Source organism: Pseudomonas sp. ASL7 (genome assembly GCF_056680375.1).
Map to the genome: position 1 here is coordinate 3,508,269 of NZ_CM155279.1, position 115,343 is coordinate 3,623,611.

At 59.5% G+C, this 115,343-nt stretch carries 101 protein-coding genes and 3 pseudogenes (1 of these 104 only partly in view); 53 read left to right on the top strand and 51 right to left on the bottom strand.

The window, feature by feature from the left end; translation table 11 throughout:
- Positions 1-15 carry the 5' end (the start) of a bifunctional glutamate N-acetyltransferase/amino-acid acetyltransferase ArgJ gene (gene argJ / locus AC1MDT_RS16205; RefSeq protein WP_480418082.1) on the bottom strand. The gene continues 1,203 nt to the left of window position 1, outside the view, so the window shows 15 of its 1,218 coding nt (coding positions 1-15); its start codon is at positions 13-15; its stop codon lies off the left edge, out of view.
- A gap of 120 nt (positions 16-135) precedes the next feature.
- Complete coding sequence (secA, locus tag AC1MDT_RS16210) at positions 136-2,871, bottom strand: preprotein translocase subunit SecA (RefSeq protein WP_480418083.1); 2,736 nt, start codon at positions 2,869-2,871, stop codon at positions 136-138.
- A gap of 307 nt (positions 2,872-3,178) precedes the next feature.
- On the opposite strand from secA, the gene AC1MDT_RS16215 reads away from it, so the two are divergent.
- Positions 3,179-3,634, top strand: a complete 456-nt coding sequence (locus AC1MDT_RS16215; protein WP_480418084.1) for a DUF721 domain-containing protein — start codon at positions 3,179-3,181, stop codon at positions 3,632-3,634.
- A gap of 126 nt (positions 3,635-3,760) precedes the next feature.
- Here AC1MDT_RS16215 and AC1MDT_RS16220 read toward each other — a convergent pair whose 3' ends face one another.
- Complete coding sequence (locus AC1MDT_RS16220) at positions 3,761-5,248, bottom strand: helicase HerA-like domain-containing protein (protein WP_480418085.1); 1,488 nt, start codon at positions 5,246-5,248, stop codon at positions 3,761-3,763.
- Between the two features lie 186 nt (positions 5,249-5,434).
- Between AC1MDT_RS16220 and AC1MDT_RS16225 the strand changes: the two are divergent.
- From AC1MDT_RS16225 to gpgF, 5 genes and pseudogenes are all read left to right on the top strand, one after another.
- Positions 5,435-6,466: pseudogene (locus tag AC1MDT_RS16225) on the top strand (HAMP domain-containing protein); the annotation flags it as partial.
- Positions 6,467-6,559: 93 nt separating this feature from the next.
- On the top strand, positions 6,560-7,324 hold the full coding sequence (locus AC1MDT_RS16230) for a methyl-accepting chemotaxis protein (protein ID WP_428608872.1): 765 nt from the start codon (positions 6,560-6,562) through the stop codon (positions 7,322-7,324).
- Between the two features lie 174 nt (positions 7,325-7,498).
- A complete protein-coding gene (gene gpgS, locus AC1MDT_RS16235) occupies positions 7,499-8,623 on the top strand; it encodes an N-acetylglucosaminyl phosphatidylglycerol synthase (protein WP_480418086.1) in 1,125 nt (374 codons plus the stop codon).
- The gene (gene gpgD, locus AC1MDT_RS16240) at positions 8,616-9,392 is read left to right on the top strand and encodes an N-acetylglucosaminyl phosphatidylglycerol deacetylase (RefSeq protein ID WP_480418088.1); all 777 of its coding nucleotides are present in this window, start codon (positions 8,616-8,618) and stop codon (positions 9,390-9,392) included. Before gpgS ends, gpgD begins: the two co-directional genes overlap by 8 nt.
- Positions 9,389-10,384 carry a glucosaminyl phosphatidylglycerol flippase gene (gpgF, locus tag AC1MDT_RS16245; protein WP_480418089.1) on the top strand — a complete coding sequence of 332 codons (996 nt, stop codon included), beginning with the start codon at positions 9,389-9,391 and terminating at the stop codon, positions 10,382-10,384. The genes gpgD and gpgF overlap by 4 nt, the downstream gene beginning before the upstream one ends.
- 877 nt (positions 10,385-11,261) lie before the next feature.
- Here gpgF and AC1MDT_RS16250 read toward each other — a convergent pair.
- Together AC1MDT_RS16250 and purU are read right to left on the bottom strand one after the other, a co-directional pair.
- On the bottom strand, positions 11,262-11,459 hold the full coding sequence (locus AC1MDT_RS16250) for a hypothetical protein (RefSeq protein ID WP_480418090.1): 198 nt from the start codon (positions 11,457-11,459) through the stop codon (positions 11,262-11,264).
- An 85-nt stretch (positions 11,460-11,544) separates the two neighbouring features.
- Positions 11,545-12,393 carry a formyltetrahydrofolate deformylase gene (gene purU / locus AC1MDT_RS16255; protein ID WP_480418091.1) on the bottom strand — a complete coding sequence of 283 codons (849 nt, stop codon included), beginning with the start codon at positions 12,391-12,393 and terminating at the stop codon, positions 11,545-11,547.
- Positions 12,394-12,732: 339 nt separating this feature from the next.
- Here purU and mvaT point away from each other — a divergent pair, with 339 nt between their 5' ends.
- On the top strand, positions 12,733-13,110 hold the full coding sequence (gene mvaT / locus AC1MDT_RS16260) for a histone-like nucleoid-structuring protein MvaT (protein WP_414910161.1): 378 nt from the start codon (positions 12,733-12,735) through the stop codon (positions 13,108-13,110).
- A 99-nt stretch (positions 13,111-13,209) separates the two neighbouring features.
- Here mvaT and sbcB read toward each other — a convergent pair whose 3' ends face one another.
- The 3 genes from sbcB to AC1MDT_RS16275 form a co-directional block, all read right to left on the bottom strand.
- Complete coding sequence (sbcB, locus tag AC1MDT_RS16265; protein WP_480418092.1) at positions 13,210-14,640, bottom strand: exodeoxyribonuclease I; 1,431 nt, start codon at positions 14,638-14,640, stop codon at positions 13,210-13,212.
- Positions 14,641-14,895: 255 nt separating this feature from the next.
- Positions 14,896-15,255, bottom strand: a complete 360-nt coding sequence (locus AC1MDT_RS16270) for a PilZ domain-containing protein (RefSeq protein ID WP_414910159.1) — start codon at positions 15,253-15,255, stop codon at positions 14,896-14,898.
- A gap of 229 nt (positions 15,256-15,484) precedes the next feature.
- Positions 15,485-15,859 (bottom strand): tetratricopeptide repeat protein, encoded by a 375-nt coding sequence (locus AC1MDT_RS16275; RefSeq protein ID WP_480418093.1) that lies wholly within the window; start codon positions 15,857-15,859, stop codon positions 15,485-15,487.
- A 157-nt stretch (positions 15,860-16,016) separates the two neighbouring features.
- Here AC1MDT_RS16275 and pyk point away from each other — a divergent pair, with 157 nt between their 5' ends.
- Positions 16,017-17,468 carry a pyruvate kinase gene (gene pyk / locus AC1MDT_RS16280; protein WP_480418094.1) on the top strand — a complete coding sequence of 484 codons (1,452 nt, stop codon included), beginning with the start codon at positions 16,017-16,019 and terminating at the stop codon, positions 17,466-17,468.
- Between the two features lie 213 nt (positions 17,469-17,681).
- On the opposite strand, the gene AC1MDT_RS16285 is transcribed toward pyk, so the two are convergent.
- A complete protein-coding gene (locus AC1MDT_RS16285; protein WP_480418095.1) occupies positions 17,682-18,617 on the bottom strand; it encodes an iron-sulfur-binding ferredoxin reductase in 936 nt (311 codons plus the stop codon).
- Positions 18,610-19,716, bottom strand: coding sequence for a GGDEF domain-containing protein (locus AC1MDT_RS16290; RefSeq protein WP_480418096.1), 1,107 nt, complete (start codon positions 19,714-19,716; stop codon positions 18,610-18,612). The genes AC1MDT_RS16285 and AC1MDT_RS16290 overlap by 8 nt, the downstream gene beginning before the upstream one ends.
- Before the next feature lie 460 nt (positions 19,717-20,176).
- Between AC1MDT_RS16290 and AC1MDT_RS16295 the strand changes: the two genes are divergently transcribed.
- The 6 genes from AC1MDT_RS16295 to AC1MDT_RS16320 all read left to right on the top strand — a co-directional run bounded on the left by AC1MDT_RS16295 (position 20,177) and on the right by AC1MDT_RS16320 (position 27,937).
- Positions 20,177-21,700, top strand: coding sequence for a fumarate hydratase (locus AC1MDT_RS16295; protein WP_057960547.1), 1,524 nt, complete (start codon positions 20,177-20,179; stop codon positions 21,698-21,700).
- Between the two features lie 252 nt (positions 21,701-21,952).
- Positions 21,953-23,719 (top strand): sensor histidine kinase, encoded by a 1,767-nt coding sequence (locus AC1MDT_RS16300; RefSeq protein ID WP_480418097.1) that lies wholly within the window; start codon positions 21,953-21,955, stop codon positions 23,717-23,719.
- The gene (locus AC1MDT_RS16305; protein ID WP_480418098.1) at positions 23,713-25,047 is read left to right on the top strand and encodes a sigma-54-dependent transcriptional regulator; all 1,335 of its coding nucleotides are present in this window, start codon (positions 23,713-23,715) and stop codon (positions 25,045-25,047) included. The genes AC1MDT_RS16300 and AC1MDT_RS16305 overlap by 7 nt, the downstream gene beginning before the upstream one ends.
- 203 nt (positions 25,048-25,250) lie before the next feature.
- A complete protein-coding gene (locus tag AC1MDT_RS16310; protein WP_480418099.1) occupies positions 25,251-26,570 on the top strand; it encodes an MFS transporter in 1,320 nt (439 codons plus the stop codon).
- Between the two features lie 294 nt (positions 26,571-26,864).
- Positions 26,865-27,056: a hypothetical protein gene (locus tag AC1MDT_RS16315; RefSeq protein WP_480418100.1), complete on the top strand. Its 192-nt coding sequence runs from the start codon at positions 26,865-26,867 to the stop codon at positions 27,054-27,056.
- Between the two features lie 251 nt (positions 27,057-27,307).
- Positions 27,308-27,937, top strand: coding sequence for a flavin reductase family protein (locus tag AC1MDT_RS16320; protein ID WP_480418101.1), 630 nt, complete (start codon positions 27,308-27,310; stop codon positions 27,935-27,937).
- Between the two features lies 1 nt (position 27,938).
- On the opposite strand, the gene AC1MDT_RS16325 is transcribed toward AC1MDT_RS16320, so the two are convergent.
- Positions 27,939-28,169 (bottom strand): hypothetical protein, encoded by a 231-nt coding sequence (locus AC1MDT_RS16325; protein ID WP_480418102.1) that lies wholly within the window; start codon positions 28,167-28,169, stop codon positions 27,939-27,941.
- A 41-nt stretch (positions 28,170-28,210) separates the two neighbouring features.
- Complete coding sequence (locus AC1MDT_RS16330) at positions 28,211-28,564, bottom strand: putative quinol monooxygenase (protein WP_480418103.1); 354 nt, start codon at positions 28,562-28,564, stop codon at positions 28,211-28,213.
- Between the two features lie 333 nt (positions 28,565-28,897).
- On the opposite strand from AC1MDT_RS16330, the gene AC1MDT_RS16335 reads away from it, so the two are divergent.
- Positions 28,898-29,827: an AraC family transcriptional regulator gene (locus tag AC1MDT_RS16335; protein ID WP_480418104.1), complete on the top strand. Its 930-nt coding sequence runs from the start codon at positions 28,898-28,900 to the stop codon at positions 29,825-29,827.
- 122 nt (positions 29,828-29,949) lie between these two features.
- Here AC1MDT_RS16335 and AC1MDT_RS16340 read toward each other — a convergent pair whose 3' ends face one another.
- The 6 genes from AC1MDT_RS16340 to AC1MDT_RS16365 all read right to left on the bottom strand — a co-directional run bounded on the left by AC1MDT_RS16340 (position 29,950) and on the right by AC1MDT_RS16365 (position 37,324).
- Positions 29,950-31,005 carry an ABC transporter ATP-binding protein gene (locus AC1MDT_RS16340; protein ID WP_480418105.1) on the bottom strand — a complete coding sequence of 352 codons (1,056 nt, stop codon included), beginning with the start codon at positions 31,003-31,005 and terminating at the stop codon, positions 29,950-29,952.
- Between the two features lie 15 nt (positions 31,006-31,020).
- Entirely contained in the window at positions 31,021-31,869 is an 849-nt protein-coding gene (locus AC1MDT_RS16345; RefSeq protein WP_480418106.1) for an ABC transporter permease, read from the bottom strand.
- Positions 31,866-32,774: an ABC transporter permease gene (locus tag AC1MDT_RS16350; RefSeq protein ID WP_480418107.1), complete on the bottom strand. Its 909-nt coding sequence runs from the start codon at positions 32,772-32,774 to the stop codon at positions 31,866-31,868. Before AC1MDT_RS16350 ends, AC1MDT_RS16345 begins: the two co-directional genes overlap by 4 nt.
- Positions 32,775-32,917: 143 nt before the next feature.
- A complete protein-coding gene (locus AC1MDT_RS16355; RefSeq protein ID WP_480418108.1) occupies positions 32,918-34,021 on the bottom strand; it encodes an ABC transporter substrate-binding protein in 1,104 nt (367 codons plus the stop codon).
- Between the two features lie 220 nt (positions 34,022-34,241).
- Positions 34,242-35,690 carry an aldehyde dehydrogenase family protein gene (locus AC1MDT_RS16360; protein WP_480418109.1) on the bottom strand — a complete coding sequence of 483 codons (1,449 nt, stop codon included), beginning with the start codon at positions 35,688-35,690 and terminating at the stop codon, positions 34,242-34,244.
- A complete protein-coding gene (locus AC1MDT_RS16365; protein WP_480418110.1) occupies positions 35,687-37,324 on the bottom strand; it encodes a 5-guanidino-2-oxopentanoate decarboxylase in 1,638 nt (545 codons plus the stop codon). Before AC1MDT_RS16365 ends, AC1MDT_RS16360 begins: the two co-directional genes overlap by 4 nt.
- Before the next feature lie 159 nt (positions 37,325-37,483).
- Here AC1MDT_RS16365 and AC1MDT_RS16370 point away from each other — a divergent pair, with 159 nt between their 5' ends.
- The gene (locus tag AC1MDT_RS16370) at positions 37,484-38,365 is read left to right on the top strand and encodes a LysR substrate-binding domain-containing protein (protein WP_480418111.1); all 882 of its coding nucleotides are present in this window, start codon (positions 37,484-37,486) and stop codon (positions 38,363-38,365) included.
- A gap of 118 nt (positions 38,366-38,483) precedes the next feature.
- Here AC1MDT_RS16370 and AC1MDT_RS16375 read toward each other — a convergent pair whose 3' ends face one another.
- Both AC1MDT_RS16375 and AC1MDT_RS16380 read right to left on the bottom strand, forming a co-directional pair.
- Positions 38,484-39,098 carry an NAD(P)-dependent oxidoreductase gene (locus AC1MDT_RS16375; RefSeq protein ID WP_480418112.1) on the bottom strand — a complete coding sequence of 205 codons (615 nt, stop codon included), beginning with the start codon at positions 39,096-39,098 and terminating at the stop codon, positions 38,484-38,486.
- Positions 39,099-39,153: 55 nt separating this feature from the next.
- Positions 39,154-40,035 carry an MBL fold metallo-hydrolase gene (locus tag AC1MDT_RS16380; RefSeq protein WP_480418113.1) on the bottom strand — a complete coding sequence of 294 codons (882 nt, stop codon included), beginning with the start codon at positions 40,033-40,035 and terminating at the stop codon, positions 39,154-39,156.
- Between the two features lie 210 nt (positions 40,036-40,245).
- Here AC1MDT_RS16380 and AC1MDT_RS16385 point away from each other — a divergent pair, with 210 nt between their 5' ends.
- A complete protein-coding gene (locus AC1MDT_RS16385) occupies positions 40,246-41,151 on the top strand; it encodes a LysR family transcriptional regulator (RefSeq protein ID WP_480418114.1) in 906 nt (301 codons plus the stop codon).
- Between the two features lie 220 nt (positions 41,152-41,371).
- Positions 41,372-41,548: a hypothetical protein gene (locus tag AC1MDT_RS16390; RefSeq protein WP_201120358.1), complete on the top strand. Its 177-nt coding sequence runs from the start codon at positions 41,372-41,374 to the stop codon at positions 41,546-41,548.
- 9 nt (positions 41,549-41,557) lie between these two features.
- Here the strand turns inward: AC1MDT_RS16390 and AC1MDT_RS16395 are convergent, their stop codons facing one another.
- Positions 41,558-42,454 carry a helix-turn-helix domain-containing protein gene (locus AC1MDT_RS16395; protein ID WP_480418115.1) on the bottom strand — a complete coding sequence of 299 codons (897 nt, stop codon included), beginning with the start codon at positions 42,452-42,454 and terminating at the stop codon, positions 41,558-41,560.
- 180 nt (positions 42,455-42,634) lie between these two features.
- Between AC1MDT_RS16395 and pobA the strand changes: the two genes are divergently transcribed.
- Positions 42,635-43,828, top strand: a complete 1,194-nt coding sequence (gene pobA, locus AC1MDT_RS16400) for a 4-hydroxybenzoate 3-monooxygenase (RefSeq protein ID WP_480418116.1) — start codon at positions 42,635-42,637, stop codon at positions 43,826-43,828.
- A 79-nt stretch (positions 43,829-43,907) separates the two neighbouring features.
- Positions 43,908-45,425: an MDR family MFS transporter gene (locus AC1MDT_RS16405; protein ID WP_480418117.1), complete on the top strand. Its 1,518-nt coding sequence runs from the start codon at positions 43,908-43,910 to the stop codon at positions 45,423-45,425.
- 133 nt (positions 45,426-45,558) lie between these two features.
- Here the strand turns inward: AC1MDT_RS16405 and AC1MDT_RS16410 are convergent.
- From AC1MDT_RS16410 to AC1MDT_RS16425, 4 genes and pseudogenes are all read right to left on the bottom strand, one after another.
- Positions 45,559-46,198: pseudogene (locus tag AC1MDT_RS16410) on the bottom strand (cache domain-containing protein).
- Between the two features lie 122 nt (positions 46,199-46,320).
- Entirely contained in the window at positions 46,321-47,190 is an 870-nt protein-coding gene (locus AC1MDT_RS16415) for an ATPase (protein ID WP_480418118.1), read from the bottom strand.
- Positions 47,191-47,311: 121 nt separating this feature from the next.
- Positions 47,312-48,304, bottom strand: a complete 993-nt coding sequence (locus AC1MDT_RS16420; RefSeq protein ID WP_414910133.1) for an NAD-dependent epimerase/dehydratase family protein — start codon at positions 48,302-48,304, stop codon at positions 47,312-47,314.
- Positions 48,305-48,358: 54 nt separating this feature from the next.
- Positions 48,359-49,252 (bottom strand): LysR family transcriptional regulator ArgP, encoded by an 894-nt coding sequence (locus AC1MDT_RS16425; RefSeq protein WP_480418119.1) that lies wholly within the window; start codon positions 49,250-49,252, stop codon positions 48,359-48,361.
- A gap of 96 nt (positions 49,253-49,348) precedes the next feature.
- Here AC1MDT_RS16425 and AC1MDT_RS16430 point away from each other — a divergent pair, with 96 nt between their 5' ends.
- The 3 genes from AC1MDT_RS16430 (at position 49,349) to AC1MDT_RS16440 (ending at position 51,133) form a co-directional block, all read left to right on the top strand.
- Complete coding sequence (locus AC1MDT_RS16430) at positions 49,349-49,750, top strand: ACT domain-containing protein (RefSeq protein ID WP_480418120.1); 402 nt, start codon at positions 49,349-49,351, stop codon at positions 49,748-49,750.
- A 7-nt stretch (positions 49,751-49,757) separates the two neighbouring features.
- A complete protein-coding gene (locus AC1MDT_RS16435; RefSeq protein ID WP_201120376.1) occupies positions 49,758-50,360 on the top strand; it encodes a LysE/ArgO family amino acid transporter in 603 nt (200 codons plus the stop codon).
- Positions 50,361-50,536: 176 nt separating this feature from the next.
- Positions 50,537-51,133, top strand: a complete 597-nt coding sequence (locus tag AC1MDT_RS16440) for a superoxide dismutase (protein WP_480418121.1) — start codon at positions 50,537-50,539, stop codon at positions 51,131-51,133.
- A gap of 260 nt (positions 51,134-51,393) precedes the next feature.
- Here the strand turns inward: AC1MDT_RS16440 and AC1MDT_RS16445 are convergent, their stop codons facing one another.
- The gene (locus tag AC1MDT_RS16445; RefSeq protein ID WP_480418122.1) at positions 51,394-51,705 is read right to left on the bottom strand and encodes an NGG1p interacting factor NIF3; all 312 of its coding nucleotides are present in this window, start codon (positions 51,703-51,705) and stop codon (positions 51,394-51,396) included.
- A gap of 5 nt (positions 51,706-51,710) precedes the next feature.
- Positions 51,711-55,607, bottom strand: coding sequence for a phosphoribosylformylglycinamidine synthase (purL, locus tag AC1MDT_RS16450; RefSeq protein ID WP_480418123.1), 3,897 nt, complete (start codon positions 55,605-55,607; stop codon positions 51,711-51,713).
- Positions 55,608-55,881: 274 nt separating this feature from the next.
- Between purL and mltF the strand changes: the two genes are divergently transcribed.
- Positions 55,882-57,342, top strand: a complete 1,461-nt coding sequence (gene mltF, locus AC1MDT_RS16455) for a membrane-bound lytic murein transglycosylase MltF (protein ID WP_480418124.1) — start codon at positions 55,882-55,884, stop codon at positions 57,340-57,342.
- A 127-nt stretch (positions 57,343-57,469) separates the two neighbouring features.
- Here mltF and pdxJ read toward each other — a convergent pair whose 3' ends face one another.
- The 8 genes from pdxJ to lptF form a co-directional block, all read right to left on the bottom strand.
- Entirely contained in the window at positions 57,470-58,213 is a 744-nt protein-coding gene (gene pdxJ, locus AC1MDT_RS16460) for a pyridoxine 5'-phosphate synthase (RefSeq protein ID WP_480418125.1), read from the bottom strand.
- Positions 58,214-58,279: 66 nt separating this feature from the next.
- A complete protein-coding gene (gene recO / locus AC1MDT_RS16465; RefSeq protein WP_480418126.1) occupies positions 58,280-58,969 on the bottom strand; it encodes a DNA repair protein RecO in 690 nt (229 codons plus the stop codon).
- A gap of 133 nt (positions 58,970-59,102) precedes the next feature.
- Positions 59,103-60,005, bottom strand: a complete 903-nt coding sequence (gene era / locus AC1MDT_RS16470) for a GTPase Era (protein ID WP_008151577.1) — start codon at positions 60,003-60,005, stop codon at positions 59,103-59,105.
- On the bottom strand, positions 59,998-60,687 hold the full coding sequence (gene rnc / locus AC1MDT_RS16475) for a ribonuclease III (RefSeq protein WP_033053426.1): 690 nt from the start codon (positions 60,685-60,687) through the stop codon (positions 59,998-60,000). The genes era and rnc overlap by 8 nt, the downstream gene beginning before the upstream one ends.
- Before the next feature lie 184 nt (positions 60,688-60,871).
- Positions 60,872-61,726 (bottom strand): signal peptidase I, encoded by an 855-nt coding sequence (gene lepB / locus AC1MDT_RS16480; protein ID WP_480418127.1) that lies wholly within the window; start codon positions 61,724-61,726, stop codon positions 60,872-60,874.
- A gap of 5 nt (positions 61,727-61,731) precedes the next feature.
- Positions 61,732-63,531 (bottom strand): translation elongation factor 4, encoded by a 1,800-nt coding sequence (gene lepA / locus AC1MDT_RS16485; protein ID WP_480418128.1) that lies wholly within the window; start codon positions 63,529-63,531, stop codon positions 61,732-61,734.
- 171 nt (positions 63,532-63,702) lie between these two features.
- The gene (lptG, locus tag AC1MDT_RS16490) at positions 63,703-64,764 is read right to left on the bottom strand and encodes an LPS export ABC transporter permease LptG (protein ID WP_480418129.1); all 1,062 of its coding nucleotides are present in this window, start codon (positions 64,762-64,764) and stop codon (positions 63,703-63,705) included.
- Entirely contained in the window at positions 64,757-65,875 is a 1,119-nt protein-coding gene (gene lptF, locus AC1MDT_RS16495; RefSeq protein ID WP_480418130.1) for an LPS export ABC transporter permease LptF, read from the bottom strand. Before lptF ends, lptG begins: the two co-directional genes overlap by 8 nt.
- A gap of 978 nt (positions 65,876-66,853) precedes the next feature.
- Between lptF and AC1MDT_RS16500 the strand changes: the two genes are divergently transcribed.
- From AC1MDT_RS16500 to rlmF, 5 genes are all read left to right on the top strand, one after another.
- Positions 66,854-68,344, top strand: coding sequence for a leucyl aminopeptidase (locus AC1MDT_RS16500; protein ID WP_480418131.1), 1,491 nt, complete (start codon positions 66,854-66,856; stop codon positions 68,342-68,344).
- A gap of 147 nt (positions 68,345-68,491) precedes the next feature.
- On the top strand, positions 68,492-68,920 hold the full coding sequence (locus AC1MDT_RS16505; protein WP_414910118.1) for a DNA polymerase III subunit chi: 429 nt from the start codon (positions 68,492-68,494) through the stop codon (positions 68,918-68,920).
- Positions 68,921-68,928: 8 nt separating this feature from the next.
- Positions 68,929-69,309: a DNA polymerase III subunit chi gene (locus tag AC1MDT_RS16510; protein WP_480418132.1), complete on the top strand. Its 381-nt coding sequence runs from the start codon at positions 68,929-68,931 to the stop codon at positions 69,307-69,309.
- Positions 69,310-69,527: 218 nt separating this feature from the next.
- Positions 69,528-72,374 carry a valine--tRNA ligase gene (locus AC1MDT_RS16515; protein ID WP_480418133.1) on the top strand — a complete coding sequence of 949 codons (2,847 nt, stop codon included), beginning with the start codon at positions 69,528-69,530 and terminating at the stop codon, positions 72,372-72,374.
- 244 nt (positions 72,375-72,618) lie between these two features.
- Entirely contained in the window at positions 72,619-73,641 is a 1,023-nt protein-coding gene (rlmF, locus tag AC1MDT_RS16520; protein WP_007905515.1) for a 23S rRNA (adenine(1618)-N(6))-methyltransferase RlmF, read from the top strand.
- Between the two features lie 198 nt (positions 73,642-73,839).
- Here rlmF and AC1MDT_RS16525 read toward each other — a convergent pair whose 3' ends face one another.
- Positions 73,840-74,121 (bottom strand): HU family DNA-binding protein, encoded by a 282-nt coding sequence (locus AC1MDT_RS16525; RefSeq protein WP_007905514.1) that lies wholly within the window; start codon positions 74,119-74,121, stop codon positions 73,840-73,842.
- Between the two features lie 394 nt (positions 74,122-74,515).
- On the opposite strand from AC1MDT_RS16525, the gene yejK reads away from it, so the two are divergent.
- Together yejK and AC1MDT_RS16535 are read left to right on the top strand one after the other, a co-directional pair.
- A complete protein-coding gene (gene yejK / locus AC1MDT_RS16530) occupies positions 74,516-75,520 on the top strand; it encodes a nucleoid-associated protein YejK (protein WP_480418134.1) in 1,005 nt (334 codons plus the stop codon).
- Positions 75,520-75,870: a glutaredoxin family protein gene (locus AC1MDT_RS16535; protein WP_480418135.1), complete on the top strand. Its 351-nt coding sequence runs from the start codon at positions 75,520-75,522 to the stop codon at positions 75,868-75,870. The genes yejK and AC1MDT_RS16535 overlap by 1 nt, the downstream gene beginning before the upstream one ends.
- Positions 75,871-75,972: 102 nt before the next feature.
- On the opposite strand, the gene AC1MDT_RS16540 is transcribed toward AC1MDT_RS16535, so the two are convergent.
- The 8 genes from AC1MDT_RS16540 to AC1MDT_RS16575 all read right to left on the bottom strand — a co-directional run bounded on the left by AC1MDT_RS16540 (position 75,973) and on the right by AC1MDT_RS16575 (position 83,247).
- On the bottom strand, positions 75,973-76,908 hold the full coding sequence (locus AC1MDT_RS16540) for a glutathione S-transferase family protein (RefSeq protein ID WP_480418136.1): 936 nt from the start codon (positions 76,906-76,908) through the stop codon (positions 75,973-75,975).
- 196 nt (positions 76,909-77,104) lie between these two features.
- Positions 77,105-77,395 carry a GIY-YIG nuclease family protein gene (locus AC1MDT_RS16545; RefSeq protein ID WP_480422805.1) on the bottom strand — a complete coding sequence of 97 codons (291 nt, stop codon included), beginning with the start codon at positions 77,393-77,395 and terminating at the stop codon, positions 77,105-77,107.
- Between the two features lie 58 nt (positions 77,396-77,453).
- A complete protein-coding gene (locus AC1MDT_RS16550; RefSeq protein WP_201120408.1) occupies positions 77,454-77,924 on the bottom strand; it encodes a nuclear transport factor 2 family protein in 471 nt (156 codons plus the stop codon).
- A 113-nt stretch (positions 77,925-78,037) separates the two neighbouring features.
- A complete protein-coding gene (locus tag AC1MDT_RS16555; protein ID WP_480418137.1) occupies positions 78,038-79,351 on the bottom strand; it encodes a CynX/NimT family MFS transporter in 1,314 nt (437 codons plus the stop codon).
- A complete protein-coding gene (locus AC1MDT_RS16560; RefSeq protein WP_480418138.1) occupies positions 79,341-80,000 on the bottom strand; it encodes a FadR/GntR family transcriptional regulator in 660 nt (219 codons plus the stop codon). The genes AC1MDT_RS16555 and AC1MDT_RS16560 overlap by 11 nt, the downstream gene beginning before the upstream one ends.
- Positions 80,001-80,279: 279 nt before the next feature.
- Positions 80,280-80,621, bottom strand: coding sequence for a Grx4 family monothiol glutaredoxin (gene grxD / locus AC1MDT_RS16565; protein WP_201120411.1), 342 nt, complete (start codon positions 80,619-80,621; stop codon positions 80,280-80,282).
- 97 nt (positions 80,622-80,718) lie between these two features.
- Entirely contained in the window at positions 80,719-82,824 is a 2,106-nt protein-coding gene (locus tag AC1MDT_RS16570) for a molybdopterin oxidoreductase family protein (RefSeq protein ID WP_480418139.1), read from the bottom strand.
- 126 nt (positions 82,825-82,950) lie between these two features.
- Positions 82,951-83,247 (bottom strand): hypothetical protein, encoded by a 297-nt coding sequence (locus AC1MDT_RS16575; protein ID WP_480418140.1) that lies wholly within the window; start codon positions 83,245-83,247, stop codon positions 82,951-82,953.
- Positions 83,248-83,653: 406 nt separating this feature from the next.
- Between AC1MDT_RS16575 and argF the strand changes: the two genes are divergently transcribed.
- Both argF and AC1MDT_RS16585 read left to right on the top strand, forming a co-directional pair.
- Positions 83,654-84,574 carry an ornithine carbamoyltransferase gene (gene argF / locus AC1MDT_RS16580; RefSeq protein ID WP_480418141.1) on the top strand — a complete coding sequence of 307 codons (921 nt, stop codon included), beginning with the start codon at positions 83,654-83,656 and terminating at the stop codon, positions 84,572-84,574.
- Entirely contained in the window at positions 84,571-85,680 is a 1,110-nt protein-coding gene (locus AC1MDT_RS16585) for an ABC transporter ATP-binding protein (protein WP_480418142.1), read from the top strand. The genes argF and AC1MDT_RS16585 overlap by 4 nt, the downstream gene beginning before the upstream one ends.
- A gap of 109 nt (positions 85,681-85,789) precedes the next feature.
- Here AC1MDT_RS16585 and AC1MDT_RS16590 read toward each other — a convergent pair whose 3' ends face one another.
- Together AC1MDT_RS16590 and ybaK are read right to left on the bottom strand one after the other, a co-directional pair.
- Positions 85,790-86,572, bottom strand: a complete 783-nt coding sequence (locus AC1MDT_RS16590; RefSeq protein WP_480418143.1) for a PhzF family phenazine biosynthesis protein — start codon at positions 86,570-86,572, stop codon at positions 85,790-85,792.
- Between the two features lie 106 nt (positions 86,573-86,678).
- The gene (gene ybaK, locus AC1MDT_RS16595) at positions 86,679-87,149 is read right to left on the bottom strand and encodes a Cys-tRNA(Pro) deacylase (protein ID WP_414910104.1); all 471 of its coding nucleotides are present in this window, start codon (positions 87,147-87,149) and stop codon (positions 86,679-86,681) included.
- A gap of 370 nt (positions 87,150-87,519) precedes the next feature.
- Between ybaK and AC1MDT_RS16600 the strand changes: the two genes are divergently transcribed.
- The 13 genes from AC1MDT_RS16600 (at position 87,520) to AC1MDT_RS16660 (ending at position 101,115) form a co-directional block, all read left to right on the top strand.
- On the top strand, positions 87,520-88,368 hold the full coding sequence (locus AC1MDT_RS16600) for an MIP/aquaporin family protein (RefSeq protein ID WP_480418144.1): 849 nt from the start codon (positions 87,520-87,522) through the stop codon (positions 88,366-88,368).
- 74 nt (positions 88,369-88,442) lie between these two features.
- On the top strand, positions 88,443-89,948 hold the full coding sequence (gene glpK / locus AC1MDT_RS16605) for a glycerol kinase GlpK (protein WP_480418145.1): 1,506 nt from the start codon (positions 88,443-88,445) through the stop codon (positions 89,946-89,948).
- 95 nt (positions 89,949-90,043) lie between these two features.
- On the top strand, positions 90,044-90,799 hold the full coding sequence (locus tag AC1MDT_RS16610; protein ID WP_480418146.1) for a DeoR/GlpR family transcriptional regulator: 756 nt from the start codon (positions 90,044-90,046) through the stop codon (positions 90,797-90,799).
- Positions 90,800-91,078: 279 nt separating this feature from the next.
- Positions 91,079-92,617, top strand: coding sequence for a glycerol-3-phosphate dehydrogenase (gene glpD, locus AC1MDT_RS16615; protein ID WP_480418147.1), 1,539 nt, complete (start codon positions 91,079-91,081; stop codon positions 92,615-92,617).
- Positions 92,618-93,061: 444 nt separating this feature from the next.
- Entirely contained in the window at positions 93,062-93,976 is a 915-nt protein-coding gene (locus AC1MDT_RS16620; protein WP_480418148.1) for a glutamate/aspartate ABC transporter substrate-binding protein, read from the top strand.
- A 191-nt stretch (positions 93,977-94,167) separates the two neighbouring features.
- Positions 94,168-94,914: an amino acid ABC transporter permease gene (locus AC1MDT_RS16625; RefSeq protein WP_480418149.1), complete on the top strand. Its 747-nt coding sequence runs from the start codon at positions 94,168-94,170 to the stop codon at positions 94,912-94,914.
- Positions 94,914-95,585: an amino acid ABC transporter permease gene (locus AC1MDT_RS16630; protein ID WP_480422807.1), complete on the top strand. Its 672-nt coding sequence runs from the start codon at positions 94,914-94,916 to the stop codon at positions 95,583-95,585. The genes AC1MDT_RS16625 and AC1MDT_RS16630 overlap by 1 nt, the downstream gene beginning before the upstream one ends.
- Positions 95,582-96,316, top strand: a complete 735-nt coding sequence (locus AC1MDT_RS16635) for an amino acid ABC transporter ATP-binding protein (protein ID WP_480418150.1) — start codon at positions 95,582-95,584, stop codon at positions 96,314-96,316. The genes AC1MDT_RS16630 and AC1MDT_RS16635 overlap by 4 nt, the downstream gene beginning before the upstream one ends.
- Positions 96,317-96,474: 158 nt before the next feature.
- On the top strand, positions 96,475-98,376 hold the full coding sequence (gene aauS / locus AC1MDT_RS16640; RefSeq protein WP_480418151.1) for a two-component sensor histidine kinase AauS: 1,902 nt from the start codon (positions 96,475-96,477) through the stop codon (positions 98,374-98,376).
- Positions 98,373-99,701 (top strand): two-component response regulator AauR, encoded by a 1,329-nt coding sequence (gene aauR / locus AC1MDT_RS16645; RefSeq protein WP_480418152.1) that lies wholly within the window; start codon positions 98,373-98,375, stop codon positions 99,699-99,701. The genes aauS and aauR overlap by 4 nt, the downstream gene beginning before the upstream one ends.
- An 8-nt stretch (positions 99,702-99,709) precedes the next feature.
- Positions 99,710-100,039 carry a GlpM family protein gene (locus tag AC1MDT_RS16650; RefSeq protein ID WP_480422808.1) on the top strand — a complete coding sequence of 110 codons (330 nt, stop codon included), beginning with the start codon at positions 99,710-99,712 and terminating at the stop codon, positions 100,037-100,039.
- 292 nt (positions 100,040-100,331) lie between these two features.
- On the top strand, positions 100,332-100,706 hold the full coding sequence (locus AC1MDT_RS16655) for a DMT family transporter (RefSeq protein ID WP_480418153.1): 375 nt from the start codon (positions 100,332-100,334) through the stop codon (positions 100,704-100,706).
- Positions 100,707-100,716: 10 nt separating this feature from the next.
- The gene (locus AC1MDT_RS16660) at positions 100,717-101,115 is read left to right on the top strand and encodes a DMT family transporter (RefSeq protein WP_480418154.1); all 399 of its coding nucleotides are present in this window, start codon (positions 100,717-100,719) and stop codon (positions 101,113-101,115) included.
- Between the two features lie 113 nt (positions 101,116-101,228).
- Here the strand turns inward: AC1MDT_RS16660 and AC1MDT_RS16665 are convergent, their stop codons facing one another.
- Positions 101,229-101,990, bottom strand: coding sequence for a MipA/OmpV family protein (locus AC1MDT_RS16665; protein ID WP_480418155.1), 762 nt, complete (start codon positions 101,988-101,990; stop codon positions 101,229-101,231).
- A 219-nt stretch (positions 101,991-102,209) separates the two neighbouring features.
- On the opposite strand from AC1MDT_RS16665, the gene AC1MDT_RS16670 reads away from it, so the two are divergent.
- From AC1MDT_RS16670 to AC1MDT_RS16695, 6 genes are read left to right on the top strand one after another with little or no spacing between them, the layout of a single operon-like run.
- A complete protein-coding gene (locus AC1MDT_RS16670; protein WP_480418156.1) occupies positions 102,210-102,908 on the top strand; it encodes an HAD-IB family phosphatase in 699 nt (232 codons plus the stop codon).
- Positions 102,901-104,295 (top strand): aspartate aminotransferase family protein, encoded by a 1,395-nt coding sequence (locus AC1MDT_RS16675; RefSeq protein WP_480418157.1) that lies wholly within the window; start codon positions 102,901-102,903, stop codon positions 104,293-104,295. Before AC1MDT_RS16670 ends, AC1MDT_RS16675 begins: the two co-directional genes overlap by 8 nt.
- The gene (locus tag AC1MDT_RS16680; protein ID WP_480418158.1) at positions 104,292-105,170 is read left to right on the top strand and encodes an alpha/beta hydrolase; all 879 of its coding nucleotides are present in this window, start codon (positions 104,292-104,294) and stop codon (positions 105,168-105,170) included. Before AC1MDT_RS16675 ends, AC1MDT_RS16680 begins: the two co-directional genes overlap by 4 nt.
- 14 nt (positions 105,171-105,184) lie before the next feature.
- Complete coding sequence (locus AC1MDT_RS16685; RefSeq protein WP_480418159.1) at positions 105,185-106,309, top strand: GNAT family N-acetyltransferase; 1,125 nt, start codon at positions 105,185-105,187, stop codon at positions 106,307-106,309.
- A complete protein-coding gene (locus AC1MDT_RS16690; protein WP_480422809.1) occupies positions 106,309-108,081 on the top strand; it encodes a sensor histidine kinase in 1,773 nt (590 codons plus the stop codon). The genes AC1MDT_RS16685 and AC1MDT_RS16690 overlap by 1 nt, the downstream gene beginning before the upstream one ends.
- Complete coding sequence (locus AC1MDT_RS16695; RefSeq protein ID WP_480418160.1) at positions 108,071-109,459, top strand: sigma-54-dependent transcriptional regulator; 1,389 nt, start codon at positions 108,071-108,073, stop codon at positions 109,457-109,459. The genes AC1MDT_RS16690 and AC1MDT_RS16695 overlap by 11 nt, the downstream gene beginning before the upstream one ends.
- A 133-nt stretch (positions 109,460-109,592) precedes the next feature.
- Here AC1MDT_RS16695 and AC1MDT_RS16700 read toward each other — a convergent pair whose 3' ends face one another.
- From AC1MDT_RS16700 to metE, 3 genes are all read right to left on the bottom strand, one after another.
- Positions 109,593-110,258, bottom strand: coding sequence for a DsbA family oxidoreductase (locus tag AC1MDT_RS16700; RefSeq protein ID WP_480418161.1), 666 nt, complete (start codon positions 110,256-110,258; stop codon positions 109,593-109,595).
- 125 nt (positions 110,259-110,383) lie between these two features.
- Positions 110,384-111,418, bottom strand: a complete 1,035-nt coding sequence (locus AC1MDT_RS16705; RefSeq protein ID WP_480418162.1) for an alpha/beta fold hydrolase — start codon at positions 111,416-111,418, stop codon at positions 110,384-110,386.
- 245 nt (positions 111,419-111,663) lie between these two features.
- The gene (metE, locus tag AC1MDT_RS16710; RefSeq protein WP_480418163.1) at positions 111,664-113,976 is read right to left on the bottom strand and encodes a 5-methyltetrahydropteroyltriglutamate--homocysteine S-methyltransferase; all 2,313 of its coding nucleotides are present in this window, start codon (positions 113,974-113,976) and stop codon (positions 111,664-111,666) included.
- Between the two features lie 119 nt (positions 113,977-114,095).
- Between metE and metR the strand changes: the two genes are divergently transcribed.
- Positions 114,096-115,013: a transcriptional regulator MetR gene (gene metR / locus AC1MDT_RS16715; protein ID WP_414910080.1), complete on the top strand. Its 918-nt coding sequence runs from the start codon at positions 114,096-114,098 to the stop codon at positions 115,011-115,013.
- Between the two features lie 136 nt (positions 115,014-115,149).
- Here the strand turns inward: metR and AC1MDT_RS16720 are convergent.
- Positions 115,150-115,245: pseudogene (locus tag AC1MDT_RS16720) on the bottom strand (GNAT family N-acetyltransferase); the annotation flags it as partial.
- Between the last annotated feature and the right edge of the window lie 98 nt (positions 115,246-115,343).

Genomic DNA, 115,343 nt, shown 5'->3' on the forward strand with positions numbered 1-115,343 from the left:
AAGACCAACAGCCATGAATGCGCTCCTTAAAAAGATGTCAGCACCGTCGTCAGGAAGAACGGTGGTTTAAATGGCAAAACGCCGCGACGGCTTATGCCGGTCGCGGCGCGGGTATTTCAGCGTATTAAACGGGTTTTACTGGATCTGCCCGTGGCAATGCTTGAACTTCTTGCCCGAACCGCAGTAGCACAGTTCGTTGCGGCCCAGCTTCTGTTCGTTGCGTACCGGCGCGGTGGCGAGGGCAACATCAACCTCTTCACCCAGCAGCTCCGGCTGCTCAAGACCCGGTACTTCGTCGTGCTGGAACTGCATGCGTGCCGCCAGTGCTTCGGCTTCCTGGCGCAGGCGTTGCTCTTCTTCGATTGGATCTTCGCGGCGAACCTGAACATGCGACAGCACACGGATCGAGTCGCGCTTGATCGAATCCAGCAGCTCGGAGAACAGCGTGTAGGACTCGCGCTTGTACTCTTGCTTCGGGTTCTTCTGCGCATAACCACGCAAATGGATGCCGTGACGCAGGTGATCCATGGTCGACAGGTGGTCTTTCCACAGGTCGTCGAGCACGCGCAGTACGATTTGCTTCTCGAAGGTGCGCAGCGCTTCGGCGCTCGCCTGCTCTTCTTTCTCGTTGTAAGCCGCCAGCAATTCGTTCAGCAGTTTCTCGCGCAGGGTTTCTTCGTACAGGTGATCGTCTTCGTCGAGCCATTGCTGGATCGGCAGCGCCACACCGAAATCGCTCTGCAACGCAGCTTCCAGGCCCGCTACGTCCCACTGCTCAGGCAGCGATTGCGGAGGAATGTGCGCGCTGACGGTGGCGTTGAGTACGTCCTGACGGAAGTCGGCAATGGTTTCGCCAATGTTGTCAGCGGCCAACAAACTGTTACGCATGTGATAGATCACTTTACGTTGTTCGTTGTTGACGTCGTCGAACTCAAGCAGCTGCTTACGAATGTCGAAGTTGCGCCCTTCAACCTTGCGCTGAGCCTTCTCGATGGCGTTGGTCACCATACGGTGTTCAATCGCTTCGCCAGGCTGCATGCCCAGGGCCTTCATGAAATTCTTCACCCGGTCAGAGGCGAAGATACGCATCAGGCTGTCTTCCAGCGACAGGTAGAAACGGCTGGAACCGGCGTCCCCCTGACGACCGGCACGACCACGCAGCTGGTTGTCGATACGGCGCGATTCGTGACGCTCGGAAGCGATGACCTGCAAGCCGCCCGACTCGAGCACTTGCTGGTGACGTTTCTGCCAGTCGGCCTTGATCTGGGCGATTTGCTCAGGGGTCGGGTCTTCCAGCGAAGCAACTTCCACTTCCCAGTTGCCGCCCAACAGGATGTCGGTACCACGACCGGCCATGTTGGTGGCGATGGTCAGTGCGCCTGGGCGACCGGCCTGGGCAATGATCTCGGCTTCTTTTTCGTGGAACTTGGCGTTCAGAACCTTGTGTTCGATGCCTTCCTTTTCGAGCAGGCTGGACATGTGCTCGGAAGTTTCGATGGTTGCAGTACCCACCAGCACCGGACGGCCGTGGGTCATGCATTCCTTGATGTCGTTGATGATCGCCGCGTATTTCTCTTCGGCGGTCAGGAACACCAGGTCGTTGTAATCTTTACGCGCCAGTGGCTTGTTCGGCGGGATGACCATCACCGACAGACCGTAGATCTGGTGGAATTCGAACGCTTCAGTGTCAGCGGTACCGGTCATGCCGGACAGCTTGTTGTACAGACGGAAGTAGTTCTGGAACGTGGTCGACGCCAGCGTCTGGCTTTCGGCCTGGATGTTCAGGTGTTCCTTGGCTTCGATGGCCTGGTGCAGGCCTTCGGACAAACGACGGCCCGGCATGGTACGACCGGTGTGTTCGTCGACCAGGACAACCTGACCGTCCTGCACGATGTACTCGATGTTGCGATGGAACAGTTTGTGCGCACGCAGACCGGCATAAACGTGAGTCAGCAGGCCCAGGTTGTGCGCCGAATACAGGCTCTCGCCTTCAGCCAGCAGGCCGATGCGGGTGAGCGTTTCTTCAACAAACTGGTGCCCGGCTTCGTTGAGTTCGACCTGGCGGGTCTTCTCGTCGACGGTGTAGTGACCGGCCTTGGTCACTTCGCCTTCCACTTCTTCGATATGCAACTCGAGCTGCGGGATCAGTTTGTTGATCTCGATGTACAGCTTGGAGCTGTCCTCGGCCTGACCGGAAATGATCAGCGGGGTACGGGCTTCGTCGATGAGGATGGAGTCGACTTCGTCGATTACGGCAAAATTGAGTTCGCGCTGGAATTTTTCTTCCATGCTGAACGCCATGTTGTCGCGCAGGTAGTCGAAACCGAATTCGTTGTTGGTGCCGTAGGTAATGTCGGCGGCGTAGGCCAGGCGTTTCTCTTCCGGCGGCTGGAATGGCGTGACTACGCCGACCGTCAGGCCGAGGAATTCGTAGAGCGGACGCATCCAGTTGGCGTCACGACGGGCCAGGTAGTCGTTCACGGTGACAACGTGCACGCCTTTGCCGGACAACGCGTTCAGGTAAACACCCAGTGTCGCCACCAGGGTCTTGCCTTCACCGGTACGCATTTCCGCGATCATGCCTTCATGCAAGGTCATGCCGCCGATCAACTGGACATCGAAGTGGCGCATACCCATGACGCGCTTACCGGCTTCGCGGGCGACCGCAAAGGCTTCTGGCAGCAGCTTGTCGAGGTCTTCCCCTTTGGCGATGCGGGCCTTGAACTCATCTGTCTTGGCACGCAATTGATCGTCCGAAAGGGCCACCATTTGCTCTTCGAAGGCATTGACGAGTTGCACCGTCTTGAGCATGCGTTTGACTTCACGCTCGTTCTTGCTTCCAAAAAGTTTCTTTAACAAAGGCGCAAACATATCGGCAGGATCTTCCACACTAAAGGGATGGAGGGCGGCCCCGTGAGTCGCCCGAGCAGCCCTCATGGCCGCATGCGAACGAGCATTCTACCCGGAAACGATGGTGAGGAAAGTGGCGTTATTCCACGATGCTGGCACAGCGCTTTGACGGGGCTCACTTAAAATAAGGGCTTTTGGCTGAACTTCAAGCCATTCACGGCATAAGTTACTTGTTGATTTAATGGGTAAAGCGCTCGCAAAGCAATGGGTCGGGTGAATCGGGTGCTTTCTGCTACCATGGCGGCTCTGTTACTTCAGGTGTCTGATCATGGCATTTCGCCCTCTTACGGCCAGAGCACCCGCCGTTCTGCTTCGCGAAGCCAAACCGCTGAAAGCCATCTTTGGCCATGCTCAACGCCTGGGTCATTTACAGCGTCTGCTGGAAAGCCAATTGCAGCCCGCCGCGCGCGAACATTGCCATGTGGCCTCATGGCGCGAAGGCAGTTTATTGCTGATTGTCACCGACGGTCATTGGGCTACCCGCCTGCGGTACCAGCAAAAACGCCTGCAACGGCAATTGCAGATGTTCGACGAGTTCGCCAGTTTGACGCGGATTCTGTTCAAGGTGCAGCCACCCACGGTTCAGCAAGGGGCGGCGGGCCATACCATCAGTTTGTCGACGGATGCGGGCGCGACCATTCAGGCCACGGCTGAGGGGATCAGCGATCCAAATCTGCGGGCGGCGCTGGAACGCCTGGCGGCCCACGCAAAACCCAAGGCCTGACATAAATCCAATTGTGGGAGCGAGCCTGCTCGCGATAGCGGTGTATCAGTCAACCCTTGCGTTGATTGCCAGACCGCATTCGCGAGCAGGCTCGCTCCCACAGTTTTTTTTTACCGTGCCCACTTGCTATCGGCGTTTGCTGCCACCGAGCAATGAGCCCATCAAGCCGCGTACCAATTGTCGGCCCAACTGATTAGCCGCCTGTCGCATCGCCGATTTCAGCGCCTGCCCTGCCGCCGTACCGAGGAACTCCCCAGCCTTGTCGGTGAAGCTTGGTTCTTCAACGGCGGGTTTGCCCGGCGCTGCTTCAGGCGCTGGCGCCAGACCTTTGCGTCCCATCAGCACTTCATAAGCCGACTCTCGATCAATCGGCTTGTCATACCGCCCCTGCAACGGTGAACTGGCGATCAACGCCGTACGCTCGGCTTCGCTTAACGGCCCGATCCGCGATTGCGGCGGCGCGACCAGGACGCGCTGGACCCTCTCTGGTGTGCCCTTGTCTTGCAAGGTGCCGACCAGCGCCTCGCCGATCCCCAGCTCGGTCAGTACCGACAAAGCATCGAACGCCGGGTTGGGACGGAAGCCCTCGGCCACCGCTCGCAGGGACTTCTGCTCTTTTGCGGTAAACGCGCGCAAGCCATGCTGGATACGCAGGCCCAGTTGCGCCAGCACGTCATCCGGCAAATCGCCGGGCGATTGGGTGACGAAATACACACCCACGCCTTTTGAACGAATCAGCCGCACGACCTGTTCCAGGCGATCCTGCAACGCCTTGGGCGTACCCGCGAACAACAAGTGTGCCTCATCGAAAAACAGCGCCAGCAACGGTTTGTCGGCATCGCCGCGTTCCGGCAACTGCTCGAAGAGTTCGGCCAGCAACCACAGCAAGAAGGTCGCGTAGACCTTCGGCGCTTCGTGGACCAGACGGCTGGCGTCAAGCAAGTGAATGCGCCCACGGCCATCGGCGGTCGGTTGCAGAATGTCTTCGAGTTGCAAGGCCGGTTCGCCGAAGAGTGCTTCGGCACCTTGCTGTTCCAGGGTCGCCAAACGCCTCAACAGCGCCTGGCTGGAGCCGGTGGTCATCAGCGCGGCGTCGTCACCGAGCAATTCGGGGTGGTCACGCAGATGATTGAGCAGCGCCTTCAAATCCTTCAGGTCCAGCAGTAGCAACCCTTCGCGGTCCGCCACCTTGAAGGCGGCGTACAGCGCCGATTGCTGACTGTCGGTCAATTCCAGCAGGCTACCCAGCAACAAGGGGCCCATTTCGCTCAAGGTTGTGCGCAATGGATGGCCGGACTGACCGTGAACATCCCACAGAGTTACCGGATACGCCTGAGGCTTGTAGTTCAGCCACGGCATCCCGGCGATGCGCTCGGCAATCTTGCCTTGAGGATTGCCGGCGGCGCCCAGACCGCACAGGTCGCCTTTGATATCGGCGGCAAACACTGCCACGCCAGCATCGCTGAACGCTTCGGCCATTCGTTGCAAGGTCACGGTTTTGCCGGTACCGGTGGCGCCCGCAACCAGACCGTGACGGTTCGCCAGGCGCATGGCCTGAGCGATCGGCTGCCCCGCGAGATCGGCACCGATAACGAGCTGCAATGAATCAGGCATTTGGTCACCCATGATTAATCTTTGATTCTGCACGGCCGATAGAAACAACTGAGAGACTCAACGCAGCGCAAGGCCCGACATTCCGCAGGGAGCCAGGAATTCTCGACTCGCGCCTATATGCTCCATTTTGCGCGCGTTAACAGCTACACGCCCCAAACAATATGACCTTAGCGGACACTCCAAGCTATGAACAAAAATCTGCATTTCAGCCATAAAATCCTGCTTGCCGCCGCGCTCATCGTCATCGTCGCCTTCGCTTCGTTCACGCTGTACAACGACTATTTACAGCGAAACGCCATTCGAAGGGACCTGGAACACTATCTGCAGGAGACGGGACGAGTCACTGCCAATAGCATCCAGACCTGGCTGTCCGGTCGCAGCTTGCTGATCGAAAACCTGTCGCAAACCGTTGCAATGAACCCCGATACCGACAACGTTTCCAAACTGCTTGTACAGAAGGCCGTCACGTCGACCTTCATGGGCGCCTACCTGGGCAACAAGGATGGTTCTTTTATCATCCGTCCAGACAGCAAGATGCCCGATGGCTATGACCCTCGCGCTCGTCCCTGGTACAAGACTGCGCAGAGCGCCAGCGGTTCTGCATTGACTGAACCGTACATTGACCTGGCCTCCGGTCAACTGGTGATTTCCATCGTTGACAACGTGGTCAAGGATGGACAGAACATCGGAGTGGTCGGCGGCGACTTGAGTTTGCAAGTGATTGCAGACAGCCTGAAGGCCCTGGACTTCGGCGGCATGGGGTATGCCTTTCTGGTCAGCTCGGACGGCAAGATCCTGGTACACCCCGACAAAGCGCTGGCGATGAAATCGCTCAAGGAGGTTTACCCACAGGACACGCCTGCAATCAGCAGCGACCTGAGCGAAATCCAGGTGGATGGCAAAACCCGGATCATGACCTTCACCCCCATCAAAGGACTGTCGTCGGTGAATTGGTACATTGGCCTGTCCGTGGACAAGGACAAGGCCTATTCCACGCTTAGCGAATTCCGTACCTCAGCGATCATCGCGACCCTCATAGCCGTGGCGATCATCATTGCTCTGCTGGGCATGCTGATCCGTATCCTGATCCAGCCGCTCCACGTCATGACCCGCGCCATGGCCGACATCGCTGACGGTGAAGGCGATCTGACCAAACGCCTGACCATTCAGAACAACGACGAATTCGGCCTCCTCGGCACCGCGTTCAACCGTTTCGTGGAGCGTATTCACAGTTCGATCCGCGAAGTGTCCTCGGCGACCGGGCAAGTCAACGAAGTGGCCTTGCGAGTCGTGGCCGCCTCGAATTCGTCGATGTTCAACTCCGACCAGCAAGCTTCACGCACCAGCAGCGTTGCCGCAGCGATCAATCAGCTCGGTGCTGCCGCCCAGGAAATCGCCCGCAACGCCGCGCAAGCGTCGAGTCAGGCCAGCGACGCCCGCAGCCTCGCCGAAGACGGCCAGCAAGTGGTGGATCGCAGCATTGTCGCGATGAATCAGCTGTCGAGCATGCTCAGCGCCTCGAGTACCAACATCGAATCGCTGAACAGCAAAACGGTGAACATCGGGCAGATTCTCGAAGTGATCACCAGCATTTCCCAGCAAACCAACCTGCTGGCGCTCAACGCGGCCATTGAAGCTGCGCGTGCCGGTGAAGCCGGGCGCGGTTTTGCCGTGGTGGCCGACGAAGTTCGTAACCTCGCGCACCGCACCCAGGAATCGGCGCAGCAGGTGCAGACCATGATCGAGGAGCTGCAAGTCGGCGCTCGTGAATCCGTCAGTACCATGAGCGACAGCCAGCGCCACAGTCAGGACAGCGTCGAAATCGCCAACCTGGCCGGCGAACGCCTTAACAGCGTGACCTTGCGCATCGGCGAAATCGACGGGATGAACCAATCGGTAGCGACGGCGACCGAGGAACAGACGGCGGTGGTCGAGTCGATCAACGTCGACATCACCGAGATCAATACACTGAACCAGGAAGGGGTGGAAAACCTGCAGTCGACGTTGCGCGCGTGTTCTGACCTTGAACAGCAGGCGGCGCGCCTTAAACAGTTGGTAGGCAGCTTCCGTATTTAGCGTCTGGCTGACCCTTTCGCGAGCAGGCTCGCTCCCACATTTAATCTCCAGTGTTTGTGAGATCAGTGTGGGAGCGAGCCTGCTCGCGAAGGCGCCCTCCCCGTCAACGCAAAACCCCAGCCGAACATCTATCCTTCATAAAGGTCAACCAAGGGAGAACAACGGACCGGAGGGATGCTCATCGTGCATATCGCTGACATAACGATGTTCTACGCCCCTGCCAGCGGTGGCGTGCGCACTTATCTTGATGCAAAACACCGTCGCCTGGGCATCAAACCGGGCATTCGCCATAGCCTGCTGATCCCTGGGCCTTCCTTCAGTGAACAGGATGGCGTTTACACCGTTCCGGCCCCCGCCCTCCCCTTCGGCAAGGGGTATCGCTTCCCCCTCCGCCTCGCGCCCTGGCGCAACGTTCTGCAGGATTTGCAGCCCGACCTGATTGAAGTCGGCGACCCTTACCTCACCGCGTGGGCGGCTCTGGACGCTAAACGCCAACTCGACGTGCCAGCGATCGGCTTTTATCACTCGGACCTGCCACTGTTGGTCAGCAACCGCATGGGCAACTGGGTCACCGGGAATGTCGAAGCCTATGTCAGCAAGCTTTACGGCAACTTCGACCGGGTTCTGGCGCCGAGCCAGGTCATGGCCGACAAACTGATCGGCCTGGGGGTGAAAAACGTTTTCGTGCAGCCCTTGGGCGTGGACTTGCAAACCTTCAACCCCGGCTTGCGAGACTCCGGTCTGCGGGCCGAATTGGGCCTCGATGAAAATACGCACCTGCTGATCTTCGCCGGGCGTGGCTCCAAGGAAAAAAACCTGCCGGTGCTGCTCGACTGCATGAGTCGGCTGGGCCGACGTTATCACCTGCTGCTGGTCGGCTCATCGATGCCGGCCGTGGTGCCGGACAACGTCACCGTGATTGATGATTTCTGCCCGACGGCGCAAGTTGCTCGATTAATGGCCAGTGCCGATGCGCTGCTGCACGCTGGCGATCAGGAAACCTTCGGTCTGGTGATTCTGGAAGCCATGGCCAGTGGCATTCCGGTCGTGGCCGTGGCGGCCGGGGCTTTTCAAGAGATTGTTACCGATCAATGCGGCCTGCTCTGCGCTCCGAATAATTCGTCGGCAATGGCCAATGCAGTCCACGAGTTGTTCGCGTCGGGCAGCGCCGTTTTCGGCAAGCAGGCTCGCAGCCATGTTGAGCTGCATTATTCGTGGGACTCGGTGGTCAACAGCCTGCTGGGGCACTATCACGCTGTGCTCGGCAGCCACCCATGGCCGCTGGCCGCCAATGGTTGAGCTCATGAACCCACGCAGCCTTTTAGTGGTGCTGCATGATGTTGCACCGCCAACCTGGGCCGATTACCAACCCTTCGTTGAAGCCGTCGATGCGTTAGGCGAGGTGCCGCTGACTTGGCTGGTGGTACCGGACTTTCACAAACACCACGACCTGAATGCCCATCCAGGATTTCGACGCCTACTGAGCGGCCGGGTTGCCCGGGGTGATGAATTGGCGTTGCACGGCTATTTTCATTGCGATGACACCCCCTCCGCGAACAATCCTCGAGACTGGTTCATGCGTCGCGTCTACACCCATGAAGGTGAGTTCTACAGTTTGTCCAGGGAGGCGGCATTGGGCCGCCTACATGCGGGCATCGACGTGTTCCGGCGCTTTGACTGGCCGCTGGAGGGTTTCGTCGCCCCAGCCTGGTTAATGAGCGACGGTACCCGCGAGGCCTTGCACCAATTACCGCTGAACTACACCAGCGACCCGCAGCATCTCTATCGTCTGCCGGACTTCACGGCGATCGATGCCCCGGGCCTGGTCTGGAGTGCACGCAGTGCCTGGCGCCGAGGCCTGTCAAAACTTGTCAGCGACAAACGCGAACAGCGCTGGCGCCAGGCGCCGGTGATTCGCCTGGGCCTGCATCCAGTGGACATGCGCCATGAGTTCTCGCGCACTTACTGGCTGCAAACACTCAAGCGATTGCTCGAGGAAGGCCGTGTGCCGATGACCAAGGCCGGGTGGCTGGCATCACAAAGCGACCCCATCGGTCGCGCCGCATGAGCCGCGGGATTCTGCTGCTCGTCGCCCTGCTCGCTGCGGTGCTGATTCCACTGCTGCTTGGCGGCAATCAGACAGCGTCGCGATTGCAAAGCTTTCCGCTGAGCTGGTTGTTGATCATGTTCGGCATGATCCTGCTGTGCTGGCTGGTGAATACGATGCGCTTGCGCCTGTTGCTGGGTGATCAGTGCTACAAGGTGAGTCGGTTCAAAAGCCTTGGCGTGGTGATGGCCGCCGAGTTCGCCTATTGCGCCACGCCCGGCGGCAGCGGTGGACCGCTGACGATCATGGCGTTGCTGGCACGCAACGGCGTGCGCCCGGCCAGGGGCAGCGCCGTGTTCGCCATGGACCAGCTCAGCGATTGGCTGTTTTTCCTCTGCGCGCTGAGCGGGATCCTGATTTATGCACTGTTCCAGCACCTCAGCCAGCGCATGGAATGGCTGCTGACCGTAAGCGCCATTTCCCTGTTCGGTGGGTTGATCTGTTGTGGGGTGATCGCCCGCTACCACCGGTTGCTGATTCGTCTTGGCGGCCGGTTGCTCGCTCGCGTGAACGTCAAAGCCACCACGCGTCTGCGCTGGGCACGCAAACTCCTGCACTTCCTGGCGGCGTTTACGGACACGTTGAAATTGCCTTTTCAGACGCTGATCAAGGTGTTTGCCCTCACCTGCCTGCATTGGGTCTTACGCTACAGCGTGCTATATCTGACGCTGCATGGGCTCGGGGCGGACTTGCAGTGGGCCTGGTGTTTTCTGATCCAGATGCTTTCTCTGAGCGCCGGGCAGTTCAGCCTGTTGCCGGGCGGTGCCGGGGCGGCAGAACTGACTTCGGCGGCGTTGTTGGCACCGATGGTGGGGAAATCTACCGCGGCGGCGGCGATTCTGATTTGGCGGGCGGTGACTTATTACTTCTACCTGGTGGTCGGTGGCCCAGTATTTTTGCTGATGCTGGGGCGGCCGCTGCTTAAGAAGTTGATGAAGGTTAAGCAGGCTTAGGAGGATTTTTTTGATTGTGTGCATATCCGTTTTTTTGATAATGCCGGCTGGCGGTTTCGCCCTTACGGCGAGTCACTTTTTACAAACGCCCGGAATGCCGGCCCAGTAAAAAGTAACCAAAAACGCTTGCCCCTCCATTCGGTGCCTCGCCTAGGCTCGGCATGCCCTCACTCCGGCATTGCTCCGGGGGCCCGCCGCCATCGGCCATCCATGGCCGGGGGCGGCTACCGCGGCATCCTTGCCGCGGTGCCCCCTGCGCAACGCCTGCGCTCGGCCTCTGGGAAAGGGGCAGGTAGATCAAAAGCCAAAGCCAAAGCAAGGGCAAGGGCAAGGGCAAGGGCAAGGGCAAGGGCAAGGGCAAGGGCAAGGGCAAGGGCAAGGGCAAGGGCAAGGGCAAGAGCTTCGCGAGCAATGTAGGAGCGAGCTTGCTCGCGATGAATTCGAAGGCAACGCATTTTTCCAGACAGCACGCGTTATCGTTCACGTCCATCGCGAGCAAGCTCGCTCCTACATTGGATATTGGGGCGGGGTAGCGCTTTTGATTCCCACCACTCATCAGGCCGAGCGTTAGCTCGCCTTCAGCTTTTGATCTTGACGCACCGCCCCCTCGAGAGGCCGAGTGGAGGTTCTGCGTAGTGGGCAACCCGGCATGGATGCCGGGTTAGCCGCCCCCGGCCATGGATGGCCGATGGCGGCGGGCCCACGGAGCAGGACCGGAGCGAGGGCATGCCGAGCCACAGCGAGGCACCGAACGAAAGGGGCATGAGCGCTTTGGTTACTTTCGCGCTCTTCGAAAGTGACTCGCTGTAAGAGCGAAACCAATAGCGGCCGCTACCCAAAAAACGGATATACACACAATCAAAGAGCCAGCCAAACTTCACGGCCTCGTCACCACTACCCCATCCCCAGCAGATACAAGTTCAGGCTCAGAATTCAACGCCTCCCACAACTCCATAGCACCAGGAAATTCCGTGCCATCTTCGGGGCTCAAGTCATCCGGGTCGTATCGGCTCAAACACCCCTCCCCCACTGTAGCGGGGGCCTTGGAAGTGGCTTTGTCCAGCGGATCGGCCATGATCAAATCCTCGTGCAGAAACGGCAAAGGGCCTGGGACGATTGAACGCCCAGGCCCTTCGAATTTCAACCGTGCAGTGCTGCGGTCAGAACACGACCGTTTTGTTGCCGTGCACCAACACCCGATCTTCCAGGTGATAACGCAGACCACGAGCCAGCACCATCTTCTCGACGTCACGACCGAAACGCACCATGTCCTCGATACTGTCGCTGTGACTCACACGCACCACGTCCTGTTCGATGATCGGACCCGCATCCAGCTCTTCGGTCACGTAGTGGCAAGTAGCGCCAATCAACTTCACGCCGCGCAAGGACGCTTGATGATACGGCTTGGCACCCACGAACGACGGCAGGAAGCTGTGGTGAATGTTGATCACCTTGTGGGCATATTCGCGGCACAACTGCGGTGGCAGGATTTGCATGTAACGGGCAAGTACGACCACTTCGGCATCGTGCTGTTTAACCAGGCGCGAGACTTCGGCAAACGCCGGCTCTTTGTCCTGCGAATTGACCGGTACGTGGTAATAAGGAATACCGTGCCACTCGACCATGCTGCGCAAGTCATCATGGTTGGAAATCACGCAGGAAATTTCGCAGTCCAGTTCATCACTGTGCCAGCGATGCAGCAAATCGGCCAGGCAGTGGGACTCGCGGCTGGCCATCAACACCACGCGCTTCTTCTGCGCCGTATCAGTGATGCGCCAGTCCATCGAGAACTCTTGCGCAATCGGTGCAAAGGCTTCGCGAAACGCTTCGATACCAAAAGGCAGCGAGTCGGCACGAATTTCGTGACGCATGAAGAACCAGCCACTGAGATTGTCCGAGTGATGGCTCGCCTCAGTGATCCAGCCGTTATGTGACGCCAGAAAGTTACTGACTTTAGCAACGATGCCGACGCGGTCCGGGCAAGAAATCACCAGCCGAAAAGTGCGCATGAGGGGGAAACTCCAGAACTTCGCAAAGGCCGTCATTCTAGCGATTACGCAGCAAAACTAAAGTATTGATGATGCCTTGCCTTGCACGTTGGTCCGGTGACTCAGGTGCTGGCGTTACCCTCTTCCCGCGCGATGGTGCTCTTGTAGCTAATCTTCAAGAGCTCAATTGTGAATATCTGTGACCCCTGCGTCAGGCTACTTAAATGCACATCCAATTTATCCGCTATTCACCGCAACTAAATTAAATAAACCCCGGTTAAATGTTTACTTGATGAAACACCCTGACTATTATTGCCTCACTGTCTTTTGCCATCCAGCGCCCAACATAAGGTAATCCTCATGTCCTTGATCAACGAATATCGCGCCACCGAAGAAGCTATCAAAGAGCTGCAAGCCCGTTTGAAGAATCTGTCCCAAGACGACAAACTGCAAACCGAGCTGGAATTCGAAGGCAAACTGCGCACCCTGATGGGCGAATACTCCAAGTCCCTGCGTGACATCATCGCACTGCTGGATCCAGAAGCCAAAACCAAGGCTGCACGTGGCGGCGCAGTAAAAACTACTGGCACCAAACGCGCTCGCAAAGTTAAACAATACAAAAACCCGCACAACGGCGAAGTCATCGAAACCAAAGGTGGCAACCACAAAACTCTGAAAGAGTGGAAAGCCAAGTGGGGCGGTGACGTGGTTGAAGGCTGGGCAACTCTGCTGGGCTAAGCCGCAGAGCTTGTCGCGGACTGATCCGCGATGAAAAGAACGCCAGCCGATGCTGGCGTTTTTTTATGCCCGATTGTCGAGCCATGGACATATTCGTTTTCAAAGATTCAAACGTTTGCGTAACCCGTGCACATAATCCTGCCACTCATTCAGCACCTGTCGCTGAAACGATGTAGCCGTAAAGTTCAATTGGGCTGCGGCTTCTACAAAAGTTTCCAGTGTATTGGGCGCCCCCCACTCGAGGTCTGACAAACGTTGCTGACAGAATATTCGCCAACGTTCTTGCTCTTCAAAATTCAACGTATCGGGGAAGTTACGTGCGCGATATCGAAACAATAATTCCGGCAAACGTTCATCATCGAAAGGCCATTGCTGTTGCGCCAATTGCACGGGGTCCGCGGTTCTGACTTGCTCACATAAACGCCGATCCCGATCACCGATAAAACCATCGTATAACTGTTGCTCAGGGTCTTGGCTCGGGGAAAAGTCTTCGCTCGCATAAATCGCCAGAACTTTATCGTGCCAAACTTTTTGTGCGTCACTTAGCCGCAGCGCCCGCGCCTGATAGAGCGCCATGTCCAGCTCGAGACGTTGCTGATCGACAGGACGAAGTACCGACAACGGTGCCACCACCGGGCATTTATTGATGTGGATAAGCTTGAGTGGCACCGGCAATTCGCCATCGGCCAGGTCATCGCGGCGGGTATACAACCGCTGGCGCAATGCTTCGGCATCCAGATCAAGCAGGTTTTGAGGATCCAGGTGCAGGTCACAGACAATCAGGGCGTTGCGGTTACGAGGGTGCCAAGCCAGCGGCAGCACCACACCGACGTAGTTGCGTGCTGCCGAAAAACGCCCGGAAACATGCACCATCGGCTGCAAGAGCCGAATCTGATCCATCACCCGTTGCTTACCGCGTAACTGAAACAGCCAGTCATACAGTTTTGGCTGCTTTTCGCGTATCAAGCGGGCAAGGGCAATGGTAGCGCGAACGTCCGACAGCGCTTCGTGGGCATTGCCATGATCAATACCGTTGGCGGCAGTCAGACGCTCAAGTTTGAGCGTAATCCGCCCATCGTCGTCCTTCGGCCAAACAATGCCATCCGGGCGCAAGGCATACGCCGCCCGCACCACATCGATCAGGTCCCAGCGGCTGTTACCGCCCTGCCACTCACGTGCGTAAGGGTCGAAAAAGTTTCGGTACAAGCTGTAGCGGGTCATTTCGTCGTCGAAACGCAGCGTGTTGTACCCCGCGCCACAGGTGCCGGGCGTTGCCAGCTGCGCATGCACCCGGGTCATGAAATCGGCTTCGCTCAGTCCTTGCTCGGCCAGTCGACCGGGCGTAATACCGGTGATCGCGCAGGCGGCAGGGTGCGGCAGGATGTCGTCGCTGGGCTGGCAGTAGAGGTTGACCGGCTCGTCGATTTCATTGAGATCGACGTCGGTGCGAATCCCCGCCATTTGTAGCGGACGGTCGCAACGGGGGTTGATGCCCGTGGTTTCGTAGTCGTACCAGAAGATGGAGGTCACGGGCAGTTCCTGAACTGATGATCGGCGAAGTCTAGGCGTTCACATCCCGCCCCGGCCAGTAGTCCCGCAAAAACGCTGGGGCCAGCGTTGGTGACGCACTATTTGAATTGGAAGCGCGGTGGTGTCGCGTAGGATTGGGCACACCTGTAGGAGCGAGCTTGCTCGCGAAGGACTTGAGAGCAACGCGTTTATTCAGGAAGAACGCGTTACCGTTAAGGTCCTTCGCGAGCAAGCTCGCTCCTACAGGAGGAGTTATCAGACAGACGCCGGCAACGGCTGAAAACTGAAGTACTGGCGCAGCGCACTGACCAGTTGCCCATATTCCGGCGGTGCCCGTTGCAGGCTAAAACCGGCGTCATAGTGATGGGGGTTGGCATCTTCATGGCACCACAAACAACACGCCCGCACATCAATGACTTGCACAATGCCGCCACTTGCGGGGATTTTCAGGCGCAGATCGAAATCGGCGCCGATCATCATCGGCAACTGACTGATGAGCATTAGCCCGTCTTCGCTCACGTTGCCCAGGAAGCCGATGGGTTTGTCGGTGATGCTGTTGAACACTCTCAGAAAATACGGCAGTTGATGCCGCTCGATCCGGCGGTCAGTAAACATGCTGAATTCGCTACGCAAGACCCTTAAGCAGGGCCGCACTAATGCTTCGGAACGGGTCTGCCTGGCAAACGCGCTCTCCCCGATCCCGGTGCGACAATCCGTGGAACCGTTGCCGCTTACGTCTGCCGATCACAGGTGTTACGTCGGCTTGGAGACATAACTCCAAAACCGATTCTTTCGACTATAGCTCACCGTCATCGGTCGGCCAGCCTTTAGATGAGCGCTGCGATCAGAACTGTGTCGGGCGCACGACCGCGGCGGAACGAATCGGGTAATGACCCAGGCTCTGCAAGGTTTCCAGCCGTGCGCGGGCGCGATAGGCGTACTCGCTTTCCGGATAGGTCGCGATGATGAACTGGTAAGTCTGGGCCGCATCAATAAACATCATCTGACGTTCCAGGCAGAGGCCGCGCATCATCGACACTTCCGGTTGCACGTAGCGGCGCTCGCGGCTGTCGCGGTCGACCTTGGATAATTCAAGCATCACTTGCTCGCAATTGCCCCGGTCATAGGCGCTGTAGGCGTTATTCAAATGGTGGTTCATCGACCAACGGGTGCAGCCCACAACACTGAGGGCAAGGGCGGCTATGAGCACGAATCGCATGGGGGTTCTCCTGTCTTGAGCTCTGTATCGACCCGTTGGCGAAAATCTTCAAGAATGTTCATTTAAAGAAACAAGCGAATAAGTAGTGCACATGAACAATGACTACAACCGGAGAGCATAGTAGCCTCACTCAGCGCTTGAACTCAGGAGTCTTTGCATGTCCGTCCGTCGTACCAAAATCGTCGCTACCCTTGGCCCGGCCAGTAACTCGCCGGAAGTTCTCGAACAGCTGATTCTGGCTGGCCTGGACGTCGCCCGCCTGAACTTCTCCCACGGCACCCCCGACGAGCACAAGGCTCGCGCGAAGCTGGTGCGTGACCTCGCTGCCAAGCACGGGCGCTTCGTCGCTCTGCTGGGTGACCTGCAAGGCCCGAAAATCCGTATCGCCAAATTCGCCAACAAGAAGATCGAGCTGAAGATCGGTGATCAATTCACCTTCTCCACCAGCCATCCGTTGACCGAAGGCAACCAGCAAGTGGTCGGCATCGATTACCCGGATCTGGTCAAGGATTGCGGCGTAGGCGATGAGCTGCTGCTCGACGATGGCCGCGTGGTCATGCGCGTCGATACCGCCACCGCCACCGAACTGAATTGCACCGTACTGATCGGCGGACCGCTGTCCGACCATAAAGGCATCAACCGTCGCGGCGGCGGTCTGACGGCTCCGGCCCTGACTGAAAAAGACAAGGCCGACATCAAGCTCGCTGCGGAAATGGAAGTCGACTACCTCGCGGTATCCTTCCCGCGCGATGCCGCCGACATGGAATACGCCCGTCAACTGCGCGACGAGGCTGGCGGTACTGCCTGGCTGGTGGCGAAGATCGAACGCGCCGAAGCCGTCGCCGACGACGATACCCTCGATGCGCTGATCAAAGCCTCCGATGCGGTGATGGTTGCCCGTGGTGACCTGGGTGTGGAAATCGGCGACGCCGAGCTGGTGGGCATTCAGAAGAAAATCATTCTGCACGCACGCCGCCACAACAAGGCTGTGATTGTCGCGACCCAGATGATGGAGTCGATGATCCAGAACCCGATGCCGACCCGCGCCGAAGTGTCAGACGTGGCCAACGCCGTGCTCGACTACACCGACGCCGTGATGCTCTCGGCTGAAAGTGCTGCGGGCCTGTACCCGCTGGAAGCAGTGCAAGCCATGGCGCGCATCTGCGTCGGCGCTGAAAAGCACCCGACCAGCAAGACCTCCAGCCACCGTATCGGCAAGGTCTTCGAAAGCTGCGACCAGAGCATCGCCCTCGCGGCCATGTACACCGCCAACCACTTCCCGGGCGTAAAAGCGATCATCGCCTTGACCGAAAGTGGCTACACGCCGTTGATCATGTCGCGCATCCGTTCCTCGGTGCCGATCTACGCGTTCTCCCCGCACCGCGAAACCCAGGCTCGCGCCGCCCTGTTCCGTGGCGTCTACACCGTACCGTTCGACCCGGCGTCCTTGCCGCCTGAGCAAGTCAGCCAGGCTGCGATCGACGAGTTGCTCAAGCGCGGTGTCGTCGAGAAAGGCGACTGGGTCATCCTGACCAAGGGCGACAGCTACCACACCATCGGTGGCACCAACGGGATGAAAATCCTGCACGTTGGCGATCCGATGGTCTGAGTGATCGACCGCTGAAAAACAAAAGCCCCGCCATGTGAATGGCGGGGCTTTTGCGTTTCTGAGCCTGAAGATGTGTTGCCTGTGGGGCCCCTTCGTCGGAACGCCGCCCGGAGCCGGCTCGCTCCCACACTGATTTCACAAACACTGGAGATTAAATGTGGGAGCGAGCCTGCTCGCGAAGGGGGCCGCACAGACACCGAAGAAAATCAGCGCTCAACCACGAGGAGTGAAAACATCGGCCAGCAGTTGATTACGCGGCAGTCCCGCCAGGTACAAACGTCGGGAAAAGGCGTCGACGCTATCGGGAGACCCGCAGACCAGAGCCAGGGTTTGTCGGGAAACCAGGCGCAGTTGCGCTAATGCTTCTGGTAACCCGGCAGGGGTCCAGAGCTCGACACTGAGGTTCGGACGGCTGGCGGCCATGGCTTGCAGGGGCTTGGCCAGATAGTGCTCAGTGGCATCATGGGCCAGGTGAATAACGCGGATAACGCCCTGATGATCCTGACGCAATGCTTCGCGCAGGACGCCGAACAAAGGTCCCAGACCGGTGCCCGATGCCATCAACCAGAGCGGTCGGTTGTGCCAGTCAGCGTCGTAATGCAAGGCGCCGCCGCGCAACTCACCGAGGCTGATCAAATCACCAATCCGCAGCTGGCGCGCGGCATCGCTGAAGGCTCCCGGCTGACGACAATCGATATGGAACTCCAGAAAGCGGTCCTCTTCCGGCAGGCTGGCCAACGAATACGGCCGCGCCACGCTACCGGCCCACAGCACCAGATGTTGTCCGGCGCCGTAGCGCAAAGGTCGTTGCGGGGTCAGGCGCAAGCGCAGCACGCTGGCACACAACCAATCGACGGCCGCGACCTCGGCCGGGAGCCCGTCCTGCTCCGGGTCAAAGGTGTGCACCTGCAAATCTTCGGTCACCTGACACTGGCAGGCCAGGCGCCAGCCTTGCTGACGCTGGTCGGCGCTCAAGGCATCAGGTCGGCTGTCGCTGGGCAGCCCTTGTACACACTGCACCAGGCAGGCATGACAACTGCCGGCGCGACAGCTGTAAGGCACTGACACGCCATTTTGATTCAACGCATCAAGCAAATTGCTGCCGGTCGCCACCGACCAGTGGCGTTCTCCCACGCGCAATTCAGGCATCAACGTTCTCCCACGCCGCCGCGCAACGATTGCGACCGTCACGTTTAGCGCGATAGAGCGCCTGATCCGCCCGCTGCAAAGCGTCGTCGAGATCATCGTCCAGTTCCAGCAGCGTCATGCCAGCGCTAAGGCTGAGGTTCCTCACGTTAAGGCCGATCAACTCGACATCGGTGAATGCAATGCGCAGCCGTTCGCAACACGAGGTCAATCGCTCGGCATTGCAATCGGGCAACAACAGCACGAACTCTTCGCCACCGTAGCGGGCCAGCACATCCCCCTCGCGCAGGCAGGCAGTGGCAACGCCGGCAAAGGCTTGCAGCACCTGATCGCCGGCGGCGTGACCGTGGACATCGTTGATCCGTTTGAAATGGTCGAGGTCGATCAGCGCCAAGCCATGCACGACCCCGACTTCCATGGTGTTCAGCTCGCGGGAAGCCAGGCGCAGGAAATGTCGGCGATTGAACAGCCCGGTCAGTTCATCGGTCGCCACCAAGTCTTCGAGCTGGCGCATCATCCCCCGCAACGTGTCCTGGTGCGCCTGCAAAGCAAACCGCCGCTGACGCATGCGTTGCCGCGAGGCCTGGACGTGACGGGCGTAGAGCACCAGCCAGACCAGCACAATAAACAACACACATACCTGCAGCACCGCCAGTGCCGGATCGGCTAGTTGGAAGTGGTAGCCCTCCCATAGCGTGATTGCGCTGAAACTGAAGAAAACCAACAGCGCGCAACGAGTCAAGGCCCGGCGTGACAGATGGAACAGGCCGAACAGCAGAATCAGTACGTAGAACACCAGAAAGGCGCCGCGAGCCACATCCAGATGGGCGATCAGCCAGGTTTGCCAACCCAGTCCCAGCAACACCTGCGCTTCGGTCAGGCTCGGATCGTCGAACCGAAGGTTGAAACCCGAATAAAACACCGCGAAAAGCGCCCCCTGGCTGATGACGACAAGCGCACTGCCGACGGCCACGCTGGCTAATGGCTCATCGTAGTGGCCAGTGAAAAATGCCAGCCACAACAAAACCAGAGCCAGGGCGTAAGTGCCGGCTGCGAGGGCAAAACGTTTGAGCAAAAGGCGCTGGAGGGCGTTATGGGTCAATCGTTGACTCACCGTGCGAAAGGAGGCTGTTGGAGTGTCTACTCTACAGGCCGAATGCCACTTTAGTGGCGTGTCTGATAAATGACCATTCAATTTTAGGGGCTGAAAAATTGGCGCCAAAGCCATGCCCCTTATTCATACCTTGCTCGCGATGGACCCACACCTTGTAGGAGCGAGCTTGCTCGCGATGGACGTAAACGATGACGCGTACTGTCTGGAAAAATGCGTCGCCTTCTAATTTATCGCGAGCAAGCTCGCTCCTACAGGGATCGTGTGCGGTATACGACCAATGTTTGACCGTCGGCGCGTGTACCCGGAACCGAGGCGCGGTATACTGCCGCGCCTTTTTAGCGTCGCGCCAGCACCCCGGCGTGCCTTGTAAAGGTGCTTGCAACCGACCGATGCACCCAAGCTGCAAGCACCTTATTGAATGTTCCCGTCTTTTAGAGGAGCGCGACTCATGACCGTGATCAAGCAAGACGACCTGATTCAGAGCGTTGCCGACGCCCTGCAGTTCATTTCCTATTACCACCCCGTTGACTTCATCCAGGCGATGCACGAGGCCTACCTGCGTGAAGAATCGCCGGCAGCGCGCGATTCGATGGCGCAAATCCTGATCAACTCGCGTATGTGCGCCACCGGCCACCGCCCGATTTGCCAGGACACCGGCATCGTCACCGTCTTTGTACGCGTGGGCATGGACGTACGTTGGGATGGCGCCACCATGGGCCTGGACGACATGATCAACGAAGGCGTGCGCCGGGCTTACAACCTGCCGGAAAACGTCCTGCGTGCTTCGATCCTCGCCGACCCGGCGGGTGCTCGTAAAAACACCAAGGACAACACCCCGGCCGTTATCCACTACTCCATCGTTCCGGGTAACACCGTGGAAGTGGACGTGGCGGCCAAGGGCGGCGGTTCCGAGAACAAGTCGAAAATGGCCATGCTCAACCCGTCCGACTCGATCGTCGACTGGGTACTGAAGACCGTTCCGACCATGGGCGCCGGCTGGTGCCCACCGGGCATGCTGGGCATTGGCATCGGCGGCACCGCCGAGAAAGCCGCGGTGATGGCCAAGGAAGTGTTGATGGAATCCATCGACATTCACGAGCTGAAAAAGCGCGGTCCGTCCAACCGTATCGAAGAGATGCGTCTGGAGCTGTTCGAGAAGGTCAACCAACTGGGCATCGGCGCCCAGGGCCTGGGTGGCCTGACCACCGTCCTCGACGTGAAGATCATGGACTACCCGACTCACGCCGCTTCGTTGCCGGTGTGCATGATCCCCAACTGCGCCGCCACCCGTCACGCCCACTTCGTGCTCGACGGTTCCGGCCCGGCCTCGCTGGAAGCGCCACCGCTGGATGCCTACCCGGAAATCGTCTGGGAAGCCGGTCCATCGGCCCGTCGCGTCAACCTCGACACCCTGACCCCGGAAGACGTGCAGAGCTGGAAGCCGGGCGAAACCGTCCTGCTCAACGGCAAGATGCTCACCGGTCGCGACGCAGCGCACAAGCGCATGGTCGAGATGCTGAACAAGGGTGAAACCTTGCCGGTGGACCTCAAGGGTCGCTTCATCTACTACGTCGGCCCGGTCGATCCGGTGCGCGAAGAAGTGGTGGGGCCTGCCGGTCCGACCACCGCAACGCGGATGGACAAGTTCACCCGTCAGATCCTCGAGCAAACCGGCCTGCTGGGCATGATCGGCAAATCCGAGCGCGGCCCGACCGCGATCGAAGCGATCAAGGACCACAAAGCCGTGTACCTGATGGCGGTTGGCGGCGCGGCTTACCTGGTGGCGCAAGCCATCAAGAAATCCCGCGTGGTGGCATTCGCCGAACTGGGCATGGAAGCGATCTACGAGTTCGACGTCAAAGACATGCCGGTTACCGTCGCTGTCGACAGCAAGGGTGAGTCAGTACACATCACCGGTCCTGCCATCTGGCAGAAAAAGATCAGTGAAAGCCTGGCGGTAGAAGTGCAGTAAGCGCTTAGACTGACAAAGCAAAGGCGACAGGGGGTTACTCCTGTCGCCTTTTTTGTTGCCCACGGTTTTTGCCCACGCCTGCTCTTGTGGGAGCGAGCTTGCTCGCGATGGTGTGTCAGCTAAACAGGTGTCGACTGACACTCCATCGCGAGCAAGCTCGCTCCTACAAGGGGACGGGTTGGTTTTGTGGGATGACAGGGGAAGCCCATGATATGGTGCGGCCCCCTCCTGAATACGCGTGTAATGCCCCGCATGTCTGAGTTTTCGCGCCCTCTGCGCCTGTCGCTGTACACCTTTGTGATCCTCGCCGGCGCCGTTCTCGCAGCCACCCTGGCCATGCGTCACGCCGAGCGCCAGGCCCTGGTGGAAGACGCGGCCCGCGCCAATCAGCAGCTGGCGCTGTACGCCACGTCCCTGCACACCCTGATCGAACGTTACCGCGCCCTGCCCGCCGTGCTGGCGCTGGACCCGCAATTGCGTTCGGCGCTCAAGGGTGCAGTGAGCCCCGAGCAACAGGACACGCTGAACCGCAAGCTGGAAAAGATCAACGGGGCTGCCGAGTCCTCGACCCTTGAACTGCTCGATCACACCGGCCTCGCCGTGGCGGCGAGCAACTGGCGCTTGCCCAGCAGTTACGTCGGCCACAACTACGGCTTTCGCCCCTACTTCAGCCAGACCCGCACCCAGGGCACCGGGCGTTTTTATGCGGTGGGCGTGACCAGCGGGATTCCGGGTTACTTCCTGTCCAGTGCCGTCACCGATGACAACGGCGAGTTTCTCGGCGCGATGGTGGTGAAACTCGAGTTTCCGGAACTGGAGCGCGAATGGAGCCAGGGCAGCGACACGCTGTTGGTCAGCGATGCACGCGGGATCATCTTCATCGCCAACCAGCCGGGCTGGCGCTATCGCTTGTTGAAACCGTTGAATGACAGTGATCACGCCGAACTCAAGACCACCCGCCAATATGACAAGCAGCCGCTGACGCTGCTTGACGCTCAATCGCTGCGGCGCTTCGACGACAACAGTGAACTGGCGCGGGTCGATGGCCCCGAAGGTCAAAAGGACTACCTGTGGGAATCCCTGCCGCTGGCCACCGAAGGCTGGACGCTGCACCTGTTGCGCCACCCGCAAGTTGCCTTCGAAGACAGTCGCAACGCCGCGCTCGCTGCTGCCGGGTTGTGGCTGACGCTGGTGTTCCTGCTGCTGTTTCTCAACCAGCGCTGGCGCCTGGCGAAAATGCGCCAGCGCAGTCGCGAAGAGCTCGAACAACTGGTGGAAGAACGCACCCGCGACTTGCGCACCGCGCAGGATGGGCTGGTGCAATCGGCCAAACTCGCCGCCCTCGGCCAAATGTCGGCCGCGCTGGCCCATGAGATCAACCAGCCGCTGACCGCACAGCGCATGCAACTCGCGACACTGCGCCTGCTGCTCAATCACGGCCGGGTCGACGACGCCTACAAGGCGCTCAAGCCGGTGGACGACATGCTGACGCGCATGGCCGCCCTCACCGGCCACCTGAAAACCTTCGCCCGCAAAAGCCCCAGCGGCTTGCGCGAACGTCTTGATCTTGCCGCCGTCGTCGACCAATCGTTGCACCTGCTCGACACCAGGTTACGCGACGAACAGGTCAGCACGGTCTTGCACCTGACGCGCCCGGCCTGGGTGCGCGGCGATGCGATTCGTCTGGAACAGGTGTTGATCAATCTGCTGCGCAACGCCCTGGATGCGATGCAGGATAAACCCTGCAAGCGCCTGGAAATCCGCCTCGAAGCCAACGAACAACTCTGGCGCCTGACCGTCGCCGACAACGGTGGCGGCATCGCCGAAGAACATCTGCCGAAAGTGTTCGATCCGTTTTTCACCACCAAAGCGGTGGGCGATGGCCTGGGCATTGGCTTGGCGGTATCGTTCGCCATCGTTCACGAATCGGGCGGCCGCCTGAGTGCGGGCAATCAGGGCAATGGGGCAGTCTTCACCCTGACGCTGCCAATTGATCTGGAGGTGGCTGGCGCATGCTGAACTCAGTGATGGTGGTCGACGATGAAAGCAGCATCCGCAGTGCCGTCGAACAGTGGCTGAGCCTGTCGGGGTTCGACGTGCAACTGTTCAGCCGCGCCGATGAATGCCTGGCGCAGTTGCCCGAACACTTCCCCGGCGTGATCCTCAGCGACGTGCGCATGCCCGGCATGACCGGTCTGCAATTGCTGGCCGAAGTGCAGCGCCGTGATGCCGATTTGCCGGTGATTCTGCTGACCGGCCACGGCGATGTGCCGATGGCCGTCGATGCGATGCGCGATGGCGCCTACGACTTTCTGGAAAAACCCTTCAGCCCCGAAACCCTGCTCGGCAGCTTGCGCCGCGCGCTGGACAAGCGCCGGCTGGTGCTGGAAAACCGCGCCTTGCACCAGCAAGCGGACAACCGCGCAAAACTCGATGCGACCTTGCTCGGGGTATCCCGTGGCTTGCAGACCTTGCGTCGGCAGGTGCTGGACCTGGCGGCGTTGCCGGTCAACGTGTTGATCCGCGGTGAAACCGGCAGCGGCAAGGAATTGGTTGCCCGCTGCCTGCATGACTTCGGTCCGCGTGCCAGCCAGCCATTTGTGGCCCTCAATTGTGCGGCGATTCCGGAGCAATTGTTCGAAGCCGAGCTGTTCGGGCACGAGAGCGGCGCCTTCACCGGCGCCCAGGGCAAACGCATCGGCAAGCTGGAATACGCCGATGGCGGCACGCTGTTTCTCGATGAAATCGAAAGCATGCCGCTGGCCCAGCAAGTGAAATTGCTGCGGGTATTGCAGGAGCAAAAGCTGGAGCGCTTGGGGTCGAACCAGAGCATTCGCGTGGACTTGCGGATCATTGCCGCGACCAAACCCGACCTGTTGGATGAGGCGCGCGCCGGACGCTTTCGCGAAGACTTGGCCTATCGATTGAACGTGGCCGAGTTGCGTCTGCCGCCGTTGCGCGAACGTCGGGAAGACATTCCGTTGTTGTTCGATTCGTTTGCGCAAAATGCCGCCGAGCGCTTGGGCCGCAGCGTTGCACCGTTGACCGGTGCGCAGCTGAGCCATCTGCTGAGCCATGACTGGCCGGGCAATGTGCGCGAACTGGCGAACGTCGCCGAACGCCAGGTATTGGGGCTGGGCGAGCCTACGCCCGCGAGCATCGATCCAGGGCAATCACTGGCAGCGCAGCAGGAAGCGTTCGAAGCGCATTGCTTGCGCGCGGCGTTGACCCGGCATAAGGGGGATGTGAAAGCGGTGCTTGAAGAGCTGCAACTGCCGCGCCGCACCTTCAATGAAAAAATGCAGCGGCATGGGTTGAGTCGGGAAATGTTTTTGCAGGACAGCTGATTTTTTGTTGCCTGGTCTGGCCTCATCGCGGCTGAATAAGCGATTTTCCGCTCACCCTCCTTCCTGAATAAGCGGATTTCCGCTCACGGATTCCTCTTACCCCCTCTAAACCGGCGCTCTTTGATATGGCACACCTCCTGCTATAGCTCCCTCAGGCTGCGTTTAATCGCGCTCCACAAAAACAATTAAATGAAGGATCCTCAATGGATAACTCCAACGCCCTGCCCCTTGGGTCGGCTGCCGTGCCCGCCAAAGAACGAACCACCTCCAGCCGCATCAAATCGATCTTCAGCGGTTCGGTCGGCAACATGGTCGAGTGGTACGACTGGTACGTCTACGCCGCCTTCTCCCTGTACTTCGCCAAAGCCTTTTTCCCCAAAGGCGACACCACCGCGCAACTGCTGAACACCGCCGCGATTTTCGCCGTGGGCTTCCTGATGCGCCCGATCGGTGGCTGGCTCATGGGCCTTTACGCAGACAAGGTCGGTCGTAAAGCCGCACTGATGGCCTCGGTCTATCTGATGTGCTTCGGCTCCCTGCTGATCGCGCTGAGCCCGGGTTATGAAACCATCGGCATCGGCGCGCCGATCCTGCTGGTGTTCGCACGCTTGCTGCAAGGCCTGTCGGTGGGTGGCGAGTACGGCACCTCGGCGACGTACCTCAGCGAGATGGCGACCAAGGAACGTCGCGGCTTCTACTCCAGCTTCCAGTACGTGACCCTGATCTCCGGTCAGCTCATCGCCCTGGCGGTGTTGATCGTGCTGCAACAGACCCTGACCACCGAGCAACTGTACGATTGGGGCTGGCGCATCCCGTTCGCAATCGGTGCGCTGTGTGCCGTGGTCGCGCTCTACCTGCGTCGTGGCATGGAAGAAACCGAGTCGTTCACCAAGAAAGAGAAGGCCAAGGAAAGCGCGATGCGCACCTTGATGCGCCATCCGAAGGAATTGATGACCGTGGTCGGCCTGACCATGGGCGGCACCCTGGCGTTCTACACCTACACCACGTACATGCAGAAATACCTGGTGAACACGGTCGGCATGAGCATCTCCGACTCCACTACGATTTCGGCAGCCACGCTGTTCCTGTTTATGTGTTTGCAACCGCTGGTGGGCGGGTTGTCGGATAAGGTCGGTCGTCGGCCGATCCTGATTGCCTTCGGCATTCTGGGGACGCTGTTCACCGTGCCGATCCTGACCACCCTGCACACCGTGCAAACCTGGTGGGGCGCGTTCTTCCTGATCATGGCGGCGCTGATCATCGTCAGCGGCTACACCTCGATCAACGCAGTGGTCAAAGCCGAATTGTTCCCGACCGAGATTCGTGCGCTGGGCGTTGGTTTGCCCTACGCGCTGACCGTGTCGATCTTCGGCGGCACTGCTGAATACATCGCGCTGTGGTTCAAGAGCATTGGCATGGAAACCGGTTACTACTGGTATGTGACGGCGTGCATTGCGGTCTCGTTGCTGGTCTACGTGACCATGAAAGACACCCGCAAGCATTCGCGGATCGAGACGGACTGACAGCTAGATGTAAGGTGGCTGTTATGGCCCCATCGCGAGCAAGCTCGCTCCCACATTGGATTGGTGTACACCAGATCCTTGTGGGAGCGAGCTTGCTCGCGATGAGGACGACTCGGTATCAAGACAACCGCGCAAGACCCTCAGTACATCCCTCCAGCAGATAACGATCGGTTAACGCTCCAGCCGCATTCTGCAGCTGACCGCATCCACATCAGCCTGACGCACGTATATCGGTTACAGGCCCTGAATCAGCGCCTGAACGTATGCACTGCGAACGAACCTGGAGTACACACCATGAAAATCCAACTGATCATCGCCCTGACCCTTTGCGTGCTGGGCGCCAACACCTTCGCGGCCGATGGTTACGACAGAACCGGCTCGGCCTCTTTTGCCTCCGAAGCCAGCGCCTCTGTCGAACGCGCCCACTCAGATGCCTATGCTGCTGACGGTTTCGATAAAACCGGCACCGCAGAAGCTATCGGCTGATTGCTGGAGGAAGGTCAACAGCCCGGTTTCGACCGGGCTTACTTATATCTGCAGGAACATAACTGCCGGAATCAACCCAAAACCCTGTAGGAGCGAGCTTGCTCGCGATGGTGTGTCAGCTACACCGGTGTCGGCTGACACATCATCGCGAGCAAGCTCGCTCCTACAGAAGATGGGTCGCATCGCTGGAAATAACATGTTCGTACTTGCACTATGAACGCCCCCCGAACGACGCCCCAGGAAACCCTTCCATGCCCGACGACATCCACTTCTACGAACCGGCCAACGGCCATGGCCTGCCCCACGATCCGTTCAATGCCATCGTCGGCCCGCGTCCCATTGGCTGGATTTCTTCACAGGATGGCGAAGGCCGCCTGAACCTGGCGCCCTACAGCTTCTTCAATGCCTTCAACTACATTCCGCCGATCATTGGTTTTTCCAGCGTCGGGCGCAAAGACAGCCTGAACAACATCGAACAGACCGGCGAATTCGCCTGGAACCTGGCGACCCGGCCACTGGCCGAGCAGATGAACCAGAGCAGCGCCATGGTTGGGCCTGAGGTCGATGAATTCGAACTGTCGGGGCTGACGCCCGCCGCGTCGAAAATCATTCAAGTGCCACGGGTTGGCGAAAGTCCGGTGTCCTTCGAGTGCAAGGTCACACAGATCATTCAGTTGCAGCGCGCCGACGGGAATGTGGTGCCGAGCTGGCTGATTCTCGGCGAGGTGGTCGCCGTGCATATCGCCAAGTGGCTGTTGAAGGACGGGGTGTACGACACCGCCGCGGCAGAACCGATTCTGCGCGGCGGCGGGCCAGCGGATTACTTCCAGCTGGGGCCTGAGGCATTGTTCAAGATGTATCGCCCGGGGGCGAAAAAATAACTTACCAGAGCAGGTCAGCGTCTTCTTTGACGTCTTTTAGCCGGGTCAACTCTTTGGCGGCGGCCAGATCGGCCTCGTTTGCAGTCTTGAAGATTTGCCCCTCAAGCACTTTATTAAAACGTGGCGCACCCGTGCCACCGATGGCTTTGACGGCGATCGCGGCGTGGTAACCACCCTCGCCCGGTATTACGGCGGAAACGGCTTCGAAGTGTTCAAAGGCTTTGCGTGCCATATCGCGGATCCTGGCTAATGGAAAGTGGAGCCATTAAACCCTCAACCCGCCATTTTGTGTACCCACGACTGGGACTGACCGAGCGCCTGGGCGGCCGACACGTCCTTGAAGGTATGAAAATCCAGGCTATTGACCACCAGTTCCTGCACCAGCTCGGCAAAAATCTCCATGGCCGGCGTATTGAAGTACGCGGTCATGGCCTGTTGATGGGTCCAGAAGCCGGATACCAGCCATAACTGCGGATCACATTGCGAGTGTTGCAAGGCGAAGCTCAGGCAACCCGGTGCGCGGCGGGACGGTTCGATCAGGGCACTGAGGCGTGCACCGAGTTCGGCTGAACGCCCGGTGCGGGCGCGGACAAAGGCCATATGACTGACGGGAATCTGCGTAGACATGTTCAACCCTCCCAGGTACTCGAGTGGCAGCCGTGGGACGGGCTGCGACAGGATCAAAGGTTAAACGCCCGCACGCCGCCCCGTTAGTCGATTCCTGCCGGCTTGTTGCACAATCCTGCGAGACTGAATGCCGCAGCTGTAAAAGCGGTAAATTCTGTCACGGGACTGAAACACGACTTTCAAGCAAGTTTTCCCTGTCACAGGCTGCCATGGCAGCGCCGCCCTCCACCCCCGTGCAGAATCAGGCAAGCTTTTGGCAGGATGTGTCTATCACTGTTCCTTGCACAAACTTAAGCTCGGCTCATTACCCACGCCTCACCGAGGATGCCCTGCATGTCGTCGCTCGATCATTTCCAAGCCCCGCTGGATGCCGACATGGAGAAACAGCGCGCGGAACTGGCCGCCATTATCCGTAGCAACACAGCCGAGGATGGCACTTATGCCACGGCCGTCGGCTCGCTGTTCATGTCGCGTCACAGCCAGTCCCACGAGTTCGCCCCGGTGTTGGCGCAGCCCGCGCTGTGCATCATGGCCCAGGGTCGCAAGGAAGTTCGCCTCGCTGACGAGCTATTCAATTACGACCCACTGAATTACCTGGTGGTCTCGGTCTCGATGCCGTTGAGCGGACGGGTGGTCAATGTTTCGCCGCAGGAGCCGATCCTGGCCGTGCGACTGGACATCGACCCGGCGGAAATCACCGCGCTGATTGCTGACGCCGGCCCCCTCGGAGTGCCCGCACGGCCAACCGGGCGCGGCCTGTACGTCGAACGGATCGACACCTCCATGCTCGACGCAGTGCTACGCCTGGCCCGCTTGTTGAAGACGCCAAAAGACATCGCCATGCTGGCGCCGCTGATTCGTCGGGAGATCCTCTATCGACTGTTGCGCAGCCAACAGGGCCATCGACTGTACGAAATTGCCATCGCCAACAGCCAAAGCCATCGCATCAGCCAGGCCATCAAATGGCTCAACGGCAACTATGAGCAGCCGCTGCGGATCGATGATCTGGCGAAGGAAGTGAACTTGAGCGTGTCGACACTGCATCACCGGTTCAAGGCGATGACGGCCATGAGTCCGTTGCAATATCAAAAGCAGCTGCGTTTGCAGGAAGCACGGCGGTTGATGCTGGCGGAGGGGCTGGAGGCTTCGGCGGCGGGGTATCGCGTAGGGTATGAAAGTCCCTCGCAGTTCAGCCGGGAGTACAGCCGATTGTTCGGGGCGCCCCCGTTGCGGGATTTGGCGCGGTTGCGGTTGTCGGTCTAGCTGAGGATGTATTTCGGATGTGCGGGCCATTCGCGAGCAGGCTCGCTCCCACAAGTGACCGTGTTCTCAGAAACAACTCGGTCTAATGTGGGAGCGAGCCTGCTCGCGAAGGGGCCAGTCAGTCAGGCGCCGAGTACGCGGCAAGCCTCAGCCGGCAACGTCACCGACACCGGATTGCCAATGCTCAACCCAAAATCCTGACTCGGCGTACTCAACGCCGTAAACGTAACGCCGGAACACTCTACCGTCGTTTCGATCGTCGCGCCGATATCGCGCACAAATGTCACTTTGCCCATCAACCGATTCCCCGCCGCTGCCTGCGGATGCGACAGTTGCAGGTCCTCAGGGCGAATCAGCATCTTCACTTTCTCACCGGCCACAATACTGCTGCAGATCGGCACGTCCAGTGCGTCGCCACCCGGCAAACCAATCTTGCCGTTGCCCAGCGCCGTGGCCGGGAAGATGTTGCCCGAACCGATGAAGTCCGCGACAAACTCGTTGGCTGGATGCCGGTAAATCTCGATCGGCGTACCCACTTGCTGCACCCGATGCTCACCCAATACCACAACGATATCGGCCATGGTCATGGCTTCACGCTGGTCATGGGTCACCAGGATGGTGGTGATGTTCAAGCGCTGTTGCAGCTGACGGATTTCTACCTGCATCGACTCACGCAGCTTGGCATCCAGTGCCGACAGCGGCTCATCCAGCAGCAGGATTTTCGGGTGATTGGCAATCGCCCGGGCAATCGCCACACGCTGACGTTGCCCGCCAGAGAGTTTCGCCACCGGGCGATCAATCATTTCCTGCAGCTGAATCAGTTCCAGCAACTCCACCACACGCGCTTGCTGATCAGCCTTGCTGACCCCGCGCAGTTTCAGCGGATACGCAATGTTCTCTCCCACCGTCATGTGCGGGAACAGTGCCAAGGATTGAAACACCATACCGAAATTGCGCTCGTGCGCCGGGGTGTGGCCAATGTCTACGCCGTCCAGGCGAATCTCGCCAGCGGACAGGGTTTCAAGCCCTGCGATCATTCGCAGCAAGGTGGTTTTACCGCAGCCCGAAGGGCCGAGGAAACACACCAGTTTGCCTTCCGGCAAATGCAGGTTTACATCTTTTACCGCGCAAGCCGAGCCGTAGCGTTTCTCGACGTTTTCAAGAATAAGACCAGTCATGTTGCACCTCAAAAATCAGAACGAAACGCCACCTTCACCAACCAGCTTCTCCAACGCCCAAATCAGGACGAAGTCGATCAGCACGATCAGCACGGCAAACGAGAAAACGGTTGGGTCGAGCGAAGACACGGTGCGGCTGTACATCCAGATCGGCACGGTCATGACGTCGATGGTGTAGAGGAAGTAGGTCACGGTGAATTCGTTGAAAGAAACGATGAACGCCAGCAGCATGCCCGCCAGGATCCCCGACTTCATCAGCGGCACCACTACATCGACAATCGCCCGCGTCGGCGAAGCGCCGAGCATTTGCGCGGCCTCTTCGACTTCGCTACCGATGGAGAGCATCGCCGCGGTGCAGTTCTTCACCACGAAGGGCAACGCCAGAATCACGTGGGCAATCACCAGGCGCGAGGTGGTCATCTGGAACGGCAGGCTATCGAACACCAGCAGCAACGCCAGCCCCAGTACTACCATCGGAAACACCAACGGCAGCGACATCAGTTGCAGCGCCACGGCTTTGCCGCGGAACTCGCAACGGGTCAGCGCATAGGCCGCCGGCACCGCAATAATGGTCGCGAAAACCATGGTCAGGCACGCCACCATCAGGCTGGTGGTCATGGCTTTGCCCAGGCTCAGCACATCGCTGGAATCCGGCGACGCGAAGGTGTGCCAGGCGGCCTTGTACCATTGCAGGCTGTAGCTGCTCGGCGGGAAGTCGAGGTTCGACGAACCGCTGAACGACATCACGATCATGGTCAGGATCGGCAACACCGCCAACAGCAGGATGAAGCCCGACAACACACCGGCAAAATTGCCGGTTTCGCCCGGCAGCAGCGAGTGACGCTTTTTGATCAGGGTGCTCATTGGGAAGCCTCCAGCATGCGCCGACGACGGCCAGTAAAGTATTCAGAAAACGTCATGATCGCGAGGGTAGTGACAATCAGTACCACACCGGCAGCGGACGCGGCGGGCCAGTTCATCAGCGGCGCGATCTGGTCATGGACCATCACCGCCAGCATCGGCACGCGACGGCCACCGAGCAACAAAGGCACCACGAAGCTGCTGGCGTTGTAAGCAAATACCAATGTCGCACCGGTGATGATCCCCGGAAAACTCATCGGCAGAACTACCTGGCGGAACACCTGAAAGCGACTGGCGCCCAGGGTAGCGGCGGCTTCTTCGTAGCTACGGGCGACGCCGCGCATGGCGCTGGCAATCGGCAACACGGCCAACGGAAACGCGGTTTGCACCAGGCCCATCAAGACGCCGTTCTGGTTGTACAGCAGCATGATCGGTCGCGTGATCAGGCCCAGGCCCATCAGCGCCTGATTGAGCATCCCGCCCGGGCCGAGAATCACCAGCCAGCCGTAGCTTTGCAGCAACAGGTTGACCAACAACGGCAACAGCACCGCCGCGAGGAAGATCCGTCGCACGAACGGCGAGGTCAGACGCGACATGGTGTAGGCCACCGGGATCGCCAAAAGGACGGCGATCACTGCGCTGATCAAGGCCAGGCGCAGGGTCAGTACCAAGGATTTGAGGTAATACGGTTCCAGCAGTTGCGCGTAACTGGCCAGGCTGAACCCGGTCCATTCCGCACCTTTGGTGCCCACGCTCATGCGCAGTACCAGAAGGCTCGCGGCAATCAGCACGCCGAGAAACAGCATCGACGGCGAGAGGAAAAGCCAGGCGCGCGCCGTTGGCGAAACACCCCGGTTTGCGCGCGCGGGTGCGGCGGCGGCGGCGTGAATCAGAGGTTGGTGTTCCATAGCAAGGGTCTCGTCAATGGAAGATCAGGAACATCTCGCGCCCGGCAACTGCAGGCGCTGCCGGAGGCTACGATCTTTTGATCTTTTTCAGGGCCACCGGAGACCAGGATCAAAAGATCGCAGCCTCCGGCGGCTCCTATGGATCAGGAAGAAAAGATTTCCGTGTAGCGACGAATCCATTGGTCATGCACGGTGGCCAGGAAGGCGTTGTCGTGCATGATCGCCTTCTCGGCAATCTGCTCAGGCGTCAGGATGAATGGGCTCTTGCGGGCTTCGGCGGAGATGACCGCCTTGGCGTTGACCGGGCCGTTGTAGATATCTTCAGCCATCTTGCCCTGGACCACTGGGTCCAGAGAGTGGTTGATGAAGGCGTAGGCCATGTCGGTGTCGCCCGGACGGTTTTTCGGCATAACCGATTGCATCAAGTCGGTGTAGAAACCTTCCTTCATGCCAAAGGTTGCACTCAGACCGTAGTTCGGATCGCGGATCTGTTTCGGGAAGAACGCGGGTGCATACAGGCCACCCATGTCCAGAGAACCGGTGCGGAACAGCTCGGCGATCTGGTTCGGGTTCTCACCCAGGGTCACCACACGAGGTTTCAGCTCGGCGAGTTTCTTGAAGCCAGGCTCAACGTTGTGTTCGTCACCACCGGCCAGTTTGGCGGCGATGATGATCAGGTCCATGGCCTCGGTCCAGTTTGGCGGCGGCAGGAAGATGTTTGGCGCCGCGTCAGCGTCCCACAGCGAGGCGTAACTGGTCGGGGCTTCTTTCTGGGTACGGGTGCTGTAGACCAGGCTGTTGCACCAGAGCAGGTAACCGATACCGTGGCCATTGGCGCCGGTGCGGTACTTCTCCGGTACATCTACCAGGTTAGGGATGCGGTTGAGGTCGGGTTTTTCCAGCAACCCGGCGGCGGCCAGACCTTCGGCGCCAACGCCGGCCAGGGTGATGACGTCGTACTGCGGACGATCACCGCCAGCCTTGAGCTTGGCAACCATTTCCGAAGTACTGCCGGTACGGTCAGCGATGACCTTGCAGCCGTACTTTTCTTCGAAGGTCGCGGCGATGTTACGCAGCGCTGCCAGACCGGTGTCATCGGACCAGGTCAGCAAACGCAGGGTCTTGCCGGCAAAACGTGTGTCGCTGGCATTGGCTTTCATGAACGGCATGCTCATGGCCGCTGCTGCAACCGAGGCTACGCCTACGGTTTTGATAAATTGACGTCTGTTCAGATCATGATCGCCCATGAAGGACTCCCTTTGTTTTTGTAAGTATGAGGTTGGTCGCAACCATTGCATTCCGCGCGCCCAGTTCGGCTTCAAACCCCCCGGTTTCAAAGGGTAAGAACAACGCCGACGGGTTCATCCTGATGTTGTGTAAAACACCTGACTATCGATAAAAACTCATTGAAGCCATGACGTCTGCGCATGCCTCGTTTCGAGGCATGCATTGACCTTTTTTGTGCCTTCAGACGGCACGAATTACATGTTTTATTTCCTGGAAAGCCTGCAAGCCCCACGGCCCCAATTCGCGGCCGATACTGCTCTGCTTGTAGCCACCCCAAGCGGTCTGCGGGAAGATCACTTGCGGCGCGTTGATCCACACAAGCCCCGCCTGCAAGGCGTTGGCGACCCGATCGGCCGCTGCGGCGTCACGCGTGACCACACTGGCCACCAGGCCGAACTGGCTGTCGTTGGCCAAGGCAATCGCTTCGGCTTCAGAGGCAAAACTGCGCACGCAGATCACCGGACCAAAAATTTCTTCACACCACAACGCACTGTCGAGGGGCACGTCGGTGAAAATCGTCGGCTGCAAAAAATAACCGCGCGGCAGGTCCGCCGGACGATTACCGCCGCAAACCAGCTTGGCACCGTCACTCAAACCGCGATCGATGTGACCCAGCACACGCTGGAATTGCGCCTGATTGACCAGCGCGCCCATTTCCACGTTCGGGTCGAACGGGTCAGCCACACGAATGGCTTCGGCGCGAGCCTTCAAACGCAGGAGGAACTCATCGGCCAGTTCATCGGCGACCAGCACGCGGCTGGTGGCGGAACACATCTGCCCGGCGTTGAAGAAACCACCGCCGCAGGCCACTTCCACTGCCAGTTCGATGTCGGCATCAGCCAGCACCAGCAGCGAAGATTTGCCGCCCAGCTCCAGGCTCACACCTTTGACAGTTTCTGCTGCGCGCTGCATGACCTGCACGCCCACTGCGTTGCTGCCAGTGAAGGAAATCTTGGCGATACGCGGGTCAGCCGACATCGGCGCGCCGACCGCCAGGCCGGTGCCGCAGACCAGGTTGAACACACCCTTGGGCAGACCGGCGTCGGCGATGATCGCCGCCAGCTCCAGCTCCGGCAGTGGCGTGACTTCCGAAGGTTTGAGCACCACGCAGCAACCAGCGGCCAGGGCCGGGGCCAGTTTCCAGGCTGTGGTGACCATCGGGAAGTTCCACGGCACGATCAGGCCAACCACACCGCACGGCTCACGGCGCACGCGGGCGCTGAAGTCGTCGGTTGGCAGCTCGACGTTGCTGTCCTGTTTCGCGTCCAGGCCTTCGGCCAGACCGGCGTAGTACTCGAACGTGGCAATGACGTCATCGACATCGATGGCCGCTTCGAACAACGGTTTGCCGTTGTTGCTCGACTGAGCGTGCATCAACTGCTCGCGACGGGCCTGCACGCCGGCAGCGATGTTGCGCAGGATCGCGCCGCGCTCGGCGCCGGTAGTTTGCGACCAGCCCTTGAAGGCTTCGGTAGCCGCATTCGCAGCTTGATCGACGGCTTGCGCATCGCCGCCGTTAACGGTGGTCAACAAGGCTTCGGTCGCCGGGTTGATCACGCGCAAGTGTTCGCTGCCCGCCGACCATTGGCCGTCGATATACAGGCCGTCCAGTGTGATTGGGAAGCTCATTTGGATACCGCCTTCATCCACTGGGTCTGATCGATTTCAATCAGGGTCGGGCCCTGACGATCGGCGGCATTACGCAGGGCGATGCGCAGTTGCTCGACACCGTTGACGGCCTCGGCCTCGCAGCCCAGCGCCTTGGCAACGCCGATGAAGTCCGGGGTGTAGATGTCCACGCCGACCGGCTCGATAGCACGGTTGACCATGTACTTTTTGATCTCTTCGTAGCCCTGGTTATTCCACAGCAGGACAATGATCGGGGTGCGCGCTTCAACGGCACTGGCCAGTTCCGGCAGGGTGAATTGCAGGCCGCCGTCGCCGATCAGGCATACCACCGGTGGGCGTGATCCCTCTTCGGCGCTGCCGCCGAGCCAGGCGCCGATAGCCGCCGGCAATGCGTAGCCGAGGGTGCCGTAACCGGTCGAAGAGTTGAACCAGCGACGCGGGCGCTGCGGGTTGAAGGTCAGGTTGCCGGTGTACACCGGTTGGGTCGAATCGCCGACGAACACTGCGTCCGGCAATTCGTGCAGAACGGTTTCAAGGAAACAGGTCTGGGCCAGTGTCGGAGCATCCCACGTGGCAGCCAGCTCTTCGCGCAAACGTGCGGCACGGACCTGGCCCCAATCGTTGCCGCGCTTGGCCAACGAACGACGGGACAGCTCGCTCAGCAACGCTTGAGCGGCGTTGCGCGAGTCAGCCACCAGCGCGACTTTCGGCGGGTAGTTGCGCACGGTCTGGTCTGGATCGATGTCCACACGCAGCAGCACGCCAGGAATCTCGAAACCACCGGCGAAAGTAACGTCGTAGTCGGTCTCGGCCAGTTCGGTGCCGATGGCCAATACCACGTCGGCCTCGGCCACCAGGGCGCGGGTTGCGACCAGGCTCTGAGTCGAGCCGATCAGCAATGGGTGGCCGGTTTCCAGTATGCCTTTGGCATTGATGGTCAGGGCCACCGGCGCGTCCAGCAATTCGGCCAGCTCAGTCAGTTCCGCTGCCGCGTCAATGGCGCCGCCACCGGCAAGAATCAGCGGGCGCTTGGCACCGGCCAGCAACTCGGACATGCGGCTGACCGCGCTTGGCGATGCACCGGCGCGGTCGATGTTGACCGGCAGGCTGGTCAGCAGGTCATCGGCATCTTCCACCAGCACGTCCAGCGGAATTTCAATGTGCACCGGACGCGGACGGCCAGCCTGGAACAGCGCGAAAGCACGGGCCAAAACGCCTGGCAACTCGGACGCCGACATCAGGGTGTGGGAGAACGCGGCCACGCCGCCGACCAATGCGCTCTGGTTCGGCAGTTCGTGGAGCTTGCCGCGACCACCGCCCAATTGGCTGCGGGCCTGTACACTGGAGATCACCAGCATCGGGATCGAATCGGCATACGCCTGACCCATCGCGGTGGTGATGTTGGTCATGCCTGGGCCGGTGATGATGAAACAGACACCCGGCTTGCCGCTGGTGCGAGCATAACCGTCGGCCATGAAACCGGCGCCTTGTTCGTGACGCGGAGTAACGTGGTTGATGCTCGAACGGGCCAGCCCGCGGTACAGTTCCACGGTGTGAACGCCAGGGATGCCGAACACCTGCTCAACCCCGTAATCTTCGAGTAACTTGACCAATACTTCGCCGCACGTCGCCATGTCATTGCCCTTCTTGTTCGTTTGAGACGCCGGGCCTGCGCAGTGTTTATGATGGATTGGCAGGTCCAGGGATGGCCTCATTGGAACGGGCGACAGGTAGCCGGAACAATGGATAAAAAGTCATACTAGCCATGTCCTCAAGTCATACCTTGGATCCCAATGAAACGACTGCCCCCCCTGCCGACGTTGCACACCTTTCTGATTACCGCGCAGTGCTGCAACTTCACCCGAGCAGCCGACCAACTGCACATCACCCAGGGTGCAGTGAGTCGGCAGATTGCCGGGCTGGAAGATCATCTGGGTTATGAGTTGTTTATTCGTCAGGCCCGAGGCCTTGACCTGACCGCCGAAGGACGGGAATGGCTGCCACGGGTTCAGCAGATTTTCGAGCTGATCGACGACGCCGTAGATCAGATCGGCGCGAAGCGCGAAACCCTGCAACTCAAGGCGCCGACCTGTGTCATGCGCTGGCTGTTGCCGCGCCTGTTGCAGTGGCAAAGGGAGCGCCCTGATGTGCCGGTGGAATTGACCACCACGGTCAAACACGGCGTGGATTTTCATCGTGAACAATTCGATGCGGCCGTGATGTACGGTGCGCCACCGGACCGTTCATTGGAGTCCCAGCATCTGTTCGATGAACAACTGACGCCGGTCTGTTCCCAACCTCTGCTCGATGGCCCGGTGCCGCTGTTGACTCCCAAGGACCTGGAGCAGCATATGCTGCTGCACCCGACCCGGGATGAACGGGACTGGAAGACGTGGCTGGCCACGGCGGATGTTTGTTTGTCCAATATCAGCAAAGGTCAGCATTTCGAAACGCTGGACCTGGCGATGTCGATGGCCTCACAAGGGACAGGCGTGGCGATTGGGGATTGGTCGCTGATTGGCGATGACCTGAGCGCCGGACGGCTGGTGATGCCGTTTGATTTGAAGGTAAAAACAGGGAAGGGGTATTACCTGGTTCTGCCACATAAGTCAGCACCTTCGCCGAAGTTACAGGCATTATTGGAGTGGTTAGTGGGACAGGCGCAATCGCGTTGAACCGAAAACCCCTGTAGGAGCGAGCTTGCTCGCGATGGTGGGTCAGCCACATTGATGTCGACTGACACACCATCGCGAGCAAGCTCGCTCCTACAGGGGGGGTGTGGTGTTACGGGGATCAGTACCCGACTGTGAACCGTTGCCGTGAATGCTTCGGCGCTTCCACTTCGTCGATCATTGCTATCGCATAATCAGCGAACGTCATCCAGCTCCGCCCTGCACTGCTCACCAGTAAATCGTCTTTACCGATGCGGAATTTGCCGGTGCGTTCGCCTTCGACGAACTCTGCCGATGGCGACAGGAAGGACCAGTCCAGATCCTTTTCCTGACGCAGGTTTTCAAGAAATACAGCGCCAGCACCCGCCTCAGCCTTGTAGGCCTCGGGGAACCCCTTGCTGTCAATAACGCGGGTTCCGTCCGGCAGCAGCAGCGAGCCGGCGCCGCCCACCACCAGCAGACGTTTGACCCCGGCCGCTTTCACCGGCCCGATCACGGCACTGGCCGCGAGCGTCGAGAAATGCGCCGCGCTGATCACCACATCATTGCCCGCGATTGCCGCTTGCAACGCAGCAGCGTCGAGGGCATCGACATTCTTGCAGACCACACCCGCACGTTCGCCGATTTTCGACGTGTCGCGGGCAATGGCGGTGACGCTGTGACCACGACGCAGGGCCTCTTCCAACAGTTGGCTACCGGCGCGACCGGTGGCACCGATGATTGCGATTTTGCTCATGACGTTCTCCAGTTGGCTTAGGTAAATCAGCAATTTTTGGCAGTGGCAGGGCGAGTTACCACTTCATCTCGCCCTTGGCGACTTTGGCGCTCAGCGCCAGCGAGCTTTCTTCGCCCAGTGTCGGGTAACGTTTCTGCATCGCAGCGATCAGCGCGGCAGAGTCCTTGGCCTTGGCGGTTTCTTCGTCGAAGGCCTTGATGTAATCGGCGGTGAACTGCACCGCGGCCAGCGAACGGGCACTGTTACCGAGGGTGTGACCCGGCACGATGGTTTTCGGTTTCAAGGTTTCGATGGAGTGCAGCGTAGCCAACCAGTCGGTATGGGACTGCGCCGTTTGGGTGTCAGCCATCCAGACGTGGATGTTTTCTGCGACGACCACGCCACCGACCACGGCCTTGATCGACGGAATCCATACGAAAGTGCGATCCGGCTGCTTGCCTTCAAGTCCCACCACCTGCAATTTCTGCCCTTCGAGGATCAGGCTGTCCCCTTTGAGGACATCCGGGACGATGGTTTTGGCCGGCACGTCAGCCCCCATTTTCGGCCCCCAGAACGCCAGTTTGCCGTCGACGGTTTGTTTGATGTGATCCACCGTCGGTTGCGAGGCCAGCACCTTGGCTTGTGGGAATGCGCGGGTCAGGGTGTCCAGGCCGAAGTAGTAATCCGGGTCGCCGTGGCTGATGTAAATGGTGGTCAGTTGCTTGCCACTGGCACGGATCTTCTCCACCAGTTGCTCAGCCTGGGATTTGCCGAATTGCGCGTCGACCAGGATCGCGTCCTTCTCACCGCTGACCAATACCGACGTCACGGGGAAGATCGCTTTCTCGCCCGGGTTGTACACGTCCAGCGTCAGCGTCGAGGTCGCCGCTGCGTGGGCCGCGAAGCCGAGGGTGGCGGTGGCCAGCAACAGGCGTTTGAGAGAGGTGAAGCCGATCATGTGTTGCTCCGTTGTCCGATGAATGCCCTTTGTAGGAGCGAGCTTGCTCGCGATGGACGAAAAATCGCCGCGTTCAATCGGTAAGTACGCGTAATCGTTAACGACCATCGCGAGCAAGCTCGCTCCTACAAGGGAACAGAGCTTAGTTGCCTGAGTCAGTACAAAAAATGCGAAGCTGGGACATAGTTTGTTTCTAAAAGTGGGCAAATCATGGATCGTCTACAAGCAATGCGCGTGTTCGTCACGGTCGTTGACCTCGGCAGCCAGTCGGCCGCCGCCGATCATCTGGACCTGTCACGCCCGGTGGTGTCGCGGTATCTGGCGGAGCTGGAGGACTGGGTCGGCGCGCGCCTGATGCATCGCACCACCCGCAAATTGAGCCTGACCGCCGCCGGCAACGAAATCCTGCCCCGCTGCCGACAGATGCTCGACTTATCCACAGATATGCAAGCGGCCGTCAGCGAACCCGACGATGCCCCGCGCGGCTTGCTGCGCGTCAGCGTCAGCACCTCGTTCGGCCAGGCGCAACTGGCGGACGCCATCGCGGCTTACGTCAAACGCTACCCTGGCGTCAGCATCGACATGCAAATGCTCGACCGCACGGTGAACCTGGTGGATGAGCGTATCGACCTGGCGATTCGCACCAGCAACGACCTCGACCCCAACCTGATCGCCCGGCGACTGACGGTCTGCCGCTCGGTGATCTGCGCCTCCCCCGCTTACCTGCGCGAACACCCCGCACCGCAACGGGTCGAGGATTTGAGCCTGCACAATTGCCTGACCCATTCCTACTTCGGCAAAAGCCTCTGGCATTTCGAGCAGGGCGGCGAACCGGTCTCGGTGCCGGTGCAGGGCAACATCAGCGCCAACGAAGCCAGCACCCTGCTGCGCGCGGCCATGGCCGGTGCCGGCGTGGCCATGCTCCCCAGTTATCAGGCCGGCGTACATATCCACAGCGGCGAACTGATCCGCCTGCTGCCCCAGGCCGAACCGCGACAGATGAACGTGTACGCCGTGTATGCCTCACGCAAACACATGCCGGCGGCGCTGCGTAGCCTGCTGGATTTTCTGGTGTTGAGGTTCCCGGAAGAACCCGCGTGGGATGTCGGACTGTAACCGGATCAAAAATGTGGGAGCGAGCTTGCTCGCGATAGCGGTGTGTCAGTAAGCATCTTTATTGAATGATCAACCGCTATCGCGAGCAAGCTCGCTCCCACAGGGGTTCATCAGTGTTCTGAATACCGGGTTACATGTGAATACCGCTTAAGTGGCAACTCACCGGCGCTGACCTATGCTGAAAGTAATACCCAAGGGTATTCGTTCAGAGGTCAGCGCCATGAACATCAAAACAAGAAGATACCTCGCGATTTTTGTGACTTGCGCGGTCACGCTCGGGCTGTATGGCGCTGCCGCCTGGCGCGTCGAACAGCTACGCAACTTGCCCCGTGAATACGCGAGCTGCAACTTTGAACGCTGCATCCCCCACAACGCCACCCTCAATGCCCTGCGGTAACGCAGGGGATCAAGCCTGGTTGTCCTGATCGGCCTTCAAGTGGTCGCGAAAAGCCTTGGGCGAGATCCCCACTCGGCGCCGGAAAAGACGCGTGAAGTTGGTCGGATCAGAGAACCCCAACACGTCGGACATTTCGTAAATGGTCATGCTGGTGTAGGTCAGCAAACGCTTGGCCTCCAGCAATTGACGTTCGTGCATGATCTGCAACGCCGGTTGTCCCGCCAGTTCACGGCAGGTGCCGTTGAGGTGCGACACGGAAATCCCCAATCGATGGGCCAGGTCCTCGACCTTGACGTGCTGGCGATAAGTCTCCTCGACCAATTGAATAAAACCGTTGAGGTATTCCCGGGCACGCTGCGGACGCTGAGTGGCCGAGCGGCGCTGAAGCACCTGACGGCTGACCCACACCATGATCACGCTGACCAGCGAATGCATGAGCATTTCCCGCGCGGGTTGATGGCCGGTGTATTCGCTTTGCAGCGCCGAAAACAGACTATTCAAGTAGTCGCTGTCCTTGCCCGCCGGATAACTTTCGGCCTGGGCCAGGGCATTCACCGAGTGACCCAGTTGCGCTTGAAGATGAGCAATCAGCGGCGCGGCCAGGGTGACGACAAACCCTTCGACATCTTCGGAAAAACGATAGCCATGCACCGATAACGGCGGCAAAACCAGGATCGCCGGTTCGCTCAGTTGCGTGCGTTTGCCTTCGATTTCAAGCTCTGCCTGACCTTTGAAAACGAAGAGCAGTTGACATAAATCTGCGTGGCGATGGGGTTTGATTTCCCATTGATGTTCGCGGCTGCGTTTGGAAATGGTTTCACAGTGCAGCAAGTCCGGGGTCGGCCAGTCCAGGCTTTCACCATAGAGCTTGAACACGGGAATCGAAGGCAGGGCAGGCTTGTTCATCACTTCAATCCAGGCCTCGGGGATGTGACGGGCGATAATCGCACCGATTGGCAGAATGTCCAGGTATCGGCTCAGTTTTCACCTTCAATTGACAGACTCGCAAGTGAAAAATGCAAGCACTCGATCCATAAAAATCATTCACCGGCCTTGGTCGCGTGAAACTTGCGAGTCATAAAAACAATGAAAGCCCTGAAAACCCAAGTTGCCATTATCGGTGCTGGCCCCTCCGGATTGTTGCTCGGCCAATTGCTGCACAACGCCGGTATCGACACCCTCATCCTCGAACGCCAAACACCGGATTATGTGCTCGGTCGAATCCGTGCCGGTGTTCTCGAACAAGGCATGGTAGAGCTGCTGCGTCAGGCTGGCGTGGGGCAGCGCATGGACGCCGAAGGGCTGGTGCATGGCGGGTTCGAACTGGCCCTCGACGGGCGTCTGGTGCACATCGATCTGCACGCCCTGACCGGTGGCAAAACGGTGATGATCTACGGCCAGACCGAAGTCACTCGCGACCTGATGGCCGCTCGTCAGATCGCTGCTGCAACGACGATCTACGAGGCGCACAACGTCGTGCCTCACGGCATGAAAACCGCTGAAGCGTTCGTCACGTTCGAAAAGGACGGTGAGACGTTTCGGCTCGATTGTGACTATATCGCCGGTTGCGACGGCTTCCATGGTGTGGCTCGGCAGTCGATTCCCGCCGAAAGCCTTAAGGTGTTCGAGCGGGTCTACCCGTTTGGCTGGCTCGGGATTCTCGCCGACACCCCGCCGGTCCATGACGAGTTGGTCTACGCCAGCCACCAACGCGGCTTTGCCCTGTGCAGCATGCGCTCGGCAATGCGCACTCGCTATTACCTGCAGGTGCCGGCCGATGAGCAGGTGGAAAACTGGTCCGATCAGCGCTTCTGGGATGAACTCAAATCTCGCCTGCCTGGCGCGTTGGCCGAGTCATTGGTGACCGGGCCGTCCATCGAAAAAAGCATCGCGCCGCTGCGCAGTTTTGTGGTCGAGCCCATGCAATACGGGCGAATGTTCCTGGTCGGTGACGCGGCACACATCGTCCCGCCGACGGGAGCCAAGGGCCTTAACCTGGCCGCCAGCGACGTCAGTACGCTGTTCAATATCCTGCAGAAGGTTTACCGCGAAGGCCGTGTCGATTTGCTGGAGAAATACTCTGAGGTATGCCTGCGCCGGGTGTGGAAAGCCGAGCGCTTTTCGTGGTGGATGACGTCGATGCTGCACCGCTTCGACGATCACGACGGCTTCAGTCAGCGGATTGCCGAGTCGGAGCTGGCGTATTTTGTAGACTCCGAGGCGGGTCGAAAGACCATTGCAGAAAATTACGTCGGGCTTCCATATGAGGCTATCGAATAGCCTGCTACCGACTTACACTGGCGAGCATCCCCGCTCGCCTTGCTCCTTGCGGGACAATCACTGCCCGCAGGTTTTACCCGTGACCAATCTCCACCAGCCTCAAACGCCCAAACCGGCCATTCGCAGTGTATTGATCGCGCTGATGCTGGCGATCTTTCTCGCCGCGCTGGACCAGACCATCGTCGCCGTGTCGATGCCGGCCATTTCCGCGCAATTCAAGGACGTCAATCTGCTGGCCTGGGTGATTTCCGGCTACATGGTGGCGATGACGGTGGCCGTGCCGATCTACGGCAAACTCGGCGATCTGTACGGCCGCCGCAAGTTGATGCTGTTTGGCATGGGCGTGTTCACGCTCGCGTCGTTGTTCTGTGGCATGGCCCAGAGCATGGAGCAACTGGTGCTGGCGCGGATTATCCAGGGCATTGGCGCTGGCGGGATGGTTTCGGTGAGTCAGGCGATCATCGGCGACATCGTGCCGCCTCGGGAACGCGGCCGCTATCAAGGTTACTTCAGCAGCATGTACGCCGTCGCCAGCGTGGCCGGCCCGGTGCTTGGCGGTTACATGACCGAATACCTGTCCTGGCGCTGGGTGTTCCTGATCAATCTGCCGCTGGGCCTGGGTGCCTGGCTGGTGGCTAATCGCACGTTGGTGGGACTGCCGATACCGCAACGCAAACCGGTCATTGATTACCTCGGCACCCTGCTGATGATCATCGGTTTGACTGCCTTGTTACTCGGCATCACCCAGGTGGGTCAGGGTCATTCATGGCGCAGTGCCGAAGTATTGGGCTTGCTGGGCTGCGCCCTTGTCGGTCTGGCGTCGTTCGTCTGGTACGAGCGCCGGGCACGGGAGCCATTGCTGCCGATGCACCTGTTCGCCAATCACAATGCGGTCCTGTGCTGGTGCACGATTTTCTTCACCAGTTTCCAGGCGATTTCGTTGATTGTGCTGATGCCGCTGCGCTTCCAGAGCGTCACTGGCGCCGGGGCGGACAGCGCCGCCCTGCACTTGCTGCCGCTGGCCATGGGGCTGCCCGTTGGCGCGTACTTCGCCGGCCGTCGGACCTCGGTGACCGGGCGCTACAAACCGATGATCCTGAGCGGCGCCCTGCTCATGCCGCTTTCGATTCTCGGCATGGCGTTCAGCCCGCCCCAAGCGGTGCTGCTGAGCAGCGTGTTCATGCTGCTCTGCGGGATTGCGTCGGGCATGCAGTTCCCGACTTCATTGGTCGGCACGCAGAATTCGGTGGACCAGCGAGACATCGGTGTCGCCACCAGCACCACCAACCTGTTCCGCTCGCTGGGCGGTGCAGTGGGCGTGGCGTTGATGTCAGCGCTGCTGTTGGCGTTGTTGCAGGATTCGAGCTTCGCCCATCTGGCCGGTTCGTCGATGATTGCCGAGGGCGGTTCGGGGAATGTCTTGCTGGACGGCTTGAACGCCGCGCCTGGGGACGCGCAGAACGCCTTGCGCGCCGAGCTGTTGCTGACCTTCCGGCATTTGCTGATGGTCAGCGCGGCAGTATCGTTGTTGGGATTGACGGCGGCGATTGCCATGCCGAACATGTTGTTGCGTGGGCGTGAGGATAAGGTTCGATAGATAGACCGAGTCTCGGCCATCGCGAGCAAGCTCGCTCCCACAGTGATTGGTGTCGTACACAAAATGTGTGGCCGCTGGAGATCCAATGTGGGAGCGAGCTTGCTCGCGATGGCATCATCACTGATGCCACTAATCAAGGGCTGTAATACCCGACAGCCACCAGATAATGCCCGACCTTTTTCAGGTAGGCATGTTTGTCCTCGACCTTCCCGGTCACCGGGTTTTTCCAGCGGTATTCGTATTCGCCGTCATCCTGCTTGGCAATCAACGCCAGGATCGGCTCGCCCACCGGTTTGTCTTCCGGGTCTTTGATCTTGCTGAAATCGGTGTTGATCAACCGTAAATTGGTCCCGTGAGCGACATAACGCTGGGTATCCAGGTCGACGACGAACACATACAAGTCGTCCTGCAGGTAACCGCCCTTAAGCGAGTTGATCGCCGTCAGCGTGCCCTTCTCGTCCTTGGCCAGATCCGCTGCCGCTTTATTCAACAACGCCATGGCCTGCTCCGCCGACGCTCGTGGCAGGTAGTAACCGACCGCCAGGATTCGCTGGCCGACGCGCTGGTAGAACACGTGTTTGCGTTCAACCTTGCCATCAGACCCGTTCTGCCAGCGATATTCCACCTGCTGAATGCCATTGGCCTCCGGGAAAGGCCTTGTCGCCATTGTTGTGGTAGTAGGCCAGCGTTTTTTCCAGCAAGGCCCTGGCGGCCTTGCTGTCGTCTTTTTCTGTCCCGGCGGCTTGAGCGTGGCCCAGGCACAGCAATAGCATCGCCCTGTAGGAGCGAGCTTGCTCGCGATGGGCGTCAACGATGACGCGCACTGCCTGGATAAATGCGCCGGCTTCGAATTCATCGCGAGCAAGCTCGCTCCTACATACGGGGGCCGGCCGGATTATTGTGGCCGGGCGCGGAGTTGTTGCTGCAGGTTCTGGATCTGCGCTTGAAGGGTGTTGATGGTGCGGGTGACCTGAGCGCGGAAAGAGTCGAACTCGGCGATGTTGGTGGCTCCTTGGGGGCGATTGTCCTGCTGGCTTTTCAGCACAATCATGTCTTGCTCCAGACGCTCGATGGCTGCGCTCGGGTTGCCTTGCTTCTTCAATGCGGCGATGTCGGTGTTTAGACTTTTAAGTTCCGCATCGACTTGGCCGGTATCCGCCGGGGCGCTTTTCAATGCGGCCAGGTCACTGCTCAAGGCTTTGACCTGTGCCTGCAATTGTGTATTGGCGGTCTGGAACTCTGTGTTCTGAGCGGTTGCCTGCGCCAGGCGCTTATCCAGATCAGTGGTTTGCGCCGTCATCTGCGCCAGACGCTTGTCCAGCTCCGAAGTCTGGCCTGCAACGCCTTGCTGCTGCTGGCTCTGATCCTGGAGTTTGCTTTCCAGTTGTTTGATTTGCAGTTTCAGCGCTTCGCTGTCGCTGGTGACGTTGGTCTGGCTGGCCACCACCTTGCCGGATATGTCCTGCAAGCGCCCCGCCGCTTCCTCACTGATGCGTGCGAAACTTTCCTGGGTCGCCACCAATTGCTGCTCCATCAGCGTGAGCTGCTGAAAGCTCCACCAGGCAAGGCCGGCGAACGCAAAGAGCAAGGCGCCGACCAGCGCCCACAACGGCCCGGTGCTCGGCCCTTTGACCTTGACGACCGGTGCGGGCCGCGAATGCACGGAGGTGCGAGCGCTGGGTACAAAATCATCGTCGTCGAGATTGTCGGCGCGCAGGCTGGGTACATTGTCAAAATCGTCGTTGGCATCGTTACGCATGGACATTGAGTCAACCTTTGTGGAACGCGGTGATGGCTTGATGCGGCGCAGTATAAACCCCACTGCCGCACCGATTGACCCTCAAGCCCGAACTCGGTTCAGTGTCGGGAGGCGGGTTGCCGCAAACTCAGTGAATGTCCTGGGCCTTCCACCAGCCACAGAATTCATCCAGGGCCGTCCAGAGACTGACCTTCGGATCGTAATCCAGATAATGCCGGGCGCGGCTGATGTCCAGGGTGAAATTTTTGTTCATGACTTGCATGCCCAGTCGCGACATCGTCGGCTCGGGACGACCGGGCCACAGCTTGCACACGCCCTCATTGAGCGCCGCGACGGTGTAGGCCAAACCGTAGGAACGATAGCGGGTTACTTGTGGGACTTCCATTTTACGCATGACGTAATTGACCACATCCCATAACGGAATCGGCGTGCCATTGCTGATGTTGTACGCCTTTCCCAACGCCGAGCCGCTGGCCAGCAAGCTGCTGAGCAACGCTTCATTGAGGTTTTGCACGCTGGTGAAATCGACCTTGTTCAGGCCATTGCCGACAATCGCCAGGCGCCCCTTGCGCTGCATCTTCAGCAGCCGTGGAAAGATGCTCATGTCACCGGCGCCGGTCACGAAGCGCGGGCGCAGGGCCAGGGTTTCGAGCCCGAACTCCTGGGCACCGAAGACTTTTTGCTCGGCCAGGTACTTGGTGGCGGCGTAGGGATGCTTGAAGCGCTTGGGGACTTGTTCTTCAGTCAACCCAAGATGATCGCGACCATCGAAATAGATCGAGGGCGACGATAAGTGCACCAGGCGTCGCACCCGCTGTTTCAGGCAGGCCTCGACCACGTTTTCGGTGACTTGCACGTTGCCTAGATGGAAGTCCTGATAACGCCCCCACACGCCCACCGCGCCGGCGCAATGCACCACGGCTTCGACGTCTGAGCACAGCTCACGCGCCAGTTCCGGATCGCTCAAGTCGCCCTGAATGAACTCGGCGCCACGGCGCACCAGGTGTTCGACGCTTTCGGCCCGGCGACCATTGACCCGCACATCCAGGCCCTGCTCCAGGGCAAAACGCGCAAAGCGCCCGCCAATGAAGCCGCTTGCGCCGGTAACCAGAATTTTCATGTAGAGCTCCGATGTCTTTCGTTTTGCGTAATGCGTGAGTCTTGACGCTGCCCATCAGTCCAACGGCACCAGCCATTGCTTCGACGAGCGCACCAATTGGTCGGTCAGCAACCCCAATAACTGACCGCCATTACGCCAATGATGCCAGTACAGCGGCACATCGATGGGCTTATCTGGCAAAAGCTCCACCAACAGGCCTCGTTCCAGTTGCTCGCGCACCTGTAATTCAGGCACCAGTCCCCAGCCAAGCCCCGCTTCTGTGAGGCGGATAAAGCCTTCGGACGACGGGCATAAATGGTGTTCGAAACCGCCATCCACGCCGAGGGACGCAAGGTAGCGATGCTGTAGGAAGTCGTCGGGACCGAAGACCAGCGCCGGGGTTTTCGATAGCTGATCGGCGCGCACACCTTGCGCAAAATGCCGGGCAATAAAGGCGGGACTGGCCAGCGCTCGATAGCGCATCGCACCCAGCAACACGCTACGCGCGCCAGCCACCGGACGTTCGCTGGCACAGACGCAAGCCGCCACTTCACCGGCGCGCATGCGTTTGAGGCCGACGGTCTGATCCTCCACCACCAGATCGAGCAACAGATGTTGCTCCGCGCAAAAGGCCCCCACCGCCTCCGCCCACCAGGTGGCGAGGCTGTCGGCATTCAGGGCGATACGCAGACGTTCCGGCAGCCCTTCTTCGTCGAGCGCCGGTACCAGCGTTTGCAAGTCACGCTCGAGCAAACGCACCTGCTGCACATGGTTGAGCAACCGACGGCCAATGTCCGTCGGGGCGGGCGGTGTGACCCGCACCAGCACTGGTTGACCGACCCGCGCCTCAAGCAATTTGATGCGTTGGGAGATGGCCGATTGCGACAAGCCAAGCACCTGCGCGGCACGTTCGAAACCGGCCTGCTCGACGACGGCGGCCAAGGCAGACAGCAATTTATAGTCGAACATCAGTTTTCCTAATGAGCGATCAGCATGATTGGTTTTTCTTATACAGCTTAGCAGCGGAGAATGCCCGACAAGAACTCTTGAACAAGGAATACCGACATGGCTGGCGAAACGTCATTGGCCACTCTTTTGCGCAGCATGAGCCCCCAACTCAACGCTGGCGATTACGTGTTCTGCACCCTGCGCGACGGCAAGCTGCCGGCGGACCTTGAGATCGTCGGCAGCTTTCGCGAACAGGAAGGTCTGACGGTGATTCTCGAGCGCTCCCATGCCGAGAAGGCCGGTTTCAGTTTCGATTACATCGCCGCGTGGATCACCTTGAACGTGCATTCGGCCCTCGAAGCCGTCGGCCTGACCGCCGCCTTCGCGACGGCACTGGGCAACGCCGGCATCAGCTGCAATGTGATCGCCGGTTACTACCACGACCACCTATTCGTCGGTCAGTCCCACGCCCAACGCGCAATGCAAGTGCTGCGCGATCTGGCAGCCAACGCGGAGTAAACAGCTTATGTGGCAAAGTTATGTAAATGGCCTGTTAGTGGCCGCCGGGCTGATCATGGCGATCGGCACTCAGAATGCATTTGTGCTCGCTCAAAGCCTTCGGCGCGAACATCACCTGCCGGTGGCAGCGCTCTGTGTGACGTGCGATGCATTATTGGTCGCCGCCGGCGTATTCGGCCTGGCGACGGTGCTGGCGCAAAACCCGACCTTGCTGGCCGTTGCCCGTTGGGGCGGCGCCGTCTTTCTGATCTGGTATGGCAGTCAGGCGTTGCGTAGGGCCTGTTCGAAGCAAAGTTTGCAGCAAGGTGAGCACCAGACCGTACGCTCACTGCGAGCGGTGATGCTCAGCGCCCTGGCCGTGACGCTGCTCAACCCGCACGTCTATCTGGACACGGTGCTGCTGATCGGCTCCCTCGGCGCCCAACAAACCGAGCCCGGCGCCTATGTCGTCGGCGCGGCCAGCGCATCGTTGCTGTGGTTTTTCACTCTGGCGCTGGGTGCTGCCTGGTTGGCGCCATGGCTGGCGCGGCCGAGTACCTGGCGAATCCTCGATTTGCTGGTGGCGGTGATGATGTTCACTGTGGCCTTTCAATTAATCACCACACCCTGATTATTCCAAAAGGCTCTGGAACCTCTATTCCACACAGTTGTTGCGTGGTTATGCCGCCACCCCGGTGCTATGATCCGGTCCGATGCGCCGCAAAGAGTACAAACTCCCCGGCGCTTGTCTGGCCGCCCGTGATCGGCCTTGCGCTCACCGCAACTGATCTGATTAGGAGAATCATCATGGCTTTCGAATTGCCGCCGCTGCCTTACGCACACGATGCCCTGCAGCCGCACATTTCCAAGGAAACTCTGGAATACCACCACGACAAGCACCACAACACCTATGTCGTGAACCTGAACAACCTGGTGCCAGGCACCGAGTTCGAAGGCAAGACCCTGGAACAAATCGTCAAGACTTCCTCGGGTGGCATCTTCAACAACGCCGCTCAAGTCTGGAACCACACGTTCTACTGGAACTGCATGGCGCCAAACGCCGGCGGTCAACCAACCGGCGCGCTTGGCGACGCCATCAACGCAACCTTCGGTTCGTTCGACAAGTTCAAGGAAGAGTTCAGCAAGACGTCCATCGGCACCTTCGGTTCCGGTTGGGGCTGGCTGGTGAAAAAGGCTGACGGTTCCCTGGCCCTGGCCAGCACCATCGGCGCCGGCAACCCGCTGACCAACGGCGACACCCCGCTGCTGACCTGCGACGTCTGGGAACACGCTTACTACATCGACTACCGCAACGTTCGTCCAAAGTATGTCGAAGCGTTCTGGAACCTGGTCAACTGGAAATTCGTGGCTGAGCAGTTCGAAGGCAAAACCTTCACCGCTTAAGATCGACGCCACTCAAAAAACCCGGCTTTTGCCGTGATGTCGAATTGTAGGAGCGAGCTTGCTCGCGATGGTCGTTAACGATAACGCGTGTTTACTGGCTAAACGCAGCGTTCTTGAGTCCATCGCGAGCAAGCTCGCTCCTACATAGAGCATCACAGCGTTAGCCGGGTTTTTTATCGCGTCGAGAAAGTGCCTACTTTTTCAGCAGGCAATAAAAAACCCGCTGACGAATCAGCGGGTTTTTCATGACGGCAGCAGGATCAGAAATCTTCCAACCGCCACACCTCGTAAGCCGGGGTCTCGTAGGGATGACTCGCTTTCAGAGCCATCACCACCGAACGAATCAACTCATCCGCCACCACCAGCTCAACTTTCCATTCCTCAACCTGCTCGACCTGCCCCGCTTCGCCAATGAACGGCTGACTGCCGTCCAATGGCCGAAACTGACCTCGCCCAAGCACCTGCCACGCGCAGTGATCATAAGCCCCGATTCGCCCACCACCGGCAGCGAACACGGCACTTTTGACCACCTCTATATGACTGTCCGGAACAAAAAAACTGAGCTTGTACACGGCGCTTAGTTCACCCACACGCGAGCATTACGGAACATACGCATCCAAGGTGCGTCTTCGTTCCAGTCTTCCGAACGCCACGAGTTCTGCACCGCGCGGAACACACGCTCCGGGTGCGGCATCATGATGGTCACGCGACCGTCACGGCTGGTCAGCCCGGTGATCCCGCGCGGCGAGCCGTTCGGGTTGGCCGGGTATTGCTCGGTGACCTTGCCATGGTTGTCGACGAAACGCATGGCCACGCAACCCGACAGATCGGCTTCCAGCAACGCTTCTTCGCTGGCGAACTCGGCATGACCTTCGCCGTGAGCGATGGCGATCGGCATGCGCGAACCGGCCATGCCCTGCAGGAAGATCGAGTTCGATTCCTGGACCTGAACCATCGCCACGCGCGCTTCGAACTGTTCGGAACGGTTACGCACGAAGTGCGGCCAGAACTCGCTGCCCGGGATCAGTTCGTGCAGGTTGGACATCATCTGGCAACCGTTGCACACGCCGAGGGTGAAGCTGTCGTTACGTTCGAAGAAGCCCTGGAACGCATCGCGAGCACGGCTGTTGAACAGCGCGGACTTGGCCCAGCCTTCACCGGCACCCAAGACGTCGCCGTAGGAGAAACCGCCGCACGCCACCAGGCCTTTGAACTCGTTCAGGTCGACACGGCCGGCCAGAATGTCGCTCATGTGCACGTCGATCGCGTTGAAACCGGCACGGTCGAACGCGGCCGCCATTTCCACCTGACCGTTGACGCCTTGCTCACGCAGTACGGCAACTTGTGGGCGAATGCCTTTCTTGATGTAAGGCGCAGCGACGTCCTGGTTCACGTCGTAACTCAGCTTGACGCTCAGGCCCGGGTTGTCTTCTTCCAGCAACACGTCGAACTCTTGCTCGGCGCAGTCGGCGTTATCACGCAGACGCTGGATCTGGTAGCTGGTTTCAGCCCACTGACGTTGCAGCAGACGGCGCTGACCTTCGAACACGGTTTCGCCGTTGAAGGTGATGTTGATCTGGCCGTTGTTCATCGGCTGACCGATCACCGACACACAGTCGCCCAAACCGGCAGCGCTGAACTGCGCGAGGATGTCCGGTGTGGCGTCCTGACGAACCTGAATCACCGCACCCAGTTCTTCGTTGAACAGGATCGCAGCGATGTCGGCGGACGTTTCTGCCAGACCGTCGAGGTTCAGGCTCAGACCGCAGTGGCCGGCAAACGCCATTTCCACCACGCTGGTCAGCAGACCGCCGTCGGAACGGTCGTGGTAAGCCAGCAGGTGACCATCGGCGTTGAGGCCCTGGATCACCGCGAAGAAGGCTTTCAGGTCTTCGGCGTCATCGACGTCCGGCGCTTGCGAGCCCAGCTTGCCGTGAACCTGAGCGAGAATCGAGGCGCCCATGCGGTTCTGACCACGGCCCAGATCGATCAGGATCAGGTCGGTGGTGCCTTTGTTCATGCGCAATTCCGGCGTCAGGGTCTGACGGATGTCAGCCACTGGTGCAAAACCGGTCACGATCAGGGACATCGGCGACGTCACGGTCTTGTCGACGCCTTCATCATTCCAGCGCGTGGCCATGGACATCGAGTCCTTGCCCACTGGAATGGTGATGCCCAGATCAGGACACAGCTCCATGCCGACCGCTTTCACGGTGTCATACAGACGCGCGTCTTCACCCGGGTGCCCGGCAGCGGACATCCAGTTGGCCGACAGTTTGATGTCGGAGATCTTGTTGATACGCGAAGCGGCGATGTTGGTCAGGGTTTCGCCGATGGCCATGCGGCCCGACGCCGGAGCGTCCAGCAGTGCCAGCGGAGTCCGCTCGCCCATGGCCATGGCTTCACCGGTGTAAACGTCGAAGCTGGTGGCGGTGACGGCAACGTCAGCCACCGGAACCTGCCACGGGCCGACCATTTGGTCACGGGCCACGAGGCCGGTGATGGTGCGGTCGCCGATGGTGATCAGGAAGCTTTTGCTGGCCACGGCCGGGTGATGCAGGACACGCTCGACGCAGTCGGCAATTTCCAGCGTGCCTGGATCGAAGTCATCGCCCAGTTCGTTTTCACGAACGGCCGAACGGTGCATGCGTGGCGCTTTGCCCAGCAGCACTTCGAGTGGCATGTCCACCGGGCTGTTGCCGAAGTGGCTGTCGGTGACAGTCAGTTGCGGCTCGGCAGTGGCTTCACCGACGACAGCAAACGGGCAACGCTCACGTTCGCAGATCGCCTGGAAGCGGTCGAAGTCAGCCGGGCCCACTGCCAGAACATAACGTTCCTGGGATTCGTTACTCCAGATTTCGTGCGGGGCCATGCCCGGCTCGTCGTTTGGAATGTTGCGCAGTTCGAAGCGACCGCCACGGTTGCCGTCGTTGACCAGTTCAGGGAAGGCGTTGGACAGACCGCCCGCACCGACGTCGTGGATGAAGCTGATCGGGTTGTGTTCACCCAACTGCCAGCAACGGTCGATGACTTCCTGGCAGCGACGTTCCATCTCAGGGTTTTCGCGCTGTACGGAAGCGAAGTCCAGGTCTGCCGAGCTGGTGCCGGTGGCCATGGAGGAAGCTGCACCACCGCCCAGACCGATCAGCATCGCCGGGCCGCCGAGCACGATCAGCTTGGAGCCAACGGTGATCTCGCCTTTCTGTACGTGTTCGGCACGGATGTTACCCATGCCGCCGGCCAGCATGATCGGCTTGTGGTAACCGCGAACTTCCTCGCCACGCGGGGTGGTGATCGACTGTTCGAAGGTACGGAAATAACCGGTCAGGGCCGGACGACCGAATTCGTTGTTGAACGCGGCGCCACCCAATGGGCCTTCGATCATGATGTCCAGCGCGGTGACGATGCGCTCCGGCTTGCCGTAGGGCACTTCCCACGGCTGTTCGAAGCCCGGGATTTGCAGGTTGGACACGGTGAAACCGGTCAGGCCAGCCTTTGGCTTGGCGCCACGACCGGTAGCGCCTTCGTCGCGAATCTCGCCACCGGAACCGGTGGATGCGCCCGGGAACGGGGCGATCGCGGTCGGGTGGTTGTGCGTTTCAACTTTCATCAGGATGTGCACCGGTTCCTGCACCGCGCCGTACTGGCGGGTTTCAGGGTCCGGGAAGAAACGGCCGGCAACGTTGCCGACGATCACCGATGCGTTGTCCTTGTAAGCCGACAGAACGCCTTCGCTGTGCATCACGTAGGTGTTCTTGATCATGCCGAACAGGCTTTTTTCCTGGCTCTGACCATCGATATCCCAACTGGCGTTGAAGATCTTGTGACGGCAGTGCTCGGAGTTCGCCTGGGCGAACATCATCAGTTCGATGTCATGCGGGTTGCGCTTCAAGCCGACGAAGGCGTTGACCAGGTAGTCGATTTCGTCTTCGGCCAGGGCCAGGCCCAGCTCGGTGTTGGCTTTTTCCAGCGCGGCGCGGCCGCCACCCAGCACGTCGATCGCGGTCAGTGGCTTGGGTTCGGCGTGGCTGAACAGGCCGGCAGCCTGTTCAAGGTTACCGAGGACGATCTGGGTCATGCGGTCGTGCAAAGCATCGGAAATCAGCTGTGCTTCGGCGTCGCTGAACTGGCCGGCCACGTAGAACGCGATGCCGCGCTCCAGGCGCTGGATCTTGCTCAGGCCGCAGTTGCGAGCGATGTCGCTGGCTTTACTGGACCATGGCGAGATAGTGCCAAACCGTGGCAACACCAGGAACAGACGACCGGTCGGCTCTTGAACTGGAACACTTGGGCCGTACTTCAGAAGGCGCGCAAGCACCTGCTGTTCGTCGCCGGTCAGGACGCCGGTAACTTCGGCGAAGTGAGCGAATTCAGCATACAAGCCGCTGACAGCCGGGACCTTCTGGCTCAGTTGCTCAAGGAGTTTGCTGTGGCGAAAGGCAGAAAGGGCAGGAGCGCCGCGCAGGATCAACATCTTCGGGACAGCCTCGGGAAGGGGTGTGCTTTGAGGCCGTGCATTCTAGCCTAAACCGCCCGCGACAGCACCCGAAACGGTAAGCGCGGCTATCTCCGAACGTCGGGCCGGGGATTTGGGCGCCAATCAACGGTTCGCCGCGGGTTATTTTTACACTCATATATTGCCGTTTGAGCCCATTCCTGTGGGCTCCAAGCGTGTTTTTCGCCCTCTAGCAGACAAGCCCTTCGCTGTCGAGATATGGCGCTCGTGGTCCTTTGCGTATACTGCGCAGATGTTTTCCCCAACGGCTTTGCGTCCGCGGTACGCCAAATGGCTGATCGCAACCGGACTCTTCCTGATGCTCAGTGGCTGTGTTGATAAACCCAACACGCTGGAGCGCGTAAAGGAGGATGGCGTGCTGCGGGTGATTACCCGCAACAGCCCCGCCACCTACTTTCAGGATCGCAACGGTGAAACCGGCTTCGAATACGAGCTGGTGAAGCGCTTCGCCGAAGATCTGGGGGTCGAACTCAAAATCGAAACTGCCGACAACCTCGACGACCTGTTCAGTCAGGTGGGCAAACCCAACGGCCCGGTACTGGCGGCCGCCGGCCTGGTCAGCAGCGAAGCACGCAAAAAGCAGGTACGGTTTTCCCACCCCTACCTGGAAGTCACCCCGCAGATCATCTACCGCAACGGCCAGTCACGGCCCACCGACGCGGGTGACCTGGTTGGCAAAAAGATCATGGTGCTCAAGGGCAGCACCCACGCCCAACAATTGGCGGCGCTGAAAAAGAAATACCCCGGCATTGAATACGAAGAGTCCGACGCGGTTGAAGTCGTCGACCTGCTGCGCATGGTCGATGAAGGCCAGATCGATCTGACCCTGGTCGACTCCAACGAAGTCGCAATGAACCAGGTCTATTTCACCAACATACGGGTCGCCTTTGACCTCGGTGACGCCAGCAACCAGAGCTGGGCCGTGGCAGCCGGGGATGACAACAGCCTGCTCAACGAGATCAACGCCTACCTCGACAAGGTGAAGAGCAATGGCACCCTGCAACGCTTGAAGGACCGCTATTACGGCCACGTCGATGTGCTCGGTTACATGGGGGCGACCACCTTCGCCCAGCACTTGCAGCAACGGCTGCCCAAGTACGAACAGCACTTCAAGGACTACGCCAAGAAAGAACAGGTCGACTGGCGACTGCTGGCGGCGATCGGTTATCAGGAGTCACTGTGGCAGCCGGCCGTCACGTCGAAGACCGGCGTGCGCGGTTTGATGATGCTGACCCAGAACACTGCGCAGGCCATGGGCGTATCCAATCGACTCGACCCGAAACAAAGCATCATGGGTGGTGCCAAGTACTTGGTTTATATGAAGGATCAGCTCGATGAGTCGATCCAGGAGCCGGATCGAACCTGGTTTGCACTGGCGGCCTACAACGTCGGCAGCGGTCACCTGGATGACGCGCGCAAACTGGCGGCGAAGGAAGGGCTGAACCCGGACAAGTGGCTGGACGTGAAGAAAATCCTGCCACGCCTGTCAGAGAAGAAATGGTACAGCAAGACGCGCTATGGCTATGCCCGAGGCGGCGAGCCGGTGCATTTTGTGGCGAACATCCGTCGCTACTACGACATCCTGACGTGGGTGACGCAGCCACAGCTTGAGGGCAATCAGGTGGCTGAAGGCAACCTGCATGTGCCCGGGATCGACAAGTCCAAGCCGGCTCAGGAACCTGCGCCGCTTTAACGCCTTACACCAATCAAAAATGTGGGAGCGAGCTTGCTCGCGATAGCGGTCTGACAGTCACCATTTATGCCGACTGGAAGGACCTCATCGCGAGCAAGCTCGCTCCCACAGTGCTTTGTGTTTGGTTTTAAGCTTTGGCGGCAGCCAGGATCAGCGCTTTCATCTCCGATACTGCCGACTTGAAGCCCACGAACAACGCATGGGCCACCAGCGCATGGCCGATGTTCAGTTCATTGATACCTTTGATCGCCGCGACCGCTTCGACGTTGTGGTAATGCAAACCGTGACCGGCGTTGACGATCAAGCCTTGTGCCAAACCAAACGCCACGCCATCGGCCACACGCTTCAGCTCTTCAGCCACTTCCGTCGGCGTCTGGGCATCGGCGTAACGACCGGTGTGCAGCTCGATGGCGGGGGCACCAACGCGTTTGGAGGCTGCAATCTGCCGTTCGTCGGCATCGATGAACAGCGACACTTCACAGCCGATTTTCGCCAGGCGATCCACCGCCGCTTTGATCCGAGCTTCCTGCCCCGCGACATCCAGGCCGCCTTCGGTGGTCAGTTCTTGACGGGTTTCCGGTACCAGGCAAATGTGTGCCGGGCGGATACGCTCGGCGAACGCCATCATTTCTTCGGTGACGCCCATTTCGAAGTTCATGCGGGTTTGCAGCACGTCCTTGAGCAGCAACACGTCGCGCTCCTGGATATGCCGACGGTCTTCGCGCAGATGCACGGTGATGCCGTCAGCGCCCGCCTCTTCCGCGTCCAGTGCTGCCTTGACCGGATCCGGATAGCGAGTGCCCCGGGCCTGACGCAGGGTAGCAACATGATCGATGTTCACGCCAAGAAGAATGCGATTGCTGGTGCTCACGGAAGCGCTCCTGAAGAGGGAAAAGTTCGGTGCACAGCATACACAAGGAGATGGGGTCTGTTGATCCTATGGCTTTCGAAACAACTCTCGGGAAACCAGCGGACGACCGCCCAAATGAACGGCCAGTGCCTGACGCATCAAGCGCTTGGCGGCGGACAGCGCGCCTGGGGCGGACCAGTCGGCCTCGGCCATGGCCAGCAGTTCGGTACCGTTGAACAGACCGGGTTGCAGCAGATAGACCCGTTCCAGACCCGCATCCACTTGCAAACGATAAAGACCGTCCGGTGCGATCGGCTCGCCGTGGATGTCGGCGGTCAGCGCGAAGCCGTACCCGAGATCATTCAGCAGGCGCCATTCGAACGAACGCAGCAACGGCTCAAGCGCACGACCCTCGGCCAGGGCGAGCAAGGTCGCGGCGTAGTGATCGAATACACCAGGATGGGGGTCTTCGGAGGGCAACAGACGAATCAACAGTTCATTGAGGTAGAGGCCGCTGAACAGTGCCTCACCGATGAGCCAGGTCGAAACGCCGGCGCTTTCCATGCGTCCGACATTCTTCAGCTCTCCCCGCCCGCGGAACTCGACTTCCAGCGGCACGAATGGCCGCGCCAACGTCCCGGCCTTGCCCCGCGCACTGCGCAACACCGCCCGCAGCCGACCTTGCGGCGTGAGGAAATCCACCAACGCGCTGTTTTCGCGGTAGGCGCGGGAGTGGAGGACGTAGGCGGGTTGGCCGAGGGGTGGGGTTGGGGACATGGGCTTCTCGCCAAGGTGTAGGAGCGAGCTTGCTCGCGATGGTGGATAACGATAACGCGGGCTTTCTGAATGAATGCGGCGCTCTCAAGTCCATCGCGAGCAAGCTCGCTCCTACAGGGGGTCCTGCGGTGTATTACAGGTCGCCGTAACCCAGCGAACGCAGGGCGCGTTCGTCGTCAGACCAGCCGCCCTTAACCTTGACCCAGAGGTTAAGCATGATCTTGGAGTCGAACAGCAGCTCCATGTCCTTGCGTGCCTCGGTGCCGATGCGCTTGATCCGCTCGCCCTTGTCACCAATGATGATTTTCTTCTGGCCGTCACGCTCGACGAGGATCAAGGCATGGATATGCAGGGTTTTGCCCTGCTGCTTGAACTCTTCGATTTCCACGGTGATCTGGTACGGCAGCTCGGCGCCCATCTGACGCATGATTTTCTCACGCACCAGCTCGGCGGCGAGGAAGCGGCTGCTGCGGTCGGTGATCTGGTCTTCGGGGAAGAAGTGATCGTTTTCCGGCAGGTAACCGGCAATCACGCGCTCCAGCGTTTCGAGGTTGTGCCCGTGCTGGGCCGAGATCGGCATGATCTGCGCATTCGGCAGCTGTTCCTGCAACCAGGTCAGGTGCGGCATCAATTCGGCTTTGTCTTCGATGCGGTCAGTCTTGTTCAACGCCACGATCAACGGGCCGGTCACGTATTGAACGCGCTCGAGGACCATCTGGTCTTCGTCGGTCCACTTGGTGCGGTCAACCACGAAGATCACCACGTCGACGTCTTTCAACGCTGCCGAAGCGGTCTTGTTCATGTAGCGGTTCAACGCCTTTTCGCCGCCCTTGTGCATGCCCGGGGTGTCGACGTAGATCGCCTGCACGGCGCCTTCGGTCTTGATACCCAGCATGTTGTGGCGAGTGGTCTGAGGCTTGCGCGAGGTGATCGCGAGCTTCTGACCGAGGATGTGGTTCAGCAGCGTGGACTTGCCCACGTTTGGACGGCCGACGATGGCGACATAGCCACAGCGAGTTGCAGTTGAATCAGTCATGGCCATTCTCCACGCCCAGGGCAATGAGTGCTGCGGCGGCCGCTACCTGTTCGGCAATACGACGACTCACACCCTGACCTCGGCTTTTTTCATTCAGTAAGGTGATTTCACATTCGACGAAGAACGTCCGGCAATGCGGTTCACCCTGGATATCCACCACTTCGTAACGCGGCAGCTCACAACCCCGGGACTGCAGGAATTCCTGCAGGCGGGTTTTTGGATCTTTGTTGGTGTCGACCAGCGTCAGCCCTTCGAACTCACCGGCCAGCCAGGCCAGCACGCGTTCGCGCGCCATGTCCATGCCGGCGTCCAGGTAGATCGCACCAATCAGTGCTTCCAGGGCATCGGCCAGAATTGACTCGCGACGGAAACCGCCGCTTTTCAATTCGCCGGACCCCAGGCGCAGGTATTCGCCCAGATCGAAACCCCGGGCCAGTACGGCCAGGGTCTCGCCTTTTACCAGGCGTGCGCGCAATCGCGACAGCTGCCCCTCGCGGGCCAGCGGGAAGCGGTCGAACAGCGCCTCGCCAGCGACGAAGTTGAGGATGGCGTCGCCGAGGAACTCCAGGCGTTCGTTGTTGCGCCCGGCAAAACTGCGGTGCGTCAGGGCCAGGACCATCAGCTCCTGATCCTTGAAGGTGTAGCCGAGCTGACGCTCTAGACGGCTTAAGGAGACGCTCACGGTTTACCCACGCTGAGTTCGTGGCTGGATTCCACCGCCATCGCCGTGATGCGGCGCAGGCTTGGGACAATTAACGCTGTGTTCAAAAATAACGTCCTGAATATCATTGGCTTCATGCTTTGGGTGCCGATTGTGTCGACTCCAGAAAAGCATTCGGCGCTGTGTTCAACAGCGCCGTGGGTGATTACTTGATCAGGCCAACCCGCGAGAAATTCGGCAGGTGACTGAGTTTAGGTTCCGGCCAGCTCATCCAGACTGCGAAGGCCTTGCCGACGATATTCTTGTCGGGAACCATGCCCAGCAGATCCTTGGGAATACTTGGATCATCCCAATAGCGACTGTCGTTCGAGTTGTCGCGGTTGTCGCCCATCATGAAGTAGTGCCCGGCGGGCACGGTCCACGAATGATCCGGTGTCGCGCGATAGCGGCTCATTTCCTTGCGGATCAGATGCTCGGCGGCACCGAGTTTTTCCTTGTAGAGCTCAGCGCTGCCCAACGTGCCCGGCTCGGCGCCGATCATTTGTTCGGCAATCGATTCACCGTTGACGAACAGACGCTTGTCGGCGGTGTAACGAATCTGGTCACCCGGCAGGCCCACCACACGCTTGATGTAGTTGACGCTCGGATCGCTCGGGTAGCGGAACACCATCACATCGCCGCGCTGTGGCTCACCGACTTCGATGACTTTCTTGTCGATCACCGGTAAGCGAATCCCGTAGGAAAACTTGCTCACCAAAATGAAGTCGCCAACTTCCAGGGTCGGTTTCATCGAGCCGGATGGAATCTGGAACGGTTCCACCAGGAACGAACGCAGTACCAACACGATGAACAGCACCGGAAAGAACGACTTGCCGTATTCGACCAGCAGCGGCTCTTTGTTCAGTTTCTCGACCACCACCCCATCAGGCTGGCTGACGCTGCCTTGATAGGAGGCAATGGCAGCACGCCGACGCGGCGCCAGGAAAAGCAGATCGAGCAACGCCAACAGGCCGCAGACGAACACGGCGATGACCAGCAACAGCGGGAAATTTAGTGACATAGGACCTAACTATCCAACCTGAGCACTGCAAGGAAGGCTTCTTGTGGAATTTCCACGTTACCGACTTGCTTCATGCGTTTTTTACCGGCCTTTTGCTTTTCCAACAGCTTGCGCTTACGGCTAACGTCACCGCCGTAGCATTTGGCCAATACGTTCTTTCTGAGTGCCTTGACGGAAGTCCGCGCAATGATCTGCCCGCCAATGGCGGCCTGGATCGCAACGTCGAACATCTGCCGTGGAATCAGTTCTTTCATCTTCTCGGTCAACTGGCGACCTTTATAGTGCGCATTGTCACGATGCACGATCAACGCCAAGGCGTCGACTTTGTCACCGTTGATCAGCACATCCAGTTTCACCAGACTAGCCGATTGATAACGGTCGAAATGGTAATCCAGCGAAGCATAGCCACGGCTGGTGGATTTCAGGCGATCGAAGAAGTCCAAAACCACTTCGTTCATCGGCAAATCATAGGTCACCTGGACCTGAGTACCGAGGAACAGCATGTCGTGCTGCACGCCACGCTTTTCGATACACAGCGTAATGACGTTACCCAGGTGCTCTTGCGGCACAAGAATATTGGCCCGCACGATCGGTTCGCGCATGTCTTCGATCGAAGACAGGTCCGGAAGCTTCGACGGGTTGTCGACGTAAATCGTTTCACCGGTTTTCAGCAACAGCTCGAAAATAACGGTTGGCGCCGTGGTAATCAGGTCTAGGTCGTACTCGCGCTCCAGGCGCTCCTGGATGATTTCCATGTGCAGCATGCCGAGGAACCCGCAACGGAAGCCGAAACCCAGGGCGTCAGAACTTTCCGGGGTGTACTGCAGGGACGAGTCGTTGAGCGTGAGCTTTTGCAGGGCTTCACGGAAATCTTCGAAGTCGTCGGAGCTGACCGGGAACAGTCCGGCGTATACCTGCGGCTGAATGCGTTTGAAGCCCGGCAGCACATCGACGTCTGGCGTCGAGCTCAAGGTCAGGGTGTCGCCTACTGGCGCACCGTGAATGTCCTTGATGCTGGCAATGATGAAGCCTACTTCACCGGCCTTCAGGTCAACAGTCGGGGTGTGTTTCGGGTTGAAGACACCGACGCTGTCCACCAGGTGGATCTTGCCGGTGGATTTGACCAGGATCTTGTCGCCCTTCTTCACACGACCGTGGCGCACGCGTACCAGGGAGACAACGCCCAGGTAGTTGTCGAACCAGGAGTCGATGATCAACGCTTGCAGCGGATCTTCGATGTTGCCGGTCGGTGCAGGAATGGTGGTGACAAGACGCTCGAGCACTTCGTCGACGCCCAGACCGGTCTTGGCACTGCACTCGACCGCATCGGTGGCATCGATGCCGATGATTTTTTCGATTTCTTCTTTAACGCGCTCTGGATCGGCCTGTGGCAAGTCGATCTTGTTCAGGACCGGCATGACTTCCAGGCCCTGCTCGATGGCGGTGTAGCAGTTGGCAACCGACTGCGCTTCAACGCCCTGACCGGCATCGACCACCAGCAACGCGCCTTCACAGGCCGCCAGCGAGCGGCTGACCTCATAGGTGAAGTCGACGTGGCCCGGGGTGTCAATGAAGTTCAGTTGGTACTTGATGCCATCGCGAGCGGTGTAATACAGGGTGACGCTGTGGGCCTTGATGGTGATCCCGCGTTCACGTTCCAGGTCCATGGAGTCCAGAACCTGGGCTTCCATTTCGCGCTCGGCAAGGCCGCCGCACATCTGGATGAAGCGATCGGCCAGCGTCGACTTGCCATGGTCAATGTGGGCGATGATGGAGAAATTGCGGATATGACTCAAATCACTCACGGATCAACACTCAAAAAGGCTGCAGGCATAGCCCGCCGAAAAATAGCCGGGAATTGTACCTGATCCACGGCACAAGCGTCACGTTCGCAGGTCAGACGGCACGTACAAAAACGCCCCGGTCTCTCGACAGGGGCGTTTTTCATGACCGGTCAGGTCGGGAAATACCCGTGATCAACCGGCTCGGCGTAACAACCAGACCCCGACCACGGCGCAAACACCCGCCGGAACCAGCACCGCAAACAGCGGCGAGAAACCGAACACCAGACTTGAAGGCCCCAGCAGATCCTGAACGATGCGGAAGGTGAAACCCACCAGCACGCCGGTGAACACCCGCTGCCCCAGGGTCACCGAGCGCAGCGGACCGAAGATAAAGGAAATAGCCATCAGCACCAGGGCGGCCGTGACCAATGGCTGCAACACCTTGACCCAAAATGCCAGCCAGTAGCGACCATTGTTCAGCCCCTGATCAGCCAGGTAGTGGATGTAACCCCACAGACCGGTGATCGACAACGCGTCGGGGGTCATCACCACCGTGTCCAGGAGTTCCGGGCTCAGCGCTACGTTCCAGCGCTCGACCGGTGCAATAACCACTTCGGTGCTCCTTTCATGGAACAGCGTGGTGGTGACGTCGCTCAACTGCCAGTGATCCTTGTCGAACTCCGCCCGCTTGGCGAAGCTCGACGTCAGCATATGGCGCTGATCGTCGAAACTGTAACGGGTTACGCCATACAGCAAGCCATTGGGCTGCACGGCGTTAATGTGAATGAACTCGCCTCCCTGCCGATGCCATACACCATGCTTGGAACTTTGCGCTTCACCACTGCCCTGAGCCAGGGATCGGTTGGCCTGAGCGGTGCTTTCGGCTGCTGGCGCCACGTACTCGCCAATCAACACACCCACGGCCATCAGGATCAGCATTGGCTTCATGACCGCCCAGACAATTCGACCGACCGACACGCCCGCAGCGCGCATGATGGTCAGCTCGCTGTGACTGGCCAGGCTGCCGAGGCCGATCAGGCAACCGATCAGCGCAGCCATCGGCAACATGTCGTAAAGACGACGCGGCGCAGTCAGGAGCACGAAACTCAGGACGTCTGCCATGGTGTAGGTATCGCTGACATCACTCATTTCGTCGATAAAGGCAAACAGCGTTGCCAGACCGAGAATGATCCCCAGTACCGCCAGGATCGCAACGAACACGCTGCTACCGATGTAGCGGTCGAGCTTAACCACGAGCCACCTCCAGCGCGCTGCGGCGACTTGCCCGCTTCAACTGCAGGGGTTCCCAATAGAGCAGGCCCAGACCGATGACCAGGAACACCCCATGCACCCACCACAAGCCCAGCACGGGCGGAATCTTGCCCTTATCAAGGGCGCCACGAGCGGCAATCAACATAGACAGGTAAGCCATATAAAGAAGAATCGCCGGTAAAAGCTTCAGGAAACGACCCTGGCGCGGATTGACCCGCGACAGCGGCACTGCCATCAAGGTCACGATGAAGACCAGCAGCGGCAAGGACAGACGCCATTCCAGCTCTGCGCGCAAACGCAAGTCATCGCTGCCCAGCAATGCACTGGTGCTCATTGCATCGCGGTCGGTGACTTCGTCGCTGACATCCGGTTTTGCCAACAAGACGCCGTATTCCTCGTACTTGATCGCACGGTAGTCGGCCTGCCCCGGATTGCCGTCGTAGCGATAGCCATTGTCGAGAATCAGGTAGCGATTACCGTCAGGGCGAATTTCCTGACGGCCTTTTTCGGCCACCAACACCGAAATTCCGCGATCCTTATTCTCGGACGAGACGTTTTTCTGCGAAATAAATACACCGCCAAGGTTGACGCGGTTATCCGACAGCGTTTCGGTGTAAGTCACACGGGTGCCGTCACGCAAGGCCTGGAAGCGACCCGGTTCCAGCGTATCGAACTCGGTCAACGCATCCTGCTTGTTCAGCAACAGCTGGAACTGATTAGCCCCTTGTGGCGCCAGACTCAGGCTCAGCCACGCCACGATCAGTGCAACCAGTGTGGCCGGAAACAGGGTGATGACAAACAGGCGCTGCTGGCTCATGCCGGTGGCCGACAGCACGGTCATCTCGCTTTCCAGGTACAGACGACCGTAAGCCAGCAGGATGCCGAGAAACAGCCCCAGCGGCAGGATCAGTTGCAGGAAACCCGGCAGGCGAAAGCCCATGATCAGAAACAGGGAGCCTGGATCCAGAAGGCCGGCAGCCGCCTGGGCGAGGTACTTGATGAAGCGTCCGCTCATGATGATGACCAGCAGCACGGCGCTGACGGCGCTCAAGGTCAACAGGACTTCGCGGGATAGATAACGGAAGACAATCAAACCAGACACTCCAGGGTTGTCAGGCTAAGGCGGCCAAACAAGCAAACGTATCGGGCAGCCCACAGGGCAGAGCCGCCGAAAAAGATGGCGCATTATCCTGTGATTGGGTGTGCCTGTCACTGCGCAATGCATTGGCGCGGGTGCGCGTGTGTAGGAGCGAGCTCGCTCGCGAAGGTCGTCAACGATAAAGAGGGAAGCCTGACACCCCGTGCCGGCCTCTGGTTTTTCGCGAGCAAGCTCGCTCCTACAATCGCATAACCGAGGGCTGTAGGAGCGAGCTTGCTCGCGATGGTCGTCAACGATAAAGCGGCAAGCCTGACACCCCGCGGCGGTCTCAGGTTTTTCGCGAGCAAGCTCGCTCCTACAATCGCATAACCGAGGGCTGTAGGAGCGAGCTTGCTCGCGAGGTCAACGATAAAGCGGCAAGCCTGACACCCCGCGGCGGTCTCAGGTTTTTCGCGAGCAAGCTCGCTCCTACAATCGTATAACCGAGGGCTGTAGGAGCGAGCTTGCCCGCGATGGTCGTCAACGATAAAGCGGCAAGCCTGACACCCCGCGGCGGTCTCAGGTTTTTCGCGAGCAAGCTCGCTCCTACAATCGCATAACCGAGGGCTGTAGGAGCGAGCTTGCTCGCGAGGTCAACGATAAAGCGGCAAGCCTGACACCCCGCGGCGGTCTCAGGTTTTTCGCGAGCAAGCTCGCTCCTACAATCGTATAACCGAGGGCTGTAGGAGCGAGCTTGCTCGCGATGGTCGTCAACGATAAAGCGGCAAGCCTGACACCCCGCGGCGGTCTCAGGTTTTTCGCGAGCAAGCTCGCTCCTACAATCGTATAACCGAGGGTTGTCAGCGTCGGGGCACGAGGTTCAAACTGCGGCCTTTGTCGCAGGCCGTGACTTGCGTCTTTCTATATATAAGCAAGCGACACACGCCCAGCGTCGAGCGCTTGCGCGTTGACCATTAATTCAGGGACCCGGACATGGAACTGGTTGTAAAGAGCGTTAGCCCAGAAACGTTGAAAACCGCCACTCTGGTGGTCGCCGTCGGCGAAGGCCGCAAACTCGGCGCCGTGGCCAAACAACTCGACGAACTGAGCGGTGGCGCTATCAGCGCTGTGCTCAAGCGCGGCGACCTGGCCGGAAAAGTCGGTCAGAGCCTGCTGCTGCACAGCCTGCCGAACCTCAAGGCCGAACGCGTTTTACTGGTCGGCGTGGGCAAGGATGAAGAGCTGGGCGATCGCCCGTTCCGTAAAATCATCGCCGGCATCCTCAACACCCTGAAAGGCCTGGGCGGCAGCGATGCCGTACTGGCCCTGGACGAAGTGGTCGTCAAAGGCCGCGACAGCTACGGCAAAACCCGCCTGCTGGCTGAAACCCTGGTGGACGGCAAATACCAGTTCGATGAGTTCAAAAGCCAGAAGGCCGAGCCTCGCGCACTGAAGAAAGTCACCCTGGTGACCATCAAGGCTGCACAGGCTGAAGTCGAGCGCGCCGTGGCCCACGCCACTGCGATCGCCAACGGCATGGCGTTTACCCGCAACCTGGGCAACCTGCCACCGAACATCTGCCACCCGACGTTCCTCGGCGAACAAGCCAAGAACCTGGGTAAAGAATTCAAAAGCCTGAAAGTCGAAGTTCTTGACGAGAAGAAGATCAAGGACCTGGGCATGGGCTCGTTCTACGCCGTTGGCCAGGGCAGCGCCCAGCCACCGCGCCTGATCGTCATGCAATACAACGGCGGCAAGAAATCCGAGAAACCGTACGCACTGGTCGGTAAAGGCATCACCTTCGACACCGGCGGCATCAGCCTGAAGCCTGGCGCCGGCATGGACGAAATGAAGTACGACATGGGCGGTGCTGCCAGCGTGTTCGGCACACTGCGCGCCGTGCTCGAATTGAAGCTGCCGATCAACCTGGTGTGCATCCTGGCCTGCGCCGAGAACATGCCGAGCGGCAACGCTTCACGCCCGGGTGACATCGTTACCACCATGAGCGGCCAGACCGTGGAAATCCTCAACACCGACGCCGAAGGCCGTCTGGTGCTGTGCGACGCCCTCACCTACTCCGAGCGTTTCAAGCCGCAAGCCGTCATCGACATCGCGACCCTCACCGGTGCTTGCATCGTCGCGCTGGGTTCCCACACGTCGGGCCTGTTAGGCAACAACGACGAACTGATCGGCCAACTGCTGAGCGCCGGCCAGGCCGCCGACGACCGTGCCTGGCAATTGCCGCTGTTCGATGAGTATCAAGAGCAACTGGACAGCCCGTTCGCCGACATCGCCAACATTGGCGGCCCCAAAGCCGGCACCATCACCGCCGCCTGCTTCCTGTCGCGCTTCACCAAGAACCTGAATTGGGCGCACCTGGACATCGCCGGTACCGCCTGGACCAGCGGCGGCAAGGACAAGGGCGCCACCGGCCGCCCGGTCCCGTTGCTGACCCAATACCTGCTGGACCGCGCCAAGGCTTAACCCTGTGGGAGCGAGCCTGCTCGCGAAGGTGGTCAACGATGACGCGGGGAACCAGCAAAACGCGGCGTCTTTGAGTATCTCGCGAGCAAGCTCGCTCCTACAAATTCCCAGGGCAGTTCTATAGCCACCCCGGGACCAGGAACCGCAATGACCAAAGTCGACTTCTATATCCTGCCCAGCGCCGATCCTTCGGCGCGACTGGATTTCGCCTGCAAGCTCACCGAAAAAGCCTGGCGCATGGGCCACCGCATCTACCTGCATTGCAGCGATGCTGCCCAGCGTGATGATCTCGATGCGCGTTTGTGGGCGTTCAAGGGCGAAAGCTTCGTGCCCCACGGCCCCGCCGAAAGCGAGCCGGAAGGTTTGATTGTCCTGGGGATTGGCGATGACTGCGGTCAGCATCAGGACTTGCTGGTCAATCTTGACCTGAAAGTCCCGGCCTTTGCCCCCCGCTTCGCCCGCGTGGCGGAAGTGGTGGTGGAAGAAACGACGATTCGCACGGCTGCGCGGGAGAGTTTCCGTTTCTACCGCGAACAGGGCTATCCTCTGCAAGATCACCGTTTACAGCGACTCTGAGCATTCCGATGGACACTCCAAAACCGCTGCAAAAGTCCGCGCACTTGCTGGACGACCTCGAGTCGATCCGCCAACTGCTCGGCGATGACAACCTGCAACCGCCGCTGCTGACCGATACGGTCAACGACGATGACGATGACCAGGAACAAATTCCGATGCTGTTCGAGGCCGTCGACAACCCGCCGCCCGTCACCGAACCGAGCCCTGCCCCGGCCGCACCCACCGCCGAAAAAGGCCCTGATGCCTTGCTGCATCTGGATGGCGAACTGCGTGCCGCCGCCATGTTGATCATGCAAGACGTGATCGACGACTTCGCTCCGCACATCGAAACCGAAATCAAGCGCCGCCTCGCTGCCCGGATGGAACGGCTCCTCAGCCAATACGAGTAACCCCAATCCCTTGTGGGAGCGAGCCTGCTCGCGAAAGCTGGCTAACAGTCAATATTGATGTGACTGAATAAATCGCTTTCGCGAGCAGGCTCGCTCCCACATTGGGATTTGCAGCAATCCTGACACTGCGCCCTGTCTGCACTCACTCGCCCTTCGCCCCATGCCCCGCTATACTCGTCGGCTTTTCCTGAATTAATGCCAATAGGGTCCCGCCGCGCATGGATAAGACCTACCAGCCGCACGCCATTGAAACTTCCTGGTACAACACCTGGGAGTCAGAGAATTACTTCGCCCCGCAAGGCGCGGGCGAGTCCTACACCATCATGATCCCGCCGCCGAACGTCACCGGCAGCCTACACATGGGGCACGGCTTCAACAACGCGATCATGGACGCCCTGATCCGTTTCCGCCGCATGCAGGGTCGCAACACCCTGTGGCAGCCGGGCACCGACCACGCCGGTATCGCCACGCAAATGCTGGTGGAACGTCAACTCGAAGCCCAAGGCCAGAATCGCCACGACCTCGGTCGTGAGAAATTCCTCGAGAAAGTCTGGGAGTGGAAGGATCAGTCCGGCGGCAACATCAGCCGTCAGATCCGCCGCCTCGGCTCATCCGTGGACTGGGGCCGTGAGCGCTTCACCATGGATGACGGCCTCTCGGAAGCGGTTAAAGAAGCGTTCGTTCGCTTGCATGAAGACGGGCTGATCTACCGCGGCAAGCGCCTGGTCAACTGGGACACCAAGCTGCACACGGCGATTTCCGACCTCGAAGTGGAAAACCACGACGAGAAAGGTTTCCTGTGGAACCTGAAGTACCCACTGGCCGACGGCGCCAAGACCGCTGAAGGCGATGATTTCCTGATCGTCGCGACCACTCGCCCGGAAACCATGCTCGGCGACGCCGCCGTTGCCGTGAACCCGAACGATGAACGCTACAAAGCCCTGATCGGCAAATTTGTCGAGCTGCCGCTGGTTGGCCGCCGCATTCCGATCATCGCCGACGATTACTGCGACCCTGAATTCGGCACCGGCTGCGTAAAAATCACCCCGGCCCACGATTTCAACGACTACGAAGTCGGCAAGCGCCACAACTTGCCACTGCTGAACATCTTCGACAAGAACGCCGCCGTCCTGCCGGCCTGTCAGGTGTTTAACCTCGATGGCACGTTGAATGAAAGCATCGACGGCAAGATCCCGGCCGATTACGTCGGTCTCGACCGCTTCGAAGCGCGCAAGCAAATCGTTGCGGCATTCGATGCCGCTGGCCTGCTGGTCAGCGTCAACGATCACGCACTGAAAGTGCCGAAAGGCGACCGTTCCGGGACCATCATCGAGCCGTGGCTGACCGACCAGTGGTACGTGTCGACCAAGCCACTGGCCGAGCCTGCGATTGCTGCCGTTGAAGATGGCCGTATCCAGTTCGTGCCGAAACAGTACGAAAACATGTACTTCTCATGGATGCGCGACATCCAGGATTGGTGCATCAGCCGTCAGCTGTGGTGGGGCCACCGGATTCCGGCCTGGTACGACGAGTCGGGCAAGGTCTATGTCGGTCGCGACGAAGCTGAAGTACGTGCCAAGCACAACCTCGGCCCGGACGTTGCGCTGCAACAGGACAATGACGTTCTCGACACCTGGTTCAGCTCGGGCCTGTGGACGTTCTCCACCCTCGGCTGGCCTGAACAGACCGAATTCCTGAAGAAATTCCACTCCACCGACGTGCTGGTAACCGGTTTCGACATCATTTTCTTCTGGGTTGCCCGGATGATCATGCTCACCATGCATTTGGTGAAGAACGAAGACGGCACGCCGCAGGTGCCATTCAAGACCGTTTACGTTCACGGTCTGGTGCGCGACGGTCAAGGTCAGAAGATGTCCAAGTCCAAGGGCAACGTCCTTGATCCGCTGGACATCATCGACGGCATCGAACTGGAAGATCTGGTGCAGAAACGCACTTCCGGAATGATGCAGCCGAAACTGGCGAAGAAGATCGAGAAACAGACCCGCGACGAATTTGCCGACGGCATTGCCAGCTACGGCACTGACGCCCTGCGCTTCACCTTCTGCTCACTGGCGTCCACCGGTCGCGACATCAAGTTCGACATGGGCCGCGTCGAAGGCTATCGCAACTTCTGCAACAAGATCTGGAACGCCGCGCGTTATGTTCTGGACAAGGGCGAAGACTGCGGCCAGAACGGCGAAGCTTTCGAGCTGTCACTGGCGGATCGCTGGATTATCTCGCAGCTACAGCGCACTGAAGCCGAAGTGACCCGTCAACTTGACCAGTTCCGCTTCGACCTGGCCGCGCAAGCCTTGTACGAGTTCATCTGGAACCAGTATTGCGACTGGTACCTGGAACTCTCCAAGCCTGTGCTGTGGGACGAAAACGCGCCGGTCGAACGTCAGCGCGGGACCCGTCGCACGCTGGTTCGCGTACTGGAAGTCGCGCTGCGCCTGGCGCACCCGTTCATGCCATTCATTACCGAAGAGATCTGGCAGCGCATCGCGCCGCTGGCCGGTATCGAAGGCAAGACGATCATGCTGCAACCTTGGCCAGTGGCCAACGAAGAACGCATCGATCAAGGCGCCGAAGACGACATCGAATGGCTCAAGGGCCTGATGCTGGGCACACGTAACATTCGTGGCGAAATGAACATCGGTCCGGGCAAGCCCCTGAACCTGTTCCTGAAAAACGTCAGCGCTGAAGATCAGCGTCGTCTCACCGAGAACGAAACCCTGCTGAAGAAACTGGCTCGCCTGGAATCGATCACCGTATTGGCTGCCGGCGAAGAAGCACCGCTGTCCGCCACTGCGCTGGTGGGTGAGATGGAAGTGCTGGTGCCGATGGCCGGCCTGATCGACAAGGGCGCCGAACTGGCGCGCCTGGACAAGGAAATCCTGCGTCTGCAGGGCGAAGTCCAGCGCGTGGGCGGCAAGCTGTCCAACGCAGGCTTCGTCGACAAGGCCCCGGCCGAAGTCATCGACAAGGAGCGCGCCAAATTGGCTGAAGCCGAACAGGCCTTGGGCAAGTTGGCGGAGCAGCATGCGCGGATTGCCAGTCTGTAACGGCACATCGCAATGAACGAGGGAGGCCACAACGGTCTCCCTTTTTTATGCCTGCCGCATTCCCCCCCTGTAGGAGTGAGCTTGCTCGCGATGGTGGGTCAGCCACATTGATGTCGACTGGCACACCATCGCGAGCAAGCTCGCTCCTACAGGGGATTTGCGTTGTTTTTTGCAATTGGGTTCATAAGGCCTGGATGTGGGACAATACCCGCCACTTTTAGCCATACCCGAATCGACCACACCCATGAACGCCCCCCGCACACCAAGACCTGCGCGCAAGAAGCCTGACTCCGCCACCCCGGCCAAAGCCGTGGAACCGCGTGAAAAGGCCAGCCTGCACCCGCGCAATCGCCATCAGGGTCGTTACGACTTCCCGGCGCTGATCAAAACCACGCCGGAACTGGCGAAGTTCGTGATCATCAACCCGTATGGCAAGGAGAGCATCGACTTCGCCAGCCCGGACGCGGTGCGCGTGTTCAACCGGGCGCTGCTGAAGTCGTTCTATGGCATCGCCCATTGGGACATCCCAGCGGATTACCTCTGCCCGCCAGTACCGGGCCGTGCCGACTACGTGCATTTCCTGGCTGACCTGCTGGCCAGCGTCAACGACGGCGAAATCCCGCGCGGCGCACCGGTCAAGGTGCTCGACATCGGCATGGGCGCCAACTGTGTCTATCCGTTGATCGGTTACAGCGATTACCGCTGGCACTTCCTCGGTTCGGAAATCGACCCGACTGCCGTAGCCGCTGCCAAAGCCATTGTTCAATCCAATGGATTGAACAAAGCCATCCAGTTACGCCAGCAAAGCAATCCCAAGCACATCCTGCTGGGCCTGCTCGAACCCGGCGAACGCTTTGACCTGACCATGTGCAACCCACCGTTCCACGCCTCGATGGACGAAGCGACCAAGGGCAGCGAGCGCAAATGGCGCGCACTGGGCCGCGCCGACCCGAAACGTAAACTCCCGGTGCTGAACTTTGGCGGACAATCGGCCGAACTGTGGTGTGAAGGTGGCGAAGCACGTTTTGTGACGCAGCTGATCGCCGAGAGTGCGCACTTTCAACACAAAGTGCTCTGGTTCAGCACTCTGGTCTCGAAAGCCTCCAACCTGCCTGCGATCCAGACGGCGTTGAAAAAGGCCGGCGTATTGGAAAGCCAGGTAGTGGAAATGTCCCAAGGGCAGAAACAAAGCCGCTTCGTCGCCTGGACCTTCCAGACCAAGTCCGAGCAACAGGTCTGGCGTGAGCGCTGGGCTCGTAAAAGCTGAGTAACTGACCGACTCAGATCAACTGTGGGAGCGAGCCTGCTCGCGAAGGCGGTGTGTCAGTCGACTTATAAGGTGACTGACACACCGCCTTCGCGAGCAGGCTCGCTCCCACATTGGTTATAGGGTGTTGCGAGTAAATCGCAGACACAAAAAAGCCGTGCCCGGATCACTCCGGAGCACGGCTTTTTTTACTGCGTCTTACTTGTTAACAGCGTCGGTCAGGCCTTTGGCCACAACCAGCTTGATAACTTTCTTGGCAGCGATTTCGATGGCAGCGCCAGTCGAAGGGTTGCGGCCGGTACGGGCAGGACGCTCAGTCACTTTCAGTTTGCCGATACCTGGCAAAGTGATTTCGCCGCCGTTTTCCAGCTGATCGGCAACGATTTGGCCCAGTTGGTCCAGAGCGTTACGCGCGGTGGTTTTTGGCGCGTCGATAGCTTCAGCGATGTCGGCGATCAGTTGGTCTTTAGTAAGAGCCATGTAGTGTTCCTTCCCTATCAAATTCATATGGTTTGCAGTGTGCAGTGTCAGCCATCGAGCCCGATCGTCTGGATCCGGCACCCTCGGCCAATAACAACAGGATCGGGGTTATAGATACCGAAATCAGGGTTTGGTTCGACCTGACAAATGCTGAATGCACGCTTAACGCAGTGACTTCGCGCAAGACGGGGCAAAACTAGCACAGAGACGGGGAAATATCCGCCTCTAGCTACCCATTTGGTCAGCTTTATTGCTCTAAACCGGGAAAAAACTGCATAAGCACCGGTGGTCGGCCGGGAATTGCCCTTCGCACCGCGCCAAAACCAATGATTGCGGTACACTTGGCACTTTTTGAGGGAGCACGCCCTCCTCTCTTCAATCAGCCGAGAAGCCCATGCCGATCCGCCATTGCATCGTCCACCTGATCGACAAAAAACCCGACGGCACGCCTGCAGTTCTTCATGCCCGCGACTCCGAATTGGCCGAGTCGAGCGCCATCGAGAACATGCTTGCCGACCTCAACGAAAGCTATAACGCCAAACAAGGCAAGGCCTGGGGGTTCTTCCATGCCGAGTCCGGCGCGCACCCGTTCAGTGGCTGGCTGAAGGAGTATTTCGACGGTGGCAAGGATTTCACGGCCTTTAGCCGAGTGGCGGTGGAACACCTGCAAAAGCTGATGGAAGAGTCGAACCTCTCGGTGGGCGGCCACGTGCTGTTCGCGCATTACCAGCACGGCATGACCGATTACCTGGCAATCGCCCTGCTGCACCACAGCGAAGGCGTTGCCGTGACCGATCAGCTGGACGTGACGCCGTCCCGGCACCTGGACCTGGGCCAATTGCACCTGGCCGCGCGGATCAACGTCTCCGAGTGGCAGAACAACAAACAGTCCAAGCAGTACATTTCGTTCATCAAAGGCAAGAACGGGAAAAAGGTTTCGGAGTATTTCCGCGACTTCATCGGGTGCCAGGAAGGCGTCGACGGCCCCGGCGAAACCCGCACCTTGCTCAAGGCCTTCAGCGACTTCGTCGAAAGCGAAGACCTGCCGGAAGAGTCTGCCCGCGAGAAAACCAAGACCCTGGTGGATTACGCCAGCAGCCAGGCAAAAATGGGCGAGCCCATGGGCCTGGAAGAACTCTCCGAGCTGATCGACGAAGAACGCCCGAAAGCGTTCTACGACCATATCCGCAACAAGGATTACGGCCTGTCGCCAGAGATCCCGGCGGATAAACGCACCCTGAACCAGTTCCGCCGCTTCACCGGCCGTGCCGAAGGCTTGTCCATCAGCTTCGAGGCGCACCTGCTGGGCTCGAAGATCGAATACGACGAAGAAGCCGGCACGCTGATCATCAAAGGCCTGCCGACCCAGCTGACCGACCAGCTCAAGCGACGCAACTGATGCTGGGCGGCGTACTGAAGAAATTCCTGCTGATCCTGCTGGTGGTCGTGGTTTACCAGAACTGGGGCAAGATCGAGCGGGTGTTCAATCCCGCGCAGGTGGTTTCCGAGCAGACCCAGGCCAAGGCCAATGTCGTGCTCTATGCCACCGAGTGGTGCGGTTACTGCAAACTGACCCGACGCTTTCTCGATCAGAAAGGTATTCCGTACAAGGAATTCGACATTGAAAAAGATGCCGAAGCGCGCAAGGCCTATGAGGCATTGGGTGGTGGCGGGATTCCAATCATCGACGTGAATGGCACGTTGATTCGCGGGTATGACCCGGACGGGATTCTTGCGGCTCTCAAATAATCCACTGTGGGAGCGAGCCTGCTCGCGATAGCGGTGTGTCAGTCACATTGATGTTGAATGTGCCGCTGCCATCGCGAGCAGGCTCGCTCCCACAATTGTAAGTCAGTGTTTTTCGATGCGGAATCCGAACCGCGGAAAGTGCACATGCACCACGCCGCCACGTTCGTCTTCACGGCGCAGAATCAACTCTTCGCGGCCCGCAAACAGCAACTCACCCACCACCGGGTCGACGCCATAGTCAGTGGCCGCGATGAAAACCTGTTGGCCCAGCTCAAACCCATTCGGTTCGTCAAACTGCTCATCCGGCAAGGCAGCCGGCGTGGCAATGCGCGCCACCTCCAGCGCCTCTTCGGAAGTCATCTCGCTGGACGCGCCATGACCGAAGCCCATCACCCGCGCGAACCATGCCGAAACCGCCGGATAGGCATCGACCAGCGGTGAAGTCACAGGCGTCGCTTTGAGGAACCACATGGGATGGGCCAGGGCAAAGTCGGCAATCGACGGCTCGCCGAACAGGAAATCGCCTTGTTCGCGTTCAAGCTGCTGCTCCAGACGCGCCATGAGGGTCGGCCACTGATGCCGAGCCTGCTCAGCCGATAACCGTGTGGCGCTGCCACCGCTGAACAATCCCGCGCGATCGGCAACAAACGCCTTGATCGCTTCCGGCGATAAATGGCCGAAACGCACCGCGATCGATTCCGGTTGAAACACCAGGCTGACCGCGTGCTGAAACACCACCGAATCCGCCCAGGCGGCGAAGGTCGCGGCGATCATTTCCTGACCTTCCGGGAAGAACGCCGGCAAGGCTTTCTCTTGCTCCAGACGACGAGCGATCAGCGAAGTGTCGCAGTAGATATCCGCGCCAATCTGCAACACCGGCGTCTTGCGGTAGCCCCCCGTCAATGCGGTCAGATCGGGTTTTGGCATCACGGGCGAGATCTTCACCGAGCGCCAGGACAACCCTTTGAAACCCAGGAGCAAGCGGGCCTTTTCAGCGAAAGGGGACGTCGGGTAATGATGAAGAATCAACTCTGACATGCTCGGCTCCGCCGCACGAATAGGAGCTTTCAGCTTAACGCGCAATCCATGGCCAGCCTACCCATCTGCCTGATGGGAGCCTATCAGGCAGATTGATAACCTGTAGGAGCTGGCTTGCCAGCGAAAGACGTTAACGATGACGGGATCATACTGGATTGACGCAGAGTTCTTGAGTCCATCGCTGGCAAGCCAGCGCCTACAGCGGTATGCGTGCAGCACTCGCTACCAAACATTCCTTGGCGCTTTTCTTGAGTTTTTTGATCAGTCGCTCCTGACGTAGCGCTTCGCTTTTGTCGCGGCATGCTTCGGTGTAAACCAGGGCGACTGCCGGGCTGGACAGAAAGAAGCGTGCGCCCTTGCCGCTCTGGTGAGTGGCGAAGCGGCGCACCGGATCGTCGCTGATCCCGCAGTAGAGCGAGCCATTGGCCGCACGAACGAGGTAGACGAACCAGGGTTTGATGACTGGCGCGTCGGTGTCGGCAGGCATTTCGCTGAGGGTGCTCACGTAACGATCAAGGCTTGAAAGGAAACAAGCCGCGATCTTATCAGCGACTGGCCTGAAATGCCTTCAGCCCCTTCAAGGCTTGAGCGCGGACGGCGTTTCTCACCAGCGGCGTCCAGCCCAACAGTAGACCTTTGACCCCCAATGCCTGTCGAGACCACGCCCACAAATCGAAGCTGTCGTGATGTTCGCAAATCTTGCCATCGCGAAACACGAAGCGTGCCTGAATGTCGTTGACCACGGTGTTGCCGGTCTGGCTGAACAGATACGTCGCCACCCAATGGGCGCCGCCCGTGCGCTCATCGCTGCGCACGCTGTCGAACGTCAAGGAAAAATCCTTGGCCCGGGTGGTGAGCATGCGCCACATGTCGCCAGCCGCTTGACCGCGCAGTTCGCCGAACGCTGGATCACTGAACACCACGTCATCGGTGTAACAGGCACTCATGGCCTCGGCATCCAGCCGCTGGAAAGCTTGATAGAACTGGGTGATCAAGGCGCTGTGGGCATCGCTCATGGGCAGGTTCCCCGGGTTGGAAAATGGGCGTCGAAAGATTGCCTGCACGATAGTCAACAAATGCGCGAAGCACTATCGGCATTCGTGAGCCGAATACCGACAGTACGCGGTTGTCAGACTTTCTCGCTTTCGACCTGCACGTACAACGAACGCCCGGCACCGAGGCCGGCGAGGATCGCACCGAGACCGATAACGCCAAAGATCCAGCCCAGCGCCGTCCAGCCGCCGGTCCAGTCATGGACGATACCGACCGCGAACGGCCCCATGGACGCCAGGGTGTAGCCGAAGCCCTGAGCCATGCTCGACAGGTTCGCGGCAACATGCGAATCCCGCGAGCGCAGCACGATCAGGGTCAATGCCAGGCTGAACGTAGCGCCCTGCCCCAGACCCAGCAGGATGGCCCAGCCCCACAAGCCTTCGATCGGGGCATACAGGCAGCCGAACAAACCGCCCAGGGTCAGCACCATGACAATCACAATCGCCAGGCGTTGATCCTTGCCGCGAGTCGCCAGCCACGGCGCAGCCAGCGAGCTGGCCAGCTGAATGATCACCGAGCCCGACAGCACCAGACCGGCCTGGGTCGGGGTCAGGCCGCGGCCGATCAGGATCGACGGCAACCAGCCAAATACGATGTACGCCAGGGACGATTGCAGGCCCATGTACAAGGTCACTTGCCAGGCCAGCGGGTCACGCAGCAGTCCTCGGACGCGGTAGGCAACGTGATGTGCGCCGTGTTTCTGCCCGACTTGTGGCAACCAGAAAATCGCCGCCACCAATGCCGGAACAACCCAGATGCCCAGGCCCAAGGCCCAGCTCTTGTCGAAGTGTTCGCTCAACGGCACGGTCGCGCCTGCGGCCATCGCCGCGCCCATGCACAGGGCCATCGTGTAGACGCCGGTCATGGTGCCGGCCTGTTTCGGGAAGTCGCGCTTGACGATGCCCGGCAGCAACACGCCGATCACACCGATGCTGGCACCCGCCAGCACGCTGCCGGCAAACAGGCCGATCTCGCCGAAAGAACTGCGCAGGATGATCCCGCCAGCCAGCATCAGCAGGATTCCCAATACCACCCGCTCGGCACCGAAACGTCGTGCCAGGATTGGCGCCAACGGGGCAAACAAACCGAGGCAAAGCACCGGCAAGGTCGTCAGTAAACCCGCCTTAGCCGCCGACAAGCCGAGGCTTTTCGAGACCTCGCTGAGCATCGGCGCCATGCTCGACAAGGCCGGGCGCAGGTTCAGCGCCACTAGAATCAGGCCGAGCAACAACAACCACGGCCGCCGCAGGATCGGATGACTGTGCTGGACCGCTTCGTCATCGGCTTCGGCGTCGATCAGCAGCTCTTCGAGCTCTGCCGTGCGTTTGGTTTGGGGGGTGCTGCTGTTGGCCTGCTGGCTGGACATGGAGGGATCGGTCTCAAGGTTCATTGATCAACTGCCTCGACAGGGCTTTGGCCCGTTCCGGGTCGCGTTGCTCGACGGCGTCAAGCAGCTCGATATGAAGGTCGAACACTTCTTGGCGTCGGGGGGAGATGTTCAGGGTCTGGCGCAAGTGTGCGCCGACGATGCTGGAGAAATAGCGATACAACTCGCTGAGTGCCGGGTTGTGCGCAGCGTCCACCAGGCGGCGGTGAAACACCAGGTCGCAGGCGATGTAGCTGTCGAGATCGCCGTGGTAGTGACTGCCGCTGACGCCGAGTGCTTCGCGCAACGCCGCCAGGTCTTCATCGGTACGGCGCAATGCCGCGAGGCCAATGGCTTCGACTTCCAGAATGTGCCGAGTCTCTCGGGCCTGCTCGTGGGAACAGCGAGACAACGCCTTCATCGTATCCAGCGGATCGACCACCGCCCGCAGGTAACTGCCGTCGCCCTGACGGATTTCAATCAATCCGGAAAACGCCAACACGCGCATGGCTTCACGCACCGTGTTGCGGCTGATGCCGAGTTCTGCAGACAGCTCGGGCTCGGTGGGCAGGCGCTGGCCGATGGTCCAGATTCCTTGGGTAATGCGCAGACGCAATTGTTCCAGGGCCTGATCGACCAGGGAACGTTTAATCAATGGAGAAATTTCTGACATGGGATTCGCCCTTTCATCCAATCATAGGATGAATTTTCTGACATGTTAGTCAGCTTCGGCCGAGAGGACAACTTTCTCGGCCAGGCGGTCAAAATTAGAGGGGGTTGTGCTCACTGCAGGAGCGAGCTTGCTCGCGATGGACTCAAGAGCGGCGCGGTTATTCAGAAAACATGCTTTATCGTTACCGACCATCGCGAGCAAGCTCGCTCCTACAGTTCACAGGCGAAAAAAAGGCCCTTCACGGAATACCGTGAAGGGCCTTTTTTTAATGCCCGGGTCTCAGGCTTCGGTCTTGGCTGCTGCAGCTTTTTCAGCAGCGGCTTTGATCGTGGCCTGCAACGAACCGTCAGCGGCCATTTCAGTCATGATATCGCTACCGCCGATCAACTCACCACCGACCCACAATTGCGGGAAGGTTGGCCAGTTGGCGTACTTTGGCAGGTTGGCGCGGATTTCCGGGTTCTGCAGGATGTCCACGTACGCAAACTTTTCACCACATGCCATCACGGCCTGCGCGGCTTTCGCGGAAAAGCCACACTGCGGGGCGTTCGGTGAGCCTTTCATGTAAAGCAGAATGGTGTTGTTAGCAATCTGCTCTTTAATCGTTTCGATGATATCCATGGAGCACCTCGGCTGAACTTTCCGACTCAGAGGTCGGCACGGTGGCGCATTGTAACGGAAACCCGAGCGCCATGCTCGGTCTCCCCGACAGACTCGATCAAGCCGCCGCCACAGTCACCGGCACGCCGTTCAACGCCGCATTTCCGGACAACTCATCGAGCTGACACTCGTCAGTCAAGTCGTTGGCGCTGGCGCCTGGCTGGCCACTGGCAATCGCCATCTGCACGCCCGGCCGCGCATGCCCCCAGCCGTGGGGAAGACTGACCACCCCTTTCATCATGTCCAGACTGCCCAGCACTTCAACCTCGATCATTCCGACTCGCGAACTGACCCGTACTCGCTGCCCATCGTTGAGACCCCGGTTGGCCAGGTCATCGGGGTGCATCAGCAATTGATGGCGCGGCTTGCCCTTCACCAGACGGTGGTAATTGTGCATCCACGAGTTATTGCTGCGCACATGGCGGCGGCCAATCAACAACAACTCATCGGCAGCCGGCGCTTGCAACGCCGCAAATCGAATCAGGTCAGCGAGGATCGGTGCAGGCGCCGCCTGAACTCGCTGATTGGCCGTTTTCAGCCGTGGCGCAAGGTTGGATTTCAACGCCCCGAGGTCAACGCCATGGGGGTGATCGAACAACGTTGCCACAGACAACCGGTGTTGCGAGGCATCGCCATACAACCCCATCCGCAGACCTCGGTCGATCATCTGCGCGGGTGGAATAGTCGGTTTCAATTCCTTGCCGGTCTTCGCCGCAAAAGCCTCGGCCAGCCCCACGAAGATTTCCCAGTCATGCAGCGCCCCTTCGGGCTTGGCCAGGATCGCGCGGTTGAACCGGCTGACGTTACGCACCGCAAACATATTGAACGTAGTGTCGTAGTGATCGTTTTCCAGGGCCGAGGTGGACGGCAGGATCAGGTCGGCATACCGCGTGGTTTCATTGATGTACAGGTCGATGCTGACCATGAACTCCAGACCGTCCAGAGCCTGTTCCAGTTGCCGGCCATTGGGCGTGGACAGCACCGGATTGCCCGCCACGGTGATTAATGCGCGAACTTGCCCTTCCCCTTCGGTGAGCATTTCTTCGGCCAGCGCCGACACCGGCAGCTCGCCGCTATATTCAGGACGCCCGGACACCCGGCTTTGCCACAGATTGAAATGCCCACCCGAGGTCGACGCGACCAAATCCACCGCGGGTTCGGTGCACAGCGCACCGCCCACACGATCGAGATTACCGGTGACCAGATTGATCAGCTGTACCACCCAATGACACAAGGTACCGAACGCCTGGGTCGAAACGCCCATGCGCCCGTAGCAGACGGCGGTCGGTGCCGCCGCGAAGTCCCGCGCCAGTTGGCGTATCTGCTCGGCCGGCTCCGCGCACAGCGGGCTCATCGCTTCGGCAGTGAAACGTGCGACCGCCTCACGCACCTCATCCAGACCGTCCACCGGTAAATGACTGTCGCGGGTCAGGTCTTCAGCGAACAGGGTATTGAGCAGCCCGAACAACAATGCCGCATCGCCCCCCGGGCGCACGAACAGATGCTGATCGGCAATCGCCGCCGTTTCGCTGCGGCGCGGATCGACCACTACCACTTTGCCGCCCCGGGACTGAATGGCCTTCAGGCGTTTTTCCACATCCGGCACGGTCATGATGCTGCCGTTGGAGGCCAGTGGGTTGCCGCCCAGAATCAGCATGAAGTCGGTGTGATCAATGTCTGGTATCGGCAACAGTAAACCGTGGCCGTACATCAAATGGCTGGTCAGATGATGTGGTAGTTGGTCGACCGACGTTGCGGAAAACCGGTTGCGGGTTTTCAGCAGGCCGAGAAAGTAATTGCTGTGGGTCATCAGCCCGTAATTATGCACGCTGGGGTTGCCTTGATAGACCGCCACCGCGTTGTGCCCATGCCGTTCCTGAATGGCCGCCAGACGTTCGGCGACAAGGTTGAATGCGTCTTCCCACTCGATGGGTTGCCATTCGCTGCCGACCCGCCGCATCGGTTGGTGCAGGCGATCCGGATCATTCTGAATGTCTTGCAGGGCAACAGCCTTGGGGCAGATGTGCCCGCGGCTGAAGGTATCCTGAGAGTCACCCTTGATCGACGTGATCTGTACGCCGCCGTCGACCTCGGTGGTTTCAATGGTCAGGCCGCAGATGGCTTCACACAGGTGGCAGGCACGGTGATGGAGAGTCTTGGTCATGGCCATCTCAGTCTTGTTCTGGGCGGGCGATGTCGGCCGCGGAAACAAAACTATGGCGCGAGCCCCACCGCTGCGCCAGCGACGTTCATCTTGTGAATCGGCTGCCATCAGGCCAGCCGATGGCTGTCAGGGATCGGTTCGATGCAACCGGCGCGGCGCCTGCGCCCGGATCTCCTGGAGGGCTTCGATCTGCTCGTGGGCGACGTGCACACCGGTGAGTTCGCCGATCAGTCGCCAGTGTTCGTCGAGCCCGGTACTGATGGTTGCCATGCGGTCGATCATGCGTCGGCCGGCGGCTTTGGTGACCTCATCGTTACTGCGCAACAGCTCGAAAGACATCGAGGTCATGGACGCAGTGAGGTGGGTCAGTGAACGGGCCGTGAGGCCAAGTAACGTCAACAATTGCTGTTCTTTCGATTCCATTCCAAAGGCATCCTGTGTCGCTCGTGACTTAGTTATAACCCAGCACTTTGCTTTAGCAAATGTTTCAGAGCTGACATCTTTGCGCAAAAACCTCGAATCCCGGGTCAGAAACCGACCGTTGCTATGCTGTACGCGCCCCGTTTGATTGCAAAGCCTTGCGAGCCCAGTGTACAAATGACTGGCTGCTGTCAGGAAACAGGCTTCAAAAGCGCTGCCGCGGTCACCCCGTAGCCTCTCTGAAATCCCCTAAAAACCGTAGCCCTATTGGTAATACGCGACATTTAATTATAAGATCGCGCCTTCCCCTATTTCGTCGCCCCGTGCGGCTTACGCCGCAGGTCTCGCCCGTTGTTCCGTTAAACAAGGCTTTGAGCATCTGCGGTTTGTAGCAAAAAGGTAGTCAATGATGAGCGCAAGGCACTTTCTCTCCCTGATGGATTGCACGCCCGAAGAGCTGGTCAGCGTGATCCGTCGAGGCGTTGAGCTCAAAGACCTGCGTAACCGCGGCGTACTGTTCGAGCCTCTGAAAAACCGCGTGCTCGGGATGATTTTCGAGAAGTCCTCGACTCGCACCCGTATTTCGTTCGAAGCCGGCATGATCCAGCTCGGCGGCCAGGCCATATTCCTGTCACCACGCGACACTCAACTGGGCCGTGGCGAGCCGATCGGCGATTGCGCAATCGTGATGTCGAGCATGCTCGATGCCGTGATGATCCGTACCTTTGCCCACAGCACCCTGACCGAATTCGCCGCCAACTCCCGCGTGCCCGTGATCAATGGCCTGTCCGATGACTTGCACCCGTGCCAGTTGCTGGCCGACATGCAGACATTCCTCGAACACCGCGGCTCGATTCAAGGCAAAACCGTGGCCTGGATCGGTGACGGCAACAACATGTGCAACAGCTATATAGAAGCGGCGATCCAGTTCGACTTCCAGTTGCGCATTGCCTGCCCGGAAGGTTACGAGCCTAACCCGGAGTTCGTGGCCAAGGCCGGCGATCGGGTGACCATCGTTCGCGATCCTGAAGATGCGGTTCGCGGCGCCCACCTGGTGAGCACCGACGTCTGGACCTCGATGGGCCAGGAAGAGGAAACCGCCAAGCGCCTGAAGCTGTTCGCACCGTATCAAGTCAACCGTGCGCTGCTGGATCTGGCCGCAGACGATGTGTTGTTCATGCATTGCCTGCCGGCCCACCGTGGCGAAGAGATCAGCGTCGACCTGCTTGACGACAAGCGCTCGGTCGCCTGGGATCAAGCCGAAAACCGGCTTCACGCACAAAAGGCCCTGCTCGAGTTTCTGGTCGAACCGGCATACCACCACGCATGAGCCAGTCTTTACTGCTGAATCTGCGCAACCTCGCCTGCGGTTACCAGGACCAACGGGTCGTGCAGAACCTCAACCTGCATTTGAATGCGGGTGATATTGGTTGCCTGTTGGGCTCTTCGGGCTGCGGCAAGACCACCACCCTGCGGGCCATCGCCGGGTTTGAACCGGTGCACGAAGGTGAGATCACCTTGGCTGGCGAGACAATCTCCAGCGCCGGTTTTACCCTCGCGCCGGAGAAGCGCCGGATCGGCATGGTGTTCCAGGACTACGCGCTGTTTCCACATTTGAGCGTCGCCGAAAACATCGCCTTCGGGATCCGCAAGCATCCGCAAAAGGAGCGTGTCACCGACGAACTGCTCGAACTGGTCAACCTGAAAAACCTCGGCAAGCGCTTTGCGCATGAACTGTCCGGTGGTCAGCAACAACGGGTTGCACTGGCCCGCGCCCTGGCGCCGGAACCGCAATTATTGTTGCTCGACGAACCCTTCTCCAACCTCGACGGCGAGCTGCGACGCAAGCTCAGCCATGAGGTGCGCGACATTCTCAAGGCCCGCGGCACCAGTGCGATTCTGGTGACCCACGACCAGGAAGAAGCCTTTGCGGTCAGCGACCATGTTGGCGTTTTCAAGGAAGGTCGCCTGGAACAATGGGATACGCCTTACAACCTGTATCACGAACCGCTGACGCCGTTTGTGGCCAGCTTTATTGGCCAGGGTTACTTCATTCGCGGCCAGCTGAACACCCCGGAGTCGGTACAGACCGAGCTCGGTGAATTGCGCGGCAATCGTGCTTACACCTGGCCGATCGGTGGCGCCGTGGACGTGTTGCTGCGACCGGACGATATCGTTTACGCACCGGACAGCGGGCTGAAAGCGCGGATTGTCGGCAAGAGCTTCCAGGGGGCGTCTACCTTGTATCGCTTGCAGCTACCGACGGGCGCACAGCTTGAGTCGATATTCCCAAGTCATGCTGATCATCAGGTGGGTTCGGTAGTCGGCATTCGTGTCGCGGCTGAACACCTGGTGTTGTTCCAGGCGTCCGGTAGCACGGCGGCGCAGATTCCGATTGTAGAGTCAGGTGTCCGTCGCCACATCACCGCAAGCTGATACACACAAACAAAATGTGGGAGCGAGCCTGCTCGCGATGGTGTGTCAGCCGAAACTGATGTCGCTGACACACCATCGCGAGCAGGCTCGCTCCCACATTGGATTGGGGTCAACCCAGCATCAGTGTTCCACTCGCGACCAGTGTCGCAGCCCCGCCAATTTTCACCCGATCACCTTCCAGTCGGCAGAACAATTCCCCGCCCCGCGCCGAACACTGATACGCCGTCAAACTCGACTTGCCCAAACGTTTCGACCAGTACGGGATCAGGCTGCAATGGGTGGACCCGGTCACCGGGTCTTCGTTGATGCCAATCGCCGGGGCAAAGTAACGAGAAACAAAATCGTGCTTGCTGCCCCGCGCGGTCACGATGGCGCCCGGCCACGGCAGTTTCGCCAGGGCAATCATGTCCGGCTGACAGTCGAGCACAGCTTGCTCGGACTCCAGCACCACGAACAATTCATTCGAGCCCAGCACATCGACCGCTTTAACACCCAGCGCGCACTCGACATCCAGGGTCACGCCCACTTCCGATGGCTCTATTGCCGGAAAATCCAGCCACAAGCGATTGCCCTCTCGACTCACGCTTAATGGGCCGGACTTGCAGACAAAATCCAGCCGTTCGACGGGCTCTTTGTAGATTTCGAATAGCACGCAGGCACTGGCCAGCGTCGCATGACCACACAACGGGACTTCGGTAGCCGGTGTAAACCAGCGGATATGCCAACCCTGCCCTTCGCGCACCACGAAGGCGGTTTCGGCGAGATTGTGTTCGGCGGCAATCTTCTGCATCAACTCATCGCTGAGCCAGGCTTCAAGCCGATACACCATCGCCGGGTTGCCACTGAACGGGCGATCACTGAACGCATCGACCTGATGAAATTCAAGCTGCATAACCTTCTCCTTAAGTCCGGTTACCGAGCATGAAGGCGCGATCAATCACGCACCAGTGACAGAGCAGGCAAATTTTCGCCATACACCGCCGGCCTGTTTTCGCTCGTCAGGCGCGACCGATGTCGGCAAATTTCGCCTGGGTGTGTTCAGCCAGCACGGCCGGTGCCAACTCCACTTCCAGCCCGCGACGACCGGCACTGACAAAAATACTGGCAAAGGGTTGGGCAGAACTGTCGATGAATGTGCGCAAGCGCTTCTTCTGCCCCAGCGGACTGATCCCGCCTAACAGGTAACCGGTTGATCGCTGAGCTGCGGCGGGGTCGGCCATTTCGACCTTTTTCACACCAGCAGCATGAGCCAGAGCCTTCAAGTCCAGACTTCCGACGACCGGTACCACCGCTACCAGCAATTCACCTTTCTCACTGGCGGCCAGCAAGGTCTTGAACACTTGCGCCGGGGCCAATCCCAGTTTTTCCGCGGCTTCCAATCCATAGGACGCTGCCTTGGGATCATGTTCGTAACTGTGCACTCGATGTTCGGCACGAACTTTTTTCAACAAATCCAATGCGGGGGTCATGACAGCTCCAGACTTGGCGGCAGTAGAAAAAATCCTGCGCTGGATTCTAGGTCATTGATCGATAAAAGGCTCTATTGCGGCGTTATTTCAGAGGCTTGACGAGACTTTCTGCCGCTCGTCCATGCCCAGCATGTCTGGTGAGTGAAGCGATCATCCATGTGGCTAATAGTTAAAATGTGACTGATGGTTCACTTTCGACCTTTGACATCAGCGTTTCTTGTCTATATTTTTTCGAATCTGAATACTTCACGAAACACCTTACTGCAGCACCCGGCAGCAAACCGAGGTCAGATGGGGATCCAGACTCGGTAAAAATTACGCTTTGTCCTCGGAGGACAAGCGCCAAACAACAAAAAAAATCGAGGTTTCAATGACAAACGCCTTACAACAACCCTCGCTCTCGAGCCAATGCATGGCCGAGTTCCTGGGTACTGCGCTGCTTATATTTTTTGGTACCGGTTGCGTTGCCGCGCTCAAGGTAGCGGGTGCCAGCTTCGGCTTGTGGGAAATCAGCATCATCTGGGGCGTTGGTGTAAGCATGGCGATCTACCTGACCGCCGGGGTTTCCGGGGCTCACCTCAATCCTGCCGTCAGCATCGCCCTGAGCATTTTTACTGACTTCGAAAAACGCAAACTGCCGTTCTATATTCTTGCCCAAGTGGCGGGGGCCTTTTGCGGGGCCTTGTTGGTTTACACGCTATACAGCAATTTATTCTTCGATTTCGAACAAACTCACCATATGGTCCGTGGCACCCAGGTCAGCCTCGAATTAGCCTCGGTGTTCTCCACCTTCCCGAACCCGGCCCTGTCCACGGCCCAGGCCTTCCTGGTTGAAGTGATCATTACCGCCATCCTGATGGGCGTGATCATGTCCCTGACCGACGACAATAATGGTCTGCCAAAAGGCCCGATTGCCCCCCTGCTGATCGGTCTGTTGATTGCGGTGATTGGCAGTTCGATGGGCCCGCTGACCGGTTTCGCGATGAATCCGGCGCGTGACTTCGGCCCCAAACTAATGACTTTCTTCGCCGGCTGGGGTGGAATTTCCTTCACGGGCGGGCGTGATATCCCGTATTTCCTGATTCCGATCTTTGCACCGATTGTCGGTGCCTGCCTCGGTGCCGCGGCTTATCGCGGGCTGATTGCCCGCCATCTGCCCATTGCCATAGCTGCTACAGACGCAACACCCGCCATTGACGGCAAACCAAGAACTTCTTGATACCGTAGGCGCGTTGTCCTGCCCATTTGATCGCGCGCCGACCTCACTCCCTTATTTCGTCCAAGGCAATCGACATGACCGACACTCAGAATAAGAACTACATCATTGCCCTCGATCAGGGTACGACCAGCTCCCGCGCGATCATTTTCGATCGTGACGCGAACGTGGTCTGCACCGCCCAGCGTGAATTCGCCCAGCACTACCCGCAAGCCGGTTGGGTTGAACATGACCCGATGGAAATCTTTGCCACCCAAAGCGCCGTGATGGTCGAGGCCCTGGCTCAAGCCGGCCTGCATCACGACCAGGTCGCAGCCATCGGTATCACCAACCAGCGCGAAACCACCGTGGTCTGGGACAAGACCACTGGCCGCCCGATCTACAACGCGATTGTGTGGCAGTGCCGCCGAAGCACCGAGATCTGCCAGCAACTCAAGCGTGATGGTCACGAGCAATACATCAGCGACACCACGGGCCTGGTCACCGACCCGTACTTCTCCGGCACCAAGCTCAAGTGGATACTCGACAACGTCGAAGGCAGCCGCGAGCGTGCGCGCAACGGCGAACTGCTGTTCGGCACCGTCGACAGCTGGCTGATCTGGAAATTTACCGGTGGCAAGGTGCACGTCACCGACTACACCAACGCCTCGCGCACCATGCTTTTCAACATCCACACACTCGAGTGGGACGCGAAAATGCTGCAGGTGCTGGATATCCCACGCGAAATGCTCCCCGAGGTTAAATCCTCGTCCGAAATCTACGGCCACACCAAAAGCGGCATTGCCATCGGCGGTATCGCCGGCGACCAGCAGGCGGCCCTGTTCGGCCAGATGTGTGTCGAGCCAGGCCAGGCGAAAAACACCTACGGCACCGGCTGCTTCCTGTTGATGAACACCGGCGACAAAGCCGTGAAGTCCAAGCACGGCATGCTCACCACCATCGCCTGCGGCCCGCGTGGCGAAGTGGCCTACGCGCTGGAAGGCGCTGTATTCAATGGCGGCTCCACGGTTCAGTGGCTGCGTGACGAACTGAAAATCATCAACGACGCCCACGACACCGAATACTTCGCCAACAAGGTCAAGGACAGCAACGGCGTGTACCTGGTCCCGGCCTTCACCGGCCTGGGCGCTCCGTACTGGGACCCGTATGCCCGTGGCGCGCTGTTCGGCCTGACCCGCGGCGTACGCGTGGATCACATCATTCGGGCAGCGCTTGAATCGATTGCCTACCAGACCCGCGACGTACTCGACGCCATGCAACAGGACTCCGGCGAACGCCTCAAGTCCCTGCGCGTGGACGGCGGCGCGGTGGCCAACAATTTCCTGATGCAGTTCCAGGCCGACATCCTTGGCACTCAGGTCGAGCGTCCGAAAATGCGCGAAACCACGGCGCTGGGTGCGGCGTACCTGGCAGGCCTGGCGTGCGGTTTCTGGGGCAGCCTGGATGAGTTGCGCGGCAAGGCGGTCATTGAGCGCGAATTCGAACCGAACCTGGACGAAACCGCGAAGGAAAAACTCTACGCCGGCTGGAAAAAAGCCGTCAGCCGCACCCGTGACTGGGAGCCGCATGAAGGCGCTGAATAAACCAGCCTGAGTACTCGTATCTGTATGTAACTGGTAGGGAGCAGATTCCTGCGGCATCATGGGCAAATTTTGCACGGCAGCCCAAAGGAAGCCCCATGAATCTGCCTCCCCGTCAGCAGCAAATCCTCGAGCTGGTCCGCGAACGCGGCTATGTCAGCATTGAGGAAATGGCTCAGCTGTTCGTCGTTACACCGCAAACCATCCGCCGCGATATCAATCAACTGGCGGAAGCCAATTTATTGCGTCGCTACCATGGCGGCGCAGCCTACGACTCCAGCGTCGAAAACACTGCCTATGCCATGCGCGCCGATCAGATGCGCGACGAAAAACAGCGTATCGGCGAAGCCATTGCGGCACAGATTCCCGATCACGCCTCGCTGTTCATCAACATCGGTACCACGACCGAATCGATTGCCCGGGCGCTGCTCAACCATAGCTACCTGAAGATCATCACCAACAACCTGCATGTGGCCTCAATGCTCAGTGCCAAGGACGACTTCGACGTGCTGCTGACCGGGGGCAATGTGCGGCGTGATGGCGGCGTGGTCGGTCAGGCCAGCGTCGACTTCATTAATCAGTTCAAGGTCGACTTCGCGCTGGTCGGCATCAGCGGCATCGATGAAGACGGGAGCCTGCTGGACTTCGATTATCAGGAAGTTCGGGTGTCGCAGGCGATCATCGCCAACGCGCGACAGGTGATTCTGGCGGCGGACTCCAGCAAATTCGGGCGCAACGCCATGATTCGTTTGGGGCCGATCAGCCTGATCGATTGCCTGGTGACGGATCAGCAGCCGGTGCCGGCGCTGGCGCAGTTGTTGAGTCAGCACAAGATTCGGCTCGAGGTCGTTTAACCCTAGAGATTCGTAGCTCTCACCGACGCCATCGCGAGCAAGCTCGCTCCCACAGGTTCTGCGCAATCCTTGCTCGCGATGGCGATCGCTCATGCACCGCCCTCTTTCGCGCCCTTGCGCGCATCTGAATGTTCGAATTTTTTCCTTTAACCACCCTTCGATCAGTTTTTTCAATCGAAGTTGACTGGCTGTGCGCGTCTTTATGGGCTACCATTTTCGCAAATGAACATTAATGTTCGAAATCCAATACAGAAAATCAAAAAAGCCCGAGGCCAGCCGATGCCCACTTCTACCTTGCCTACGCCCCCTCTCGCTGAGGTTTACGACATCGCCGTCATCGGTGGCGGGATCAATGGCGTAGGGATCGCAGCGGATGCCGCCGGTCGCGGCCTCTCGGTGTTCCTTTGCGAAAAGGATGACCTGGCCAGTCACACCTCGTCGGCCAGCAGCAAGCTGATCCACGGCGGCCTGCGCTACCTCGAACACTACGAATTCCGCCTCGTGCGAGAAGCACTCGCCGAGCGTGAAGTGTTGCTGGCCAAGGCCCCGCACATCGTCAAGCAAATGCGCTTCGTGCTGCCGCACCGTCCGCACCTGCGTCCAGCGTGGATGATCCGCGCCGGCCTGTTCCTGTATGACCACCTTGGCAAGCGAGAAAAACTCGAAGGCTCGAAAAGCCTGAAGTTCGGTCCGGACAGCCCACTGAAAAGCGAAATCACCAAAGGCTTCGAATACTCCGATTGCTGGGTCGACGATGCGCGTCTAGTGGTGCTGAACGCCATGGCCGCCCGCGAGAAAGGCGCCCACGTTCACACCCAGACCCGTTGTGTCAGCGCCCGTCGTACCAAAGGCTTGTGGCACCTGCACCTGGAACGCGCCGATGGCAGCCTGTTTTCGATCCGCGCCAAAGCATTGGTGAATGCCGCCGGCCCTTGGGTCGCCAAGTTCATTCGTGATGACCTGAAAATGGAATCGCCCTACGGCATTCGCCTGATTCAGGGCAGCCACCTGATCGTGCCGAAACTGTATGAAGGCGAACACGCGCACATTCTGCAAAACGAAGATCAGCGCATTGTGTTCACCATCCCGTACCTGAACCACTTCACCCTGATCGGCACCACCGACCGCGAATACACCGGCGACCCGGCTGCAGTTGCGATCACCGAAGGTGAGACCGACTACCTGCTGAAGGTCGTCAATGCCCACTTCAAAAAGCAGATCAGTCGCGACGATATCCTGCACAGCTATTCCGGCGTTCGGCCGCTGTGCAACGACGAATCCGACAACCCATCGGCCGTCACCCGCGACTACACCCTGGCGCTGTCGGGCACTGGCGAAGAAGCGCCGCTGCTGTCGGTGTTCGGTGGCAAGCTGACGACTTACCGCAAATTAGCCGAGTCGGCCCTGGCGCAACTGGTGCCGTACTTCAAGCACATCCAGCCAAGCTGGACGGCCAGCGCTACCCTGCCGGGCGGCGAAGACATGACCACTCCGCAGGCGCTGAGCTCGTTGATCCGCGACCGATACGACTGGGTGCCGACGGAAATTTCGCGGCGCTGGGCCACCACGTATGGCAGCCGCACCTGGCGCATGCTTGAAGGCGTGCAAAACCTGAGCGACCTGGGCGAACACATCGGCGGCGGACTTTACACCCGCGAAGTCGACTACCTGTGCAGTGAAGAGTGGGCGACCACGGCGCGCGACATTCTGTGGCGCCGCACCAAGCTCGGCTTGTTCACCACCCCGGCGGAACAGCAGAAATTGGCGGATTACCTGGGCAAGCTGAAGCACAATCGCGGCAAGATCGAAGCAGCCTGATCGGAAATCCGCTTAAAGAAAAGCCCCTGAATCTCACGATTCAGGGGCTTTTTGCGTTCCGCCAGACACCACCAATCCCCTGTGGGAGCGAGCCTGCTCGCGATGGTGTGTCAGCTGCATTGATGTCGACTGACACACCATCGCGAGCAGGCTCGCTCCCACAAGGGGATAGGGGGTGAGCCACAGCTTGCATTCGGTTTTCCGAACGCGACCTGTCAGTCGATTCGGTTAACCGGATTATTGAAGGTAAAAAATCGCCTTAAAAATATTTAATATCCTTATAAATCAATAGCTTGACCTATGTCGCCTGGCCTGGCACGAGTCATGCTCTACACTCTTGACGAATACCTGCCGTCCGGCCCTTTCAGGGACCCGCCAGGCATTTGCAGCACAAAAGGGCCGATGAACTGGCTCCATAAAAAAAACAATGTCGAGGAAAATTTGATGCGCATCGTTCCCCACATCCTGGGCGCAGCCATTGCTGCAGCTCTGATCACCACGCCAGTTTTCGCCGCCGAACTCACCGGCACTCTGAAAAAGATCAAAGAGTCCGGCGTTATCACCCTCGGGCATCGTGACGCCTCTATTCCGTTTTCCTATATCGCGGACGCGTCCGGCAAACCGGTTGGCTACTCCCACGATATCCAGTTGAAAATCGTCGAAGCCATCAAAAAAGACCTGGACCTGCCGAACCTCCAGGTCAAATACAACCTGGTCACTTCACAAACCCGTATCCCGCTGGTGCAGAACGGTACCGTGGACATCGAGTGCGGCTCCACCACCAACAACGTCGAACGTCAGCAGCAAGTTGACTTCTCCGTTGGCATCTTCGAAATCGGCACCCGCCTGCTGTCCAAGAAAGGTTCCGCGTACAAGGATTTCGACGACCTCAAAGGCAAGAACGTCGTGACCACCGCGGGCACCACGTCCGAGCGCATCCTCAAGTCGATGAACGCCGACAAGCAAATGGGCATGAACGTCATCTCCGCCAAAGACCACGGCGAATCCTTCCAGATGCTGGAATCGGGTCGTGCCGTTGCCTTCATGATGGACGACGCCTTGCTGGCCGGTGAAGCGGCCAAGGCCAAGAAGGCCGATGACTGGGCTGTTACCGGCACTCCACAGTCCTACGAAATCTACGGCTGCATGGTCCGCAAGGGTGACGAGCCGTTCAAGAAGGCTGTAGACGACGCCATCGTGGCGACCTACAAGTCGGGCGAGATCAACAAGATCTACGAAAAATGGTTCATGCAGCCAATTCCGCCAAAAGGCCTGAACCTGAACTTCCCGATGAGCGATGAGCTCAAGAAATTGATCGCCAATCCGACCGATAAAGCGGCTGACGACAAGAAATCCTGATTTCTGACTAACCTTATCTCCTGACAGGGCCACGGCCCTTTCAGGAGGTTGTCACTCCCTGCTGGCATATTTGGAAACACTCGAACCGGTGGCCGTCGAGCCGTACGTGTGTGCCTGATCGTCATGATCAGGCGGGAAAGGAACTCCCCAGGCGGGCATTTGTACATCGATCGATCTGAGGGGAGACCCTAATGAATTACAACTGGGACTGGGGCGTGTTCTTCAGGTCCACCGGCATTGGCAGCGAGACGTATCTCGACTGGTACATCACCGGATTGGGCTGGACCATCGCTATCGCCGTCGTGGCATGGATCATCGCCCTGCTGCTGGGCTCGATTCTGGGCGTCATGCGCACCGTGCCGAACCGCATCGTATCGGGCATCGCGACCTGCTACGTCGAACTCTTCCGTAACGTGCCGCTGCTGGTTCAGCTGTTCATCTGGTACTTCCTGGTGCCCGACCTGCTGCCGCAAAACCTTCAGGACTGGTACAAACAGGACCTGAACCCGACCACCTCGGCTTATCTCAGCGTGGTCGTTTGCCTGGGTCTGTTTACGGCCGCCCGCGTTTGCGAACAAGTACGCACCGGCATCCAGGCGCTACCTCGTGGCCAGGAAGCCGCCGCTCGCGCCATGGGCTTCAAGCTGCCGCAAATCTACTGGAACGTGCTGCTGCCCCAGGCCTACCGGATCATCATTCCGCCGCTGACCTCGGAATTCCTGAACGTGTTCAAGAACTCCTCCGTCGCTTCGCTGATCGGTCTGATGGAGCTGCTCGCGCAAACCAAACAGACCGCCGAGTTCTCCGCCAACCTGTTCGAAGCCTTTACCTTGGCGACGCTGATTTACTTCACCCTGAATATGAGCCTGATGCTGCTGATGCGCGCGGTCGAGAAGAAAGTCGCTGTACCGGGCCTGATCTCCGTAGGGGGTAAATGATGGAATTCGACTTCTCGGGCATCATCCCGTCCCTGCCGGGTATGTGGAACGGCATGGTCATGACCCTCAAACTGATGGCCATGGGCATCGTCGGCGGGATCATCCTCGGCACGATCCTGGCCCTGATGCGCCTGTCCCACAACAAGCTGCTGTCGAACCTTGCCGGCGCCTACGTTAACTACTTCCGCTCGATCCCGCTGCTGCTGGTCATCACCTGGTTTTACCTGGCGGTGCCGTTTGTGCTGCGCTGGATCACCGGCGAAGACACCCCGATCGGCGCGTTCACCTCGTGCATCGTGGCCTTCATGATGTTCGAAGCCGCGTATTTCTGCGAAATCGTCCGCGCCGGCGTGCAGTCAATTCCCAAAGGCCAGATGGGCGCAGCACAAGCCTTGGGCATGACGTATGGCCAGATGATGCGGTTGATCATCCTGCCGCAAGCGTTCCGCAAGATGACCCCACTGTTGCTGCAACAAAGCATCATTTTGTTCCAGGACACCTCGCTGGTATACGCGGTCGGCCTGGTTGACTTCCTCAATGCCTCGCGTGCCAGTGGCGACATCATCGGCCGCTCCAATGAGTTCCTGATCATCGCAGGGCTCACGTACTTCATCATCAGCTTTGCCGCCTCGCAGCTGGTCAAGCGTCTGCAAAAAAGGTTTGCCGTATGATCTCTATCAAGAACGTCAACAAGTGGTATGGGGACTTCCAGGTACTGACTGATTGCAGCACCGAGGTCAAAAAAGGCGAAGTGATCGTGGTGTGCGGGCCGTCGGGGTCCGGTAAGTCCACGCTGATCAAATGCGTCAACGCCCTGGAACCGTTCCAGAAAGGCGACGTGGTGGTCGATGGCACGTCCATCGCCGACCCGAAGACCGACCTGCCGAAACTGCGCTCGCGCGTTGGCATGGTGTTCCAGCATTTCGAACTGTTCCCGCACCTGACCATCACCGAAAACCTGACCATTGCGCAGATCAAGGTGTTGGGGCGCAGCAAGGAAGAAGCGACCAAGAAAGGCCTGCAACTGCTTGAGCGCGTCGGCCTCTCTGCCCACGCCCACAAGCACCCGGGCCAGCTCTCCGGTGGTCAGCAGCAGCGTGTGGCCATTGCCCGCGCGCTGGCGATGGACCCGATCGTCATGCTGTTCGACGAACCGACCTCGGCGCTCGACCCGGAAATGGTCAACGAAGTGCTCGACGTGATGGTGCAACTGGCCCACGAAGGCATGACCATGATGTGCGTGACCCACGAAATGGGCTTCGCCCGTAAAGTGGCGGATCGGGTGATTTTCATGGACCAGGGCAAGATCATCGAAGACTGCCAGAAAGAAGAGTTCTTCGGCGACATCAACGCCCGCTCCGAACGTGCGCAGCATTTCCTTGAGAAGATTCTGCAGCACTAAGAAAGACACCGCTCCCCCCATGTAGGAGCGAGCTTGCTCGCGATGGAGTGTCAGTCGACATTAACGTAGCTGATACACCATCGCGAGCAAGCTCGTTCCTACAAAGGGGCAGGCGGCGATTCACAAGTAAGTGTTGTGGTTGACCCAAGGCATCTGTGATGAAATGCGACCCCACTCTCTATCGCGCCGCGCCGCCATCACTCGCCGTGAAACCCCGTCTGATTCGCCATTTGTTCCTGCCGCCGCTGATCATCGCCCTGATGATCGGACTGGGTTACATCGGCTTCTGGGCCAGTGAGCATTACGGGATCCGCAGCCTCAGCGAAAATGGCAAGCGTCAGCTGGAACTGCATGCCCGCGCCGTCGAGAGCGAGATCAGCAAGTACACCTACCTGCCCAGCCTGCTGGAACTCGAATCCAGCGTTCCGACGCTGTTGGCCGACCCGACGCCGGAACACCGGCAAACGGTCAATGAATACCTTGAAGGCCTGAATCGGCGCAGCCGCAGCCGGGCCATCTATGTGATGGACACCACCGGTCGCGTCATGGCCACCAGTAACTGGCGCGATGCTGATAGCTATCTGGGTGAAGACCTGTCCTTTCGCGCTTATTTCCAGAGCGCCGTGCGCGGTCAGCCGGGGCGCTTCTACGGCATTGGCAGCACCAATGGCGAACCGGGTTACTACCTGGCCCACGGCCTGGAAGAACACGGCAAGATCATCGGCGTCGCCGTGGTCAAAGTCCGCCTCGAAGCCATGGAGGAACGCTGGCAGCGAGCGCGCCTGGAAGCCTTTGTCAGCGACGAGAACGGCATCATCATTCTCTCCAGCGACCCGGCGCGACGGCTCAAATCAGTTGTGCCGTTGAGCGACGAGACCAAGGAAAAACTCGCCCGCAGCCTTCAGTACTACTGGTTCCCACTGAACGAACTGCAACCGCTGGCCCGGGAAAAACTGGCCGAAGGTGAAGAAAAACTCACGTTTCCGGCCAACAGCGAAGTCGAGTCCGATGACGAGGACATCAGCTACCTCTCGCAAACTCGCCCGCTGAGTGACACGCCGTGGAATTTCACCCTGCTCACGCCCTTGCAGGATTTGCGGCGTGAAGCGATCAATCAGGGGATTCTGGTGGCGGTGGCATTTGCCCTGTTGGCGTTCCTGCTGATCGCCTGGAACGAGCGGCGCAAGGTCATCGCCACCCGCCTCGCCGCCCGGGAAGCCTTGCAGGCGGCCAACAATCAATTGGAGCGTCGGATTACCGAACGCACCACCGACCTGCGCGCCAGCAATGAACGGCTCAAGGGCCAGATCCGCGAACGTCGTCAGGCCGAAGAAACGTTGCGCCGGGCCCAGGATGAACTGGTGCAGGCCGGTAAACTCGCCGCTATCGGCCAGATGTCCACCAGCATCGCCCACGAGCTGAACCAGCCGTTGGCCGCATTGCGGACCTTGTCCGGTAACACCATTCGTTTTATGGAGCGCGGTCAATTGGACGTGGCCACCACCAACCTCAAGACCATCAACGAATTGATCGACCGCATGGGCCGGATCACCGCCAGTCTGCGATCGTTCGCCCGTCGTGGCGATGACAAAGGTCAGGCCGGCCTCGGTAAAGCGGTGGACGCCGCGTTGCAACTGCTCGGCGGTCGCGTGGAAAGTGTCCATCTGCAACTGCATCGTGACTTTGCGGATGTGCAGTTGCAGATCGACCAGACCCGTCTGGAGCAGATCCTGGTCAATTTGATCGGCAACGCCCTCGACGCCATGCAGGCGCAACCGCTGCCGGTGTTGTGGCTCGAAGGCGAAGCGCTCGACGGCAAGTATCGCCTGCGCGTGCGCGATAACGGCCACGGCATCGACGCCGAAGCGCGCAAACATTTGTTCGAACCGTTCTTTACCACTAAACCCGGCGAGCAGGGCCTGGGCCTCGGCCTGACCCTGTCGGCCAGTCTGGCGGCTGCCACTGGCGGACATTTGGGTGTCGAACACCCCGCCAGCGGTGGTACCACCTTCGTCCTCAGTTTACCGTTGGTAAGCCCCACTCCCGCCGAGCCAATATGAACAACGACCTTAGTGTGCTGATTGTCGAAGACGATCCCCATGTGCTGCTCGGCTGCCAACAGGCGCTGACCCTGGAAGACATTCCCAGCGTGGGTGTCGGCAGCGCCGAAGAAGCGCTGGAACGGGTGGGTGACAACTTCGCGGGGATCGTGATCAGCGACATTCGCCTGCCCGGCATCGACGGGCTGGAACTGCTGACCCGGCTCAAGGCCCGCGACCGCAGCCTGCCGGTGGTGCTGATTACCGGCCACGGCGACATCTCCATGGCCGTCGGCGCGATGCAAAAAGGCGCCTACGACTTCATGGAAAAACCGTTCTCTCCAGAACGGCTGGTGGAGGTGGCCCGCCGTGCACTGGAGCAGCGCAGCCTGGCTCGGGAAGTCTCGTCCTTGCGTCGGCAACTGGCGGAACGGGACTCCCTTGAAGGCCGGATCATCGGCCGCTCGCCGGCCATGCAGAACCTGCGGGAACTGATCGCCAACGTGGCCGACACCTCGGCCAACGTGCTGATCGAAGGCGAAACCGGCACCGGTAAAGAACTGGTAGCGCGCTGCCTGCACGACTTCAGTCGCCGGCACAGCAAACAGTTCGTGGCCCTGAACTGCGGGGGGCTGCCGGAGAACCTGTTCGAAAGCGAAATCTTCGGCCATGAAGCCAACGCCTTCACCGGCGCCGGCAAACGGCGGATCGGCAAGATTGAACACGCCGACGGCGGCACACTGTTCCTCGACGAAGTGGAAAGCATGCCGCTGCCCTTGCAGATCAAACTGCTGCGGGTGTTGCAGGAACGCACCCTCGAACGACTCGGTTCGAACCAGAGCGTGGCTGTGGATTGCCGAGTGATCGCCGCAACGAAGTCCGATCTGGCCGAGTCAAGCAAGGCGGGGGAATTTCGCAGCGACCTGTATTACCGCCTCAACGTGGTGACCCTCGAACTGCCCCCTCTGCGCGAACGACGTGAAGACATCCTGCAACTGTTCGAACATTTCCTGCAGCAATCATCCCTGCGCTTTGACCGCGCAGTGCCGGAACTGGACAACCAGACCCTGTCGAACCTGATGAGCCACGACTGGCCGGGTAACGTGCGTGAGCTGCGCAACGTGGCCGAGCGCTTTGCTCTCGGTCTGCCCGCCTTCAAAAAATCCGGTGCCAGTGGCAGCAACCAGGGCCTGGCCTTTGCCGAAGCGGTTGAAGCCTTCGAACGCAACCTGCTCAGCGATGCCTTGCAACGCAGTGGCGGCAACCTGACCCAGGCCAGCCTCGAACTGGGCATGGCCAAGACCACATTGTTCGACAAAGTGAAGAAGTACGGATTGAGCCACTGATGGACCTGATTATCAAAGCGATGTTGGGCGCGGCCGTGGTACTGATCCTCGCCGCCCTGGCCAAGACTAAAAACTATTACATCGCCGGGCTGGTGCCACTGTTTCCGACCTTTGCGCTCATTGCTCATTACATCGTCGGCAAAGGGCGCTCGCTGGAGGACTTGAAGACCACCATCGTGTTTGGGATGTGGTCGATCATTCCGTACTTCATCTATCTGGCGACCTTGTATGTCATGGTCGACCGGATGCGCCTGGAAGCGTCCCTGGCGGTGGCGGCGGTGGCGTGGTTGATGGCGGCGACGGTGCTGGTCACCGTTTGGGTTCGCTTCCACGCCTGACCGCATTCCCCCTCCTTGTAGGAGCGAGCTTGCTCGCGATGGTGTGTCAGTTGACATCGATGTCGCTGACACACCATCGCGAGCAAGCTCGCTCCTACAGAGGGGAGGGATCGTTCATGGCTGGCCCGTCCCTTGCATTTACCCCAAAAAGTCCTCTCGGCTGGCCTTCATGATGGATGAAGCCGGTATCTGGGAGGGTCCGCCAAGGGTGAATCCTGACCTTGAACATTTTAGATTTCGATCACAGCCTGACGACCCAGGCCCTCAGCGAATGGTTCGAGGGATTGATTCCATGACCTTCACCGTGATTGTGCTGGTGGCGTTTTCGATTGTGCTGGACGTCATCGGCCAGCTCTGTTTCAAGCTTGGCCTGGACCGATTGCCGGAACTCGAAGGTGGGTTTCGGCTGAATGCGTTTTGGGGCCAGGTATTCAATGCCCCGCTGCTGTGGTGCGGAATCGGCGCCTACACCATCGAATTTTTCGTCTGGCTTGAAGCCCTGTCCCGGGCACCGCTGAGCCTGCTGTTTCCAGCGGCGGCACTGGCATATTGCGGCGTGGTGCTGGCCGGAAAACTGGTCCTCGGCGAGAACGTCAGTCGTCGGCGCTGGCTCGGTACGTTAGTGATTACGGCGGGCGTCATGCTCGTGTGTGTGCCCTATGCATGAGGCTCGATCGATGCTCAGAAGCGACACGCACTGGCTGCATGAACGCCTTGGCACTATCGTGCTGTGGGCGCTGTTGATCGGTTTCGAAAGTGCCGGTCAGATCGCCAGCAAAGTCGGTGGCGATCAATTGGGGCAGATGAGTTTCAACCTGCAGTGGCTGTCGTCCGTGGCGGGAAATCCGGGAGTGTGGCTGGCGATTGCTTGCTACATCGGCGCGTTTTTTGTGTGGATGCTGATCCTGCGGCGCAGCAGTTTGTCTCTGGCGTTTCCGCTGAGTTCACTGGTGTTTGTCGGGGTTTTGCTCGGGTCCTGGTTGGGGCTCGGGGAGCAGATCAGCGTGCTTCACTGGGTGGGTGTAGCGGTGATCATGGGTGGGATTGCGCTACTCGCCGAGGGGGAAGAACAGTAAATCTCTGTTGAGTTCAAGGACGCCTTCGCGAGCAGGCTCGCTCCCACAGGGGACGCATTCCAATGTGGGAGCGAGCTTGCTCGCGAAGGCGTCACCCCGGCCAATGAACTTATCTAGTCGAATTTGTAGGCGATCGCCGCCTGCACTACACCCTGATTGGTCTGCCCAACGGCTTTGACAATACTGCTGTCCGCCGCCGCGCCCGTCAGGTGAATCCAGCTCGCACTGGTCACCAGCGACCAATGCGGCACCAACGGAAACTCGAAGCTCTGGGTCAGCGCCACGTTCTGCAAACCGCCTCCCGCGTTGTACGGGCGAATCCCGGAAGCTTGAGACTCTTGGGCACTGACGCCGAAGAACGTCTGATTCTGCCGGGCATCGGCGAAGTGCGCGGTCAGATTGCTGCTGCCAATCACCCCGCCACCCAGTGGGTAACCCACCTCCCCGCCAACCCGTCCCAGCACTCCACCCTGCCCGCCACCACCGCCCACAGCCTGGCCAACCTGGGCAAACACCCGCCAGAAATCAGCCGGAGCGTACTGCACAAAACCGCCCGCCACGCCCATGTCCGGCACATCCCGCAAACCCCGCAGGTCGCCATTGGAAGTCCGCCCGGGCAGGTAATTCACAAACGGCCCCGCGCTGAAACCGTTGGCCTTGAACGCACTCCAGGTCAACCCGTCGTCAGTGCTGAGACTGACATCGCCCCAGTCCAGGTCGAGGTACGGCACTGGCCGGGTTTCATAGCGGCTGCCGGTCGGATCGTGTGGTTGATAGCTGATGCCGGCGCCAGCCTCACCGGTAATGCTGCCCGCAAAAACGTTGGTCGAAGCGCACGTCAGCGCGGCGAATACAGCAACAGTAATCTTCGACATAAGTCGGTTCCTTGATCTGGACATGCGCGCATCAATCCTCTGTTCAAGCGCCCTGCGCAAGCACTCATGTTTTTCGTAGCGAGCTACAAAAATTGTAGCTTTTCCAACACAAACACCTGTCACAACCCCGGTTCCGCTGGGCCTGACACGATTGGCACAGTCCCTGCTGTACCCGTTTCGCAAGCGCAAACAGCGCGTCCGGCCAAATAGGTACAACAGATGATTGACTGGCATATCGTGTGTGATTTCGACGGGACCATCACCCGCACCGACGTGATCGACAGCATCCTCCAACAGTTTGCCGACCCGAGCTGGGAAGCGATCGAAAACGAATGGCTGGCAGGCGACATCGGTTCCCGTGAATGCCTCAGCCGCCAGCTCGCACTGGTCAAGGCCACGCCGGCCGAGCTGCTCGCTTTCTTCGACAGCATCGAGATCGACCCCGACTTCCCCGACTTCGTCGACCACGTTATCGGCCTCGGCGCTTCATTGGAAGTGGTCAGCGACGGCATCGAGCAAGGCATCGCACGAATCCTGGCGCGCAACTACGTGAGCCTGCTGCCGATCCTTGCCAACCGCTTGCGGCAACTCGGCCACGAGAGCTGGCGCATCGACTTTCCGTATTCCAGCGACGCCTGCCGCGCCGCGTCCGGCAACTGCAAATGCAAGTCCACGCCCAAGAACAAACGAGTGCTGGTGATTGGCGATGGCCAGTCCGACATGTGCGTGGCTTCCACCGCCGATTTCGTGTTCGCCAAGGATCGCCTGGCCGAGCACTGCGAACGCAACGGCATCGCCTACGCGCGCTTCGACAGTTTCGCCGAACTCCCGGCCTTGCTCGCCCAGCTGCCAAACGCCCGCGCCGCTAACGCCACCTCATTTAATGTAGAAACACAGGAACTCTTCAACCATGTCTGATATTCGAATCGCGACCGCAGAAGACCAGATCCTTCTGGAAAAAGAAGCCAAATACTGCTCTTACGGCGACACCGTTCACTACATCGAACCCCCGCGCATTTTCAGCCGTTGCGAAGGCTCCTACGTTTGGGACACCAGCGACCAGGCTTACCTTGACCTGCAAATGTGGTACTCGGCGGTCAATTTCGGTTACGCCAACCCGCGCCTGAACAACGCCCTGAAACAACAGATCGACACCCTGCCGCAAATCGCCAGCCAGTACTTGCACAAAGGCAAGATCGAACTGTCGGAAAAGATCGCGGTCGACGCCAAGAACAAGTTCGGCCTCGACGGTCGCGTGCACTTCAACGTCGGCGGTTCGCAGTCCATCGAAGACTCGTTGAAAGTCGTCCGTAACGCCAGCAACGGCAAGAGCCTGATGTTCGCTTTCGAAGGCGGCTACCACGGCCGTACTCTGGGTGCATCGTCAATCACCTCGAGCTTTCGCTACCGTCGCCGCTACGGCCACTTTGGTGAGCGCGCCAACTTCATCCCGTTCCCGTACCACTTCCGCGGCCCGAAAGGCATGACCAAGGAAGAATACGGCAGCCACTGCGTGCAGCAGTTCGCCCGTCTGTTCGAAACTGAATACAACGGCGTCTGGGACCCGAAAACCGGCCAGTGCGAATACGCAGCCTTCTACGTCGAGCCGATCCAGGGCACCGGCGGCTACGTGATTCCGCCAATGAACTTCTACAGCGAACTCAAGCATGTGCTGGATCAGCACGGCATTTTGATGGTGGTCGACGAAATCCAGATGGGCTTCTGGCGTACCGGCAAGCTGTGGTCGATCGAACACTTCGACGTCAAACCGGATGTGATCGTCTTCGGTAAAGCACTGACCAACGGCCTCAACCCACTGGGCGGCATCTGGGCTCGCGAAGAGCTGATCAACCCGAAGGTATTCCCGCCAGGTTCGACTCACTCTACCTTCGCCTCCAACCCGCTGGGTACGGCTGTCGGTCTGGAAATGTTCAAGATGACCAGCGAAGTCGACTACGGCGCCATGGTCATGGCCAAGGGCAAATACTTCCTGGACGGTCTGCAGGACTTGCAGAAACGCTACCCGATCATCGGCGACGTCGACGGTCTGGGCCTGGCCCTGCGCTGCGAAATCTGCGGCCCGGACGGCTTCACTCCGGACAAGGCCACCCTGGACTTCATGGTTGAAGAAGGCATGAAGGGCGACATCGAAATCGACGGCAAGCGTCTGGGCCTGATTCTCGACGTGGGCGGTTACTACAAGAACGTCATCACCCTGGCGCCGTCGCTGGAAATCAGCTACCCGGAAATCGATTTGGGCATCGCTCTGCTCGACCGTCTGCTTGATCGAGCCATGAAACGATGAATGCCGAAGAGATCGATATGGGCGAAGGTAGCGCCGGTTTCGTTCTCGGCAGTGGGGAGGTCGCGGTGTTGTTGATCCACGGCCTCACCGGCACCCCGACCGAGTTGCGTCGGGTCGCCATGGGCCTGGCCAAGGCGGGTTGCACGGTCTACGTGCCAACCCTGGCCGGCCACTGTGGCAACAACGCCGACCTGCAAGCCACCGGCTGGCGCGATTGGTACGAAAGCGCGCGCAATACCTTCGTCGGTATCCGGCGTAAGCACCAGCACGTGTTTGTCGGCGGTTTGTCGATGGGCGCGGTGCTGTCGATGTACCTGGCCGCCGAACATCCGGGGCAGATAGAAGGCCTGTTGCTGTACTCGACAACTCTGCGTTATGACGGCTGGAACATGCCGTGGGTGGCGAAGTTGAGCAGCCTGGTGATGTCGATTCCATTTGGCGTGCACCTGTGCCGCTTCAACGAAAAATCCCCGTTCGGCATCAAGGACGAACGCTTGCGAGCAATTGTCGAGCGACAGATGAAAGCCGGCGAAAGCAGCAATGCCGGGCTGCTGACCATGTCCGGGGTCAGTGTTCGGGAACTGCATCGGTTGGTGGCGGCGGTGAAGAAACGCATGCCGCAGATCAATACCCAGGCGCTGGTCTTGCACTCACGTGAAGACGACATCACCAGTGCCTGGAACGCCGACTATGTGGAACGCAAACTCGGCGGGCCGGTGGTGAAAATCTTGCTCGACGATTGCTATCACATGATCACCGTCGACCTGCAATACCGCCGTGTCGTGGAGCTGAGCGCGGATTTTATCCAGCAGCGTTTCAAACAGCAGCCCAGCGCCCCGCACCCCCTGCGCCAGGACAATCGGAAGCTGGCGTAACCCAAGGAAACGATGTGATCACTGCCCTCGCCTTTTCGACGATCGAAGCCATCGACCGCGGTGCCTGGAATGACTGTTTCCCTGACGAACTGGAGGACTGGGATTACTATCGGGCCGTTGAACGGGCCGGCATTACCGATTTTCAGTGGCGCTATCTGGCGCTGTATGAAGACGACGTATTGATCGCGGCGGCAGTGGCGTTCACCACCGTCTATTCGCTGGGCGCTGCGATTCAAGGGCTGGGCAAATGCATCAGCGAACGGTTGCGTCGATGGTGGCCAGGTTTGCTCGACGTGCGCCTCTACGCCCTCGGATCACCGGTGGCCGAGCAGTGCCATGTCGGCACGTCTCACTCGATCGATAGGGCACGGCGTCCATTGCTGCTTCAGCAAATACTCGATTTGGCCCGCGCCGACGCCGACCAGGCCGGAATCGGTCTGCTGGCGGTCAAAGATGCCTCCCACCGTGATCCACAATGGCTGCAGGTTTGCCAGGATAACGAACTGCAAAGCATGCCCGGCCGGCCTCGCGCAGAACTGCCGATCAGCTTCGGCACGGTGGACGCGTACCTCGGCACACTGGGCAAATCGACCCGCAAAGACTTGCGTCGCACCTTGCGTGGTCAGGGTCCACGAATCGAATGGCGACGCTCGGTGGACGATGTGCTGCCCACCATGATGCAGCTCTACGAAGCCACACGGGTGCGCAGCGACCTTGCGCTGCACTGTCTGCCCGCCGACTACTTCCGCCAGGTGCTGGAACACCTTGATCAACGTGCCGCGTGCGTGCTGTATTGGGTGGGTGAAGAGCTGGTGGCCTTCAACCTCGTGCTGCGGGACGAACAACGCCTGGTAGACAAGCTTTTTGCCCACGACCTGAGCCAAACCCGCGAGCACAACCTGTTCGTGCGCAGCTGGCTGGCCAATGTCGACTACTGTATTGAGCACGGCCTCAGCCTCTACGCGTGCGGTCAGGCGGGTAATGCCCGTAAGCTGCGGCTGGGTTGCTCGTTTATCGGCAACACCGTGTTTTTCCGCCATCGCAACCGGGTGCTGGACAGCCTGTTGCGCATGACGAAACTGTTTATCCGACCGGACCGTTCCGACCCTGCCATGGCTGCTGCGATAAGCGAAGCATGATGACCAAAGACTCACGCGCCAACGCCCGACCTTTCGCCCTCTCCAGCTGGAGCCTGCAGCGCAAACTGGTGCTGGCGTTCTGGCTGGTCAGCGTGATCCCGACGATGATCGCCGCCGAACTGGCCGCGACCACGCTTTCGCAGATTTTCGACAGCAACGTGCGGATCTGGCTGCAAGAATCGACCAAGATTGTCGAGGACGAGATCAGTGAAATCCTTCGCGAAAATGCCCGGGTCGCCCAGTTGTTCCTGCGCTACACCCGCCCGGCCACGGATCGGTTGTCGGTCGAACACGACAAACTGATCAGCGACATCGCCGACTCCATGGGCATCGACGTGGTGGCCCTGGTGCGCAACAGCGATCACAAAGTGATGTTCAGCACCGCCGCCGACGACGTCCTCCGCCAGATCAGCATCGCACCCAAAGCGGTGTTGCAGACCCTGCAAGTCGGCGGCGTGGCGACCGGCACGGTGGTCTCGACTTTCGAGAACGAGCAGGACGGCGTCGACTACAAACTGGTGGTTGCCACCTACCTCGACAGCAGTTTCCTCACCAGCGTGGCCGACGTGCATTCCCTCGACCTGCGGCTGTACCTGGCCAAAGGCGATGACTTCCAGGAGATCTTTTCCAGCCAGCGTTTCGAAGATCACCCACCGGCCGTCCCGGAGAATATCGAACAGATCCTGCGTAGCACCAAACAGCCGACCGAACAGTTCACCAATCGTTACAGCGGCATCTACAGACCGATCCTCAACGAAAATGGCGAGCTCCAGGGCGTAATCTTCAGCGGCCTGCTGCGCCACTCCACTCTGTTGGGCCTGGTGAATCAGAGCAACTTGTTCATCCTGATCTTCCTGCTTAGCTCGGCGGCGTCCCTGACGGTCGGCTGGCTGGTCTCACAACGCCTGACCAAACCTTTGCGCGGGCTGTCCAATGGCGTTCAGGCGGTGATCGCCGGGGATTACCGCCAGCGCTTGCCGGTCACTGGCGGCGACGAATTGGCAGAATTGAGCAGCACCTTCAACCACATGAGCGAGCGCCTGGGCGAGTTGCAGCATCTGGAATCACAATTGCGCCGGCGCGACCGCTTGCATGCGCTGGGCGAAGTCGCGATGGGCCTGGCCCATGAAATCCGCAACCCGCTGGGCATCATCAAGACCGCCACGCAATTGCTGCACCGGCGTGCCGACTTGCCCGAAACCGACAAGCGGCATCTGGAGTACGTGGTCAGCGAAGTCAGCCGGATCAACGACCTGATCACTGACTTCCTCGACTTCGCCAAACCCAGCGCACCGATGCGTTCGACGCAACTGGCGCGCCCGCTGGTGGAGGAACTGGTCGGTTTCTGCGCCCCGGAACTGGCCAGCCACAACATTGATGTGCGCATCGACGACCAGGCCCCCGCCGCGACCCTGTACGCCGATGCGCGACAACTCAAACAGGCAGGGCTGAATCTGATCGTCAACGCCATCGATGCCATGCCCGATGGCGGCCGACTGACCCTTGGCATCACCAGCGATCAGCACTACACCGTGATCAGCATTTCCGACACCGGCCAAGGCATCGAACCGGACATGCTCGAACGTATCTTCACACCGTTCGTCACCACCAAGGCTTCAGGCACCGGCCTGGGCCTGGCCAAGGTGTTCTCGATTATGGAGAGTCATGACGGACGCATTGAATGCGTCAGTGAAAAAGATGCCGGGGCCACCTTCAGCCTGTACATTCCGGCCAATGGTGAAGACTTCGACGAGGGCAGAGATGACACATAACGTATTGGTGGTCGACGATGAGCCCAAACTCTGCGACCTGCTGGCGTCGGCGCTAAGTCAGAACGGCATTGCGGTGTTCACCGCGGGCAATGGCGTGCATGCGCTCAAGGTGCTGGAGGCCGAAGACATCGACCTGGTGATCAGCGATTGGCGCATGCCCGGTATGGACGGCCCGCAGCTGCTGGCGGAAATAAAATCGCGCTTTCCGCAGTTGCCGGTGATCGTCATGACCGCCTACAGCACGGTGAAAAACGCCGTGCAATCGATGCGCAACGGCGCCTTCGACTACATCGCCAAGCCCTTTGATATCGACGAGCTGGACATCACCGTCAGCAAGGCCCTGCAATTTCGCGACATCCTCAAAGACAACCAGCGCATGCGTGCCGAACTCGACGAACACCGGCAGATCGACAGCCTGATCGGCGACAGCCCAAGCTTTCGTCGGGTGCTGCAGGCCATCGACTCGGTGCGTGAAAGCAATGCGACCATCCTGCTCACCGGTGAAAGCGGCACCGGCAAGGAAATGGTCGCACGGGCGATCCACAATCACGGCAATCGCGCCGACAAACCTTTTGTCGCGGTGAACTGCGCGGCGATCCCCGAAGGGCTGCTGGAAAGCGAAATGTTCGGCCATCGCAAAGGCGCGTTTACCGGCGCCGTTGCCGATCGGGTCGGGCGCTTCTTGCAGGCCGACGAAGGCACGCTGTTTCTCGATGAAATCGGCGAAATGCCGTTGGCCTTGCAGGCAAAAATCCTGCGAGCGTTGCAGGAGCGAGTGATCGAACCGGTGGGCGATTCGCGCGAGCGCAAGATCGATGTGCGGGTGATCGCGGCGACCAACAAGAACCTGCTGGACGCGGTGGCCAACAAGGAATTTCGCGAAGACCTTTATTACCGTCTCAACGTGTTTCCTATTCCGCTGCCTGCCTTGCGCGAACGCGTCGAGGACATTGCCCCGCTGGCTCGGCATTTCGCCCATACCCTCGGCGCCATGGCGGGCAAACGTATTACGGGCTTCAGCCCCGAGGCGTTGCAGACGATGGCGAATTATTCGTGGCCGGGGAACATTCGCGAACTGCAGAACTGTGTCGAACGGGCGACCATCGTTGCGTCGGGCGCGGTGATTGAAGAGGAGGATCTGCCGGCTTACCTGTTCGCCTCAAATCCCGCTGCCAGCGGCACGCCGATCACAGAAGGCAGCGTGCCGGCGGACCTGGAAGCGGCATTGGCCGAGGTCGAGAAGGCCTACATTCTGGCGGCCCTGCAACAAAGCAACGGCGTGCAGGCAGCAGCGGCGCAGTTGATCGGGATCTCCGAGCGCAGCTTCTGGTATCGCCTGAAGAAACTCGGGATTCACGTGGACAAAATCGTCCGCTAAGAACCGCCCGCCCTGTGTAGGAGCGAGCTTGCTCCGGGCGGCGTTCCGACGATGAATTCGAAGGCGGCGCATTTTCCAGGCAGTGCGCGTCATCGTTTACGTCCATCGCGAGCAAGCTCGCTCCTACACCCCCTCAGCTAACCGTTCCGCCCTTCACCTCACTCATGATTTGCCGAATCGCCCCGACAAACGTTTCCACCGGTTGCCCGCCACTGACCGCATATTGTCCATTGAAGACCACGGTCGGTACCGAACTCACGCCACGGGACAGCCACAACTGCTCTTCCTCGCGCACCTCTTTGGCGAACTCGTCCGACGCCAGAATCGCCTCGGCCCGCTGCCGGTCCAGGCCAACACTGTGCGCAATCTGCGCCAGCTGACCGGGGTCGGACGGATTACCGCCCTCGGTGAAGTACGCCTTGAACAGGGCTTCCTTCAGGTTGAACTGCAACCCTTCCAGCCCCGCCCAGTACAACAAACGGTGAGCATCGAAGGTGTTGTAGATACGGCTGTTGCCGTCGGTGCGAAAAGTAAACCCGACCTCCGCGCCACGCGCGCGGATCATCTCGCGGTTTTTCTGCGACTGCTCGGGCGTCGAGCCGTACTTCTCAGTGATGTGCTCGGTTATGTTCTGCCCTTCAGGGCCCATCTTCGGATTCAGTTCGAACGGCTGAAAACGAATCTCTGCCTGCACTTCGTCACCCAGCAGATCCAGGGCCCGGGTCAGGCCATACAAGCCGACGACGCACCAGGGGCAGGACACGTCGCTGACGAAATCGATTTTCAAGGGGGTACTCATCACACACCTCGCAGGCTGAACACGGCCGTGTAGGAGCGAGCTTGCTCGCGATGGTGGGTCAGCTGCATCAATGTTAACTGACCCACCATCGCGAGCAAGCTCGCTCCTACAATGGATTTGCGATGTTACAGAAGGTTCGGTGCCGGTGGCGGATCAATCTGCGCCCAATGGGACGTGTCTTCGCGATGAGCCTGCAAGTAAGGCAACACCGCCGCCAGCAAAGGCGCCTTGAACGCCTCCTGGAAACGATGGGCCAACCCCGGAATCAGTTTCAACTGACTGCCACGGATATGCGCCGCCAGGTGTACACCGTGCATCACTGGCAATAGCGGGTCGGCAGTGCCGTGGACCACCAGGGTCGGCACGCGCAGCTTATTGAGCAGCGCCACCCGGCTCGGCTCGGCGAGGATCGCCATGATCTGGCGCTTCACGCCTTCGGGGTTGAATGCCCGGTCATAGGACAGCGCCGCCTGTTGCAGCAGCGCCTGCCGATCATCGCTGACCGTCGGACTGCCCAACGCCGCGAGCAAGTCGGCTTGTTGTTCCAGGGCCACTTCGCGATTCGGCGCTCCCCGGCGCGCGAGCAACTCCAGCAACGCCGCACTCGGCGCCGGCAGCCCTTCGGCCCCGGAACTGGTCATGATCAAGGTCAGGCTTTCCACTCGCTGCGGGGCCATGGCGGCCATGTGTTGGGCGATCATTCCGCCCATGCTGGCGCCCAGCACGTGGAATTGCTCGACGTGCAAGGCATCCATCAATCCGAATGCATCGTCCGCCATGTCGGTGAGGGTGTACGGCGCTGACACCGGCAAACCCAGTTTGTAGCGCAGCACTTCGAAGGTCAGGTTAGCCTCGACGGGGGCTTGCCGCCAGGTCGAGAGGCCGACATCGCGATTGTCATAACGAATCACCCGAAAACCCTGCTGACACAGCGCGACGACGACTTCGTCCGGCCAGTGGATCAACTGCCCACCAAGGCCCATCACCAGCAACAACACCGGGTCCGACGCACGACCAATGCTCTGATACGCGAGGCTCACCTGCGCCAGATCAACCCGTTCGGTCGGAACATTGACATCACAACGAGACGCTGCCAACGACGGCAGACTAAACAATAACGCGGCCAGAAAAATGGCTCTTGATAAAAAAGACGTACGCATGAAAAACACCGAAACGCAGAACCCCAGTAGAGCGCGAGTCTGATGAAGTTTGTTCAAGCGCGCTGCCACAGTTGCGTGACAGTTTGATGAACAGTGCTGAACGGTCATTTCCGGGACCGGGTCGCCTCCATCGCGAGCAGGCTCGCTCCCACATTTGATCGGTGCAGTACACAACCTTTGTGACCGACATAAATCCTGTGGGAGCGAGCCTGCTCGCGATGGCGTCCGCGCAAACGCTACATCTGCTAAGCCAACTGGCTGCGCAACTGCCGCGCGGCCGCCACCATGTTCACCAGCGCTGCTTCGGTCTCCGGCCAGGCGCGGGTTTTCAATCCGCAATCCGGGTTGACCCAAAGCCGCTCCGCCGGAATGCGCTTCACGGCGTTGCTCATCAACGTGACCATCTCAGCCGTGTCCGGTACCCGTGGCGAATGGATGTCGTACACGCCCGGACCGATGTCGTTCGGGTAATCGAACGCTTCGAAGGCCTCCAGCAACTCCATGTCGGAACGAGAGGTTTCAATGGTGATCACGTCAGCGTCCATGGCCGCGATGGATTCGATCACATCATTGAATTCGCTGTAGCACATGTGGGTGTGGATCTGCGTTTCGTCACGCACGCCGCAGGCGCTCAGGCGGAACGCTTCCACCGCCCAGTCGAGGTATTCCGGCCATTGCGCACGGCGCAGCGGCAAGCCTTCGCGCAAGGCCGCTTCGTCGATCTGCACGATCTTGATCCCGGCGGTTTCAAGGTCCAGCACTTCGTCACGCAGGGCCAATGCCAATTGCTGCGCCTGGACTTTGCGTGAAACGTCTTCACGCGGGAACGACCACATCAGCATCGTCACCGGACCGGTAAGCATGCCTTTCATGACCTTGTCGGTCTGGCTCTGCGCATAGGTGATCCAGTCGACGGTCATGGCGTTCGGGCGACTCAGGTCGCCGTAGATGATTGCCGGTTTCACACAACGGGAACCGTAGCTCTGCACCCAGCCAAACCGGGTGAAGGCATAACCATCCAGCTGCTCGGCGAAGTACTCGACCATGTCGTTGCGCTCGGCTTCACCGTGCACCAACACGTCCAGCCCCAGGCGCTCCTGGATCTGCACGGCATGGCGGATTTCGCTGTGCATGGCATCGGTGTAATCGTTGACCGACAGCTTGCCTTGCTTGAACGCCTGACGCGCCAGACGGATCGAACCGGTTTGCGGGAACGAGCCGATGGTAGTGGTCGGGAACGCCGGCAGTTTCAAGCGCGCACGCTGCTGCTCGATGCGTTTGGCAAACGGCGAATGGCGTTGGCTGTCCGTGGCGCCGATCGCCGCGATACGCGCCTGCACAGCGGTTTTGTGAATGCGTGGCGATTCGGCGCGACTGGCCGCAATGGCACGGCCTTCGGCCAGCGCGGCTTGCACCCTGGGCGATTGCGGGTCGTTGAGGGCATCGCGCAGCACGGCGATTTCGCCACACTTTTGCACGGCGAAGGCGAGCCAGCTTTTCAGTTCCGGGTCGAGTTTGTCTTCGCGATCCAGGTCCACCGGGCTGTGCAGCAGCGAACAGGAACTGCTGACCCACAGGTTGTCGCCAAAGCGTTCCTGGGCAAATTGCAGTTGCGCCAGCACCGGCTCCAGTTCGCAGCGCCAGACGTTACGACCGTTGACCAGCCCCACCGAAAGAATCTTGTAAGTCGGCAGGCGGTCCAGCACCTGGCCCAGTTGGTCCGGTGCGCGCACCGCGTCGATGTGCAAACCCTGCACCGGCAAACCGACGGCCAGGCCGAGGTTGTCTTCCAGGCCACTGAAGTACGTCGCCAGCAGTTTTTTCAGTGGCGAATATTGAAGGATGTGGTAGGCGCGTTCGAAGGCGTTTTTCCAGGCTTGCGGCAGGTCGAGGGTCAGGATCGGCTCGTCGATCTGCACCCATTCCACGCCCTGGGCCGCGAGGCGACCGAGAATTTCGTTGTACACCGGCAACAGACGTTCCAGCAGGTCGAGCTTGTCGAAGTCGTCGCCTTTTGCCTTGCCCAGCCACAGATAAGTCAGCGGGCCGATGATCACCGGTTTGACGTTATGGCCCAGGGCCCTGGCTTCTTCGACTTCGTCGAACAGCTGTTCCCAGCTCAGCTTGAATGGCTGGTCAGCGCTGAATTCCGGGACCAGGTAGTGGTAGTTGGTGTCGAACCACTTGGTCAGTTCCTGGGCGTATTGCGCCGTGGCATGTTCGCCGCCGCAGCATGCAGCCGTGGCGCCTCGGGCCATGGCGAACAGCGTGTCGAGGGTCGGCAGACCGTTGGCATCCTGGGTGCTGTGAAAACGCTCGGGGATCACACCGAAGGTCAGGGAATGCGTCAGGACCTGGTCGTACCAGGCAAAGTCGCCAACCGGCAACAGGTCGATCCCGGCGTCTTTCTGCAATTGCCAGTGGGTGGCGCGCAGTCGGCGGCCGACGCTGTGCAGCGCGTCCTGATCGAGATCGCCCTTCCAGTAGGATTCGAGGGCTTTTTTCAGTTCACGGTCTGCGCCGATGCGTGGGAAACCGAGTGTGTGGGCCAGGGCCATGGTGAATTCGCTCTATCAAAGATGGTGTAAAACATGGCGCTATTGTCGACAGCCAACCCAACATGAGACAAACTCAACCTTTTCGTGTTGATCACAAGTTTTCCTCATGGAGCCATCCGGTGCTTGAAATCCGTCACCTGAAGACCCTGCACGCTTTGCGCGAAGCCGACAGCCTGGTCGATGCCGCCGACCGCCTGCACCTGACGCAGTCCGCCCTGTCCCACCAGTTCAAGGAACTGGAGGAGCGCATGGGCATGCCGCTGTTCGTGCGCAAGACCAAACCGGTGCGTTTCACCAGCGCCGGTTTGCGCCTGCTGCAACTGGCCGACGCCACGCTGCCGCTGCTACGTGGCGCCGAGCGCGATATTGCACGGCTGGCCGGTGGCACCGCCGGGCGCTTGCACATGGCGATCGAGTGCCACAGTTGCTTTCAATGGCTGATGCCGACTATCGACCAGTTCCGCGATGCCTGGCCGGAAGTCGAGCTGGACCTGGCCTCGGGCTTTTCCTTCGCTCCGCTGCCGGCGCTGGCCCGTGGTGATCTGGACCTGGTGGTGACGTCCGACCCGCTGGAACTGGCGGGGATCACTTATGTGCCGTTGTTCACCTACGAAGCGATGCTCGCAGTGGCCAACCAGCACCGTTTGGCGAGCAAGGCCTACATCGTCCCGGAAGACCTGCTCACGGAAACGCTGATCACCTACCCGGTAGAACGTGACCGACTGGATATTTTTACCCGCTTCCTTGAACCTGCAGACATTGAACCGGCTCAGGTCCGCACGTCGGAACTGTCGGTGATGATGATGCAACTGGTGGCCAGCGGTCGCGGCGTGTGCGGCATGCCCCATTGGGCATTGCATGAATACAGCTCACGGGGTTACGTGAAAGCCAAGCGACTGGGTGAGAAAGGATTGTTTGCGACACTGTATGCGGGGATTCGCGCCGACATGCTGGATGCACCGTACATGCGCGACTTTTTGCTGACGGCCAAGGACACGTCGTTCTCGACACTGGACGGTGTCAGCGCCGTCCGATAGAGCGACACATCCCCTGTGGGACACATCCCTTGTGGGAGCGAGCCTGCTCGCGATGGCGGTCTGACATTCAACATGTGTATTGGCTGACACACCGCTATCGCGAGCAAGCTCGCTCCCACAGGGGATCTGCTGATCCTTAGAGTTCGCGCCACATGTGGATGTTGTCGAAGTAGTCTTCGCCCACCCGCACGGCCAGCGGTTCGAGGCCGAACTGGATGAAGCCGCAGCGCCGTCCGCTAATTCCCTGTAGGAGCGAGCTTGCTCGCGATGGGCGTGAACGGTGACGCGTGCTGTCTGGAAAGTGCGCCGCCTTCAGGTTTATCGTCGGAA

Bases quoted from the DNA above. Each gene is read 5' to 3' on its own strand.
- AC1MDT_RS16585 (WP_480418142.1), top strand. From the start codon at position 84,571: ATGAGCCAGTCTTTACTGCTGAATCTGCGCAACCTCGCCTGCGGTTAC.
- recO (WP_480418126.1), bottom strand. From the start codon at position 58,969: ATGTCCCCAACCCCACCCCTCGGCCAACCCGCCTACGTCCTCCACTCC.
- glpD (WP_480418147.1), top strand. From the start codon at position 91,079: ATGCCCACTTCTACCTTGCCTACGCCCCCTCTCGCTGAGGTTTACGAC.
- AC1MDT_RS16330 (WP_480418103.1), bottom strand. From the start codon at position 28,564: ATGTCTACGCAGATTCCCGTCAGTCATATGGCCTTTGTCCGCGCCCGC.
- AC1MDT_RS16515 (WP_480418133.1), top strand. From the start codon at position 69,528: ATGGATAAGACCTACCAGCCGCACGCCATTGAAACTTCCTGGTACAAC.
- AC1MDT_RS16625 (WP_480418149.1), top strand. From the start codon at position 94,168: ATGAATTACAACTGGGACTGGGGCGTGTTCTTCAGGTCCACCGGCATT.
- aauS (WP_480418151.1), top strand. From the start codon at position 96,475: ATGAAATGCGACCCCACTCTCTATCGCGCCGCGCCGCCATCACTCGCC.
- aauR (WP_480418152.1), top strand. From the start codon at position 98,373: ATGAACAACGACCTTAGTGTGCTGATTGTCGAAGACGATCCCCATGTG.
- AC1MDT_RS16370 (WP_480418111.1), top strand. From the start codon at position 37,484: ATGAAACGACTGCCCCCCCTGCCGACGTTGCACACCTTTCTGATTACC.
- glpK (WP_480418145.1), top strand. From the start codon at position 88,443: ATGACCGACACTCAGAATAAGAACTACATCATTGCCCTCGATCAGGGT.
- AC1MDT_RS16590 (WP_480418143.1), bottom strand. From the start codon at position 86,572: ATGCAGCTTGAATTTCATCAGGTCGATGCGTTCAGTGATCGCCCGTTC.
- AC1MDT_RS16505 (WP_414910118.1), top strand. From the start codon at position 68,492: ATGACCAAAGTCGACTTCTATATCCTGCCCAGCGCCGATCCTTCGGCG.
- AC1MDT_RS16395 (WP_480418115.1), bottom strand. From the start codon at position 42,454: ATGAACAAGCCTGCCCTGCCTTCGATTCCCGTGTTCAAGCTCTATGGT.
- AC1MDT_RS16230 (WP_428608872.1), top strand. From the start codon at position 6,560: ATGTTCAACTCCGACCAGCAAGCTTCACGCACCAGCAGCGTTGCCGCA.
- AC1MDT_RS16690 (WP_480422809.1), top strand. From the start codon at position 106,309: ATGACCAAAGACTCACGCGCCAACGCCCGACCTTTCGCCCTCTCCAGC.
- AC1MDT_RS16325 (WP_480418102.1), bottom strand. From the start codon at position 28,169: ATGGCACGCAAAGCCTTTGAACACTTCGAAGCCGTTTCCGCCGTAATA.
- yejK (WP_480418134.1), top strand. From the start codon at position 74,516: ATGCCGATCCGCCATTGCATCGTCCACCTGATCGACAAAAAACCCGAC.
- gpgS (WP_480418086.1), top strand. From the start codon at position 7,499: ATGCTCATCGTGCATATCGCTGACATAACGATGTTCTACGCCCCTGCC.
- AC1MDT_RS16655 (WP_480418153.1), top strand. From the start codon at position 100,332: ATGACCTTCACCGTGATTGTGCTGGTGGCGTTTTCGATTGTGCTGGAC.
- AC1MDT_RS16705 (WP_480418162.1), bottom strand. From the start codon at position 111,418: ATGCGTACGTCTTTTTTATCAAGAGCCATTTTTCTGGCCGCGTTATTG.
- AC1MDT_RS16535 (WP_480418135.1), top strand. From the start codon at position 75,520: ATGCTGGGCGGCGTACTGAAGAAATTCCTGCTGATCCTGCTGGTGGTC.
- AC1MDT_RS16250 (WP_480418090.1), bottom strand. From the start codon at position 11,459: ATGGCCGATCCGCTGGACAAAGCCACTTCCAAGGCCCCCGCTACAGTG.
- gpgD (WP_480418088.1), top strand. From the start codon at position 8,616: ATGGTTGAGCTCATGAACCCACGCAGCCTTTTAGTGGTGCTGCATGAT.
- AC1MDT_RS16295 (WP_057960547.1), top strand. From the start codon at position 20,177: ATGACCGTGATCAAGCAAGACGACCTGATTCAGAGCGTTGCCGACGCC.
- argF (WP_480418141.1), top strand. From the start codon at position 83,654: ATGAGCGCAAGGCACTTTCTCTCCCTGATGGATTGCACGCCCGAAGAG.
- AC1MDT_RS16315 (WP_480418100.1), top strand. From the start codon at position 26,865: ATGAAAATCCAACTGATCATCGCCCTGACCCTTTGCGTGCTGGGCGCC.
- pobA (WP_480418116.1), top strand. From the start codon at position 42,635: ATGAAAGCCCTGAAAACCCAAGTTGCCATTATCGGTGCTGGCCCCTCC.
- metE (WP_480418163.1), bottom strand. From the start codon at position 113,976: ATGGCCCTGGCCCACACACTCGGTTTCCCACGCATCGGCGCAGACCGT.
- AC1MDT_RS16270 (WP_414910159.1), bottom strand. From the start codon at position 15,255: ATGTTTACTGACCGCCGGATCGAGCGGCATCAACTGCCGTATTTTCTG.
- AC1MDT_RS16220 (WP_480418085.1), bottom strand. From the start codon at position 5,248: ATGCCTGATTCATTGCAGCTCGTTATCGGTGCCGATCTCGCGGGGCAG.
- purU (WP_480418091.1), bottom strand. From the start codon at position 12,393: ATGCGCACTTTTCGGCTGGTGATTTCTTGCCCGGACCGCGTCGGCATC.
- AC1MDT_RS16415 (WP_480418118.1), bottom strand. From the start codon at position 47,190: ATGTCCATGCGTAACGATGCCAACGACGATTTTGACAATGTACCCAGC.
- AC1MDT_RS16660 (WP_480418154.1), top strand. From the start codon at position 100,717: ATGCTCAGAAGCGACACGCACTGGCTGCATGAACGCCTTGGCACTATC.
- AC1MDT_RS16360 (WP_480418109.1), bottom strand. From the start codon at position 35,690: ATGAGCTTCCCAATCACACTGGACGGCCTGTATATCGACGGCCAATGG.
- lepB (WP_480418127.1), bottom strand. From the start codon at position 61,726: ATGTCACTAAATTTCCCGCTGTTGCTGGTCATCGCCGTGTTCGTCTGC.
- mvaT (WP_414910161.1), top strand. From the start codon at position 12,733: ATGTCCTTGATCAACGAATATCGCGCCACCGAAGAAGCTATCAAAGAG.
- mltF (WP_480418124.1), top strand. From the start codon at position 55,882: ATGTTTTCCCCAACGGCTTTGCGTCCGCGGTACGCCAAATGGCTGATC.
- AC1MDT_RS16425 (WP_480418119.1), bottom strand. From the start codon at position 49,252: ATGTTCGACTATAAATTGCTGTCTGCCTTGGCCGCCGTCGTCGAGCAG.
- AC1MDT_RS16365 (WP_480418110.1), bottom strand. From the start codon at position 37,324: ATGGCGACGTGCGGCGAAGTATTGGTCAAGTTACTCGAAGATTACGGG.
- AC1MDT_RS16215 (WP_480418084.1), top strand. From the start codon at position 3,179: ATGGCATTTCGCCCTCTTACGGCCAGAGCACCCGCCGTTCTGCTTCGC.
- AC1MDT_RS16610 (WP_480418146.1), top strand. From the start codon at position 90,044: ATGAATCTGCCTCCCCGTCAGCAGCAAATCCTCGAGCTGGTCCGCGAA.
- AC1MDT_RS16540 (WP_480418136.1), bottom strand. From the start codon at position 76,908: ATGTCAGAGTTGATTCTTCATCATTACCCGACGTCCCCTTTCGCTGAA.
- AC1MDT_RS16695 (WP_480418160.1), top strand. From the start codon at position 108,071: ATGACACATAACGTATTGGTGGTCGACGATGAGCCCAAACTCTGCGAC.
- AC1MDT_RS16355 (WP_480418108.1), bottom strand. From the start codon at position 34,021: ATGGGCGATCATGATCTGAACAGACGTCAATTTATCAAAACCGTAGGC.
- AC1MDT_RS16385 (WP_480418114.1), top strand. From the start codon at position 40,246: ATGGATCGTCTACAAGCAATGCGCGTGTTCGTCACGGTCGTTGACCTC.
- rlmF (WP_007905515.1), top strand. From the start codon at position 72,619: ATGAACGCCCCCCGCACACCAAGACCTGCGCGCAAGAAGCCTGACTCC.
- AC1MDT_RS16435 (WP_201120376.1), top strand. From the start codon at position 49,758: ATGTGGCAAAGTTATGTAAATGGCCTGTTAGTGGCCGCCGGGCTGATC.
- AC1MDT_RS16345 (WP_480418106.1), bottom strand. From the start codon at position 31,869: ATGAGCACCCTGATCAAAAAGCGTCACTCGCTGCTGCCGGGCGAAACC.
- AC1MDT_RS16670 (WP_480418156.1), top strand. From the start codon at position 102,210: ATGATTGACTGGCATATCGTGTGTGATTTCGACGGGACCATCACCCGC.
- AC1MDT_RS16305 (WP_480418098.1), top strand. From the start codon at position 23,713: ATGCTGAACTCAGTGATGGTGGTCGACGATGAAAGCAGCATCCGCAGT.
- AC1MDT_RS16310 (WP_480418099.1), top strand. From the start codon at position 25,251: ATGGATAACTCCAACGCCCTGCCCCTTGGGTCGGCTGCCGTGCCCGCC.
- AC1MDT_RS16375 (WP_480418112.1), bottom strand. From the start codon at position 39,098: ATGAGCAAAATCGCAATCATCGGTGCCACCGGTCGCGCCGGTAGCCAA.
- AC1MDT_RS16500 (WP_480418131.1), top strand. From the start codon at position 66,854: ATGGAACTGGTTGTAAAGAGCGTTAGCCCAGAAACGTTGAAAACCGCC.
- era (WP_008151577.1), bottom strand. From the start codon at position 60,005: ATGACTGATTCAACTGCAACTCGCTGTGGCTATGTCGCCATCGTCGGC.
- AC1MDT_RS16675 (WP_480418157.1), top strand. From the start codon at position 102,901: ATGTCTGATATTCGAATCGCGACCGCAGAAGACCAGATCCTTCTGGAA.
- grxD (WP_201120411.1), bottom strand. From the start codon at position 80,621: ATGGATATCATCGAAACGATTAAAGAGCAGATTGCTAACAACACCATT.
- AC1MDT_RS16600 (WP_480418144.1), top strand. From the start codon at position 87,520: ATGACAAACGCCTTACAACAACCCTCGCTCTCGAGCCAATGCATGGCC.
- AC1MDT_RS16545 (WP_480422805.1), bottom strand. From the start codon at position 77,395: ATGCCTGCCGACACCGACGCGCCAGTCATCAAACCCTGGTTCGTCTAC.
- AC1MDT_RS16440 (WP_480418121.1), top strand. From the start codon at position 50,537: ATGGCTTTCGAATTGCCGCCGCTGCCTTACGCACACGATGCCCTGCAG.
- AC1MDT_RS16510 (WP_480418132.1), top strand. From the start codon at position 68,929: ATGGACACTCCAAAACCGCTGCAAAAGTCCGCGCACTTGCTGGACGAC.
- pyk (WP_480418094.1), top strand. From the start codon at position 16,017: ATGTCCGTCCGTCGTACCAAAATCGTCGCTACCCTTGGCCCGGCCAGT.
- AC1MDT_RS16430 (WP_480418120.1), top strand. From the start codon at position 49,349: ATGGCTGGCGAAACGTCATTGGCCACTCTTTTGCGCAGCATGAGCCCC.
- AC1MDT_RS16335 (WP_480418104.1), top strand. From the start codon at position 28,898: ATGTCGTCGCTCGATCATTTCCAAGCCCCGCTGGATGCCGACATGGAG.
- AC1MDT_RS16285 (WP_480418095.1), bottom strand. From the start codon at position 18,617: ATGCCTGAATTGCGCGTGGGAGAACGCCACTGGTCGGTGGCGACCGGC.
- AC1MDT_RS16275 (WP_480418093.1), bottom strand. From the start codon at position 15,859: ATGCGATTCGTGCTCATAGCCGCCCTTGCCCTCAGTGTTGTGGGCTGC.
- AC1MDT_RS16635 (WP_480418150.1), top strand. From the start codon at position 95,582: ATGATCTCTATCAAGAACGTCAACAAGTGGTATGGGGACTTCCAGGTA.
- AC1MDT_RS16555 (WP_480418137.1), bottom strand. From the start codon at position 79,351: ATGAACCTTGAGACCGATCCCTCCATGTCCAGCCAGCAGGCCAACAGC.
- ybaK (WP_414910104.1), bottom strand. From the start codon at position 87,149: ATGACCCCCGCATTGGATTTGTTGAAAAAAGTTCGTGCCGAACATCGA.
- AC1MDT_RS16420 (WP_414910133.1), bottom strand. From the start codon at position 48,304: ATGAAAATTCTGGTTACCGGCGCAAGCGGCTTCATTGGCGGGCGCTTT.
- AC1MDT_RS16340 (WP_480418105.1), bottom strand. From the start codon at position 31,005: ATGACTGGTCTTATTCTTGAAAACGTCGAGAAACGCTACGGCTCGGCT.
- gpgF (WP_480418089.1), top strand. From the start codon at position 9,389: ATGAGCCGCGGGATTCTGCTGCTCGTCGCCCTGCTCGCTGCGGTGCTG.
- AC1MDT_RS16550 (WP_201120408.1), bottom strand. From the start codon at position 77,924: ATGAGCGATGCCCACAGCGCCTTGATCACCCAGTTCTATCAAGCTTTC.
- AC1MDT_RS16350 (WP_480418107.1), bottom strand. From the start codon at position 32,774: ATGGAACACCAACCTCTGATTCACGCCGCCGCCGCCGCACCCGCGCGC.
- AC1MDT_RS16570 (WP_480418139.1), bottom strand. From the start codon at position 82,824: ATGACCAAGACTCTCCATCACCGTGCCTGCCACCTGTGTGAAGCCATC.
- AC1MDT_RS16575 (WP_480418140.1), bottom strand. From the start codon at position 83,247: ATGGAATCGAAAGAACAGCAATTGTTGACGTTACTTGGCCTCACGGCC.
- AC1MDT_RS16320 (WP_480418101.1), top strand. From the start codon at position 27,308: ATGCCCGACGACATCCACTTCTACGAACCGGCCAACGGCCATGGCCTG.
- AC1MDT_RS16630 (WP_480422807.1), top strand. From the start codon at position 94,914: ATGGAATTCGACTTCTCGGGCATCATCCCGTCCCTGCCGGGTATGTGG.
- AC1MDT_RS16390 (WP_201120358.1), top strand. From the start codon at position 41,372: ATGAACATCAAAACAAGAAGATACCTCGCGATTTTTGTGACTTGCGCG.
- AC1MDT_RS16525 (WP_007905514.1), bottom strand. From the start codon at position 74,121: ATGGCTCTTACTAAAGACCAACTGATCGCCGACATCGCTGAAGCTATC.
- AC1MDT_RS16680 (WP_480418158.1), top strand. From the start codon at position 104,292: ATGAATGCCGAAGAGATCGATATGGGCGAAGGTAGCGCCGGTTTCGTT.
- AC1MDT_RS16380 (WP_480418113.1), bottom strand. From the start codon at position 40,035: ATGATCGGCTTCACCTCTCTCAAACGCCTGTTGCTGGCCACCGCCACC.
- AC1MDT_RS16620 (WP_480418148.1), top strand. From the start codon at position 93,062: ATGCGCATCGTTCCCCACATCCTGGGCGCAGCCATTGCTGCAGCTCTG.
- AC1MDT_RS16700 (WP_480418161.1), bottom strand. From the start codon at position 110,258: ATGAGTACCCCCTTGAAAATCGATTTCGTCAGCGACGTGTCCTGCCCC.
- secA (WP_480418083.1), bottom strand. From the start codon at position 2,871: ATGTTTGCGCCTTTGTTAAAGAAACTTTTTGGAAGCAAGAACGAGCGT.
- AC1MDT_RS16665 (WP_480418155.1), bottom strand. From the start codon at position 101,990: ATGTCGAAGATTACTGTTGCTGTATTCGCCGCGCTGACGTGCGCTTCG.
- AC1MDT_RS16560 (WP_480418138.1), bottom strand. From the start codon at position 80,000: ATGTCAGAAATTTCTCCATTGATTAAACGTTCCCTGGTCGATCAGGCC.
- purL (WP_480418123.1), bottom strand. From the start codon at position 55,607: ATGTTGATCCTGCGCGGCGCTCCTGCCCTTTCTGCCTTTCGCCACAGC.
- AC1MDT_RS16300 (WP_480418097.1), top strand. From the start codon at position 21,953: ATGTCTGAGTTTTCGCGCCCTCTGCGCCTGTCGCTGTACACCTTTGTG.